Genomic DNA, 115,343 nt, shown 5'->3' with positions numbered 1-115,343 from the left:
GGGTTTAGATCTGATAGCTGTGAGTCTGCTGACGTTCGCCGTCTACTATCCAAGGCACCGTCGTAGGGACCTCCTCCCTGCCTACCTCGCCCTGAACGCCGCGCTGTTCACCGTGGTGGCGGCGCTCGCCCAGGTCGGCGGCAACGGAGGGACGGCACTGGGCTTCGGCCTTTTCGGCGTACTGTCCATAATTCGGCTCCGCTCCGATTCCATCCAACACGAAGAGGTCGCCTATTACTTCACCACCTTGGTCATCGGACTCATCTGCGGTCTGCCGCAACTCGAACTCCGCGAGGCCGGTGCCCTCACCCTCCTGCTCCTCCTCGTCGTGTATGCGGCGGACCATCCGAAGCTGTTCGCCAGGTCCCGCCGGACCGTGGTCACGTTGGACGCTGTGTACGAAAGCGCCGACGACCTCCGGGCCGATCTGGGCCTGCGCTTGGGTGAGCCACTCAACTGGACTGTCATGCAGGTGGACTACGTCCGCGACCTGACCGTGGTCGACGTGCGCTACCGGACGGCGAAGCCGTCCGCGAAGGCCACCCGGAGCGCGGCGGACGCCTCCTCCGACGAGCCCGCCCGCACCACCGGGGCCGAGCGCACCGAAGAGCCCTCGCTGGAGGCGGTGTGACCCTCGCCGTCGCACCCCGACCGGGGCGCACCGCCCGCGCACCGCGCATCCCACCAGCCCCGCGCACCGGCCAACTCGTCCTGCCCGAACTCGGCGCCGTGGCCGAGTCCGTCCTCGCAGCGGCGCCCATCTCCCTGAAGGAAGTCCAGGAGCGCGCCGAACTGATGGCCCGCTTCGACCAGGCATACCTCGTCCCCGCCGGGGTCTTCACCCGGCTCGTCGCCCATCTGACCGACCGGGCACGCCCCGCCGGTCCGTTCCGGGTGCTCACCATCGACGACCGCCGCTGGTTCGGCTACCACTCCGTGTACTACGACACCCCCGACTGGCGCTGTTTCCACGAGCACCGTCAAGGACGACGGCTACGGTTCAAGATCCGCGAGCGGGTCTACCGGGACTCCGGGCTGCGCCAGTTCGAGATCAAGCTGAAGAGCGGCCGGGGCGAGACCATCAAGCACCGCCGCCCGCTCACCGGCGCCGACACCCCGCTGGACGCGCCGTACCGGGAGTTCCTCGCCGGCCACCTCCGTGCCGCGTACGGACTGGAGCCGCCCGCGGACCTGTCGCCGTCGATCGTCACCGACTACCGGCGCGCCACACTGGTCTCCGACGGCGAGCGGATCACCTGCGACACCGGGCTGAGCTGCCACGACGTACGGGCCGACCGGTCCGTACGGTGTGATCCGGGGCTGGTGCTGGTGGAGACGAAGACCACCGGACACCTCACCGAGGCCGACCTCTTCCTGCACGCCCACGGGGTGCGCCCCGCGGTGTTCACCAAGTACTGCGCGGCGATCGCCGCACTGCACCCCCGGCAGCCGGCGAACCGCTGGCGCCGGGCCGCCCGCCTGGCCTTCGCGGCCGGCGGGACCCCCTGACGTCGGCTGTGCAAGGGAGCCGACGAAGCGCCGCCGGGGCGTGGGCCCGTCCCGGCGGCGCATCGCCGCGCCCGGAAGCCGCCGCTACGGCTTGCGGGCCACCCCGCCCAGTGCGATGACGTCGCCGTCGACGGCCGCGCCCGGCTGCGGACGCCACCGGGCGAGCGGCACCACGCCCGGCGCCAACAGCTCCATCCCCTCGAAGAACCCGGCGATCTCGGCCGGGCTGCGCAGGTGGTACGGGACGGCCCCGCTGGCGTTGTACAGACGGGTGGCCTCGGCGTTGCCCTCGTGGGTGTTCACGCTGTCGTTGAAGACGAGGTAGCTCCCGGACGGCAGCGCGCCCAGCAGCCGGTCCACGACCGACCGGGCCCCTTCATAGGTGGCCACGTGCCCGATCACCTGCATCAGCGTGAGGGCCACCGGCTGGGACAGGTCCAGGGTGCCCGCGGCCTTCTCGATCACCGCTTCGGGGTCGTGCAGGTCCGCGTCCACGTAGTCCGTGACCCCCTCGGGCGTGCTGACCAGCAGCGCACGGGCGTGGGCGAGGACGAGCGGGTCGTTGTCCACGTACACGATCCGGGAGGAGGGGGCGGCCCGCTGGGCGATCTGGTGGGTGTTGTCGGCCGTGGGCAGCCCGGTGCCGATGTCGAGGAACTGACGGATGCCCTGCTCGATCGCCAGATGGGTGACCGTGCGGGCGAGGAAGGCGCGGGAGTCTCGGGCGAGGTCGACGATGCCGGGGAACGACTGCCGGAACTCCTCGCCGAGGTACTGGTCGACGGGGTAGTTGTCCTTACCGCCCAGCCAGTAGTTCCACACCCGGGCGGAGTGCGGCGCCCCGGTGTCGAACTCGGGGTGGCGCGTCTCTCCCGGTTCCGTGCCCGGCTTCTCGGCTGTCATGAAGTGAACCTCCCGGCTGTTGCTCTTCGACGCTGCATGCGATCGCTGCCCCGTTCGTCCTGCTGTTCAACCTAGTGCCGTCGCCACCCATTCGGTGACCGGGGCACCCGGGACCCGTCGGGCGGGCACGGGACGCGCTTGACACGTGTGCGCGCTACACGGAAAAGTGAACGTGCGTTCAGTCGCCGCTCGGAGGGGAAGCGCCGTGGGAATCGAGATCACCGGCCAGGTGCAGTGGCAGGCGTGGCAGGACCGCGTGCTGCCGCCGGTCGAGCGGGTCGCCCCCGGTCTGTGGTCCGTGCCGGTGCCGATCCCCGACAACCCCCTGCGCTACGTCCTGGTGTACGCACTGGAGGCGGACGACGGCCTCGTGCTCGTGGACGCCGGCTGGGACGACGACGTGTCCTGGGCGGCGCTGACCCGGGGCATCGCCGAGATCGGCGCTGACGTCCAAGACGTCCGCGGGGTGCTGGTCACCCACTTCCACGGCGACCACCTCGGGTTGGCCGGCCGGGTGCGCGAGGCGTCCGGCGCGTGGATCGCCCTGCACGAACTCGACGCGGCCGAGGTGAAGAACCTGCCCTCCAGCGTCGACGAGTGGATCCGGGTGGTCGGCGGCCACCTCCAGGAACACGGCGTCGCGGCCGACGAGGCGCACAGCACCGTCGAGGCCATGGAGGTGGCGCGCCACCTCGCCCCCGCCCTTGCCGACCGCGTCCTGGCGGACGGCGACGTGCTGCGCGCGGGCGGCCGGGAGCTGCGCGCGGTGTGGACCCCCGGCCACACGCCCGGGCACACCTGCTTCTACGAGCCGACCGCCCGGCTGCTCTTCTCCGGCGACCACGTCCTGCCCAGGATCACCCCGCAGATCGCGGTGTTCCGCCAGGACGGGGGAGACCCGCTGAAGGAGTTCCTGCGCTCCCTCGGCCGGCTGGACCGCCTCGACGTCGACGAGGTGCTGCCGGCGCACGAGTACCGGTTCCGGGGTCTGAGCCACCGCACGGCGGTGATGGTGCGCCACCACGTGGAGCGCCTGGCCGAACTGCTCGCCCTGGTGGAGCGCTCTCCGGGCGCCACGGCCTGGGAGCTGGCGGCCCTGCTGTCGTGGTCCCGGCCGTGGGAATCCTTCTCACAGGTGAATCGTCGTTTTGCGCTGAGCGAGACCCTGGCCCACCTCGTGACCCTGGAGGGCCGGGGCGAGGCGCACTGCTCGCGCGGGGTCCCGGTGCGCTGGTACGGCGGCTGCGGTCCTGCGGCGCGCTGAGCCCGTCCGCCCTTTCCGGCCGATTCCCTTCGGGAAGTCGACGTGTTCGACGAAGGGATGCATGGCCGTTGCACGGTGTATTGGGGAGGCCGACGACCGCCTCCACGTGCCCGTGCTCTGACGCGTACGGACGACGGCGCCGGGCGGGTGGCGGACCTCGGTGGGTCCGCCGCCCGCCGGCCCCTCGCACCGCCGCGAGCCGGGTTCCCCCGGGCGTCAGCCGGTGCGCGCGGGCAGCAGGTTGTCCGAGATCACCTTCATGATCGCGGCCTGGTGGTTCGTCAGATAGAAGTGACCGCCGGTGTACACGTGGAGGTCGAACGTGCTCTCCGTGTGGTCGCCCCAGGAACGCGCCTCGTCCACGGTCACCTTGGGGTCGTCGTCGCCGACCAGCCCGATCACGGGGCAGCGCAGCTTCGCCCCCGGCTCGTAGACGTACGTCTCCACCGCTTGGTAGTCGGCCCGGATCGCGGGCAGCACCATCCTCAGCAGGTCCTCGTCGCCCAGCACCTGGGAGTCGGTGCCGCTCAGGCGCTTCAGCTCGGCGATCACGCCGTCGTCGCCCAGGCGGTGCACGTTCTCGTCCCGGTGCCGCGACGGCGCGCGGCGGCCCGAGGCGAACAGCGCCTCCAGCACGACGCCGTGGCGGTCCTCCAGCCGTCGGGCCACCTCGAAGGCGAGCGTCGCGCCCATGCTGTGGCCGAACAGCGCCAGGGGCTGGTCGAGCCAGGGCTCAAGCGCCCGGGTGACCTCGTCGGCCAGCTCCGGGACGGTGGCGACGTTGGGCTCCTTGCGGCGGTCCTGACGGCCCGGGTACTGGATGGCCAGGACGTCGACGGGGCCCGGCGCGGCGTGCGCCACGGGGAGGTAGAAGGAGGCGGAGCCGCCCGCGTGGGGCAGACAGACGAGTCTGAGCCCACTGTCGTCGCGGGGGTTGAACCGCCTGACCCACAGCTTGTTTTCCTCATCCTTGCCGGTCACGACAGGGGCCGATCCTTCCTCGAAGCCGCCACTTGGTCCGGGTCTGTTTCGGACATGAGCCTTCCGAAGATATTCACGGCGCCGCCCGGCGAACCACCCCTACCACCCCCTCAATGCGCTCGTACGCCCCCCGTGCCCCGTCTCCCTCCCCCGACCGTGCGGCCCCGTGCGCATCCGGCCCGGAGCCTCAAGGCGCGTCGTGCGGCAGCAGGAACCGCAGGGAGAGGGCGCCCGCGGCGGTCGGCGTCGGGCGTCCGCGCCGCAGCAGCGCCACTTCCTGGACGGCCGCGTTCGCCGCCGCGGTCAGCACCCGCGCCTCCGTCTCCTCCAGGTCGGGCCGCACTTCCAGCAGCACCGCCGAGCACACCTGCCGCAGGTCCCGCAACCGCCGCTGGATGCGGGTGCCGTCGTACGCGGGGAGCGCATCGCCCTCCCGGGCGGCCACGGCGATGACGTCGGCGTCCGCGAACACCGTGTCCGCGTACGAGCGGGAAATCAACCACAGCGCCTCCCGGGCCGACCCCGCCTCCTCCAGCGCCCGCTCCACCGAGATCTCCAGCTTCGCCACCGCGTGGTCGCAGGCGTCCACCAGGATCTCCACCTTGCTGTCGTACGTGCCGTACACCGTCGGCCCCGAGATCCCGGCCGCCCTGCCGATCTGGTCGATGCCCACGCCGTGGTAGCCGTACTGGCGGAACAGCGTCGCCGCGACGTCCCGGATCTCCTCGCGGCGCGAGCGCGGCGGGGTCCACGTGCGCCGCCGCGGTCGGGCGCCGGCCGCGGGCCCCGGTGCGGCCGGCGCCACCAGCAGGGCCCACAGCGACTCGGTGACCCGTGCGGCCAGGCGCGGGTCGGGCGGGCGGTGCGCGCCGCGGGCGAGCAGCGCCAGCACCCCGTTGACGGCGCGCTTGCGGACCCGGGCATCGGCGCGGGAGACCTCCGGCCGGGCCTCGTGCACGGCGCGCTCCCACAGTCGGGCGACCACCGCCTCCCCGGCACCCAGCTCCCCGGCCGCCTCCTTCGACAGCGACGCCCGGTCGCGCACGTACGTGCTGACGAGCGTCGGGTGGGCCAGGGTCACGTCCACCGTGCACCGGACCACCTCGCGCAACCGCTCCTCGGGGCCGCCGCCCATCCCGTCCGGTCCCGGTGGCGCCGGGCGGGCGGCCTGGTCGAAGCGGTCCAGCGCGTCCTGGAGCACGGACCTCAGCAGGTCCTCCTTGCCGCTGAAGTGCCGGTAGATCGCGCCGGGGGAGACGCCGACGCGTTCGGCGATGTCCCCGACCCCGGTGGCGGCGTACCCCCGCTCGGCGAACAGCTCGGCCGCGACCCGCGCGATGATCGCCCGGCGGTCCTTGGGCCGTCTGGTGCGCTCGGGCGCCCGACGGTCCTCGACGGCTCCGGCCGGACCGCCGCGTGCCGCGCGCCCGGCGTGCCCGCTCTGGGTCATGCCGCCCACTCCCGTTTCCCGGCCCGCCCGACGGCCGGCCCCGATGCAGAACCTACCGTCACCCCGTGCGGACGGATACCCGCATGTCCGGTTCCGCCGCAGGTCCGAGGGGGTACGGGGCCCGCTGGCGCCCCGCCGGCCCGTGGCCGGCCGACCGTGCACGGCCGGGTCGGTCCTTCATCGCCCCGCGGCGCCCGGACGTGCCCGTTCGGGTGAACACAACGCGCGTTCCGCCGTCCCCGCGGGCTCGAATGGGGTGATGACGGCGCCCCCCGACGACTGCCTCGCGCGCAACGAGTGGATCTGCGGCGCCTATCTGTCCACCCGCCGCGAGATCCTGCTGGACGCCGTCGTCCAGCACCTCCAACTCACCTTCGTCTCCGTCGGCCTCGCGCTCCTCATCGCCGTCCCGCTGGCCGTCGTCGCCCGCCGCTGGAAGCTCGCGGCCGGCCCGGTGCTGGGCGTCACCACCGTCCTCTACACGATCCCCTCCCTCGCCATGTTCTCGCTGTTGCTGCCGCTCTACGGCCTGTCCGCCGCGCTGGTGATCGCCGGGCTCGTGCTCTACTCGCTGACCTTGCTGGTCCGCAACGTCCTCGCCGGGCTCCGGGCCGTCCCCGAGGAGACCCGGCAGGCCGCCCGCGGCATGGGGTACGGCCCCGTCCGCCTGCTGCTCGCGGTCGAACTGCCGCTCGCCCTGCCGGCGTCCATGGCAGGGCTGAGGATCGCGACCGTCTCCGCCGTCTCCCTCGCCACGATCGGCGCGATCGTCGGCCACGGCGGCCTCGGCAACCTCATCTACTCGGGCATGAACACCTACTTCAAGGCCCAGGTGCTCACCGCGTCCGTGCTGTGCGTGGTGATCGCCGTCGCCGCCGACCTCGCCCTCCTGCTGGTGCAGCGGTGCGCCACGCCGTGGGCGAGGCCGCAGAAGGGGGCGCCGGCGTGAACACCCTCGCAGCGGCCTGGGACTGGCTGACCGACGGAGCGAACTGGAGCGGTGACGGCGGCATCGCCGAACGGCTCGTCGAGCACCTCTACCTCACCGCCGTCTGCCTCGGGTTGAGCTGCCTGATCGCCCTCCCCGTCGCGCTGTACCTCGGCCACCTCGGCAAGGGGGGCGCGCTCGCGGTGAACATCTCCAACGCGGGCCGCGCCGTGCCCACCTTCGCCGTGCTGGTGCTGCTGCTCCTCAGCCCGCTCGGGGACTTCGGCTCCTGGCCCACCGTCATCGCGCTGGTGCTGTTCGCCGTGCCGCCGCTGCTGACCAACGCGTACACCGGGATGCGCGGCGTGGACCAGGACGTCGTACGCGCCGCACGGGGCATGGGCATGACCGGGACGCAGGTGCTGCGGGGCGTCGAGGTCCCCCTGGCGCTGCCGCTGGTCCTCACCGGGGTGCGGATCGCAGCGGTCCAGCTGGTGGCGACCGCGACCATCGCGGCGCTCGCCGGCGGCGGCGGCCTCGGTCGCATCATCATCGCCGGGTTCAACCTCGCCTCCACGCCCCGGGTGGTCGCCGGCGCCGTCCTCGTCGCGGCGCTCGCACTGGTCATCGAGGGGCTGTTCGTCCTGGCGCAACGGATCGCGCCGGTCGGCGGCGTCCGCACGGGCGGCTCCTGATGGCCCGCCGCCGACCCCCGCCCACGGCCCGGCGACGACCGGTGCTCCTGCTCCTCGTGGCCCTGGCGGTGGTCGCCGGCTGTGGGACCGGGCCGTCGCTGGAGAACCGCGGTGAGGTCGACGTACCTCCCGGTGACAGCAAGCACCTGACCATCGGCTCCGCGGGCTTCACCGAGAGCGATCTGCTCGCGCAGATGTACGCACTGCTGCTGGACCGCGCCGGCTACGGCACCCGGATCCTGTCCGTCACCAACCGCGAGATCTACGAACCCGCCCTGGAGAGCGGCCGGATCGACGTGGTGCCCGAGTACGCCGCCACCTTCGCCGACTGGTTGAACGCCAAGGTGAACGGGGAGGACGCGCCCCCCGCCGGCTCGCCCGACCTCACCGCCACCATGACCGCGCTGCGACGGCTGGCCGCCCCCCGCGGCCTCACCGTCCTCGACCCCGGCCGGGCGGTCGACCAGAACGCCTTCGCCGTCGCCCGCCCGTACGCCGCCGAGCACGACCTGAAGACCCTCAGCGACCTGGGCCGCTCCGGGCTCCCGGTACGGCTCGCGGCCGGTGACGAGTGCGTCCAGCGGCCGTACTGCGAGCCCGGTCTGAAGGAGACGTACGGCATCGACATCACCGGCATCGACCCCAAGGGAGTGGGCACGACCCAGGCCAAGCAGGCCGTGCAGAGCGGTCGGGACCAGATGATGCTGACCACCACGACCGACGCGACGCTGGACCAGTTCGACCTGGTGCTGCTCGACGACGACAAGCACCTGCAGAACGCCGACTACATCGTGCCCGTGGTCAACCGGGCGCGCGCCGGCGCCACCGGGGTCACCACGGCCCTCGGGCGACTGAACACCGTGCTGACGACCGAGGACCTGGCGTCGATGAACGAAGAGGTCGACAGCTGGCGACGCCTCCCGGAGGACGTCGCCCGCACCTATCTGACGTCGAAGGGCCTGCTGTGAGCCGCGGCGGCCCGGTGCCTCAGGCGTGCCCCAGCTCGCCGGAGACCGGGGGCGGCCCCGTGTGCAGCTGCTCCAGGCGTCGCTGGAGCACCCGCAGGGCCCCGCGCTGACGGCCCGGTACCCGGCGGCGCAGCGCGACCAGGCGCGGGGCGAGCCGTCGGGCCCCCTCCCGGTCCCGGATCTGCTCCCACTGGTGGTGCGCGCGGTCCACCGCCCCCTCCACGTCGGGGTCGTCGGTGGCCTGGTGCCGCCCGAGCCGGGCGTCCGCCGCACCCATCCACAGCTCGCAGCTGACGGCGGGATCACCGGCGAGCCGGGCCAGGTCCGCCCGTACCTCCAGCCAGTGCACGGCCTGCGACGAGCCCGGGCCGTACGTCCGCACCTCGTGCTCCTCCCAGGCAGCGGCGACGGCGGCGGCCTCCTCGTGCCGTCCCGCCTGCGCGGCGGCCAGGATCGCGGGATGCGGGTCCCGGGGGGTGGGGGCCGGGACCTTCGGGCCGGGGGCGCCCGCCGGTGCGTAGCCGACCGGCGGCACCGCGGTGGCCGACGGCGGCGCCAGCAACAGCGCCCCCGCGCCGCCCGCTTGGACCGCCGCCTGCTCGTGCAGCGCCGCCGGGTCGGGCCGCGCCCCGCTGCGCCAGATCGAGGCGCAGGCGGCGAGGTACGCCGGGACCGCGGGCTCGCGCCGCTGCGGCGGCGGGGCAACGCGCCCGTACAGCCGGATCGCGGAGCCGAGCGCCAGCAGCTTGGGCCCCTCGGACGTGATGCGCTGCCAGACCTCGGGCGCGGTGACCAGGTCCACCACCACCGTCGTCGTCCCCGGCCGGCGGATGGTCAGCTCGGAGGCGAGCCAGTGCCACGGCAGGGCGGTGTAGCGCAGCGTCGTCGCCGTGGTGCGGGCGAGCGCCAGGTGCGGCAACTGCTGCTTGCGGTCGAGTTGCAGCTGCCCCGCGACGTACAGGAACAGCGGCCCCTCCGACGCCGCAGCCGCCCGGATCCGCGTCAGGACCGTCTGCGGGTCCAACGGATCGGCCAACTCGACGACGGTCGCGGCAGCGGTCCCCGTCAGCGCGCTCGGCGGCACCGCGGCGAGCGCGGGCAGAACGGAACTGGCATCGACCAGACGCCCCTTGCCGACCGGCGCGGCTGCGATGAGCAGCGCGGTTCCCGGCACGGTGGCGTCCCCTCCCCTGATCAGCACACCCAGCACGGTAGCCGAATCCCGCGCCGGTCACGGCCTCGCACCCCGGTTCGACGGCGGTACCCGGGGTGTGACGCGCCGTCGTGTCAAGACGGCCGGGCGTCGGGCGCGGGCAGTTCCTTCGCCATCACGTACTGCTGGCCGACGCCGTCCGGGGCGGGGCCGCCGAGTTCGCCGGTCTGCAGGAAGCCGTGACGCCGGTAGAGGGCGTCGGCCGGCGCGTTGCCGGGGGCGACCAACAGCCGCAGCGAGTGGGCGCCCTGACACAGGGCCCAATCCTCCACGGCCGTGACGAGGAGGTCGGCCACGCCCCGCCCCCGGGCCGTCGGCGCCACCCAGACCGAGCGCAGCTCGTACGCCGCTGTGGTCCCGAGGCGCAGTCCGCGCGCCATGCCGACGGGGCGGGCGTCGGCCTCGGCGATGAGGTTGTACGAGCCGGGGTCGGTCGACATCGCGCGCCAGCGGGCCTCCTCGCCGCGGTGCCAGTCGTCGATGCGGGAGCAGAAGGCGTGCGGCGCATCGGCGACGGCCGCACGTCGCAGGTCCCGCCAGAGCGGCCACTCGTCGTCGGTGACCACCCGCAGGGCGACCGGCTCGACCGGGGGTTCTTCGATCACCGGACGATTATCGTGGCTGAGGTCAGGCGTCGGACACCGAGGTGAAGTCGACCGAGCCCCGCGCCACCCCCTGGGCGTCCGCGTCCACCGATCTGCGCAGGGCCTCGTGGAGCTTCGCGGGGGTCAGCACGCCCACGAAGTGGTCGCCGTCGACCACCGCCACCCAGCCCGCGTCGTGCTGGAGCATCTCGCTGAACGCCCGTTTCAGGGAGGCGCCGAGCGGGACCCACGCCTCCATGCGGCGCGCCAGGTCACCGACCGCGCCCTGTTCGCCCGCGATGGCGAGGGCTTCGGCGGAGACCCAGCCGTGCAGATCGCCGTCCGCGCCCAGGACGACGGCCCAGCGGGCGCCCTGGGCGCGCATCCGGGTCGCGGCGGAGCGCGCGGTCTCGTCGAGGCGGGCCACCGGCGGCTGTTCGAGGTCGTCCTCCTCGATCGTGGTCACCGACAGCCGCTTCAACCCCCGGTCGGCGCCGACGAACCGCGCCACGTACTCCGTCGCGGGCGCCCCGAGCACGGTCGCCGGGGTGTCGTACTGCTCGATGCGGCCCTGTCCGTACACGGCGATGCGATCGCCCATGCGCACCGCCTCCTCGATGTCGTGGGTGACCAGCAGCACGGTCTTGCGGACGGTGGCCTGGAGGCTGAGGAACTCGTTCTGGAGGTGCTCGCGCACCACCGGGTCGACGGCGCCGAAGGGTTCGTCCATCAGCAGCACGGGCGGGTCGGCGGCCAGGGCGCGGGCCACGCCGACCCGCTGGCGCTGGCCGCCGGAGAGCTGGGCCGGATAGCGGGGGCCGTACGTCGTGGGGTCCAGGCCCACCAGGTCGAGGAGTTCGGCGGCCCTCGCGCGTGCCTTCGCCTTCTTCCAGCCGAGGAGCGCGGGGACGGTGGCGGTGTTGTCGAGGACGGTGCGGTGCGGGAAGAGCCCGGCCTGTTGGATGACGTAGCCGATGCGGCGGCGCAGGGCGACCGGGTCCACGGACGAGACGTCCTCGCCGGCGACCTCGATGCGGCCGGAGGTCGGTTCGATCAGCCGGTTCACCATCATCATCGTGGTCGTCTTGCCGCAGCCGGAGGGGCCCACGAGGGTGACGAGTTCGCCCTCGGCGACCTCGAAGGAGAGTTCGTCGACCGCCGTCGTGCCGTCCGGATAGACCTTGCTGACCTGCTCGAACCGGATCATGACCCCACGTTAGGAGCGGGGGCGGACCGTCGCACACGGGCCGGGACCGTCCGTGGCCCGTCGATGCGGTCCCGACCCCGTCCGTCGATCCGCTCAGGTGTGCGGGCGGGCGATCATTCTTGTCATGACCCTTGCGACTGCGCGCGGTGGCTGCTTCCATCCGGGTTAGGAAAGTTTCCTTTCAGTCTCGGTATCCCCACGAACCGTCACACCTGGAGACGCCATGAAACCCCCACGTCATTGGATGCGATCCATGGCGGGCGCCGGAGCCGTCACGGCCGCCCTCCTGCTCGGCCTCACCGCCGCCCCGACCACGTCCGCGGCGCCCGCCCCCGAGCCCGCGGCTCCCGCCAGCGCCCCCGCCGCCGACGGCCGTTCCGTCGACACCGCCCGGGCAAAGGCCCCCAGTGGCAGCCCCGTCGCGATCAACGGCCAGCTCAAGGTCTGCGGCACCAAGCTCTGCAACCAGTCGGGCAAGCCGATCCAACTGCGCGGCATGTCCACGCACGGCCTCCAGTGGTACCCGCAGTGCGTGACCAACGGCTCCCTCGACGCCCTGGCCAAGGACTGGAAGGCCGACGTCCTGCGGATCTCCATGTACGTCCAGGAGGGCGGCTACGAGACCAACCCGCGCAAGTTCACCGACCTGGTCCACTCGATCATCGAGCAGGCCAGCGCACGCGGCATGTACGCGATCGTCGACTGGCACATGCTCAGCCCCGGCGACCCGCACCACAACCTCGCCCGCGCCAAGACCTTCTTCACCGAGATCGCCCAGCGCCACAACAACAAGAAGAACGTGATCTACGAGATCGCCAACGAGCCCAGCGGCGTCTCCTGGTCCCGGATCAAGAGCTACGCCGAGCAACTGATCCCGGTGATCCGCCAGCAGGACCCGGACGCCCCGGTCCTCGTCGGCACCCGCGCCTGGTCGTCCCTCGGCGTCTCGGAGAGCTCCAACGAGTCCGAGGTCGTGAACAACCCGGTGAACGCCGGCAACATCATGTACACCTTCCACTTCTACGCCGACTCGCACCGGGACGAGTACCTGAACACCCTCGCCCGCGCCGCCGACCGGATCCCGATGTTCGTCACCGAGTTCGGCACCCAGAACTACGCGGGCGAAGGCGCCAACAACTTCACCGTGTCCCAGCGCTACCTCGACCTGATGGCGAGCAAGAAGATCAGCTGGGTCAACTGGAACTTCTCCGACGACCACCGCAGCGGCGCCGTCTTCACGTCAGGCACGTGCAACAGCAACGGACCGTGGACCGGGACCTCCCGGCTCAAGGAGGCCGGCGTCTGGATCCGCGACCGGATCAGGACCCCGGACGACTTCCGGACCTCCCAGAACCCCTGAGAACCTCCTGACCTGCGCCAGTACGCACCACCCACGCCCGCCCCGGGACACCCCGTGTGATCCCATGGGGCGGGCGTGCCCCATGGACGTCCCATGGATACGGTGCGCACGACGCGAGGCAGGAGTTACCCGTGACCCCCTACCGGCAGCCCGGAGTCCGGCTCACCGACCACCGCTTCACCGTCCCCCTGGACCACGCGGCCCCGAACGGCGAAACGCTGGAGCTCTTCGGACGCGAGGTCGTCGACCCCGCGCGCGCCGGCGACGACCTGCCCTGGCTGGTGTACCTGGAGGGCGGCCCCGGCTTCGGCGCCCTGCGCAGCATCGGCCGCGAGGCGTGGCTGGAGCGGGCGCTCAAGGACCACCGCGTCCTGCTGCTCGACCACCGCGGCACCGGCGCCTCCACCCCGCAGAACCGCCGGACACTCGCACACCTGCCCACCGACGAGGCCCGGGCCGACCACCTGGCGCACTTCCGCGCCGACTCCATCGTCCGCGACTGCGAACTGGTGCGCGCCCGGCTCACCGGCGGCGCCCCCTGGAGCGTCCTCGGTCAGAGCTTCGGCGGCTTCAGCGCCACCCACTACCTGTCCGCCGCGCCCGAGGGGCTGCGGGAGGTCTTCATCACCGGCGGCCTGCCCTCGCTCGCCCACCACGCCGACGACGTCTACCGGGCCGCGTACCCCCGCATCGAGCGCAAGGTCGCAGGCCACTACGAGCGCTACCCCATGGACGTGGAGCGCGCCCGCCGCATCACCGCCCACCTCGCCGAGCACCGCACCGTACTGCCCGGCGGCTACGTCCTGACCCCCGAGGCGTTCCAGTCCCTCGGCATCATGCTCGGCGCCAGCACCGGCAGCCACCGACTGCACCACCTGTTGGAGAACGCCTTCGTCCGGGTCGGCGACCGCCACGAACTGGCCGACGCCTTCCAGGAGTCCGTACTCGCCGCACTGTCCTTCGCCGGCCACCCCATCTACGCCCTGCTGCACGAAGCCATCTACGGACAGGACGAGCGGCCCACCGCCTGGTCGGCCGAGCGCGTCCGCGCCGAGTTCCCGCAGTTCGACGCCGTTGCGGCGCTGGAGGGCGACGGACCCGTCCTGTTCACGGGCGAGACCATCCACCCCTGGCACTTCGACGTCGACCCGTCGCTGCGACCCCTGAAGGAGGCCGCCGACCTGCTGGCCGCCCGCACGGACTGGGCGCCCCTGTACGACGCGGAGCGACTGGCCGCCAACGAGGTGCCCGTGGCCGCCGCGATCTACCACGACGACATGTACGTCGACACCGCACACTCGCTGCGCACCGCCCGCACCATCCGCGGGCTGCGCACCTGGGTCACCGACGAGTACGAGCACGACGGCCTGCGGGCCGACGGACCGCGCGTCCTGGACCGGCTCATCGGCCTCGTCCGGGGCGAGGTCTGACGACCCCCGGCGGCGCCGGGAGGGGTCGTATCCTGCGATCATGACCGAAGCCACGGACCCCAGCGCCCAGCTCGAACCGATGCCCGAGGACTGGCGGCGCGCCCTCGCGGTCGTCGCGCACCCCGACGACCTGGAGTACGGCTGCGCCGCCGCCATCGCGGGCTGGGTCGACGGCGGGCGGGAGGTCGCCTACCTCCTCGCCACCCGGGGCGAGGCGGGCATCGACACCCTCAGCCCGGCCGAGTGCGCCCCGCTGCGCGAGCGGGAGCAGCGCGCCAGCGCGGCCGTCGTCGGCGTCTCGACGGTCGAGTTCCTGGACCACCGGGACGGAGCCATCGAGTACGGCACCGCGCTGCGGCGGGACATCGCCGCGGCCATCCGCCGCCACCGGCCGGAACTCGTCATCACCCTCAACCACCGCGACACCTGGGGCGGCACGCACTGGAACACCCCCGACCACCGGGCGGTCGGCCGGGCGACCCTGGACGCCGCGGCGGACGCGGGCAACCGCTGGATCTTCCCCGAGCTGGTCGAGGAACAGGGCCTCGAACCGTGGAACGGGGTGCGCTGGGTCGCCGTCGCCGGATCCACCTCGCCCACGCACGCCGTGGACGCCACGCCCGGCCTTGAGCGCTCGGTCGAGTCCCTGCTGGCGCACCGCACGTACATCGAGGTCCTGACCGACGAGGACCCCGAGGCGTACTGCCGGGCCTTCCTCCTCGGCAACGCGGAGGAGTCCGGCCGACGCTTCGGCGGGCGGCCCGCCGTCACCTTCGAACTCTTCCCGCGCTGACGACGGGCGGCGCACGGCGCCGCGGGCGAGGCGGCGGTCAGGGCGAAAACCGTTTGCCGCCGCTCACGGGGCGCGGCCACCATTCCCGGATGGTCTCTGCATCCCGTACGCCCGAACCCTTCCCCGGCGACGGCCGCGCCGGCATCGACGCCGCCCTGGTGCGCCGGCTGATCGCCGCCCAGTTCCCGCAGTGGAGCGGGCTCACCGTGGCACCGGTCCAGCTCGACGGCTGGGACAACCGGACCTATCGACTCGGCGACGAGATGACCGTACGGCTCCCGACGGCCGAGCAGTACGCCCTGGCGATCCCCAAGGAGACGACGTGGCTGCCGGCGCTCGCGCCGGCGCTGCCCGTCCCGATCCCGCCGATCGTGGCGCAGGGGGCGCCGGGCGAGGGCTATCCGCACGACTGGTCGGTCCGCGGCTGGTTGGACGGCGAGGTCGCCCGCCCCGAGCGCATCGACCACCTGCCCGACTTCGCGGTGGCTGTCGGCGACTTCCTGCTCGCGCTCCAGTCCGTCGACGCGACCGGTGGCCCCGCGGCGGGGCGGCACAGCTTCCACCGCGGCGCCCCGCCGGCCTTCTACGACGACGAGACCCGCGCAGCGCTGGCCGCACTCACCGGCCGCATCGACACGGAGCGGGCCGCCGCCGTGTGGCAGGAGGCGCTGGACGCGCCGTGGCGGGGGCGACCCGTGTGGTTCCACGGCGACTTCGCCGTGAACAACCTGCTGATCAAGGACGGCAAGCTGGCTGCCGTCATCGACTTCGGCACCTGCGGCGTCGGGGACCCGGCCTGTGACCTGGTGATCGCCTGGACGCTGTTCGCCGGGCCCAGCCGCGAGGCGTTCCGGGACACCGTGGACCTGGACGACGCCATGTGGGCCAGGGCCCGCGGCTGGGCCCTGTGGAAGGCCCTGATCTGCCTCGCGGAGCTCGTCGACGCCGAAGGCGCCGACGACGCGGCCGCGGCCGCGGGCCACCGCCGCGTCATCGAAGAAGTCCTCGCCGACCGGGCGCTCCACGGCTGACGTCCACGCCGGCGCGTGCACATGGCGTCTGCGGCCCGGTGGTGGGCTTGTCGCGCAGTATCCCCGCGCCCCTCAACACCTCACCCCAGCCCGCAGACGAGTGCCGGACGGACGCGAAACAGGGGCGCGGGGATACTGGGCGGACGACCACGACGCGCCCGCAGAGACCAACACTCCCGCGGTGCCACGGCGGCTCCGTCCAGCGGCACCGCAGACGGGACTCTGCGGACACGACCTCCCAAGGCATGAGACCTAGGCCGCCGGCAGTTGGTCCGGGGTCGGGTACGAGTCCTGGGCGCCGGGGCGGGTGACCGCCGCCGAGCCCACCCGCACCGCGTAGCCGGCCGCCGCGGCCAGGCCCTCGCCGAGGCCGAGCCGCCACGCCAGCGCCGCGGTGAAGGCGTCGCCCGCCCCCGTCGTGTCGACGGCCGTCACCCGTGGGCTGTCGACCCGGGCGCAGACCTCGGTGCGGCCGTCGGCGACGATCGCGCCCGCCGACCCGAGGGTGACCACCACGGACCGCGGTCCCAGCGACATCAGCCCGAGGACCCAGTCCCGCGGCTCGCCCCCGGCGCTCGGGCCCAGCAGCACCCGTGCCTCGTGCTCGTTGACGACGAGCGGATCGCAGGCGGCCAGGACTTCGGCGGGCAGCGCGGCGGGTGGGGAGGGGTTGAGGACGAAGCGGCTCCCGGGGCCGAGCGTGCGCACCGTTTCGACGACCGCGTCCAGCGGGATCTCCAACTGCGTCGACACCACCCGCGCACCGCGGACCAGGGGCGCCGCGGCCCGGACGTCGGCGGGGGAGAGCAGGGCGTTCGCGCCCGGGGACACCACGATGCTGTTGTCCCCCGAGGTGTCCACGGTGATCAGTGCGACCCCGGTGGGCCCGCCGCCGACGAGGACCCCGTCGACGTCCACGCCCGCGGCCCGCTGGGAGGCGACCAGCAGTCGCCCGTAGTCGTCGTCCCCGACCCGCGCGAGCAGGGCCGTGCGGGCGCCCAGGCGGGCGGCGGCCACCGCCTGGTTGGCGCCCTTGCCGCCCGGGTGGACGGCGAGCGGGGAGCCGAGCACGGTCTCCCCGGCGCTCGGCCGCCGCTCCACACCGATCACCAGGTCGGCGTTGGCCGACCCCACGACCAGCAGTTCATGGACGTGCATCGCTCTCCCTCCGATGGCCCGGATCAGTCGAAGTCGGCGACGTTGCGCGCCGTGACGACCTTCACCGGGACCTTGACCTCGCCGGGTACGTCCTCGTCTCCGGCGGCCTCGATCGCGTTCCGTACCGCGATCTTGCCCAACTCCCTCGGCTGCTGGGCGACGGACGCGTACAACGTGCCCTGTTCCACAGCCTTCAGTCCGTCCGGGGTGCCGTCGAAACCGACGACGGCCACCTGCGATCCGGCCCGTGAACCCAGCGCCCTGACCGCGCCCAGCGCCATCTCGTCGTTCTCCGCGAAGACCCCGTCGACGTCCGGATTCGCCTGGAGGAGGTTGGCCATCACGTCCAGGCCCTTGGCGCGGTCGAAGTCGGCGGGCTGCGAGGCCACGACCCGGATGCCCGGGTGGCGCTTGATGCCCTCGCTGAAGCCCTGGCCCCGCTCACGGCTCGCGGAGGTGCCCGGGGTCCCCTGGAGGACCACGACCTCGCCCCGGCCGCCCAGCTTCTCGGCGAGCGCGTCGGCCGCCTGTCGACCGCCGGCCACGTTGTCGGACGCCACCAGCGTCACCGCCTCCGCCTTGTTGACGCCCCGGTCGGCCGCGACGACCGGGACGTCCGCCTCGTTGGCGCCGCGCACGGCGGGCGCGACCGCATCGGAGTCGACCGGGTTGACGATCACCGCGGCCACCCCGGAACTGGTGAAGTTCTGGAGGTGGTTGGCCTGCTGGGACGCGTCGTTCTGGGCGTCGGTGACGGTCAGCTCGACCCCGCGGGCCTTCGCCTCCGCCTCGGCGCCCTGCCGCATCTGCACGAAGAACGGGTTGTTCAGGGTCGACAGCGACATGCCGATGCGGGTCGTGGAGGTGCCGGAGCCGCGGTCCCACAGCGACAGCCCGCCCACGATCGCGGCCGTGCACACCGCGGCGACGGCGCACGTCACGGGCTTGCCGCGCAGCCCACGGCCCGGGCTCCCGCCGCTCGGCGCACCGCCCGAGGTGGCGCCCGCCTTGCGCCGCACCGTGTCCAGCAGCACCGCGAGCGCGATGACCACGCCGATGACGACCTGCTGCCAGAACGCGGAGACGGACAGCAGGTTGAGCCCGTTGCGCAGCACGGCGAGGATCAGCGCACCGATCAGCGTCCCGGAGGCCCGGCCGACGCCGCCCGCCAGCGACGCGCCGCCGATGACGACCGCGGCGATCGCGTCCAGTTCGTACCCCTGGGCCGCCTGCGGCTGCGCGGACGAGAGCCGGGACGCCAGCACCACGCCGGCGACGGCCGCGAACAGCCCGGAGAGGGCGTACACGACGACCTTGTGCCGGGTGACCCGCAGCCCCGAAAGGCGCGCCGCCTCCTCGTTGCCGCCGATGGCGTACAACGAGCGCCCGAGATAGGAGCGGTTGAGGATCAGCGCGGTCAGCAGCCCCATGGCGACCATCACCAGGACGGGCACCGGCAGCCAGCCGCCGAGGGTGTCGCCGATGCGCGACACCGCATCGGGGAAGGCGATCGGGCTGCCCTGGGAGATGACCAGCGACAGGCCGCGGCCGATGGACAGCATCGCCAGCGTCGCGATGAACGGCGGCAGCTTGCCGTACGCCACGAGGGCGCCGTTGACCAGGCCGCAGGCGATGCCGGTGGCGACGGCCAACAGCACCGCGATCCACACCGGCACCCCCTCCGACGTCGCCAGCCACGCCAGCACCGTCGCCGACAGGGCCGCCACCGACCCCACGGACAGGTCGATGCCGGCGGAGACGATGACGAAGGTGACGCCGAAGGCGAGGATCGCGGTCACGGCCGCCTGCACGCCCACGTTCAGCAGGTTCTGGGTGGTCAGGAAGTCACCGGAGAGCAGGGACAGCGCCACCACCAGGACCACCAGGGCGGTCAGCGCTCCGTTGTCGAGCAGGATGCGGCCGAGGGCCCGGCCGCCGCCTGCGCCGGTCGCCTTCGGGGCGGTGTCAGTGGTCACGGGAGTCCTCGCCTTCGTGGGTCACGGTCGCAGCGGTCGGCGCCGCCCGGTCGGGCGGGGGCGCCCCGCTCACGGCGAGCGCCATCACCGCGTCCTGCGTCGCCTCGTGGGAGGCGAGTTCACCGGCGATCCGGCCCTGTGCCATCACCAGGACCCGATCGCTCATGCCGAGCACCTCCGGCAGGTCGCTGGAGATCATCAGCACCGCGTGGCCGGCGTCCGTCAGATCGTTGACGAGCCGGTAGATCTCGACCTTCGCGCCGACGTCGATGCCGCGCGTGGGCTCGTCGAGGATCAACACCCGCACCTCGCCCAGCAGCCACTTGCCGATGACGACCTTCTGCTGATTGCCGCCGGACAGGGTGCGCACCGACTGGTCGAGCCCGGCCATCCGCACCCCGAGCCGTCCGGCGATCCGGTCCGCCGCGGTACGCAGCGCCGCCCGGTCCACCAGCCCCGCGCGGGTCGCCGACCGCAGCGTGACCAGGGCGAGGTTGTCCGCCACCGACGCGTCCAGGACCAGTCCCTGGCCCTTGCGGTCCTCCGGCACCAGCCCGATGCCCGCGGCCATCGACGCGCCCACGTCGTGCTGCGGCACCCGCACCCCGGCGACCTCCACCGTCCCGCCGTCGTACGGATCGGCGCCGAAGACCGCCCGGGCCACCTCGGTGCGTCCCGCGCCGACCAGTCCGGCGAGCCCGACGACCTCACCGGCCCGCACCTCGAAGCCGACGTCCCGGAAGGCGCCCCCGCGGGTCAGCCCGTCGACGCGGAGCAGGACCTCGCCGGCGCCGTCGTGGCGCCGCGGGTACTGCTGGGCGATGTCCCGACCCACCATCAGCCGCACCAGCTCGTCCTCGGGAGCGGACGCGGGCACCCGGCCCACGCTCCGGCCGTCCCGCAGCACCGTGACCCGGTCGCCGAGGGCGGCGATCTCCTCCAGGTGGTGGGTGATGAAGACGACGCCGACGCCGTCCGCGCGCAGCGTGCGCACGATGGCGAACAGCCGCTCCACCTCCTGTGCGGTGAGGACCGCGGTGGGCTCGTCCATGATCAGGACGCGGGCGTCCAGGCTGAGCGCCTTGGCGATCTCCACCATCTGCAACCGGGCGATGCCGAGGTCCTTGACCTTTGTCCGCGGCGGTACGTCGACGCCGACGCGCCGCAGCAGGGCGGCGGCTTCGGCCTCCATCCGCCGGCGGTCGACCAGCCCGAACCGACGCGGCTGACGGCCCAGGAAGACGTTCTCGGCGACGCTGAGTTCGGGGACGAGGGTGAACTCCTGGTGGATGGTGGCGATGCCGAGGCGCTCGGCGTCCTGGGCGCCCTGGATGCGCACCTGAGCGCCGTCCACGAGCACTCGCCCGGAGTCCGGGCGGTGCGCCCCGGACAACACCTTGATCAGGGTGCTCTTGCCGGCGCCGTTCTCGCCGAGCAGGACGTGGACCTCGCCCGCGCGCAGGTCGAAGTCGACCCCGTCGAGCGCGACGACGCCCGGGAACTCCTTGCGGACGCCTTCGACGCGCAGCAGTTCGCGCGGCGCGTCCGCGCGGGCGTCGCTCGCCGCGGCCTTCGACGCTGACGGCGATGACGACGATGACGGATTCATCGGGGGGCCTCCTCGCGCTGGTCCTCACCGGGGCGGGGCGAGCGGCCCTCGCCGCAGGAGCGGCGCACCACGAGCTCGGCGGGCAGGGTCACGGACGCGGGGGAGCGGCCTTCGATGCGGTCGACCAGCGCCCGTACGGAGGCCCGGCCCAACTCCTCCGTGGGTTGGGCGACGGCGGTCACCGGCGGCGCCGTGTGGACGAACCACGGGATGTCGTCGAAGGCGGCGAGGGCGATGTCGTCGGGCACGGTCAGCCCGTGGGCCCGGATCGCGTCCAGCGCGCCGAGCGCCATCAGGTTGTCGGCCGCGAACACCGCCTCGGGCGGCTGCGGCAGGGCGAGGAAGCCCTCCATGGCCCGTCGGCCGCTCGCGGCCTGGAAGTCGCCCTGGCCGATGTACGCGTCCGGCAGCGCCAGACCGAACTCCCGCAGCCCGGCGCGGAAGGCGCTGACGCGTTCGCTGCCCGTGGTGGTCGACGCGGGGCCCTGGATGATGGCGAGCCTGCGGTGGCCGATGGCGTGCAGATGGGCGACGAGGGCGCGGACCGCCGCGGTGCCGTCGGCCCGGACGACGGGGACGTCGAGGCCCGGGATCCAGCGGTCGACGAACACCATCGGGGTGCCGGCACGCACCGCCTCCAGCATCAGGGGCGAGCCGCCGTCGGTGGGGGAGACCAGCAGTCCGTCGATCCGGCGGTCCAGCAACGTGCGGACGTGGTGGTCCTGGAGCGCGGGCTGCTCGTCGGCGTTGCCGATGATCACGCTGTAGCCGAGCGCCCGCGCCTCCTCCTCCACCGCGCGCGCCAGGGCGGTGAAGTACGGGTTGAGCACATCGCTGATGACCAGGCCCAGGGTGTGCGTCTGGTGGGTGCGCAGTGAGCGCGCGACGGCGTTCGGGCGGTAGCCGAGCGCTTCGACGGCCGCCAGGACCTTGGTCCGTGCGCCGGGGCTGACCGACGGGTGCCCGTTGAGGGCCCGCGACACGGTGGCCGCGGACACTCCGGCCCGTGCCGCCACGTCCTTGATGCTCGCCATGGCCGGATCACCTCCCCTCTGGGATCGGGAAACGTCCTGTAATCGATTCCAAGAGGGATTGGAATCGATTACATTCGCGGGTGGCAAGGGCTCGAAACCGGATCGTGATCTGCCGCTGCCCCACCGCCCGTCGCGACGAACCTTCCGTGACCGGACACATTGACAAAAGGTGTTTGCCGCTTTTGCAATGGACCCATGGCTGACGGAGAGCGGGACGGCGATCAGGTGCCCGGCATCGGGGACGTGTTGAACGAGGTGGGGCCGCGGCTGCGCCGCATCAGACGGGAGCGCGGGGCCACTCTCGAAGCCCTCTCCGAGGCCACCGGCATCTCCGTGAGCACCCTGTCCCGGCTGGAGTCCGGCGGGCGCCGCCCCAGTCTCGAACTGCTCCTGCCCATCGCCCGCGCCCACCGGCTGCCCCTGGACGAACTGGTCGGCGCGCCCCCGGTCACCGACCCGCGGGTGCGCGCCAAGCCCATCGTCCGCGGCGTGCGCACTCTGTGGCCGCTCACCCGCCGCCCCGGCGGCCTCCAGGCGTACAAGGTGGTCCAACGGCCCGACCCCGGCGAGCCCGAGCCGCGGACCCACGAGGGGTACGAGTGGCTGTACGTGCTCTCCGGACGGCTGCGGCTGGTCCTCGGCGACCACGACGTGGTCCTGGGGCCGGGCGAGGCGGCCGAGTTCGACACCCGGGTGCCGCACTGGTTCGGCGCGGCCGGTGACGAGCCGACGGAGTTCCTGAGCCTGTTCGGCCCGCAAGGGGAGCGGATGCACGTCAGGGCCCGCCCCAAGACCTCCTGACCGAAGGGTCGTCGGGTTCTCGCCGCGGCCGTGGCGGGTCGTCGCCACAGGTCGTCCCGGGGCTTCCCGGGGCGACAAGCGACCGCTTAGCATGCCCGGAGTCCGGTACCGCCGACGCTCCGTGGAGGCGTGAGTGATGCAGACAGGGCGAGCACGTCGTCGTATCCGAGGGGCCGTAGGGTGAGCGCCGTCGACGCCGCGGCGCTGCTCTCCCGCACCCGGGCCCTCCTCGCCGCCCATCCGCCGTCCACCACCGCCCGGGACGCCTTCCTCAAGGCCCGCTTCGACGCCGGACTCGCCTGGGTCCACTACCCCGAAGGGCTCGGCGGCCTCGCCGCCCCGCGTGCCCTCCAGGCCGTCGTGGACGCGGAACTCACCGCCGCCGGCGCCCCCGACAACGACCCCCGCCGCATCGGCATCGGCCTCGGCATGGCCGCCCCGACGATCCTCGCCCACGGCTCCGACGCGCTGCGGCAGCGCTTCCTGCGCCCGCTGTGGACCGGCGAGGAGGTGTGGTGCCAGCTCTTCAGCGAACCGGGCGCCGGCTCCGACCTCGCCGCCCTCGCCACCCGCGCGGTCCGCGACGGCGACCACTGGCGGGTCACCGGGCAGAAGGTGTGGACCTCCGGCGCCCACCTCGCCCGCTGGGCCATCCTCGTCGCCCGCACCGACCCCGACGTCCCCAAGCACCGGGGCATCACCTACTTCGTCTGCGACATGACCGACCCCGGCGTCGACGTGCGTCCGCTGCGCCAGCTCACCGGCGAGGCCGAGTTCAACGAGGTCTTCCTCACCGACGTGGCGATCCCCGACGCCCACCGCATCGGCGCCGTCGGCGACGGCTGGCAGGTGGCCCGCACCACGCTGATGAACGAACGCGTCTCCATCGGCGGCATGCGGCTGCCCCGCGAGGGCGGCATGATCGGCAAGGCCGTCGCCACCTGGCGCGACCGCCCCGAACTGCGCACCCACCACCTCCACCAACGCCTGCTCGCCCTGTGGGTGGAGGCCGAGGTCGCCCGGCTCACCGGCGAACGGCTGCGCCAGCAACTGGCCGCCGGCCGCCCCGGGCCCGAAGGCAGCGCCGTCAAGCTCGCCTTCGCCCGGCTCAACCAGCGGATCAGCGGCCTGGAGGTGGAGCTGCGGGCCGACGAGGGGCTGCTGTACGACGACTGGACGCTGCGCCGCCCCGACCTCGTGGACTTCACCGGCCGCGACGCCGGCTACCGCTATCTGCGCACCAAGGGCAACTCCATCGAGGGCGGCACCAGCGAGGTGCTGCTGAACATCGTCGCCGAACGCGTCCTCGGACTGCCCTCCGAACCGCGCGACGACAAGGACACCGCCTGGAAGGACCTCGCCCGATGAGCGACGCCGTGCCCACGAGCGACCCGGTCCCCGCCGCGCCCCCGCCCCACGAGGGCGACCTGCGCTACTCCCAGGCCGAGGACGACCTGCGCGCCGCGGTGCGCGCCGTGCTCGCCGACCACGTGGGGCCGGACGGCACGGCGCCGCTGCTCGCCCGCGCCGAGGCGGGCCGGCCGTACGACCCGGACCTGTGGCGCACCCTCGCGGTGGACGTCGGCGCGGCCGGGCTCCTCGTCCCCGAGGAGTTCGGCGGCGCCGGCGCCGGGCACCGCGAGGCCGCGGTGGTCCTGGAGGAATTGGGACGGGCGGTGACCCCGGCGCCGTATCTGACGGGCTGCGTCATGGCGACCGAGGCGCTGCTCACCCTGGACACCGGCCGCAGCGTGGTGGCGGAGCTGCTGGCCGCCGTGGCGTCCGGGCGCACGACGGCCGTCCTCGCCGTCCCCTTCGCAGCCTCCCCGTGGACGCCGCCCGCACCCCTCCACGGCCCCGACGGCTGTGTGAGCGGCGTCGCGGACGTGGCCGCCGCCACCGCCCTCCTGGTGCACCGCACCGACGGCCTGTACGCGGTGGACACCGCCGACGCCCACCGGTCCGCCCTCACCCCGCTCGATCTGACCCGCCCGCTCGCCGTCGTCGCCCCCGGGACGGGCGGACGCCTGATCGCCGGCCCGGCCGAAGCCGCCGAAGCGGTGCGCCGGGGCCTGCTCGCCGGGGCCGGACTGCTCGCCTCCGAGCAGGTGGGCGTCGCCGAGTGGTGCTTGGAGCAGGCCGTACGGCACACCCGCGAGCGCCACCAGTTCAACCGGCCCGTCGGCTCCTTCCAGGCGCTCAAGCACCGCATGGCCGAGCTGTGGCTGACAGTGGTATCCGCCCGCGCCGCCGCCCGGAACGCGGCCGACGCCCTCGCCACCGCCAGCCCGGACGCTCCGGTTGCCGTGGCCGTCGCCCAGGCGTACGCCTCCGACGCCGCCGTGCACGCCGCCGAAGAGTGTGTCCAACTGCACGCCGGCATCGGCATGACCTGGGAACACCCCGTGCACCTGTACCTCAAGCGGGCCAAATCGGCCCAGCTCGCGCTCGGTTCGCCCGGCGCCCACCGCGACGCCCTGGCCGCACTCGTCGACCTGCCCGCGCCCTGACCTTTCCCACGTCAGGGGCCCCAGTGCCCAGTGCCCTTTACATGTTGTTTAATTGCGAGGCGTTCGCAACAACAGGTGATCTTTATTAGGGGTGTGGGTGCCGTGTCCGTCCCGTCAGCACGACCGGTTCGTCCGGCCCGTTCCAACAACCGTGCACGCAGGGTGACGACCGTCGCCCTGGCCGCCGCGCTCACCGCGGGCGCCGCCGCCTGCTCCAACCCCGACAGCGGTTCGTCGGGCAAGGGGGGCAAGGACTCCGCCGTCGTCGGCATCGCCACCGAGCCCGAGAGCCTGAGCCCGCTGCTCGGCTTCGGCAAGGACGGCAACTCCAAGCTCTTCGACGGCCTGCTCGCCCTCGGCGCGGACATGAAGCTCCAGCCGGCGCTCGCCGCGAAGCTCCCCGTCGTCAGCGAGGACCGGCTCACCTACACGTACACCCTGCGCAAGGGCGTCGCCTTCAGCGACGGCAAGCCGCTCACCGCGAAGGACGTGGTCTTCACCTACAAGACCGTCCTCGACCCGAAGACGAACAACCCGTCCAAGTCGGAGCTCGACGCGCTGAAGGACGTCCGGGCCACCGGCGACGACACCGTGGTCTTCACCCTGAAGTACCCGTACGCGCCGTTCGCCCGGCGGACCGTCCACCCGATCGTGCCCGAGCACGTCCTGGCCGGCCAGGACGTCAACACCGGCGCCTTCACCACCAAGCCCGTCGGCACCGGCCCGTACCTCCTCGCCGACTGGTCCCGCGGCGAGAAGATCTCCTTCAAGGCGAACCCGAAGTACTGGGGCGGCGCGCCCGAGGTGAAGAAGTTCACCATGGCCGTCATCAAGGACGACGACGTGCGCGCCACCCGGCTGCGCGCGGGCGACCTCGACGGCGCCATCCTCCCGCCGAACCTGGCCGAGGGCTTCAAGGGCGACAAGGGCAGGAAGACCCACACCGCCACCACGTACGACTACCGCACGGTGACCCTGCCCACCCACAACAAGGTGACCGGCGACCTCGCCGTGCGCCGCGCCCTCGACGTCGCCGTGGACCGCAAGGCCATGGTCGACCAGATCCTCGAAGGCGCCGGCAAGCCCGCGTACGGGCCCGTGCCCACCGACAGCGAGTGGTTCACCAAGGGCACCGAGCGCACCCGCGACCTCGACGCGGCGAAGAAGATCCTCGACGACGCCGGCTGGCGGCCCGGCGGCGACGGCATCCGGGTCAAGGACGGCGTACGGGCCGAGTTCCCGCTCTGGTACCCCGCCGGCGACAAGCTCCGTCAGGACCACGCCCTCGCCTACGCCTCCGACGCCAAGAAGGCCGGCATCTCGATCAAGACCCAGGCCGGCACCTGGGAGGTCATCGAGCCCCGGATGAAGCAGGACGCCGTCCTCGCCGGCGGCGGCTCGCCCGCGGACCCCGACTACGACCAGTACCAGCTGCTGACCTCCTCGCTGGCGGGCGACGGCTTCAACAACATGGCCTGGTACGCCAACCCGACCGTGGACCAGGCGCTCGTCCAGGGCCGCCAGAGCGGCGACCCCGCGGTGCGCAAGGCCGCGTACGACACCGTGCAGCGCGAGCTCCAGAAGAACCCGGGCTACACCTTCCTCACCCACATCGACCACGTCTACGTCGTCAACGACGCCTGGGACGGGCTGAGCACCCAGGTCGAGCCGCACGAGCACGGCCTGGCCTCCGGCCCCTGGTGGAACGTCGAGGACTGGAAGCCGAAGAAGTGACGACGGCCCTCAGCAAGGAGGAGGCGGCACCCCACACGGGGCGCCGCCTCCCCTGGGGTCCGATGGCCCGCATGGCGGGCCGCCGGGCCCTGTTCGCCGTGCCGGTCCTGCTCGTGGTGACCTTCGGCGTCTTCGCCGTCGCCGCGGCCTCCCCCTTCGACCCCGTCAAGGCGTACGCCGGCACCGCCGGACTCACCGCCACCCAGGAGAACCTGGACCAGATACGCGCCAACCTCGGCGTCGACCAGCCCCTCGTCTCGCGCTGGTGGAACTGGCTCACCGCCGCCCTCCAGGGCGACCTCGGCAACTCCACCGTGCTGCGCCAGCCCGTCGCCGACGCCATCGGCGAACGCGTCGGCTGGTCCCTGCTGCTGGCCGCCACCGCCTTCGCGTTCGCCGTGGTCCTCGGCACCGCCCTCGGCGTGCTGACCGCCCGCAACCGCGGCGGCTGGCTCGACCGCACGGTCAGCTCCGTCGCGTACACCCTCGAAGCCGCACCCGCCTTCTGGCTCGGGCTCCTCGCCATCTGGTTCTTCTCCCTGAAGCTCGGCGTGCTGCCCTCCGGCGGGCTCACCGACACCGCCAGCGACGTCGTCACCGCCGACCAGGTCGCCACCCACCTGGTGCTGCCCGCGGCCGTCCTCGGGATCTCCCAGATGCCCTGGTTCTACCTGTACGTGCGCCAGGGCGTCGGCGACGCCCTCGACGAGGACCCCGTCCGCGGCGCCCGCGCCCGCGGCCTCGGCGAGCGGTCCGTCATCCTCGGCCACGCCCTGCGCTCCGGAATGCTGCCCATGCTCACTCTCATCGGCTCCCGGGTCCCCGAGCTGATCACCGGCGCCCTGCTGGTCGAGACCGTGTTCAGCTGGCCCGGGATCGCCGCCGCCACCGTCGAGGCCGCCACCTCGGTCGACTTCGCCCTGCTCGCCGCCCTCACGGTGCTGGCCACCGCCGCCGTGCTGCTCGGCAACCTCCTCTCCGACCTGCTGTACGGACTGGCCGACCCGAGAGTGGGCTTCGATGGCTGAGCTCGTCTGGCGTTCGAACGGACGCACCCGCCGCTCCACCCGCACCGTCCGCGTCACCGTCTCCGCGGTGATCGTCGCCGCCGTGGTGCTGGCCGTCCTCGTCGTGCCGCCGATCGTGCAGCTCGACGAACAGGCCGTCGACCTCTCGCAGAAGCTTCAGCCGCCCTCGCTCGCGCACCCCTTCGGTACCGACGACGTCGGCCGCGACCTGCTGCTGCGCTGCATCTACGGGCTACGGATCTCCCTGTTGGTCGGACTGGTCGCCGCCCTCGTCGCCACCGTCGTGGGCACCCTCGTCGGCGCCGCCGCCGCGGCCTTCGGCGGCTGGGTCGACCGGGTCGTGATGCGGCTGGTGGACACCTTCTCCTCCGTGCCGCACCTGCTGCTCGGCATCTTCATCGTGGCGATGTTCCGCCCCGGGGTGTGGCCGGTGATCGCCTCCGTCGCGCTCACGCACTGGCTCTCCACCGCCCGCATCGTCCGCTCCGAAGTGCTCTCGCTGCGCTCCCGCCCCTACGTGGACGCGGCGATCTCCGGCGGCGCGTCGCGCTGGCGGGTCACCGTGCGCCACCTGGTGCCGGGAGTGCTGCCGCAGGCCGGACTGGCCGCGGTGCTGATGGTGCCGCACGCCATGTGGCACGAGTCCGCGCTCTCCTTCCTCGGCCTCGGGCTCCCCAGCCACCAGGCCAGCCTCGGCAACCTCGTGCAGAGCGCCCGCAGCTCCCTGCTCGCCGGCGACTGGTGGCCCACCCTCTTCCCCGGACTCTTCCTGATCGTCCCCACCCTCGCCATCGCCGGACTCGCCGGCGCCTGGCGGGAGCGGATCAATCCCCGCCGTCGATCGGAGCTGATGCTGTGAGCACCGTGCTGTCGGTACGTGACCTCTCCGTACGCTTCAGGATGCGCGGCGGGCGCCACATCGCCGCCGTCAGCTCCGCGAGCTTCGACCTCGCGGCGGGGGAGTGCCTGGCGCTGGTGGGGGAGAGCGGCTGCGGCAAGTCCGTCCTCGCCTCCGCGCTCCTCGGGCTGCTGCCCGGCAACGCCCAGACGGCGGGCACCGCGACCGTCGGCGACGTCGAACTCCTCGGCGCCGACGAACGCACCCTCGCCCGCACCGTGCGCGGACGGCTCATCGGCCTCGTCCCGCAGAGCCCGGCCGCCCATCTGACCCCGGTGCGGACCGTGGGCGCCCAGATCGAGGAGACCCTGCGGGCGCTGACCGGGACGCCGCGCAAGCAGGCCCGGGCGGCGGCGGTCGCCGCGGCCGAACGGGCCGCCTTCCCCGCCGACCACCTCGACCGCTATCCGCACGAACTCTCCGGCGGACTCGCCCAGCGCGCCGCGACCGCGCTCGCCCTCATCGGCGACGCCCCGCTGCTGCTGGCCGACGAACCCACCACCGGACTCGACCGCGACCTGGTCGAACGCACCGTCGACGAACTGCGCCGCCACGTCGACGACAGCACCTCCGGCCGCGCCCTGCTGATGATCACCCACGACCTGGCGGCGGCGGAGCGCATCGCCGACCGGGTCGCCGTGATGTACGCCGGCCGCATCGTCGAACTCACCGACGCCGACACCTTCTTCGGCGCCACCGGGCCCCGCCACCCCTACGCCCGCGGGCTGCTCGCCGCACTCCCCGAGCGCGACTTCGCCCCCGTCCCCGGGCTGCCGCCCGAACTGGGCGACCTCCCCGACGGCTGCGCCTTCGCACCCCGCTGCGAGCGCGCCACCGAACAGTGCGGCCTGCGCCCCGCCTTCACTGACGGCCTCGCCTGCCACCATCCGGCCGACCTGCTGACGAAGGAGGCCCACCGTGCTTGAACTGCACTCCGTCACCGCCGGGTACGACCGGACCGCACCCGCCGTGCGCGACGCCTCGCTGACCATCGTCCCCGGCGAGGCCGTCGGACTCCTCGGCCCCAGCGGCTGCGGGAAGTCCACCCTCGCCAAGGTCGCGGCCCTGCTGCACCCGCCGCGCTCCGGCCGGGTCGTCATCGACGGCGAGGAGGTCCGCGGCTGGCGCCACCGCGCCCCCCGCGAACTGCGCACCGCCGTCGGCGTCGTCTTCCAGCAGCCCCGGCTCTCCGCTGACCCCCGGCTCTCGCTGTACGACCTCATCGCCGAACCGCTGCGGGCCACCGGCCGTCGCGCCGAGGTGGTCGAGCGCCTGCCGGAGCTGACCGCCGCCGTCGGCCTCACCGACGAACTGCTGCGCCGGCGTCCGCACGAAGTGAGTGACGGCCAACTCCAACGCGCCTGTCTGGCACGGGCGTTGGTGTTGCGCCCGCGGTGGCTGGTCTGCGACGAGATGACCGCCATGCTGGACGCCTCCACCACCGCCGCGCTGGTCGCGGTCGTCGAGGCGTACCGCAGCGAGAGCGGAGCGGGGCTGCTCGCGGTGGGCCACGACGGGACGCTGCTGGAGCGCTGGTGCGACCGCACGCTGCGCTGGGACGAGGTGGCGGACCGCACGAAGGATCCGGCACGGACCTGAAGGAGTCGCCGAGCGCTCCGGACGGCCCCGCCGCCGGGCGGGAAGACCACGGATGAGCCGTCGGTGACCGGCCGTTGAACTCTTCGCCGCCCCCTCCCGCCGGCCGTCCGCCGCCGCACATACTCAGGTGTCCCTCCCGTCCCGTCGATCGCCATCGAACCGGAGGTCCACCGTGTCGACCACCCGTCGCCGTGCCGTCGCAACCCTCGCCGGAGCGCTCGCCGCGGGCGTCGCCGTCCCGACGGTCGCCGAGGCCGCCGAACGCCCTGGCCGCGGCGGGCAGCCGCCGCGCACCCGCCCGCTGCGCCGCGCCCACGCGCACAACGACTACCTCCACCCGCGCCCCCTGCACGACGCGCTCGCACACGGCTTCACCAGCCTGGAGGCCGACGTCTTCCTGGTGAACGGCGATCTGCTGGTGGCGCACACGCCCGCCGAACTCGACCCCGCGCGCACCCTGCGCTCCCTCTACCTGGACCCGCTGCTGGCCCGCGTCCGCGCCCACCACGGCGCCGTCTACCGGGGCCACCGCCGCCCGGTCCAACTGCTGGTCGACATCAAGGCGGACGGCGTCGCCTGCTACCTCGAACTCGACCGCCAACTGCGCGCGTACCGAAGGATGCTGACCCGCTGGTCGAACGGCCGCACACACCCCGGCGCGATCACCCCCGTCGTCTCCGGAGACCGGGCCGCCCGAGCCCCGATGGAGGCGCAGCGACAGCGGTACGCCGCGTACGACGGCCGTCTCGACGACCTCGGCGCTGCCGCCCCCGCCTCCTTCGTCCCGCTGATCTCCAGCAACTGGAACCAGAACTTCGGCTGGCAGGGCGTCGGTCCCTTCCCGCCGGCCGAACGCGCCCGACTGCACGCGCTGGTGACGGCGGCCCACCAACAGGGGCGGCGGATCCGGTTCTGGGCCACCCCCGACGCACCCGGCCCGGCCCGGGACGCCTTGTGGGGCGAACTGCTCGCCGCCGGCGTGGACCACCTCAACACCGACGACCTGGCGGGCCTGGAGCGCTTCCTGCGCAGCCACGACCGCGCCCTGTGACGCGCCAACCCGCGGATTCCGCCCGCACCTTGCCGACGTCCCGCCGTGACGCGCATGCGACAAGCCCACCACCGGCCGGTAGGGACCAACGCCTCCGCAGGGAATCGGCGGCTTCGTCCACACCACTCGTACGGCGGACACGCCACAGGGCCTGAGCCCTGCTCCGCTGCGCCAGACTGACCGCCGAATGCCACAAATCCGGCGTAATGAAGGCGGTTGGCGATGGCCATTTCGATTTCGGTGGTGCTGCTCCTGGTGGTGCTGGCGGTGATCTTCCTGCGCAACGGCGGGTTGAAGTTCTCCCACGCCCTGGTCTGCGCGCTGCTCGGCTTCTTCCTCGCGGGCACCAGCATGGCGCCCACGATCCACGAGGGCGTCGCGGCCACGGCCGAGGTCGTCAGCAGCCTCCAACCGTGACGTCCGGCGACCCGCGGAACCGGGCCGCGGAGCGGCGCCGACTCCGCTCCGGGGCCCGGTCCGCGTTCCGGTGACCACCCCGGAGGTCGTGGGAGGTCACCGGCCCGAGTCCCCGCCCGAGCAACGCCGGCCCAGGACGGGGCCGCCCCGCGGGGAACCGGAGCACCCCGCGGTGAGCCGCCCAGTGAACCTCCCGCGACGTTGCGACGAGGTTGCGTACCCGTCCCCGCACGCCCCCGGCCGTCACCCGACCGGATCAACGGCGCGACCGGTGAGGGGGAGATCACAGCGCATCCCGCACCGATGCGCTTGCGTGCCGGCCCGGGCGTGGCGAGGGTGCTGGTGTGAGCCAACACTTTGACGTCCTCGTCCTGGGAGCGGGCCCCGGCGGCTACACCGCCGCGGTGCGCGCCACGCAGCTCGGCCTCTCGACCGCCGTCGTGGAGGAGCGCTACTGGGGCGGCATCTGCCTCAACGTCGGCTGCATCCCCTCCAAGGCGCTCCTGCGCAACGCCGAGATGGTCCAGTTCGTCACGGGGGAGGCAGCCGACTACGGCATCTCCACCGGCGGCCCGGTCACGGTGGACTACGGGCCCGCCTTCCAGCGCAGCCGCAAGGTCGCCGACGGGCGCGTCAAGGGCGTCCACTACCTGATGAAGAAGAACGCCATCACCCAGTTCGACGGCCGCGGCACCTTCGTCGACGACCGCACGCTCTCCATCGCCCTGACGGACGGCGGCACCGAGACGGTGACCTTCGGCCACTGCGTCATCGCGACCGGCGCCAGCCCGCGGCTGCTGCCCGGCACCGCCCTGTCGGAGCGCGTGGTCACCTTCGAGAGCCAGATCCTCAGCGAGACCCTGCCCGCCAGCATCGTCATCGCCGGCGCGGGCGCCATCGGCGTGGAGTTCGCGTACGTCCTGCGCAGCTACGGCGTGGACGTGACGATCGTGGAGTTCCTCGACCGCCTCGTCCCGCTGGAGGACGAGGAGGTCTCCAAGGAGCTGGCCCGGCACTACCGCAAGCTCGGCATCAAGGTCCTCACCGGCACGGCCGTGGAGGCGATCGACGACTCCGGCGAACGCGTGCGGGTCACCGTGGCCAAGGGCGGCGAGCGCCAGGTGCTGGAGGCCGACAAGGTCCTCCAGGCCATCGGCTTCGCGCCGAACGTCGCCGGCTACGGCCTGGAGAACACCGGAGTGCGCCTCACCGAGCGCGGCGCCATCGACGTGGACGGCCGCTGCCGCACCAACGTGCCGCACATCCACGCCATCGGCGACGTCACGGCGAAGCTGATGCTGGCGCACGCGGCGGAGTCCATGGGCGTCGTGGCGGCCGAGACCATCGCCGACGCGGAGACCATGGAACTGGACTACGTGATGATTCCGCGGGCCACCTACTGCCAGCCGCAGATCGCCAGCTTCGGCTGGACGGAGGCACAGGCCCGCGAGCGCGGCCACGACGTCAAGGTGGCCAAGTTCCCCTTCACCGCCAACGGCAAGGCGCACGGCCTCGGACACCCGGTCGGCTTCGTGAAGATCATCAGTGACGACAAGTACGGGGAGATCCTGGGCGCCCATCTGATCGGCCCCGAAGTCACCGAACTCCTCCCGGAGTTGACCCTCGCCCAGCAGTGGGACCTCACCGTGCACGAGGTGGCGCGCAACGTCCACGCCCACCCCACCCTCGGCGAGGCGGTCAAGGAAGCGATCCACGGCCTGGCCGGACACATGATCAACATGTGACGCCCGCCCGTGCCGCCGTCAGGCGTCGCCCGGACGACACAGGGCCCGGTCGGCTCCGCCTTGGCGGGGAGCCGACCGGGCCCTTGCGCGGTCTTCGTGCCGCCTTACGACGACGTGACCCAACCGTGGCTCCTGGCCATCGCCAGCACGCACGCGCGCACCTGCTTGATCTGCAGGGACGTCAGCGTGTCCGAGCAACCGAGGAGCGCGTCCGTCAGCTCGGCGCTGAAGTCGGCCGCACTGTCGCCCTCGTGGTCGGACTCGCTGCGGAACGTGGGTGCCATGTCGTGGGAACGCGACTCGGATGCCGCCCGCGGGAGCTTGCGCGCCGTCGACTGGTGGATGAGCCGGATCTGGGACGCCTTGGGCCCCTTCTCGCCGTGCTCCAGGAAGAACTCCACGAAACTGCCGTCGTGGTACAGGTACTTCTCGTCCACCAGGTCGTTCGCGTGCATGAACACGTCGTCGCCCCCGTCGTCGGGAGCGATGAACCCATATCCACGGATCTCGTCGAACCGCAGGACCTTGCCCTTCAGCAACACACCACACCTCCACACCAAAAACAACGAACCAGCCGGCCCGCCACCTCTCGGCGGACCCGTGCGGCCCACCCTACCCGGCACCCCCGCGCCCGGGCAGGGGGTGCCCCGGTGGCTACTGACCGCCCCGCGCCTGCCGGGCTGCGGCGACGATCAACTCCCTGAGCCCCTCCTCGCGCGAGTCCGCCGTGACGCCGTAGTCGTGGCTGTGCGTGAACTGGGAGTGCGGGAAGAGTTCCTGCATCCAGACCGCGCAGTAGTGCCCCGGCATCAGGCAAGGCTCCAACTCGCAGTAGATCCGCGTCACGTGCTGTGGGTGCACGCCGGACGTGGACAGCCGCTGCCAGAGCTGTTCCTCGGGGTGCGGCTGCCCCGGGCCGGCCGTGTCCGTGACGATCTCGGTGCCGCCGCTGGCCGTGCGGAACTCGAACGCTGCGGAGAACGGGAAGTTCAGGGTGTGCCGCAGGTCGTCGAGGACCCGGGGCCACCAGCTCTCGCGGTCGGCGAAGGCCAACGCGTCCAGCGCCCGCAGCTCCTCGTTCAGCTCGGCGAACACGGCCGCCGCCCGCTCCAGCCCGTCCGCCGCGACGATCCGCGGCAGCGCCCGGTCCAGCGCGAGCAGACAGCGGTTCAGCGCCGCGACCGAGGAGTTGACGTACATGTCGGGAACGACCTCGGACAGGACGACGGCCTGCACGGCACCGTCGGGACGTACGCACAGCTGCGCCCCCCGGTCGTCCCCCAGCAGCAGCCAGCGCCCCATCTGGGCCGGCGGCAGGGGCGCACCGCTGCGCTCGGCGCAGCCGCGCAGGGTGGTGGGCTCGCCGCGCGGCACCGCCCGGAAGTACGGGGCGACGGCCACCGGCACCCCGGTGGCGACCAGCTCGGCGCGCGCCTCCTCCCGCGGCAGCACGGCCTCCGCCAGCGCGGCCTCGGAGAACCGTCGCATCCCCTCGTCGCCGAAGTGCGCGACCACGGGCTCCGGCGGCTGACTGCTGTCCACGTACGCTCCTGGAACTCTCGACTGCGGGGCCCCACCTTGTCACACCGGCACGGGCCACGTCAGCGGCGCGGAACCGCCCCGCGGCTCACCGGCCGCTGCCGACTCCCAGCGCCTCCTTGAGGAAGACCTTCACGTACCTGGGGGTGCCCTCGGTGGTGATGACCTCGACGGAGGAGCGGACGCTGCGGTCGTCGACGGCCTCCCGCACGAGGGCGTCCGCGAGGTCCCGGCGCGAGGTGAACCAGCCCGGGTGCCGCGCGTGGCAGACGACGTAGTCCGTGGTCTCCTCGGCGTCGAAGAGGCCGGAGGGGCGCACGATCGTCCAGTCCAGGTCGCAGGCGCGCACCAGGTCCTCCATCCGGCCCGCGTCCTCGTACAGCGTGCGCCCCATCCTGAGCAGCATCGGAACGATCACCTTGCGGAAGACGAGGGCCTCGCCGGGGGCGTCCACGTAGTTGGCCCCGATGGAGCTGACGCAGACCAGCCTCCGCACGCCGTGCCTCTCCATCGCCGCGACGACGTTCGCGGTGCCCTGCGAGTACACGGTCACGGGCTCCTTCGTGTACGAGGTGCCCACGGTGGAGACGACCGCGTCGTGGCCGGCCACCGCGCGGCCCACCGCCGACGCGTCGAGGACGTCCGCACCCGTCACCCGCAGCCGTGCGTGGCTCAGCGGGAACGCGTCGGGCCGGCGCGTCACGGCGGTGACGGAGTGGCCCTCGGCGAGCGCCTGTCGGGTGGCCAGGCGGCCGGTCGGTCCGTTGGCGCCGAAGATGACCAGCTTCACGGGTTCCTCCTGTGCGGTGTGCGGCGGGCGGGCGGCACGATCCATTCGTACGTCGATCGGGATACTCGAACGTCGGTCTAGTACCCGATCAATGTACCCCACCAACGTGCGGGTGGGCGGCGCCGGAAGGGCCGGCGCCGCCCACGAACCGCCGAGGAGCGCCCCTCACCCCCGCCCGATGTACGGCATCGTCGTCGGCAGCACCGTCAGGAACTGCACGTTGGTGTCCAGCGGCATGGAAGCCATCAGCAACAGCGACTCCGTGAAGCGCGCCACCGGAATCGTCGACTCCACCGCCCGCGACCCGTCCGCCTGCATCGCGGCCGGCTGCGGACTGCCGTCGACCGGCGTCACGTTGCCCACGTCGATCTGTCCGCACGCGATCTGGTACGGACGGCCGTCCAGCGACAGCCCCCGGGTCAGCCCGAGCACCGCGTGCTTGGCCGTGGTGTAGGCGATGGCGTGCGGACGCGGCGCATGCGCGGACGGCGCGCCGTTGTTGATGATCCGGCCGCCCTGGGGCGACTGGTCGCGCATCGTGCGGAACGCCTCCTGCGCGCAGAGGAAGGTGCCGGTGACGGTGGTGTCCATCACCCGGCTCCAGTCCTCGAAGTCCACGTCCGGGACCGGTCTGCGCGGCACCGCCGCGCCCGCGTTGTTGAACAGCAGGTCCAGCCGGCCGAAGTGCGCCCGCACGGCCTCGAAGAGCGCCGTGACCTGCGCCGGGTCGCTGATGTCGGTGGGCACCGCGATCACCCGGTCGGGCCCGGCGCCGGACAGCGCGACGGTCTCCTCCAGGGTCTCCTTGCGCCGCCCGGCCAGCGCCAGCGACCAGCCGTCGTCGAGCAGCGCGAGGGCCGCCGCCCGGCCCAGCCCGCTGCCGCCGCCGGTGACCAGACCGATCTTCGTCCGCTCCTGCGCCCGCTCGCTCATCGCTCGGCCATCCAGGCGCGCAGCACCCGACGGGCCAGCGGGCCCGGGGAGTCGACGTACGGCGAACGCCCGTGCAGCACCCGGCTGTTGCGGATCATCAGCAGATCACCCGCCTCCAGGTGCAGCCCGAAGGCGATCTCCGGCCGGTAGAGCACCTCGTCGAGGAAGTCGAGCGCGTCGAGCCGCCGCGGGTCGAGCTCCGCGGACGAACGCACCGTCCGGGTCTGGTAGTAGCAGCCGACCGTTCCGTCGTCCTGGGTGAACAGGATGGGGCTGACGACGATCTGCTCGCCCGCGCGACCGGTCCGGTCGAACGTCCACTCCTGCCGCAACAGCTCCAGCACGTCCGGCCGTTCGCGTTCGATGATGTCCTGCACGTGCCGTGCGCTGGCCAGCTTGGTGACGCCGCCCCCGTCCGCCGCCGGCTGGAGGCACAGCAGGCACAGCAGGTCGCAGGTGTCGCAGTGGAAGCCGAGCGCGGTGGCCCCGTCACCGTCGCGGTCCCGCAGCACGGTCCACAGGTCCCCCCGGGCGTTCTGCTCGATGGGGCCGCCCACCTCCGCGAGGAGGTACGTCAGCGCGGCCGTCAGTTCCGCATCGGACGCGGCGGGCGACATGAGGTTGCGCACGTTCACGAACCCCACGGCGTCCAGGCTGCTCTTGATGAACCCGCGCACGGTGGCGTACGCCGCCGTGCCCGCGTCCCAGCGCTGTGCGCTCGCGTCGGCCCACAGCAGCCGCCGGTCCTCGTCGGACACGGACAACGACCACACGCCGGGTGCGGACTCCAGGTACTCGCTGGTCCACCCGACGTCTCCGATGGTGGCTCCGGTCATGGTGCGATCACTCCTTTGAAGGTGGTGCAGGTGCGGACGTGCGCGTGCCGGGGTGCGGACTCACTCGGCCGCCGAGGCGACGGCCGTCGACCACAGCGCCAGCGCCTCGTCGATCTGCTCGGCCGTGACGATCAGCGCCGGAATCATCCGGACGACGTTGCCGTGCACGCCGCAGGTCAACAACAGCAGTCCGCGCTCGGCGCAGGCCCGTTGGACACGCTGGGCGGTGGCGGCGTCGGGGGAGCCGTCGGGGCGCGCGAACTCACTGGCCGCCATCAGCCCGCGCCCGCGCACGTCGACGACGGCGGGAGCGTCGGCCCCGGTCTTGCGCAACCCGTCCAGCAGCCGCCGGCCCTGCTCGGCGGCGTTGGCCACCAGGCCCTCGTCACGGATGACGTCGAGCGTGGCGAGCGCGGCGGCGCAGGCCACGGCGTTCCCCCCGTACGTACCGCCCTGCGAGCCCGGCCAGGCCCGGCTCATCAGCTCGGTCGGGGCGGCGATCGCGGACAGCGGGAAGCCGCTGGCCAGGCCCTTGGCGGTGATCACCACGTCGGGGACGACACCGGGGGAGTGCTGGTACGCCCAGAACGCCCCCGTACGGCCGAAGCCCGTCTGGATCTCGTCGACCACCAGCAGCATGCCGTGCCGGTCGGCCCGCTCCCGCAGCCCCGCCAGGAAGCCGTCCGGCGCCGGTACGTAACCCCCCTCGCCCAGCACCGGCTCGACGAACAGCGCGGCCGTCTCGGCGGGGGAGCTGACGGTCGCCAGCACGTGGTCGAGCCCGCGCAGCGCGTGCTCGACGGCCGCCTCCTCGCTCAGCCCGAGCCGGAACGCGTGCGGGAAGGGCGCCACCGCGACGCCGGGCATCAACGGGCCGATCCCGGCGCGGAACCGGGTGCCGGCGGTGGTCAGCGCCGCCGCCCCCATGGTCCGCCCGTGGAAGGAGCCGTCGAAGACGATCACGTTCTGCCGGCCGGTGGCCTGCCGGGCGAGCCTGAGCGCCGCCTCCACCGCCTCGCTGCCCGAGTTCACGTAGAACAGCGAGTCCAGGCCGTCGGGCAGCACCTCGCCGAGGCGGTCGGTCAGCGTGAGCAACTGGTCGTGCAGCACGGTCGTGTACTGGCCGTGGATCAGCCGACCCGCCTGCTGCTGCACGGCTTCGACCACCCGCGGGTGGCAGTGACCGGTGCTGGTCACGCCGACGCCGGCGGTGAAGTCCAGATAGCGGCGGTCGTCGGCGTCGTAGAGGTACATCCCCGCACCACGGGTGGCGAGCACCGGCGTGGCCTGCTTGAGCACCGGGGAGAGCTGGGGCATGGCGTCACTTCCTGACTTGTTCAAAGGGGGTGCAGGGTTTCGCGGATTCTCGGGGTTTCCCAGGAGGGTCTTCAGGAGGTCCTCAGGTGGAGGAGGGGACCGAGGCCGGGAGGAAGCCGACGTCGGTCGCCCACGACAGCGCGGCCGACCACCACTCGGGGGTCGGCTCCGGGAACCGCACCCCGAGCCGGTCGAGCACGCCCTGGGTCCAGGCGCCGTCGACGACGACCCGGCGGTCTTCGAGCTGGGACCAGGTCGAGGCGAGCCCGGCCACCGTCGGGTGGTGCTGCTCGGCCCGCGCCAGCGCCGCGGCGAAGGCCACGTCGTCCACCAGCCGGATCGGGTAGCCGTGGCGGACGATCCACGTCACGAGGTCGTCGTGGGCCACCGCGTGCGGCGTTTCGACGTGGTGGACGCCGGGGGCCGCGTGCGGATGCGTCGCGAGCGCCGCGATGCCCGCGGCCACCGTGTCGACATACGAGAACTCGAACGTGGTCGAGGGCCGGCTGGGCGCCGCACCGGCCAGCACGTACCCGCGGACGGTCTGATAGATCCGGTTGTCGCCGACGTTGCGCTGGAACGCGCCGGTCCGGCTGTGCGCCGCGATGTGACCGCTGCGGTGGACGAAGACCTGACGGCCCCCCGCGGCCCACGCCCGTACGGTTTCCTCGGCCCGGAACTTCACCCGCTCGTACGGGGTGCGAAAGCCCTGGCCGATGTGGAGGTCGGCCTCGCTGAACCGACGTGCTGCGCCCTCCACTTCGCCCGAGACGGCCAGCGTGGAGACGTGGTGCAGCGCGGCGCCCGCGGCGTGGGTGTCGATCCAGTCGAGCAGTCGGCGCACCCCGGCGTTGTTGGTCCGCTCCAACTCGACGGGCGAGGCCACCAGCCGGACGTCCGCGGCGGCGTGCACGACGACCCGGGCGGTACGGGCCCGGGCGAGCCCGGCGGGGGAGAGGCCGAGGCCCTCCGCGGTGATGTCACCGGCGACGACGTCCGCCATCGCGCCGACGTCGAGCCGCCGCACCGCCGCCGCGTCGCTCTCCCCGCGGACCAGGCACGTCACCCGCGCACCGCGCTCCACCAACTCGCCGAGCACGTGCCCGCCGAGATAGCCGGTCGCACCCGTCAGCAACACCGGCAGCGGCTCGCGCGCCACCCGCCACTCGCCGCGCACGGTCGGGGTGCCGGCGTGCAGCAGTTGACCGGAGGTCGACACCTCGGCCCGGACGTACCGCGCGGGCGCGGTGTCCGCGGCGGCGGCCACCGTGCGGGAGAACGCGGTGAAGATCTGCTCCGCGCTGTCGTGGGAGAGCCGCGGCCAGGCGTACACCAGGTCCGTCACCAGCCGGTCCGCCACGATCCGGGCGGTCAGACGAAGCCGGTAGAGCGAGTCCCCGCTGGGGCAGCGGGCCGCTCCGGCCTGCTCGTCCGCGACCGACCACTCCAGGGACGGCTCGTCGGGCAGCCGGAAGGTCCCCAGGAAGTTGAAGCCGGCCTCGGGCCGGACCCCTTCGACGTCCATCGGCATCTCGGGGGCCCGACGCACCAGGTCCTCGACGTCCGACAGCCGCCGCGGGCCGTCGGACGCGTCGACGCCCAGCCACTTGACGGCGGTGAACCAGCCGACCGTGTCCAGGTACTGGCCGTCGTCGCCGCTCAGCTCCCGGCCGTGGGTCTCCACCTCGACCCCGAGGCACGGCTCGCCGCTCCAGGCCGACGCGGCGTCGGCGAACGCCGAAAGGAGCAGGGCCTCCAAGCCCTGGGCGCGGCCGTGCCGTTCGACCAGCCGGCCCGTCGCGGCCTCGTCGAGGGACCAGACGAGGGTCGCCGGCTCGGTACCGCCGGTGGCGTCGTCCACCGGCAGCCGGGGCGCGACCGCCGGGTGCTCGACGGCGGTCGACGGGGCGTTCGCGGCCCAGGCGTAGAAGTCGGCCGTCGGCGGCAGGTCGGGGCCCTTGCCGAGGAGCGCGGCCCGGTAGGCGGCGGCCAGGTCGTCCAACAGGATCCGCCAGGACAGCCCGTCGACGACGAGGTGGTGGGCGATCAGCGCCAGCCGGTCGTCGACCCCGGGCACACCGGAGAACAGGTGCACCCGCAACAGGCGCCCGGCCTCCGGGTCGAGGCTGCGGTGCAGCTCGGTGCAGATCGCACCGACCGTCTCGGACGGCGCGTCGTCGAGCTCCAGCCGGGTGTGGCTGATCGGGTCCAGCTCGTCCACGGGCCGAATCCGCCCCGGACCGTCCGGACCGAGCGGGCGGCGCAGCGCCGTGTGCCGCTCCAGCACGGCCGTGACCGCCGCGGCCAGCGTCCTGGCGTCCACGCGCTGCCGACACCGCAGCACCACCGACTGGTTCCAGTGCCGGGGGTCGTCCACCGGCTGCCGCAGCAGCCACCGCTGGGCGGGCGCCAGCTGACGGAGTTCGGTCGCCGTGTCCGCGCGGGGTCGGGGGCTGCGTCTGGACGAGGCGGCCACCGCCGCCAGCCCGGCGGGCGTCGGGTGCTCGTAGAAGTCCTCGAACGCGACGCGATGGCCGCGCCGGCGCAGGAACGCGATCGTCCGCATCGCGAGGATGGAGTCCCCGCCCAGACTCAGCACGTCGGCGTGCGGATCCACCAGGGGCAGGCCCAGCGCGTCCGCCCACAGCTCGGCGATGGCGTGCGCCAGCGGCGGCGTCGCACGGTCCGCGGGCTGCTCGGCGGCGGTGGACTCGCGGCGCGAGGCGCGCGCCCGTGACTCGATCCGTTCGGACACCACGGCGCCCAGGCGCTCCCGGTCCAGCTTGCCGTTGGCGCCGAACGGGAAGTCCGGCAGCGCGAGGAGCGGCTGCGGCACCGAGTAGCTCGGCAGCCGGTCGTGCAGATGGCCGGTGAGCGCCGTGAGCGCGGCGCCCTCGTCGGGCGCGCCCGCAAGGCGTACGGCAGCCAGCAACTGACTGCCCGCCGGAGTCGCCCGTACGATCACCGCGCACTGTGCGACCTGGGGGAACTCCTCGATGGCGCGCTCGATCTCGACCGGGTCGACCCGGAAGCCGCGGACCTTGACCTGACGGTCCGAACGCCCGACGAAGACGAGGTTCCCGTCCGGCCGGCGCCGGCACACGTCACCCGTCCGGTACACCAACCGCCCCCGGCGGCGGACGAAGCGGAGCTCCGTCTCGTCGGGACGCCCGAAGTATCCGGCGCTCACCCCCTTCCCGCCGATGTACAGCTCGCCCTCCGCGCCTTCGGGCAGCAACCGCAGCTCGACCTCGCCGATCGCGGTCCCGATGGGCACCGTCGGCTCGTCCGCCGGCAGCTCGGCCACCGACGAGGCGAGGAAGCAGGTGGCGCCCACCGTGGTCTCCGTCGGCCCGTAGTGGTTGACCACCCGCGCGGCGACCCCGTCCTGGAGGAGGCCCGCGGCGAGCGACCGTGGCAGGGCCTCGCCGCCGAGGACGACCGTGTCGAGGGCGGGCGCGTCCGACGGCCGACCGGTCAGCAGCGCCGTGAGGTGGGACGGCGTGGTCTTCAGCACCGACACGCCGGCGGCGCGCACCGCGGCCCAGAACGCCTCCGGGTCGCGCGTCCGCCCGTCGGGGACGACGTGCACCTCGCCCGCGGTGGCGAGGGCCAACAGCCAGGAGGTGTGCCCGAGGTCGGCGGCGAGGGTGGTGACGTGCGCGACGCAGGGCGCGTCCGCCTCTGTGAGTCCGAGCCGGTCGCGCAGCGCCAGCGCGTAGTGCACGGCGTTGGCGTGCGTGACCGCGACGGCCTTCGGCTCCCCGCTGGAACCGGACGTGAACGACAGGTACGCGATGTCCTCCGGCGCACATCGCGGAGCCTGCGACGGCACGGCGGACTCCATCGGGTCGGCCGGGTCGGCCGCGAGCGCGTCGACGTCGACGTACTCGCTCCCGTACGGCTCGGGGGCGCGCACGTCCGGCGCGGTCGTCAGGGCGCGGCCCACCTCGACGGCGTCCAGGCGCCGGCGCACGTCGCGGGGGCTCCACCCGGGGTCGACCAGCACGGCTGTGGCGCCCGACCGCAGCACGCCGTGGAGCAGGACGAACATCCGGGCGTCCCGGGGGCCGAGCAGCGCCACCCGGTCGCCGCGGCCGGTCCCGAGGGCGGCGAGGCGGGACGCGACGCGGTCGGCCACGGCCAGGAGCCCGCGGTGGTCGAAGGCGCGGACCCCGTCGCTGAGCGCCGGACGCTGCGCGGCGTCGCGGCAGTTGCGTACGAGCAGGTCGGGCAGGGAGGTACAGACGGCTGGCGCTGATGTGGCAGATGTGGCGGGTGTGGCTGGTGTCATGTGCGTTGGCCTCCGGTGGTGGCTTGCGTCGCGCCGTCGCCCGCGGCCAAAGGCGCGAGCGGGGTGAGGTCACCGGCGATGTGGACCGTCAGCCCGCCCGCTTCCGCCAGCCGCCCGGAGAGCTCCCAGGCGAGCAGGCGGTGCAGCCCGTCGAGGTGGTACGGGGCCGCGTCGGCGGGGAGGTCCGCGTAGTCGTCGTGCGGCAGCGCGCGGGTGCTGAGGTAGACGGAGGTGAACGGGCCGGTGCGGAAGCGGTCGAGCTTCGCCTGGCAGACCGGGTTGGCGGCGGCGAACTCGGCGGCCCGCGCCCGCAGCAGGTCCGCCGCCTGACCGATGGTGCGGCCGGAGCGCGGCACGAGTTCGCGCTCACCGCCTTCGCTCAGGTGCCACGGCAGCATCACCGTGCGCAACTCGGCGTGGGACAGCCGCACCTTGGACCAGCCGCCGAAGCTCCGGTCGGCCAGGGCGAGCGCGTCCACGGCGTCCTGGTTGGTGTTGGCCTCGTGGTCGCGGGTGACGGGGTGGTCGCGGTCGAAGTCGGCCCGCACCTCGTCGAAGGCGACCGGGGTGAGGATCTCCATCAGTGCCCCCGCCCCCTCACGCCGACCGGACGTACTCGGTGAAGTGCCGCTCCGCGAACAGCTCAGGCCACCGTCCGCCGTCGAGTTCGAGGGCGCGGGCGGTGGCGAGCATGTGCCGCCAGTACGGCTTCACGGGCCGCCAGCGCGCCCCCGTGTGGCAGTAGGACGCGTCGACGAAGTAACGGGTGGTGGCGCCCGGTGGGTTGGGGGCGGCTCTGCGGGCGTGCAGCAGCCGGGAGTTGACCAGGACGGTCGAGCCGGGCGGCAGTCGGTCGACGACCACCTCGCCGGGCAGTTCAGCGGTGCCGAGGTCGGCGTACGAGGCACGGGTGCGCAACTCGTTGCGGTGCGAGCCGGGCAGCACGGTGAGGTTGCCCACCGTGCCGTCGAGGCCGCCGAGGTAGTGCAGTGCGTGCACCATCAGCAGGCTCGGGTCGCCGATGTCGTTGGCTTCGTAGTCGTGGTGCCACGGTTTGCCGGGCGCCCCGGGGTCGTGTCGGGCGCTGTGCAAGTGGTGGAAGACGAACGGCGCCCCCATCAGATCGGACACGGCCTGCAACAGCGGCTCGTGGGTGAGGAGTTCGCCGTGCGCCGGCAGCTCCAGCTCCATGGTGGGCGGATCGTCGTCGGGGCCGGGATCGACGCAGGCGGCGATGGAGCGGGTGCGCAGACCCGCGTCGATCCAGTGGTCCACCTCGGGGACGAGTCGCTCGATGAGGGACTCGGGCAAGAGACCGGGTAGGACGAGATAGCCGGCGTCGACGAATTGCGCACGCTGCGCCGAGACCGTGCCGTTGCCCTCGAAAGATAATGGCATCCGACCCTCACACCTCTCCATGTACGGGAATGACTCGTTGAACACAGGGCTTCGCCCTTTGACGTGCTTTTGGAAAGACCGTGGTTGACTGGACGTCAGTGGGAATTCATGCTCTGTTTCTCGGCCGGTGGCCGGGCCCGTGGCACCGCGGGCGGGCGCCCCGGGGCGGCGTCGGTGGATTCGGCCCGGCCGAGGGGGGAGAACCGGGTGCCGAGCCATACGAAGAACTGGACGGCGGCAATGACCCCGAACAGCACGGCGGATCCGAACTCGACGACCAGCCAACTGCCGACCAGCGCGCTGACCGGGATGGCGGCGAAGGGAATGGCGCGCTGGAGCCCGACCACCCGGCCCAGGAACTCGTTGTCCACCGCGGCTTGCCGATAGGTCCGCCAGGGAACGATGAAGACCGAGGTCGTCGCCCCGACGACGAACCAGCACGCGGTGAGCGTTCCGACGCCGGGCCGGATCGCCGGCAGGGCGAGGGCGAGGACCTTGACCGCCATGGCGCCGGCCATCAGTGCGCCCGGCGAGAAGCGGCGCAGCAGGGCGGGCGCCGCGACGGCGCCCAGCACCGCCCCGAGCCCCAGCGAGGCGGAGACCACCGCGAGCGACGCGGGCACGTCGCCGTCCGGCCCGGCCACGATGTAGACGAGGTTGGCCGCCGCGGCGGGGAAGGTGAAGTTGCTCAGGGTGAGCAGGCCCGTGGCCCACAGCATCGAGCGGTCCGTCTTGATCAGCCGCAGGGCGGCCAGGGAGTCGGGCACCAGGGAGCGGCACGCGGTGCGCAGCGATGCCAGCAGCCGCGGCCCCGCCGTCGTGGCGCTGGTGGCGCAGACCAGCAGGGCGGCCAGGGTGAACGAGGTCGCGTTGGTGAAGCTCGCCACGGTCGGCCCGAGCAGCGTGACGACCGCGACGCCCGCCACCGGGCCCACCATGGCGAGGGTGCCGTCGGCGCTCTGCACCCATGCGTTCATCGAAGCCCGTCGCTCCGCGGCGACGCGCTCGGTGATGAGTGCTTGGAAGGCGGGGAAGGAGAACGGTCTGACGCAGCCCAGGAGGAAGGCCGCCACCATCACCAGCCACGCGGGCGGACCGGTCAGACACAGGATTCCGACGCCGGTCACCAACAAAGCCGAGACCACGTCGCACGCGATCATCAGCTTCCGTCGATCGGACCGGTCGGCCAGCACCCCGCTGAACAGCCCGATGACCACGAACGGGATGAACTCGACCGCATAGGTCAGCGCCGTCGAGACGGCGGAGCCGGTCAGTTGCAGCACCAGCACCGGCAACGCGAAGCGGAATATCCAGTCACCGGTGCTGGACACCATGAAGGCGGCACGTAATAAGCGTTCGTCCCGCTTCTGGAAATCCTCATCCGGAGTACGTATTCGGCGCCGCTTACGGGCGGCGCGGGACGGGCGCGTAACTCGCATTGCTCGTCGTAGGACATGAACAGCGACCACGAACCCTCCCTCGGTAAAAGGCGCGAATGCAGGCGGCGGCGCCCACGGAAAGCGGTGAGTGTGGGCGTGCAGTGCTCAGGGGGTCTTGCTCGGTTCCACCTCAGATAAGCACAGGAGGCTCGGGATCCACCATCCCCCATCCCAACTTTTGAGCCATTTCATCATGTGCAACGCGAGAGAATTATCCGGTGGCTATGGCGGGCGAAAATACTCGCGAAGGGGCGGTTGGACAAGACGTTGACGGTACGCCCCGCCGAAGGTAGGGTCGGCTCCGCTTAGGCGAAATTTCCTTGCTATAGCCATGCCCTGACAAGGTCGGCGAGCGGGCGTTGGCCCATTAAATTACCCACCAGTTATCAAGTGGGCTTGAGTGCGCTTCCAACACCCTTGCAGTCGCCTTTCAGTGCCCTCTCAGACGCACTTGTTGCACAGTCCGCACCCCCGCGGTGGGAACCGGCCGCCGCCCGCCTGGCTGAAATCGAACGTCCCCCCGGATCCTGCCCGGAGGGCCGGTTTCGATCACTTCGGCCCCCGTCCGCCCCGACTGTCAGGGGCGATGGCGGTGGCGCTGGGCCGCGAGCGCCGCGAGGTCCCGGCAGAACGCACCGAATTCGAGCCCGGCCGCCGCGACGCCCATGGGGTACGTACTGGTCAGCGTCATCCCCGGGGCGACGTTGGTCTCCAGGACCACCACCTCGCCGGCGTCCGTGACGATGGCGTCCGTACGGGACAGGTCCCGCAGCCCCAAGGCCCGGTGCGCGGCGACCGCGACCCGGGCGACCTCCCCGGCCGCCTCCCCGGAGATCCGGGCCGGCCGGTGGAACTCCACCGCGCCGGGCGTGTAGCGGGCGGCGTAGTCGTACAGGCCGTCGGCCGCGATCTCCACGGCCGGCAGGGCGAACGGCCCGTCACCCAGGTCGGCCACGCCGACCGCCACCTCCGTCCCCGCCACGAGCCGTTCCACCAGTGCCTCGTCGTGGTAGGCGAAGCAGGCCATCAGGGCCTCCGGCAGCCGCTCGGCCGCATCGACGCGACTGACGCCGAACGCCGAACCGCCCGCCCGCGGCTTCACGAACAGCGGCAACCCCAGCCGCTGCACGATCCGCGACGTCAACTCGGCCGCGCCCAGATCGTGGAACGCCTCCTTCGGCAGCGTCACGGACGCAGGGGTCGCCAGGCCCGCCCGGGCGAGCACGCCCTTGGCCACGGTCTTGTCGAAGGCGGCCCGACACGCCTCCGGTCGCGCCCCCACGTACGGGTTGCCCGCCAGCTCCAGCACCTCCTTGATCGTGCCGTCCTCGCCGGCCGTGCCGTGCAGCACCGGGAAGACCACGGCGTGCGGATCCTCGGCCAGCGCCGGCAGCAGATCCGCACCCACGTCCCGCAGGTCCACCTCCACCCCGACCCGGCGCAGCACGTCCGCCAGCTCCGCGCCGGACTTCTGCGACACCTCGCGCTCGGGCGACAGGCCGCCCGCGATGACGACGACCCTCAGATCGCTCATGCTCCCTCGATCTCCTCGTACTCCTCGAACCCCTGAGGCTCCTGGGATCCCTGGGACTTCTGGTGCGCGACAGCGACAGCGGCCGTCAGGCGCCGAAGGTGTCCCGCAGCCGCAACTCGTCCGTGATCACGTCGGCCAACCTGCGCACTCCGTCCCGGATCCGCTCCGGCGGCGGAAAGCAGTAGGACAGCCGCATCTCCCGCCGCCCGCCGCCGTCCGCGTAGAACCCCGTACCGGGCACGAAGGCCACCCGCGACTGGATCGCCCGCGGCAGCATCGCCTTGGAGTCCAGCCCCTCCGGGAGCGTCACCCACACGAAGAACCCGCCGCCCGGCCGCGTCCACGACACCCCCTCGGGCATGTACTGCTCCAGCGCCCCGAGCATCGCGTCCCGCCGCTCCCGGTACATCTCCCGGTAGTCCTTCAGCTGCGTCTGCCACGGCTGGGTGCGCAGATAGCGGTCCACGGCCAGCTGGTTGAAGACCGAGTGCGACAGCATCGCGCTCTCCGCCGCGAGCACCAGCTTGTCCCGCACCGCGGCCGGCGCCAGCGCCCAGCCCACCCGCAGCCCCGGCGCGAGGGTCTTCGAGAACGACCCCAGGTACACCACGTCGCCCGGGGCGTCGGCCCGCAGCGCCCGCATCGGCTCCCCGCTGTCCAGGTGCAGCAGCCCGTACGGATTGTCCTCCAGCACCAGCACACCGGCGCTGCGGCACACCTCCAGCACCTGCGGCCGACGCCGCTCGCTGAGCGTGACGCCCGCCGGGTTCTGGAACGTGGGGACGGTGTAGAACAGCTTCGCCGGCCGCCCCGCGCGCGCCAGCCGGGCGAAGGTCTCCGCCAGCGCCTGCGGATCCACCCCGTCCTCGTCCATCGCCACCTGCACCACGTCCGCCTGGTACGCGGCGAAGACGCCGATCGCCGTCACGTACGTGGGCGCCTCGGTGACCACCACGTCGCCCGGGTCGACGAAGACCCGCGTCACCAGGTCCAGTGCCTGCTGCGATCCCACGGTCACCACGACGTCGTCCGGGCGGGCGTCGATGCCCTCCGCCGCCATGACCTGACAGATCGTCTCCCGCAGCCCGGGGTCGCCCTGCGCCGAGCCGTACTGGAGCGCCACCGCACCCCGCTCGGCCAGCAGGTCCGCCATCAGCGCACCCACCGCGTCCATCGGCAGCGCGCTCACGTTCGGCATGCCGCCCGCCAGCGACACCACCTCGGGCCGCGAAGCGACGGCGAACAGCGCCCGCACCTCCGAGGCGACCATCCCCGACGCACGCGCCGCGTAGTGGTCCAGCCAAGGGTCGATCCGTGAGCCCTGCCGGGCCGATTCGTCAGACTGCATCGGGTGCGCTCCTGTCCGTCACCGTCCAAGACGACCGACCCTACCCACTCGCCGCGCACCCGTCCTCGGTGCCCGCTTCGATCAGCGGCTTTGCGCAGGACGGATGAAAGCCGTCGGCCAGAGGGGTCACGCACCGGGCACCCCGCGGCGGGGCGGGTAGCGATGTTGCGTCCCGACGGCCGCCCCCGGCTCAGTTCCGTGAACCAGACCCGGAGATCCGTATGTCCACCGACGCGCACTACTGCCCCTTCGACTACGCCGATGCGCTGGATTTCGACCCGACGCTGAGACGGTTCCTGGACGAGGAGCCCGTCGCCCGGATCCGGCTCCCTTACGGGGACGGCGAGGCGTGGCTCGTCACCCGCTACGACGACGTGCGGACCGTGACGACCGACCGACGGTTCAGCCGTCACGCCGTCATCGGCCGTGACTTCCCCCGGATGACACCGGAGCCCATCGTCCAGGACGAGGCGATCAACGTCATGGACCCGCCGGCCAGCAGCAGACTGCGCAGCCTGGTGTCCAAGGGCTTCGCCCCGGAGCAGATCGACCGTATGCGCCCGCACATCCAGCGCGCAGTGGACCAGCTCCTGGACCGGATGGCCGAGGAGCGGGCCGAAGCCGACCTCATGACGCACCTGGCGCACCCGCTGCCGCTGATCACCATCTGTGAGGTCCTGGAGATCCCCCAGGGCGACAAGGACCAACTGCGCGCCCACGCCCGCACCATGATGAACGTCACCGCGGAGAACCGGCCCAACGCCGTACGGGCCAAGGCGGACCTGCGCGCCTACTTCGCCGACCTCACCGCGCGCCGCCGGGCCGACCCCGGCGACGACCTGATCAGCGTGCTGGCGACGGCCCGCGACGGCGACGAGCTCCTGGACGACAAGGAGCTGACGGTCATGGCGATGGTGTTGCTGATCACCGGTCAGGACACCACCACCTACGAGCTGGGGAACCTCTCCTACACCCTGCTCACCAGGCCCGACGCCCGCGCGGCGCTCCAGCAGAGCCCGGAGAAGCTCTCCCAGACGATCAACGAGCTGATGCGCTACATCCCCTTCCGCAAGGGCGTGGGCATCCCCCGGGTGGCGACCGAGGACGTGGAGCTGAGCGGGGTCACGATCGCCGCCGGCGACATCGTGCACGTCTCGTACCTGACCGCGAACCGCGACGGGCTGAAGTTCGACCGTCCCGACGAACTCGACTTCGACCGCACCACCCCGTCGCACATGACCTTCGGCTGGGGCGCCCACCACTGCCTGGGCGCACCGCTCGCGCAGGCCGAGATCGAGACCGCGTTCAAGTCGCTGCTGGAGCGGTTCCCCGACATCGCCCTGGCGAAGCCCGCCGAAGAAGTGGAATGGAACACCACCTCGATCTGGCGCTATCCGCTGGGGCTGCCCGTCACCTGGTGAGACGACGGGACAGCACGGCCGGTCGGCCGGGGGCCCGGGCACCGAAGTGCGGTCGTCACCTGGCTGGCGTAAGTTGATTGAGCGGCAAACGCCCCCGCCGCGTGCCCGGTGAAACCGGTCGCGACGGCACACACCCCATCCAGGCGGCCGTACAGCCGCGTTCGTCACGGGAAGCCCCACGGCTTCCCGTCTGTTACGGCCGCCGCCGGGCGGTGCAGATCCGACCCCCGGCCAAGGCTCTACGTGGGGCCCACCTCCGCTAGGAGAAGATCCCATGGCAGTACTGTGCAAACCGGCCATAGCAGTGCCCGAGCACATCATCACCAACGAGGAAACCCTGGAGCTCGCTCGGCAGCTGCACGGCGACCACCCGCAACTGGGGCTCGTCCTCCGGCTGATCGAGCACACGGGAGTGCGCAAGCGACATCTGATCCAGCCCATCGACGAGGTGCTGAAGCACCCCGGACTGGACTCGCGCAGCATCCTCTACGAGGCGGAGTCGAAGGCGCGGGTGCCGGCCGTCGTGGACCGCGCACTGGCGCAGGCGGAAGTCGAACCGGACGAGATCGACCTGATCATCTACGTCTCCTGCACCGGCTTCATGATGCCCTCCCTGACGGCCTGGCTCATCAACAGGATGGGCTTTCGCACCGACACCCGTCAGCTCCCCATCGCCCAACTCGGCTGTGCGGCCGGCGGCGCGGCCGTGAACCGCGCCCACGACTTCTGCACCGCCTACCCGGGCTCCAACGTCCTCATCGTGGCCTGCGAGTTCTGCTCGCTGTGCTACCAGCCGATCGACATGGGCGTCGGATCGCTGCTGTCCAACGGACTGTTCGGCGACGGCATCGCCGCCGCGGTGGTCCGCGGCGAGCGGGGCACCGGGATGCGCCTGGAGCGCAACAGCTCGTACCTCATCCCGCACACCGAGGACTGGATCTCCTACGCGGTGCGCTCCACCGGCTTCCACTTCCAGCTCGACAAACGGGTCCCGGGCACGATGGAACCGCTCAGCCCCGCGCTGCGCACCCTCGCCGACGACCACCAGTGGAACGCGAGCAAACTGGACTTCTACATCATCCACGCCGGCGGGCCGCGCATCCTCGACGACCTGTGCCGCTTCCTGGACGTGCCGCCCGGTGCGTTCCGACACAGCCGCGCCACGCTCACCGAGTACGGCAACATCGCCAGCGCCGTCGTCCTCGACGCCCTGTCCCGGCTCTTCGACGAACAGTCGGCGCTCGACGGCCACCAGGGCATGCTCGCGGGCTTCGGTCCCGGCATCACCGCCGAGATGTCCCTGGGCACCTGGTCGGCGCCGGGCTCCTGACCCACCGGCACGTGCTCCGCCGATCGGCGGACCCTCCCTTGGCCCACCGGAGTGGGTGGCGCGGCGCACCGTCGCGGATCCCGGGGGAGGGCTCCGCCGCGTGTTTGCATCGGCCGCGGAGGTGGGCACGCGATGGGCGCGGACAGGCAGCAGGACGCACGGATCACCCCGAAAGCACGGGACGGCCACGGCGCACGGGAACGGTCCGCGGTGCCACGGAGGCAACTCCTGGCAGCGGCCACGGCGGTACCCGTACTGGTCGGCACGGCAGGCACGGCGGTCGCCGCCGGTCAGGGGCGCGCCGCCGAGGCCGCCACCCCGGTGCCCACCGTCGACGCCGACTGGGCGGCCGTCGCCCGGGCACTGGGGCGCACCGGCGAGATGGTCCGCGGCCTCCAGTACCACGTGGCCTTCCCCCGCAGCGACCTGCGCGTGGTCTCGCACGGAGTCGCCGTCACCCCGGGACTCGCCCTCGGCTCCCACGTGTCCTTCGTCCGCTACAGCGACGGCACCACCATGCTGATGGGTGACCTCGTCGTCGCCGAGAGCGAGCTCCAGCGGGTCAGCGACGCCCTCCAGACGCGGGGCATCGCCCAGACCGCCATCCACAAGCACCTGCTGGCGCAGACCCCCGACGTGTGGTGGACCCACGTCTGCGCGCACGGCACGGACGCCGTCGCCATCGCCCGCGACCTGCGCGCGGCGCTCGACCGCACCGCCACGCCGCCCCCGCGTCCGACGCCCCCGGCCGAACCCCTCGACCTGGACACCGCCGGCATCGACGCGGCTCTCGGCACCAAGGGCGTCAGCAACGGCGAGGTGTACACCTGCCTCTTCCTGCGCCGCGAGACCATCACCAACGACGGACACCCCCTGCCCCCGGGCCTCGGCGCCACGGCCGCCTTCAACTTCCAGCCCCTGGGCGGCGGCCGGGCCGCCCTCAACGGCGACCTCGTCATGGTCGCCGACGAGGTGCAGAAGGTGCTGGCGGCGCTGCGCCGGGGCGGCATCGACCTCGTGGAACTCCACAACCACGGTCTGACGGACGAACCCCGCCTCTTCTTCACCCACGTGTGGGGCGTGGACGACGCCGTGCGGCTGGCGAAGGCGCTGCGCCCCGCGGTGGCCGCCACCAACGTCAAGCCCGGCCCATGACGCAGGGGGCCCGCTGACCGCGGCGGGCCCCGCGTTTGGACCGCACTCCCAGGGGCACTCGGAGCGGGCCGGGAGCCCCCGAACAGGGGCCACCCTCCGTGACCAACGGTCGGAACCGGCGCCAGGGAGGAGCGAATGATGGGCAACGAGGAACTGGTGGAACTGGGCCAGCAACTGCGGGTGGACGCGGTCCGTGCGGCCGACGCGGCGGGGTCGGGGCACCCTACGTCCTCGATGTCGGCCGCCGACCTCGCCGCCGTGCTCCTCGCCCGTCACCTGCGCTACGACTTCGACCGGCCCGACCACCCGGGCAACGACCGGCTGATCCTCTCCAAGGGGCACGCGTCACCGCTGCTGTACGCCCTCTACCGGGCCGCCGGCGTCATCGACGAGGGCGAGCTGCTCACCTTCCGCCACGACGGCAGTCCCCTCGAAGGCCACCCCACCCCCCGACTGCCGTGGGTGGACGTCGCCACCGGCTCGCTGGGCCAGGGCCTTCCCGTCGGGGTCGGCATGGCGCTCGCCGGCCAGCGGCTGGACCAGGTTCCCTACCGGACGTGGGTGCTGTGCGGGGACAGCGAGATGGCCGAAGGGTCCGTGTGGGAGGCCGCCGAGCACGCCGCGTACGAACACCTCGACAACCTCACCCTCGTCGTCGACGTCAACCGGCTCGGCCAGCGCGGGCCCACCCGTGAGGGCTGGGACCTCGAAGCGCATGCCCGCAAGTTCCGCGCCTTCGGCTGGCACACCGTCGAGATCGACGGCCACGACGTCGCCGCGATCGACGCGGCCTACCAGGAGGCCGCCTCCGTGACGGGCCGGCCCACCGCGGTCGTCGCCCGCACCCACAAGGGCCGCGGGGTCGCCGAGGTCGAGGACCAGGAGGGCTTCCACGGCAAACCGCTGCCCCACCCCGACCGGGCGATCGAGGAGCTGGGCGGCGTCCGCTCCGCACGGATCGCCGTCGCCCGGCCGGCACCGGTGACGGCCCGCCCCGCCATCCCCCTGGGCGACGTCGACCCGCCCCGCTACCACGTGGGCGAGCAGGTCGCCACCCGGGACGCCTTCGGCGCCGCTCTGGCCGCACTCGGTTCGGTGCGCGGCGACGTCGTCGCGCTCGACGGCGAGGTCGGCGACTCCACGCGCGCGCAGGACTTCGCCCGGGCGCACCCCGAGCGCTACTTCGAGTGCTACATCGCCGAACAGCAACTCGTGGCCGCCGCCGTGGGCATGCGGGCCCGCGGATACCTGCCGTTCGCCGCGACGTTCGCGGCCTTCCTCACCCGGGCCCACGACTTCATCAGGATGGCCGCCGTCAGCGAGGCCGGCATCCAGCTCTGCGGATCGCACGCCGGAGTCGCCATCGGCCAGGACGGCCCCTCGCAGATGGGTCTGGAGGACCTGGCCATGATGCGGGCCGTGCACGGATCCACCGTGCTCTACCCCTGCGACGCCAACCAGGCCGCCAAGCTGGTCGGACGGATGGCCCACCTGCCGGGCATCGGATACCTGCGCACCAGCCGCGGCGCCACCGAGGTGCTGTACGGGCCGGACGACGACTTCCCCGTCGGCGGCAGCCGGGTGCTGCGCGCCGGGGACCGCGACCGGGTCACCGTCGTCGCCGCCGGCGTCACCGTCCACGAGGCCCTGCGCGCCGCCGACGCCCTCGCTGCCGCCGGCATCCACGTCCGGGTGGTCGACCTGTACTCCGTCAAACCGCTCGACACGGCGACCCTGCAACGGGCCGCGGACGAGACCGGCTGCCTCGTGACCGTCGAGGACCACCATCCCGAGGGCGGCATCGGGGACGCCGTCGCCGAGGCGTTCGCCGACGGACGCCCGCAGCCGAGGCTGGTACGGCTCGCCGTACGGAACATGCCGGGCTCGGCGACCCCGGAGGAACAGCTGCGGCACGCCGGCATCGACGCCGCGGCCATCGCCGCGGCCGTGCGGCTGCTGGTCGGCGCGGCCGTCGTCCGCTGATCTGCCGCTGATCCGCCCCGATCCGCTGCTCCGGCGGCCGGGGATGCGGGAGCGGGGGGAGTTTGTCAGGGTGGTGGTAGTGCAGGCGTGCGCCGTCGACGCTCCGGCACCCGCCGCCCGTCAGCGCCTGCCAGGCCCACCCGGGCCGGAGCGGCACCTCCGCTCTCCGCGGTGCGAACGACCCCCGGAGCAGTGATGAGCGCCACCTGTGGACGACATGGCCGACACCCCCACCACGACGCCCCCGACACCAGCGCCGAGCTGCGCCGTCTCGCCGTCCTCCCCGACGGTCCGGAACGCGACGTGCTGCGCGAGCAGGTCGTCCGGGCGTGGCTGCCGATGGCGCACCGCATCGCCGGCCGCTACCGCCACCGCGGCGAGGCGCTGGACGACCTGCGCCAGGTCGCGGCGATCGGCCTGGTGAAGGCGGTCGACCACTACGACCCCGGGCGCGGCGCGCCCTTCGAGAGCTACGCCGTACCGACGATCACGGGGGAGGTCCGCCGGCACTTCCGCGACCACAGCTGGACGGTGCGGGTGCCGCGCCGTACGCAGGAGTTCCAGGCCCGCGTCCGCTCGGTGTACCAGGAGCTGGCCCAGTCGGGCCGGGAGCCGTCCGTGCGCGAGATCGCCGAGCGCACCGAACTCGCGGTGTGCGAGGTACGCGAGGGGCTCTCCGCCCTCCACGCCCACACGGCGCTCTCCCTCGACGCCGAACTGGTCCTCGACGGCCGGCCCGGATCCGGCGCCACGCTGGCCGACACGCTCGGCGCACCCGATCCCGCGTTGGAGACGGTGGTGGACCGGGAGGCGGTGAAGCCGCTCCTGGGCGAGCTGAGCGAGCGGGAGCGGCGCCTGCTCTACCTGCGGTTCTTCCAGGGGCTCACGCAGAGCCGGATCGCGGAGGAGTTCGGGATCTCCCAGATGCACGTCTCCAGGCTCCTCACCAGCACCTGCGCACGGCTGCGGGAGCAGGCGGGCGTGGGGGCCGGCAGCATCTGAGGCGGCCGACGCGACCGAGGTGATCGCTTCCTGATCGCTTCCTGACAACTCTCTGACGGGTCGACATGACCATGGCGGGGTCGACGGTGACCAGGGCGTCGACGGAGAGAACAGGAACCCTCAGCGTGGCCAACCAGACACCGGACCCGAACGCCCCGCGCGGACACGGACGACCCCGGCGCCGTGCCTTCCGTGCGTTCGCCGCCGTGGGCGCGGCAGTCGTCTCGACGTGCCTCCTTGCCCCGTCCGCCCCACCTGCCGTCGCCGTCGAGCAGGCACCGGCCGACCGAGTGCCCGCCGTGCCCCGCGGCGCGGTGGTCAGGGCGACGTACGACCTCGGCGACACCGCCTTCGCGCCCAAGGTGCCCTTCCAGGGGCGGAACGAACTCGCCGCGGTGGTGCACCACCCGCGTGACCTGTCCCGGGGCGGTCATCCGCTGATCGTGATGCAGCACGGCCAGTGGACGACGTGCGCCGACCGACCGGCCCGGAACCGGTTGGCCGCGGCGAAACGCGCACGGGACGCCGCGCTGGCGGCCGGCGACGAGGCCGAAGCCGCCCGCCAGGAGAAGATCATCGAGGCGGCAGCGGAGGAACTGCTCGCCTGGCCGTGCCGCCCGGGCGTACCACCCCTGCCGAGCAGCGCGGGCTACGACTACCTCGCGCAGGAGCTGGCCGGGCGCGGCTTCATCGTCGTCTCCACGGGCGTGAACGGCATCAACGCGACCAGCTCCGGCCAGGCCGACACCGTCTACGAAGCACGCGCCGAGCTGATCGACCGACACCTCGCGCTCTGGCGCGACCTGGCCGCCGGCAAGGGCCCGCTCAAGGGCGGCCTCAAGGACACCGCGACCGGCGGCCCGAGCCGTGCCGACTTCCGAGGACGGATCGACTTCCGCCGCGTCGGGACGCTCGGCCACTCCATGGGCGGCGGCGGTGTGTTCCAGCACGCGGCCGACCCGCGGCACCGCAAGTGGCCCGCCGGGGTGCAGATCAAGGCCGTCTTCGCGATCGGACCGACCGCGAACTGGGACAACGAGCCCGTGACCAAGGTCCCGTTCGCCGAGCTGTGGGGCTCCTGCGACCGGGTCAACGCCGGACAGTTCTTCGCCTGGAACAAGGACGCCAACACCGTCCCGATCTACCGCTTCACCCCCAGGGGCGGAAACCACAACTACCCCAACACCCAGTGGTCGCCCTCCAGCGGACAGGTCGACGCCGAGGACGACGCCGTACCCGGGAAGAAGCCCGGACACTGCCTCTCGCAGGACGGCGAGCAGCGCGAGGACCGGCAGTTGGACGAGGCGACGCAGCGCCGGATCACCGTGGAGTACGCCACCGCCTTCTTCCGCCGCCACCTCGGGGGCGACACCACGACCGACGCGCTGCTCACCGGCCGCCGGCAACTGCCCGGCCTGAAGGGCGTGGTCGGCGTCGAGACCAGCAAGGGCCGCACACCGTAGCGCCGCGACCCCGGCGGTACGCTGCACCGCATGATCACTTCAAGCGGGGTCAACGACGACGTCGAGGTCGCCATCGCCGCGGTGCTCGCCGGCGCCGACGTGGTGCGCGACCTGTACGGCCAGCAGCTCGACCGCATCGACAAGGGCGCCGGCGACTTCGCCACCACCGCCGACGTCGCCGGTGAGAAGGCGATCCTCGACGTGATCCGCAGCGCCCGGCCCGAGGACGCCCTGCTCGGCGAGGAGGGCGGCCAACAGGGCGCCGCCGACACCGCCCGCCAGTGGCTGGTGGACCCCCTGTGCGGCACCCTGAACTACGCCGTGGGCACCACCGTGGTGGCCGTCAACGTGGCCCTGCGCGGCGGCGCCGCCGCGGTGGCCGACCCCTTCTCCGGCGAGGTCTTCCACACGGACGGAACGACCGCGCGGGTACGGCACGAGGGCGTCACCGCACCCCTGGAGCCGTCGCCCGTCTCGCGCCTGGTCGACGTCAACCTGGACCCGCCGTTCCCGAGCGCCCCCGGCTTCCGGGCGGTGGAGCTGCTGGCGCGCCCCGAGTTCACCGACCACTTCCGCCCCCGCGTCGTCTCCTCGTCGCTCGCCGTGACCTGGGTGGCCGCCGGGCGGCGCGCCGCGTACGTCACCGACGGCGGCGACCTGTCCGACAGCGTCCACTTCGCGGCCGGCATCGCGCTGTGCCGCGCCGCCGGCTGCGTGGTCACCGGCATCGACGGGGCGCCGCTCGGCTCGACGGGCCGCGGGCTCGTCGTCGCCGCGGACGCCGAGACGCACGAGCTGCTGATGGCGGCCATCGGGGCGTGAGCGCCGGGCCCCGCTGTACGGTCGACGGCTACCCGAGCTGGGGTGTCGAGGTACGGACCCGCAGCAGCGGCTCGTACTGGAGCTCGCCCGGGAGGCGCTGGAGGACGCCGGCCGCCGACCCGGGCGGCTCGCGGGCCGAGGCGCGGGCGTCTTCGTGGGCGCCATGTGGGACGCCTCCGGACCGGTGCTGGCCCGGGCCGGCCAGACCGGCGCGCGCTGCGCCATGACCGGCGCCCACCGCGGGACCGTGGCGCACCGCGTCTCGTACGCCCTGGACCTGCGCGGACCGAGCGTCGTCGTGGACATCCTCCGGCGCCCTGAGGGTCCCCAGCACGACGGGACAGGAAGAGGCCGTCCGGTTGGCACACCGCCGTGCCGGCACCGAACGGGACGGCGTGCAGTACGGGGAACCGCACGGAACCGGAACACCGGTCGGGGACCCGGTCGAGGCCGCAGCGTTCGGCGCGGCAGTGGGCGCAGAACGCACCACCGGGCCCCTCCTCGTGGGGTCGGTGAAGTCGAACATCGGTCACGGCCGCCGAAGTCATTCGGCGCGCCGACGGGTTACGCTTCCTGCGCCCTGTGGGGGAAGTCCGGTTGAAATCCGGCGCTGACCCGCAACGGTGGACGCCGTCCCGGCCCGGGACGGCGTGAGCCCGATCACCCACGGCGGCACACGATCCTGTCAACTCGCCGTGGACTGCGAGAGGATGCCCGGCCCGGTGCTCCGTGCCGCTCCTCCGGGGTGCACGGCCCGAGCCGAAAGAGGCTCCGCTCGTGGCCGTACGCACCGAAGGGACTCCGGCACCCCCACCGACGGAACGCGACGGGCCCCCGCACCCCGGAACGGCGCCGGCGACCGAACGACGGGTGCCGGTGCTCCCCTTACTGTTGGTCCTCGCCCTCGCCCTGCCGCTCTCCGTGGTCTGCGCCGTCGCCATCGGGGCGTCCGGCATCGGCTGGGGCCGGGCCCTGTCCCACCTGTGGGCCGGGCTGACCGGCGGCACCGTCCCCGCCGACCGGGTCGCCGAGTACACCATCGTCTGGGAACTGCGCTTTGCGCGCGCCGTGTTGGCCGCCGTGGTCGGCGCCGGCCTGGCCGCGATCGGCGTCGCGGTCCAGGCCATGGTGCGCAACGCGCTCGCCGACCCCTTCGTCCTCGGCATATCCTCCGGCGCCGCCGTCGGCGCCAACGCCGTCATGATCTTCGGCGCCTTCGCCGCACTCGGCGTCTGGGCCCTGTCCACCGCGGCCTTCGTCTCGGCCCTGCTGGCGATGGCCCTGGTGTACGCGATCGCCGGCAGCGCCGGGGGACTCACCCCCGTCCGACTCGTGCTCACCGGCACCGCCCTGTCCTACGGGTTCACGGCGATCACCACCTTCATGGTCTTCGCCGCCGAACACGGCGAAGCCGCCCGCTCGGCCATGATGTGGCTGCTCGGCAGCCTCGGCGGCGCCGACTGGGCCGCCGTCCCCGTCGCCGCCGGCGCCGTCCTCGCCGGACTCGTCCACCTCGGGCTCTCCGCACGGCGGCTGAACGCCCTCGCCATGGGTGACGAGACCTGCGCCGCGCTCGGCGTCGACCCGGACCGGCTGCGCCGGGAGCTCTTCGTCGTCTGCGCCGCGGTGACCGGCGCGGTGGTCGCGGTCAGCGGTGCCATCGGCTTCGTCGGGCTCATGGTCCCCCACGCCGTACGGATGCTCGTCGGCGCCGACCACCGCAAGGTCCTCCTGCTCGCCCCGCTGACGGGCGCCGTCCTGCTGGTCTGGGTGGACGTCCTGTCCCGGGTGGTGCTCGCCCCCGCCGAGCTCCCGGTGGGCGTGCTGACCGCGGTGATCGGCGTCCCGTGCTTCGTCCTGCTGCTGCGCGGTCGCGGCTATGCGTTCGGAGGCCGCGCATGAACGTCGACATCGACGAGGTGACCGTGACCGTCCACGGGGCGCGCTTGGTCCGGGACGTCTCCCTGCACGCCGACAGCGGCCGGCTGGTCGGCCTCGTCGGCCCCAACGGCAGCGGCAAGTCCACCCTGCTGCGGTGCGCCTACCGTGCGCTGCGCCCGTCCGCCGGCGCCGTCCGGCTGGACGGCGCCGACCTGCACGCCCTCAGCCCGCGCGAGGGGGCGCGGCGCGTGGCCGCACTCCCTCAGGAGACCGTCGGCGAGTTCGACTTCACCGCCTGGGAAGTGGTGGCCATGGGGCGACTGCCGCACCAGCGCGCCGCCGCGAGGACCACCGCCGACGACCGGGCGGCCTGCCGTGCCGCGCTGGACGCGGTGGGTGCGGCCCATCTGGTGGACCGCGGCTTCCTGTCCCTGTCCGGGGGAGAGAAGCAGCGGGTCCTCATCGCCCGGGCACTGGCACAGCGGCCCCGGGTGCTCGTCCTCGACGAACCCACCAACCACCTGGACATCGCCCAGCAGTTGGAGGTCCTGCCGCTGGTGCGCAACAGCGGGCTCACCGTGCTCACGGCGCTGCACGACCTCAATCTCGCGGCGGCGCACTGCGACGTCCTGTACGTGATCGACCGCGGCCGGATCGTCGCCGACGGACCGCCGCAGGAGGTGCTGACCGCGGATCTGCTCGCGAAGGTGTTCGGCGTCCGGGCCCACCGGGTCCGGCACCCCGCGTCGGGCGCGTTGCAGCTCCTCTTCGACCGACTGCCGGGCGACGGCCCGACCGCCTGACCCCCGTGCCCCTCCCCACCCGCACCCCAAGGAGACCTCACCGTGCTGTTCCTTCCCCGCCCCCTGCGCACTCCGGCGCTGCTGCTGACGACCGTCGCGGTCCTCACCGGCTGCGGCGCCACCGTCGAGCCGGCCGAGGGGGACCGGGACGACGCGGCACGCGGCCACTACCCGGTCACCGTGGAGAACTGCGGCGAGCGCCGCACCTTCACCAAGGCCCCCGAGCGGGTGGTCACCAATGACGTCGGCATCACGGAGATCATGTTCGCGCTCGGCCTGGAGGAGCGGATGGCCGGCTTCGTGATGCCGGACACCAAGGGCTCGGTGCACCGGGTCCCCTGGAAGGGCGGCTACGACCGCACCCCCTGGCTGTCCAAGAAGCGGATCAACACCGAGCTGGTGCTCGACGCACGGGCCGATCTGGTGTTCGCCGGCTGGAACTACGGCTTCGACGAGGGCGAGGGCTTCACCCCGGCGAAGCTCAAGGAACTCGGCATCGACTCGTACGTGCTGAGCGAGTCGTGCCGCAGCGGACGCACCAAGGCCCGGGGCGTGATGCCTCCGCTGGACGCGCTCTACACCGACCTGCTGAACCTGGGGAAGGTCTTCGACGTCGAGGACCGCGCGAAGGACCTGGTGGCCACCTTCCGCAAGGAAGTCGCGGACGCCGAGGCCATGGCGCCCCGCGGCGCCGACCGCCCCCGGGTCTTCCTCTACGACGACGGCCGCGACCGGCCCTTGACCTCCGGCGCCTTCGCCGGCCCGCACGACATCATCACCAGGGCCGGTGGCGACCACGTCATGAAGGACCTCAAGGACACCTGGACCACGGTCGGCTGGGAGACCGTCGTGGAGCGCGACCCCGAGGTGATCGTCATCAACAACTACGGGAACGTGAGCGCCGAGGAGAAGAAGCAGTTCCTGCTGTCGTACGCCCCGCTCGCCCGGGTGTCCGCGATCAGGAACAAGCGCTTCGTCGTCCTGGACTACGTCGACCTCGTGGAGAGCCCGCGCAACCCCTCGGCGATCGGCCGGCTCGCGAAGGAACTGCGCTGAGCGGTGCACGACCAGGTGGGGTGACGGCGCGCGAGCCGTACCGATTTCGATGCTCAGCCGTGAATGGCTTCATCATCTTCCGTTCCGAGCCACCCGGCTGCCAGCATCTGCGCACGTCGTCAAGACGCCACCCGTCACCCCACCACGCACGTCACCAGGCGTGGGAACCCGCCTGGTCCGACGCATGGCAACACGAGGAGTACCCATGGCAATCCGCAGACGCGCCGGCTCCCTCGCGGCCCTGGCCCTCGCCGCCCTTGTGACCGTCTCCTGCGGACGCTCCGACCAGGGGAGCACCTCCAACGCAGGAGGTCCCGCCGCCGCGGGCAAGAGCGCCACCGACCTGCTGCCGCCGGACGTCAAGAAGAAGGGCGTGCTGCGCGTCGCCACCGCCGTCGGCTACCCGCCCATGGAGATGTACAAGCCGGGCACGACCGAGCTGACCGGGGTCGACCCCGACCTTGCCCGCGCCGTCGCCGACAAGCTCGGGCTCAAGCTCGAACTGACCAACGCCGCCTTCGACGGTCTGATCCCGGGGCTGAAGTCCGGACGGTTCGACCTGGTCATGTCGTCCATGACGGACAGCCCCGAGCGCCGCAAGGCCGTGGACTTCGTCGACTACTTCCGCACCGGCGGGGTGATCATGACGAAGAAGGGCAACCCCGAGGGCATCAAGACCCTGGAGGACCTCTGCGGCAAGTCGGTCGTCCTCGCCAAGGGCAGCTCCAACCTCGACATCGGCCAGAAGCAGAACGCCGAGTGCGCCGAGAAGATGCGGATCTCGCAGAGCGAGGACGCCCCCACCGGACTGCTCCAGCTCGACAGCGGACGCGCCGTCGCGACCATCGTCGACTACCCCGTGGCCGCGATGTTCGCGAAGGAGAAGGGGACGTACGAGGCGCTGCCGACCCAGTACGGCGCGGCCCCCTGGGGCATCGCCGTGGCGAAGGACCGCAGCGGTCTGCGGGACGCCGTCCGCGTCGCGCTCCAAGGGCTGATCGACGACGGCGGCTACCGGAAGATCCTCGACTCCTACGGAGTCGGCGGCAGCGCCGTTCCCAAGGCCACCGTCAACGACGGCGCCTGAGGAGAGGGAACGCGATCATGTCCCATCTCAGCAAAAACGTTCCTGCGCAGAAGGTCGCACCCACCCCGGCGCCCCTGGCCGACGCGGAGTCCACGGCCGACGACCTCGTCCTCAAGGTGACTTCCCGCCCCCGCCCCGGGCGCTGGCTGGCCGTCCTCGCCGCCCTGTTCTTCGCCACCTGGCTCGCGTACACGATCATCGTCAACCCCAACCTCCACTGGGACGTCGTCGTCGACTACCAATTCGACGACCGCATCCTCAAGGGCCTCTGGGTGACCGTCCAGCTCACCCTGATCTCCATGGCCGTCGGCATCGCCATCGGCGTGCTCATCGCGGTGATGCAACTCTCCGAGAGCCCGGTGCTGCGGCTGATCGCCAGCGCCTACACCTGGTTCTTCCGCGGCACGCCCCTCCTGGTCCAGCTCATCTTCTGGTTCAACCTGGCGCTGCTGTTCCCGGTGATCGGCATCGGCATTCCCTTCGACGGCCCCAAGCTCGTCGAGTGGCAGACCAACGCGGTCATCACCGGCTTCGTCGCCGCCCTCCTCGGCCTCTCCATCAACGAGGGCGCCTACATGGCGGAGATCGTGCGCGCCGGCATCCAGAGCGTGGACCCGGGACAGCGCGAGGCGGGACAGTCCATCGGCATGTCGAACCACCGGATCCTCACCCGCGTCGTGCTCCCGCAGGCGATGCGCGTGATCATCCCGCCCTTCGGCAACCAGTTCATCTCCATGTTGAAGACCACCTCCCTGGTGTCGGTGATCGCCGGCTCGGACCTGATGACCGTCTCCCAACACCTGTACCTGGCGAACTTCGAGGTCATCGCCCTGCTGATGGTGGCCTCCATCTGGTACCTCGTCCTCACCACCCTCGCCAGCGTCGCCCAGCACTTCATCGAGCGGCACTACAACCCCGGCGCCGCGCCCATGCGCCGCCGGGTGCTGACCAACCTCGTACCCGGCCGCACCGGCAAGGGAGCCACAGCGTGAACGACATCGTCCTCAGCGCCCGGGGGGTGCGGAAGCGGTTCGGCGACACCGAGGTGCTCAAGGGCATCGACCTCGACGTCGCCGCCGGCGAGGTGCTCTGCGTCATCGGCCCCTCCGGCTCCGGCAAGTCGACCCTGCTGCGGTGCTTCAACCACCTGGAGAAGATCGACGCGGGCCGCATCCGGGTCGACGGCGAACTCGTCGGCTACGAGCAGCACGGCTCGTCCCGGACCGTGCTGCGCGAACGGAGACCGCGCGACGTGCGCAGACAGCGTGAGCGGATCGGCATGGTCTTCCAGCGCTTCCACCTCTTCCCGCACCGCACCGCGGTGCAGAACGTGATGGAGGGACCCCTCGTGGTCAAGGGCTGCTCCCGGGCCGACGCGGAGCGCCGGGCCCGCGAACTGCTCGACCGCGTCGGGCTCGCCGACCGCTCGGAGCACTACCCGAGCCAGCTCTCCGGCGGCCAGCAACAACGGGTCGCGATCGCCCGCGCCCTCGCCATGGACCCCACCCTGATGCTCTTCGACGAGCCCACGTCGGCCCTCGACCCCGAACTCGTCGGCGAGGTGCTGGGCGTCATGCGCGACCTCGCCCGCAGCGGAATGACGATGATCGTGGTCACCCACGAAATGGGCTTCGCCCGCGAGATCGCCGACCGCGTCCTCTTCCTCGACCAGGGCGCCGCCGTCGAAGAGGGCCACCCGGAGCAGGTGTTCAACGACCCGCGGCACGACCGCACGCGGGCCTTCCTGTCGACGGTGCTGTGATGGCCGGCCCCGTACGCACACCCCCCTACGACCTCCTCCTGCGCGGCGGCACCCTCGTCGACGGGACGGGCGCACCGCGCCGGAAGGCCGACGTCGCCGTCACCGACGGCAGGGTCACCGTCCTGCCGCCCGGCGGACGGCACGCAGCGGCCGATACCGTCGACGCCACCGACCGGGTCGTCACCCCCGGCTTCATCGACGTCCACACCCACTCCGACGCCCTGGCCGCCCGCCACGACGGCGGCCCGGACGAAGCCGCGGTCGAGGAACTGCGCCTCGCACCCCTGCTCCAGGGCGTGACCACCGAGATCAGCGGCAACTGTGGCAGCAGCCTCTTCCCTGCACTCCCCGAGCGGCTGCCGGGGCTCGCCGAGCACGTACGGGTGACCTTCGGCCTCGGTGACGTACGGCCCACCGAGGACTTCGACGGCTTCGCCACGGGCCAGGACCCCGCGCTGCGCCGCACCCACATCGCCTCGCTCGTCGGACACGGCACCCTGCGCGCCGGTGTGATGGGCTTCGACGACCGCCCCGCCACCCCCGACGAACTGCGCACCATGTGCGCGCTGCTGGACCGGGCCCTCACCCAGGGTGCCGCCGGGCTGTCCACCGGGCTGATCTACCCGCCCGGCGGTTACGCGGCGACCGCCGAACTCGTGGCGCTCGCCGAGGTCGCGGCCCGGCACGGCAAGCCCTACGTGACCCATCTGCGCGACGAGATGTCCCAGGTGGAGGCCGCACTCGACGAAGCCCTGGAGATCGCCGCCCGCTCCGGCGCGCCGCTCCAGGTCTCGCACCACAAGACCGCCGGCCGTCACGCCTGGGGCGCCACCCTGCGCACCCTGCCCCGGCTGGAGCGCGCCCGGGCCGAGGGCATCGACGTCCTGTGCGACGTCTATCCGTACACGGCGGGCAGCACCGTCCTGCACGCCCTGCTGCCCCCCTGGGCGAACGAAGGCGGCATCGGCGCCCTGCTCGAACGGCTGCCGAGCCCCGCAGTGCGCGACCGGATCCGGGCCTCCATCGCCGACGGCGTCGACGGCTGGGAGAACACCGTCGGCAACGGCGGCTGGGACCTCGTCTCCGTCGCCGCCGCCCCGCACCACCCCCGGGCCGAGGGCCATCGCATCGCCGACCTGGCGCGGGCGGACGGCGTCGACCCGGTGGAGTACGTCTGCGACCTGCTGCTCGCGGAGCACGGCGCGGTGACCATCATCAGCCACTCCATGCGCGAGGACGACGTCCGCCGCGTCCTCGCCAGCCCGCTGGCCATGATCGGCTCGGACGGGGTGCCGAAGCCGGGCCGCCCCCACCCGCGGTGGGCCGGCAGCTTCGCCCGGGTCCTCGGGCACTACGGTCGCGACCAGGACCTGTTCACCCTGGAGAGCGCCGTGCACAAGATGACCGGGCTGCCCGCGCGGCGCTTCGGCCTCACCGGGCGCGGCACCGTCCACGACGGCGCCCACGCGGATCTCGTCGTCCTCGACCCGGACGCCGTACGGGACACCGCGACCTTCGACCGCCCGCTGCGCGCGCCCGAAGGCGTCGACGCGGTGGTGGTGGCCGGCCGGGTCGCCGTCCGCGACGGCCGTGCGACCGACGAGCGCGCGGGAAGGGTGGTGAGGGTGCCGTGACGCTGGCCCGCGTGGCGGCGGCTGCCCGCCGAGCCACCGCGTTGCCGCTGGTCCTCGCCGTCGCCGCGATCGACGTGGACGACGGCCGGAGCGTCGGCGTCGACGACACGGCCGTGCTGCCGGTGGCCTCCGCGTCCAAGCTGCTGCTGCTCGCCGAGGTCGCCCGCCGCCTGGAGACCGGGGAACTGACCCCCGGGCAGCCGGTCGCCGTGGCGCCGTCCGACGTGGTCCACGGCACCGGACTGCTGTGCCGGCTCGGCCGAAGCGGCTGGACCGTGGAGGACCTGTGCTGGCTGACGGCGTCCGTCAGCGACAACACCGCGACGAACGCCCTGCTGCGACTGGTGGGGCTGGACGCCACCGCCACGCTCGCCGCGGACCTCGCCGTCGACGGACTCGCCCTTAACGACCGCGTGCGCGACGAGCGCGGCCCCGGCGACCCGCCCGTGTTCGCCACGGGCACCGCCCGGTCGCTCGCCGAACTCGTCGCCCACGCCGCCCGGTCCACCCTGACCTCCCCGGGCGCCTCGCGGCGGCTGCTGCACTGGATGCGGTCCAACACCGACCACGGCCTGGTCCCCGCACTCGTCGCGCACGACCCGTACGCGACCTGCTTCCCCGAACCGCTGCCCGGCGGCCTGCTCGTGGCCAACAAGACCGGCACCGACCCCGGCGTCCGCGCGGACGCCGGGATCCTCATCGGCGCACGCCGGGTCGCGTACGCCGTCGTCGCGCACTGGGACACGGCGCTCGGCGACAGCACGGAACGGGCCGCGGTGCACGCCATCCGCGACGTCGGCCGCACCCTCGCCGACTACGCGGGCCAGGCGCCGCACCCGACGTCCTGACCCCGACGACCGGTCCGGCCCCGGACCGGTCGTCGCCGTCACGCCCACTGCGCGCCGAGCAGCGCTCCGACCTCCTCGGCCGCCGACCGCAGGTCGGTGAGGAAGGCGCGGAGCAGCGGGTTCTCGTTCGTACGACGGGTGGCCACGCCGATCCGACGGTGCAACTGCGGATGGTCGAGCCGGCAGACGTGCACGCCCGCCGTGTCCCCGAGCCCCAGCGCCGGGACCAGCGCGATGCCCATGCCCGCGCGGGCGAGGTTGATGGTGACCTGGTAGTGGTCGCTACGGCAGCGGACGCGCGGCAGGAAGCCCTCCGCGGCGCAGGCGCGCTCCAGCACCGGCTCGCCGGTGTGGCCGCCGCGGGTCCCGATCCAGCTCTCGCCCTCCAACGCGGCGAGCCGGACCACGGAGCGTCGCCCCAGCCGATGGCGCAACGGCACCACGACCAACTGCGGCTCGTCGAAGAACATCTCCACGTCGACCGACGCCTGCCGGCACCACGGGTCCAAGGGGTGCTCGAAGACGACCACCGCGTCCAGCGCGCCGGCCTCCAGATCGGGCACCAACTCGTGCGGCTGCCCCAGGATCAGCTCCAGCTCCACATGGGGCCGGTCCACCGCGAACGCCGACAGGGCCCGGGGCAGCAGCTCCAGACCCGCGGATGCGAAGAACCCGAGCCGCAGCACCCCGGCCTCGCCGAGGGAGTGCTCGCGCAGGTCGTCCCGCGCCACCGCCATCAGATCGGCGATCGCCTGCGCGTGCTCGGCCAGCCGCCGCCCTGCGGGGGTGAGCCGCAGGCTCTGCGGCCCGCGCTCCACGAGCGCCACCCCGACCTCCTGCTCCAGCCGGGCGAGCTGGTGGGAGACCGCCGAGGCGCTCAGGTGCAGCTCCCCGGCCGCCGCCACGATGGTGCCCCTGCGGGCGATCTCCAGCAGGACGAGCAGACGCGCACTGTTCAGCATTGCGCCAGGTTAGGTCCCTTTGGGTGGATCGTGCCCGGTCGGGGCGGATCCACCCGGTGGGCCTTCAGCGCCCGCTGCGGGCCGTGACCAGCCCGGCGCCCACGGGGCGGTCGTCCGGTGCCGCTGCCACGTCCAGGCGCAGCAGGTCCTCCTCGGTCTCCCGTCGGACGACCAGCCGGGCGTCACCGTCGCGGACGAAGACCACGGCGGGGCGCGGCAGCTTGTTGTAGTTGGACGCCATGGCGTAGCCGTACGCCCCCGTCACCGGTGTCGCCAACAGGTCGGACACCCGCAGGTCGGCCGGGAGTGCCGCGTCGTCGATGATCACGTCGCCGCTCTCGCAGTGCTTGCCGACCACCCGGGCGCGCAGCGGGCGGGCGGCGTGCGGCGCGCGCGGCAGGAACGCCTCGTACCGGCTGGCGTACAGGGCGGGGCGGAGGTTGTCGCTCATCCCGCCGTCGACGCTCACGTACGTCCGCACGCCCTCGATCCGCTTGATCGTGCCGACCCGGTACAGCGTCAGCCCGGCGCGCGCGGTGATGGAGCGGCCCGGCTCCACGGTCACCTCGCCCCGCCAGCCGGCCTCCTGCGCGGCGGTCCGCACCCGGGCGGCCCACTCGGCGAACGTCGGCACCCGCTGTCCGGCCTCGTAGGCCACGCCGAGGCCGCCGCCCACGGTCAGTCCGCGCACCCCCGCGGCCACGGCGAACCGGGCGACGGCCCGGGCGCCGTCGGCCAGCTCGGCCGCGTCCAGCACCTGCGACCCGACGTGCGCGTGGACGCCCTCCAGCACCGTCGCGGGGGAGTCGGCGGCCCGACGCACGGCCGCCGCGGCGGCTCCGTCGGCGAGGCCGAAGCCGAACTTGGAGTCGGTGCCGCCGGTACGGATCGCCTGGTGGGCACCGGCGGCGACGCCCGGCGCCACCCGCAGCACCACCGGCACGGGGGCGAGCCCGGTCGTGGCGTGCAGCCGCTCGATCCGGTCCAGTTCGTCGAAGCTGTCGACCACGACGTGCCGCACCCCGGCGCCGATCGCCGTGCGCAGCTCGTCCTCGTCCTTGTTGTTGCCGTGCAGCACGATCCGCCCGCCCGGCACGCCAGCGTGCAGCGCCACCCGCAGCTCGCCGCCGGAGGCGACGTCGAGCAGCAGCCCCTCCTCGTGGGCGAGCCGCGCCATGGCGGTGCACAGGAACGCCTTGGAGGCATACGCCACGTTCCCGGCGCCGAAGGCGGCGACCGCCTCCCGGCAGCGCTGCCGCAGGTGTTCCTCGTCGTACACGAACAGCGGTGTCCCGAACCTGCGCCCCAGCTCGACGAGCGGAACACCGCCGACGGACAGCCCCGAGGGGCCGTCCTGAGCGGTGGCGGGCAGCAGGTCCGGGTCGATGGCGGACGGCATGGTTCCTCCCCGTGGTCGGACTCGCAGCCATCCTCAGCCCCGGGCCGGGGGAGAAGAAAGCGGATACTTCCGGGGGTGAGCATCAGCTTTTCGAAGGCTCGCGGAGGTGTGGGCCGCTTCCTCACCAGCCGGTGCTCCCCGGCGCCGGTGCCTCGGTGATGTCGAGGAAGACGTGGTCCGCCTGCGGCCACTGCTCGCCGATCCGCTGCTTGATCCGTACGCAGGCCAGCTCGACCTCCTCGCTGTCGATGCCGGGCGCGAGGTCGATGCGCGCGGCCACCAGCACCGAGTCCATGCCGAGCCGCATCGTGAGCAGGGAGGCCACGTTGTCGATTTCCTCCTGCGCCGCGAGGAAGGCGCCGATCCGCTCGCTGAGTTCGGGGTCCACGGCCTCGCCGATCAGCCGGTCGCGGGCCTCCCGGGCGAGCCGGTAGGCCACGTAGACGAGCAGCAGGCCGATGCTGAGGGAGGCCACGGCCTCCCAGGCGACCTGTCCGGTGACCAGGTGCAGCACCATGCCGGCCATGGCGAGGACGACGCCGAGCACGGCGGTGGAGTCCTCGGCGATCACGGTCCGCAGCGCGGGGTCCCGCACCCGACCGCGCTGGTGGTGCACCTGGTGGAGGGCGCGCAGCAGCGAGCCGCCCTCCGCCAACAGGGCCACCGTGAGGACCGCGAGCCCGACGACGTAGCCCTCGTGCGACTCCTGGCCCCCGGTCCGGAGGGCGTGCAGCCCTTGGTAGACGGAGAAGGAGCCGCCCAGGACGAAGATCCCGACGGCGGCCAGCAGCGCCCAGAAGTACCGCTCCTTGCCGTAGCCGAAGGGATGCCGGGCGTCCGCGGGGCGCCGGCTGCGGCGCACGGCGATCAGCAGGAAGACCTCGTTGAGGCTGTCGGCGATCGAGTGCGCGGCTTCGGAGAGCAGCGCGGGGGAGGCCGTCAGCAGGCCCGCGGTGGTCTTGGCGGCGGCGATCAGCACATTGGCGCCCAGCGCGACCAGCACCGTCACCCGGGTGTGGACGTCCCGCGCCCGGCGGTCGGGGGCCTGCTGCTGCGGTGCCACATTCGACACCGTCTCTCTCCGCGGCCCGGTGCGCCAGTCGGTGTCCGTGCCCGCGCCCTCACGCAGGGTGGTGGGCCGGGGCGCAATCCGTATCCCTCGTGTTCTCGCGCCGGCCACCTCGGCGGTCCCGGCGAGAGCGCCGTCGGGCGACTTGCTCCCTTTGACCACCTGTCAGGAGAGATATCCGTACAGAGGCCCTATTGACGCCCATGGGAGGGCAAAAGTGCAGGTCCCAGGGGGGAAGGCGCGGTGATAGCATTCCCGAATCCGCGATCATGAATCTCACAACTCAGGCACGAAAATGCGTAGTTGACGCGGGGGAAGCGGGCCTGGTTGCGGACCCTCTTGAGGTGTATCCGTGGATGTCTTTAGGTCATGCGCCGGGAAAGGTATGCCGTGAATCAGGACGCACTCATATGGTGCCTGGTTGTCGTGGCGGCGATAGCCGTCGTTGCGGCCGTGTTGCTCGTCGGCCGCAACAGAGCTCTGGGAGCTAAGAGACGAGAGGTCGAGGCCGCGCTGGGGCAGCAGCTGCGGACCTCGGAGGGCCAACTGGCGGTGACCCAGTCGGAGCTGCGGCGGGTCAAGGATGAACAGGACAGCACCGTACGGGCGGCTGAGGAGTCGTCAGAGGACAGCACCAAGGCGGTCCTCAAGGGTGCGGCGCGCTTCCTCCAGTCGCTCGCCGCCGAGCAGATGGCGCTCCTGGAGGAGATCCAGCGGAAGTACGGTGGACACTCCGTGCTCTCCGACCTCCTGGAGGTCAACCACGCGAACGCCCAGATGGCGCGCAAGGCGCAGGGCATCGCCGTGATGTGCGGCGCGCCGATCGGGCGCCGCAGCCGCCCCGCGAGCGTCTACGACGTGGTGCGCAGCGCACAGGGACAGATCCGCAACTTCCGCCGGGTCGAGATCATGCAGCAGACCGGCTTCGCCCTGAAGGCGTCCGCGGTCTCTCCGGTGGCGCTCGCCGTCGCCGAACTCCTCGACAACGCTGCCAGCTTCTCGCAGAGCGACGCCCCGATCGAGGTCACGTTCCAGCACGTCCAGAACAACCTGTGCATCGTCATCGACGACGCCGGCGTCAGCATGAACGACGAGGAGCGGCAGAAGGCGACCGCGCTGCTGTCCGGCGACGTCAGCCCCCGGCTGTCGCAGCTGGGCAACCAGCCCAAGTTCGGCTTCCCCGTCATCGGCCTGCTGGCCACCCAGTACGGATTCAAGGTCGACGTCACCGGCGTCTCGCGCTACGGCGGCGTGCGCGCCGTGGTGCTGCTGCCCGAGGAGTTGTGGACCGTGGAGGAGGCACCGCCCGCCGACGAGGCGCCCGTACGGGACATCCGTCAGGCGGAGGGACGCTCGCAGAACTCCGGGCGCACCGTGCACGGCCTGCCCAAGCGCGGCAGCCGACAGACCCCGCTCGTGAACGTCTCCCAGCGCAGCACGGCCCGGCCCGTGCCCCGGACCCCCGACGAGGCCGCCCGCGCCACCGGCCGCAGCCTCGGCGCCTTCCAGCGGGGCACCATCTCCGGACGCAACCTGGACTCCCCGCCGTTCGAAGGGTCCGAAGACACATGAGCCCAGATCTGTCGTGGATGCTTGAGGACATCGTGCGCAACGTGCCCAAGGCGCGGCACGCCGTCCTGCTCTCGGCCGACGGTCTTCCGCGCGGGGCCACGGAGGGCCTGCCGGCGAAGGACGTGCGCACCATCTCCGCCGCCATGGCGGGCATGCAGTCCCTCAGCCGCGCCATCGCGCACTTCGCCGGTGACGCGGAGGCCCGGCAGTGGGGCCAGACGATCATCGAGTTCGAGCACGGCTGGATCTTCCTGATCGGTGCGGGCCAGGGTGCCTACCTGGCCGCCGCGGCGGCGCCCGAAGTCGACATGCAGCAGATCTCCTTCCGGATGCACCGCCTCGTCGCGCGGCTCGGGGACAACCTGACCTCGCCGCCGCGGGTCGATGTCGGCAAGGCGGGCAACGGCGACCGCGCCCGCGACCGCACGACGCCCACGACCGGTACCGGCTTCGTCCTGGACGTGCTCGACGAGGTCGTCGCCGACGTGCACGGCGCCCGGCACGCCGTCCTGCTCGGCGGGGACGGACTGCCCCGCGGGGCGACCTCCGGCCTGAGCCGCGACCTGGCGGACACCATTGCCGCCGCGATGACCGGCATCCACGCCTACAGCCGCGTCACCGCGCCGTTCGCCGGCGTCGCGGCGGAGGCCGAGTGGCGGCAGACGGTCATCGAGTTCGAGCACGGCTGGATCTTCCTGATCGCCGCCGGACGCGGCGCCTTCCTGGCCGCGGCGGCCGACCGGGACGCCGACATCGAGGACTTCAGCACCCGTCTGCACGGCGTGGTCCCGCGGCTCAACCCCGGTCACGCACGAGTGGGGGGCGACCATGCATGACGACCACGAACGCGACCTGGAACTGACGTCCTCGTTGGTTCCGCTCTTCGTGATCACCAACGGACGGTCCCTGCCCCCGGATCACGAGTACGAACGGACCACCCTCGTCTGCGCCCAGGACGAGAGCGTGGCCGCGGCACGGACCCTGTCCCCGGAAGCGCGCGTCGTCATGGAGCTGATAGCCGACGGCTACCTCTCCGTGGCCGAGGTGGCGGGCCACACGCACCTGCCCCTGGGCATCGTGCGCATCCTGCTCGCGCAGTTGGAGGAGGGCGGCCTCATCTTCGTGCGGGAGCCCGTCCCGCGCGCCGAGCGTGCCGACAGAGAACTGCTCAGCGCCGTGCTCGATGGCCTGAAATCCCGATTCGGAGCGTGATTCGTGTACCTGGATCCAGGCGTCTCCACCGCGGTGAAGATCCTCGTGGTGGGACACTTCGGGGTCGGCAAGACCACCTGCATCGGCAGCATCTCGGAGATCGAGCCCCTTCAGACCGAAGAGGAGATCACCGAGGCCAGCGAGGGCTACGACGACCTGTCGGGCACGCCGGACAAGACCACCACCACCGTGGCCATGGACTTCGGCAGGCTCACCCTGAGCGACCAGGTGGTGCTCTACCTCTTCGGCACCCCCGGTCAGGAGCGCTTCAAGGAGATGTGGGAGGAGCTGTCCCGCGGAGCCCTGGGCGCGCTCGTCCTCGTCGACCCCGAGCGCCTCTCCGAGTCCTTCCCGGTGCTGGACCTCGTCGAGAGCTTCGGGCTGACGTACGCGATCGGCGTCAACCAGTTCCAGACGTCGCCGGCCTACCCGCTCGACGAGGTGCGCGAGGCGCTCAACCTCAGCGCCGACACGCCCGTCGTGACCTGTGACGTACGTGACCAACAGTCGTCTGCGCAGGCACTGATCACCCTGGTGAACCACCTTCTCTCGCTCATCGGCTAGGAGATCCGCATGCAGCACTCCGAATCGGGGATGCCTGCCGGCTGCCCCGCGCACGGCAACCCCGCACTCTTCGGGCCCGGCTTCGGCTCCGACCCCGAGGGCGCCTACGCCGCGCTGCGCGCCACCGGCCCGAGCGCCCCCGTCGACATCGCCCCCGACGTCCAGGTCGAACTGGTCACGAGCTACGACGCGGCCCTGTACATCCTGCAGAACCCCGCCTCCTTCGTGCGCGACTCGCGCCGCTGGAACGCGCTGAACGAGGGGCGGGTCCCCGAGGACAGCCCGGCCCTGCCCATGATGGGCTACCGGCCCAACGCCCTCTTCAGCGACGGCGCGGCCCACGCCCGGCTGCGCCAGGCGGTGACGGACAGTCTGGCCACCGTCAACGAACTGCAACTGGTGCGGCAGACCCAGCAGTCCGCTGCCTATCTGATCAGCCAGTTCGCCAGTTCCCCCCGGGGGCAGGGCGAGCTGATGGCCGACTACGCCCAGCCGCTGCCCCTGCTGGTCTTCAGCGATCTGTTCGGCTGCCCTCCCGAGATCGGCGACCAGGTCATCGCGGGGATCTCCGGCATCTTCCAGGGCACGCCCGACGCCGACCAGGTCCTCGGCGCCGCCCTGGGCGAGCTGATCGCCCTCAAGCGGCGCAGTCCCGGCACCGACCTCACCACCCGGCTGATGGAGCACTCCGCCCGGCTGAGCGACGAGGAGGTGCTCCACCAGTTGGTGACCCTCCTCTCGGGCGGTACGGCCCCGCTGACGGCCGCCATCGGAACCAGCACCGCCCTGTACCTGGGGGAGGAGTGGCAGACCGGCCTCCCGGTGGAGGACGCGGTCTCCCAGACGCTGTGGAACTACGCGCCGATCGCCAACTACGCCACGCACTACGCGACCCACGACGTCGAACTGGGGGACCGGACGATCCGGGCCAACGACCCGATCGTCATCTCCTTCGCAGCGGCCAACACCGACCCGCGGCTGACTGCGCACCGGGAGCAGCTGAGCGCCAAGGCCCACCTGGCCTTCGGCGCCGGCCCGCACGCCTGCCCCGCCAAGGACCCCGCCTTCATGATCACGGTGGCGGCCGTCGAGGCGCTTCTGAACGGGCTCCCCGACGTCGAGATGCGCGTCCCCTTCAAGGACCTGAACTGGGCGCCGATTCCCTGGAGCCGGACCCTGCTGGGCCTGCCGGTCCGCTTCACTCCGAGGGTCGTCACGCCCAAGACCGCCGAGCGCTCCGCTACCACGTCGCGCACCTCCGTGTCGATGCCCCATGCGGCACCTTCTTCGGAGACTTCGGCGCGTCCCCAGCCCAAGGGCGGTCTGTTCAGCCGTTTCCTCGCGTGGACTAGGGGAGAGTGACGCAAGTAACGTCCTGTAGTCCTCTGATGGCGGATGGTTTAACAATGTGAAGGGTACGTATGGCGGCTGACTTTGAAGAAAGGATCCGTCATCGTGAAGGTCGCCGCCCCTTCCCAGGCCAGCCGCCGTAGCGCCGTTGCGCACTTCGCACGACTCAGGACTTCCAAGGGACAGAGCAACCCCTTCCCGATCTACGCGAACCTGCGTTCGCTGGGGCCGATCCTCCCGGCGCCGTGGGGCGGTCACCTCGTCACCGGCTTCGACCTGTGCGACCACGTGCTGCGCAGTCGCGAGTGGCTGGAACCCGACCGGCAGTGGCGCAGCCGTCAAGGGGGAGGGACCCGCTGGGACTCGCCGTCCGCCACGGAGATGAGCAAGACGCTGCCCTGCCTCAACCCGCCCGACCACACCCGGGTGCGCCGGTCCGCCGGCTCGTTCGACCGCGCCACCATCGAGCGGCTCGGTCGGGCGGTCGGCCGGGTGACCGACCTGCTCCTCGACTCCGTCGCCGAGCAGGTCCAGGACGGCGAGGCCGACTTCGTCGATCTGGTCTGCGAGCAGCTGCCGGTGGCCACCATCGGCAGCTGGCTCGAACTCCCGACCGCTGATCTGCCCCGGCTCCGGGAGCTGACCCACGATCAGGTCTTCACCCAGGAACTGCTGCCGTCGGCGAGCCAGCTGGCGCTCTCCGACGCGGCCACCGCCGAGCTCCGCGCCTACTTCACCGAACTGGTACGTGAGCGCCGGCGGCACCCCGGGGACGACCCGATCTCCCGGTGGATAGCGACCTGGGACACCCTGGAGCCGGACCGCGACCAGGCCGACGAGGCGGTGTACTACCTGGCCCTGTTCGTGCTGCTGGCCGCCTTGGAGACCACCTCCACCATGCTCGCCACCACGGTCCTGTTGCTTCTGGAGCGTCCCGAGTGGTGGTCGCGCCTGGCGGCCCGCCCCGATCTGGTGCCCGGCTTCGTGGAGGAGTCGCTGCGTTACGACCCGCCCACGCAGGTGATCAGCCGGGTCGCCCACCACGACGGTGTGCTGGGGGGCATGGAGGTCCGCAAGGACGACATGGTGCACCTCATGATCGCCGCCGCCCACCGGGACCCCGAGCGACACCCCGATCCCGAACGGTTCGACCCCCTCCGCAACCCCGGTCACCTCGCCTTCAGCGGAGGCGCCCACTACTGCATGGGAGCGCCGCTGGCCCGCCTCGAAACCCACACGCTGCTCCGTCACCTGACCGAGCGCCTGCCCCGTCTCGCCCTTGCCCGCCGTCCGTCGTGGGCCCCCCGCGTGGCGTTCCGCCGCCTACTGAACCTGGATGTCGTCCTCGCATGACCACCCCCGTCCCCATAGCCAGCACCACGGTGTCCGACGCCGCCTCCGGAGCCCTGGGCGTCCGGGAGGACGGCCCCGTGCTGCACGTCGACCTGAACCCCACCGGCGGTGCCAGCCTCGGCGTCGCCGCGATCGACGAGTTGACCGCGCTCCTCGACGGCCTCCACGACCGGCCGGAGACCCGGGCGCTCGTCCTCTCCTCCACGGGTGACGACTTCTGCCTCGGGGCGGACCGCGGCGAGTACCGGGCGGCCCTGGCGGCCGATCCCACCGGGGCGTCCCTGCGCCGCATCGTGGACAAGGCCAACCGTCTGTGCCAAGCGCTGGAGAGCTCCCACACGGTGTCCATCGCCCGGCTCCACGGCGGCGTCGTCGGTGCCGGACTGGCCCTGGCCGCCTTCTGCGACCTGCGCGTCGCCGCGGAGACCTGCCGCTTCAGGATGCCCGAGGTCGCGGTGGGCCTCGCGCCGGCCTGGGGCGGCGCGCTGGGGCGGCTGATCTCGGAGGCTGGTGCCGCCCGCATCCGGGAACTGATGCTCACCTGCGACAGCTTCGACGCGTGGACCGCCCAGCGCATCGGCCTCGTGCACAAGGTGGCGCCGCCGGACGAGTTGGACCGCGTCGTCGACGCCTGGACCAGGCCGTTGGCCCGGCGGTCGGCCGAAGCCCTCACGCTCACCAAGCGGATGTTCGCCGGGTACGCCCGTGCCGACCGCACCGCCGACGTCGCCCTGCTCGACGCCCATCTGTTGGCTGCCTGCCTCAGCCGTCCTTGACACCGGCGCGCCACGGCCGCCGCCCGCTCAGACCCGTAGGTCCTCGTCCTCCCGGCGCATCGAGGCCCTTGCCGGGGCGGCGGCGGTCCGTGTCGCTCCTGTGTGGAGGAGGAGGCGTCCGTCTGCCGAGCACCGAGTCCTGCCGCGGAGCGCGCCGGACCCGCTCACCGCCACCCCGTACGACCCCCGTGGACGACGCCGTGCAGCACGTGGCTTCCGGGCCACCGGCACCGTCGCACCGCGGTCCACGTCAGAGACCGTGCCCGCGTTCCCGCACCGCTGGGGAACATGCGGTACCTCCTGGTTTGTGACGGGCGGCACATTCAGGCGTCATGTGGCCTTTCGGGTGACATGGTGGGGGCGTGCTCGACGACACCGACCGCAGGATCATGCGTGCGCTCACCCGCGACGGACGGACGCCCTACACCGCGCTCGCCCGTGAGCTGGGGGTCTCCGAGGGAACCGTGCGCCAGCGGGTGGCGAGGCTCCAGGAGAGCGGGGTGCTGCGGATCGTCGCGCTCTGCGACCCCTTGCAGTTGGGACACCAGTCCGTGCGGCTGATGATCCGGGTGCGGGACCTGACCCCGCGGGCGGTGGCGAAGACGCTGTCCGGCATGCCGATGATCAACCACGTGGCGCTGTGCGCCGGCAGCCAGGACATCTTCCTGGAGGGCACCTGCCGCGACCAGGCCCAACTCGTCCAGCTCCTGGACGACATCCGGATGCTGCCGGGGGTCTCCCGGGTGCAGGTCCTGCTGTTGCTGGAGCTGTTCAAGGACTACTCGTGGAGCGGGCTGGCGAGCGCGGTCGGCCAGGGCGTCGCCGAGGAACAGTCGACGGAGGACTGAGGAGCAGCCGACGCGGCAGCGGTCGGTGACGATCCGTCCCGGGCCGCCGGTCACCCCGGGATGATCCGCTTCTCCGGACGCACCGGGACCTCCCGGAACCCGGCCCACAGGTACGAGTCCTTGATGACCTCCAGTACGGTCAGCGCCTCCGCGTGCGCCACTCCGTTGACCCGGCGCACGCGCTCGGTGAGCAGCTCCGCCAGGTGCTCCAGGTCGCGGCAGCGGACGTCCACGATCAGGTCGTAGGGCCCCACGCAGGAGGCCACGTACCGCACCTCCGGCATCCGGGACAGCTCCCGCGCCACCAGGGACACCGGAATGTGGTGCACCCGGACCGCGAGGTGGACCTCCATCTCGCCCATGCGCACCGCGTCGGTCATGCCGACGACCTGGAGCACGCCCTTGCGCTGGAGCCGCTGGTAGCGGGCGCGCACCGAAGCCTCGGAGAGGCCGACCGTACGCCCGATCTCGGCGAAGGAGCGGCGGCCGTCCACCCTGAGCTGGTCGATGATCTGCCGGTCCAGGTCGTCGATCACCAAGTCCTCCGGGGCGTGTGCGGGTGCCTGCGGGCACTGTCAGCACCCTCGTTCCCCACTCCGCCGACTGTCAAGGTCGTCCGTCACACCGCCACGGCGCTGCGAGACACGTGGAAATCGGGGCTGCATTCCACGGGATTCGTTGTGGATCCATCTTCTCGGGTCACCACCCGTTCCCCCACGCTTTCCCCATCCGACAACCGGCTCCGAACGACCCGCCCCCGGACAAGGAGTTCAGCACATGCACACCACCCCTCCTCCCGACCGAGCGCCCCGGCGGACGTCCCGATGACGGTCACACAGCCCACCGCCGTCGCGCCGCCCCGGCCCGCGCCCCCGCCGCGCACCCGTCGGGCCGTGGTGACGACGCTGCTGCTGGCGCCCGCCGGAGTCACGGTCCTCGGACTGGTGCTGGTGCCCCTGGTGCTGGTGGTGCGCAACAGCTTCGCCTCGGCCGATGCGTACGGCGGCATCCAGGGCGGCTGGACGCTGGCGAACTACCAGGACCTGATGGACCCGGTCTATCTCAAGGTCTTCAGCTACAGCCTGGGCATGGCGGCCCTGAACACCGCCGTCTGCCTGGTCCTCGGCTACGTCGTCTCGTACTACCTGGCCGGCCGCCCGCCGCAGCGGCAGATGCTGCTGCTCCTGCTGATCATCGTGCCGTTCTGGACCGACTTCCTGGTCCGCACCTTCGCCTGGATCAACCTGCTGAGCCCCGGCGGACCGGTGAACGCACTGACCGACGGGATCGGGCTCACCGACGGCCCCACCCAGTGGATCCCCAGCCAGGGCGCCTCCTTCGTCGGCCTGGTGTACGCCTTCCTGCCGACCGCGATCTTCCCGATCTACGCCGCCCTGCGCGGCGTCGACGGCTCGCTCGGCGAAGCGGCCCGCGACCTGGGCTGCGGCTGGTGGCGGGTGCACACCCGGGTGCTGCTGCCGATCGCCCGGCCCGGCATGCTCGCCGCGGCGCTGCTCACCTTCATCCCGACCCTCGGCGTCTTCGTCATCCCCGTCCTGCTCGGCGGCGGACGCGACCAACTGGTCGGCAACCTCATCGTCACCCTCTACACCGAGTTCCGTAACCAGCCGATGGGCGCCGCCGCCTCCGTGGCGCTGCTGCTCCTGATGGTGGCCTCCATGGCGGCGTTCGGACTGGCCGCCCGACGGCTGAGGAGGAAGTCGGCATGAAGCACGCACTCGACACCGTGACCGCCTGGCTCGCCCGGGGCGTCATCGCCTTCCTCTACGTCCCCATCGCCGTGGTCGTGGTGCTCTCCTTCAACGACTCCGAGGTCACCTACGAGTGGGCCGGCTTCAGCACCCGCTGGTACGGGCGGCTGGCACAGAACACCGAACTGCTCGCCGCCCTGCGCGTCAGCGCCGAGACCGCCCTGATCTCGGCGACGCTCGCCACCCTGTGCGGACTGCTCGCCGCGATGGGCACGGCCCGGCTGCGGGCCCGCGGCAGGGCGCTCTTCTCCGGCGGGCTGTTCCTGCCGCTGATCATCCCGGAGATCGTGCTGGGCGTGGCCCTGCTGTCCGTCTTCGGTGCGATGAGCGCGGAACTCGGCAAGACCACCCTGGTCCTGGGCCACCTGGTGGTGACCCTGCCGTACGCGGCACTGATCGTCCTCGGTGCCTACCGGGCCCTGGACCCCTCGCTGGCGGAGGCCGCCACCGACCTCGGCTGCAACGCCTGGCAGACGTTCCGCCGGGTGACGCTGCCGCTGCTGCGCCAGCCGCTGCTGGCCGCCTGGCTGCTCACCTTCACCATCTCCTTCGGCAACGTCGTGATGTCGACCTTCACCGGCGGCATCGGCAGCACCACCCTCCCGCTGCGCGTCTACTCGATGCTCAAGGGCGGCCTCACGCCCGAGATCAACGCGCTGGGCACGCTGCTCGTCCTCTTCACCCTGCTGATCGTCCTCGGCGTCGGCCTGCGGCAGATGCGCCGCGTCCTGCTCGGCGCCGACCGCTCCTGAACCCCGCTCCTCCGCCCCGTACGAAAGGCACCACCCCCATGCGCGCAAGAAGCGTCTCCAGAGGAGTCCTCGCCGTCTCCGTCGCCACCGTCACCGCCCTCCTCGCCACCGGCTGCGGCGGCTCGGACGCCGACTCCTCGTCCGGCGGCGGCAAGAAGCTGAACGTCTACGCCTGGGCCGGCGAGATCCCCGACTCCGTGGTGAAGAAGTTCGAGCAGGACACCGGCATCGACGTCACCCTCGACACCTTCGACAGCAACGAGACCATGACGGCCAAGCTCAGCTCGGGCTCCGCCGGCTACGACCTCGTCGAACCCAGCCAGTACAGCGTGCAGCAGCTCATCGGGCAGCAGCTGATCGAACCGCTGGACCACTCCCGCATCAAGGGCCTGGACAACCTCGCGGACAAGTTCCGCGACCCGTCGTACGACCCGGGGAACAAGTACTCCGTGCCCTGGATCTGGGGCACCACCGGCTTCGCGTACAACGACAAGTGCATCCCGTCGGCGACCAGCTGGGCGACGCTCTTCGACGACCGGTACAAGGGCAAGGTCTACATGCTCGACAACATGCTGGCCGCCTACATCGCCGGACTCCAGGTCACCGGCGCCCGCGCCACCAGCACCGACAAGGGCGAGATCGAGGCCGCCACCGACGCCCTGACGAAGCAGAAGAAGATGCTCGCGGGCTACAACTCGACCAACTACCCGCAGCTGCTGTCGACCGGGCAGGCGTGCGCGGCCCAGGCGTGGAGCGGCACGGCGATGGCGAAGGCCGTCGCCGCCAACCCGAACGTGCACTACGTCCTGCCCGAGGAGGGCGGCTCCATCTGGACCGACGGCCTCGCCATCCCCAAGGGCGCCAAGAACACGGACGCCGCATACCAGTTCATCAACTTCCTCCTGCGCCCCGAGATCGCCGCCATGGCGACCGACGACGGCGGCAGCGCCAGCACCAACGCCAAGGCCCGGGACTTCGTCAAGGACAAGAAGGCGCTGGAGAACCCCGCGGTGTACGCCTCCGACGCGGCCATCGCGAAGGCGGACTTCCTGCTCGACCCGGGCACCGCGATGAAGCACTTCCAGCAGGGCTGGACCAAGGTGAAGGCGTCCTGACGATGACCCCCGGCACGAAGACCGCCCCCGCGGCGGCGCCCCCCGAGACCGATGCCCCGGCCGTCCGCCTCACCGGCGTGGGCAAGGCGTTCGGCACCACCCGAGCCGTCGCGGACGTCACCCTGGACATCCGCCGGAACGAGTTCTTCTCCATCCTCGGACCGTCCGGCTGCGGCAAGACCACCCTGATGCGGATGATCACCGGCTTCGAGACGCCGGGCGAGGGCACGGTGGAACTCGGCGGCGTCCCCGCCAACACCGTCCCGCCGCACAAGCGCGACCTGAACATGCTCTTCCAGAGCTACGCCCTCTTCCCGCACCTGTCGGTCGCCGACAACGTCGCCTTCGAACTGAAGGTGCGCAGGTCCAGGCCCAAGGCCGAGATCGGCGACGCGGTGCGCGAGGCCCTGGCCCTCGTCCGGCTCACCGGGTACGGAGACCGCTCCATCGCCCAGCTCTCCGGCGGCCAGCGACAGCGCGTCGCCATCGCCCGGGCCCTGATCGGACGCCCCTCCCTGCTGCTCCTGGACGAGCCGCTCGGCGCCCTCGACCAGAAGCTGCGGGCCGAGATGCAACTGGAGCTGAAGAAGATCCAACGGGAGGTCGGGGTGACCTTCGTGACCGTCACCCACGACCAGGAGGAAGCGCTCACCATGTCCGACCGCATCGCGGTCATGGACGGCGGCCGGGTGCTCCAGGTCGACACCCCCGAGGCCATTTATGAACGCCCCGCGACCCGCTTCGTCGCCGACTTCATCGGCACCTCCAACTTCCTCACCGGCACCCTGGACGCCACCGGCCTCGCCGTCCCCGGCCTCGGCCGCCTCCCCGTCCCCGACGGCCACGGCCTCGCCCCCGGCACCGAGGCGCACCTCGCGGTGCGACCGGAGAACGTCCACCTCGCCGGCGCCGACGACGCACCGTCGCCGCGGGCGGACCTCCTCGACGGCACGCTCCAGCAGATCGTGTACCTCGGCAGCGCCACCCGCTACCACCTCACCCTCGCCGACGGCACGGACCTGATCGCCGAGTCGCGCGGCCGGGGCCACGGCGGACTCTCCGTCGGCGCCGGCGTCCGCGCCGGCTGGGACCCCGCCCGGTCCCGGCTGCTCGCCGAATGACCGCCACCGCCCCGGACCCGTTCCGGGTCGCCAACGGCGGTGCACCCCGCACCCGCCGCACCCCGCCCCACCCGCACAAGGAGACACGGCCGTGAAGGTCGCCGCAGCACAGTTCGCCCCCACCGCAGACCCGGCGGCCAACCTCGCCGTCATCGAGGAGATGACCGCCGAGGCCGCCGCCGCGGGCGCCGAACTCGTCGTCTTCCCCGAGGAGTCGATGATCCCCTCCGACGTCCTCGACGAGAACGACGTCCCGCTCGGGGAGTTCGCCGTCACCCACTGGGGGCCCTTCCTCGAAGGCATCTCCCGCACCGCCCGTGCCCACGGCGTCGCGCTCGTCGCCGTCGGATACGAGGACAGCGGCACGGCACTGCCGTACAACACCATGGCCGCCGTGGACGCCGGGGGAGAAGTCCTCGGCCTCTACCGCAAGATGCACCTGTACGACGCCTTCGACTACCGGGAGTCGCGGCACATCCAGCGCGGTGACACGGGTCCCGTCGTCGTCCGCATCGGCGACTTCAACGTCGGCCTGGTGAACTGCTACGACGTCCGCTTCCCCGAGTTCACCCGCTCCCTGGTCGAGATGGGGGCCGATCTGCTGGCGGTGTCCGCGGCCTGGGTGAAGGGGCCGCTCAAGGAGGACCACTGGCGCACCCTGCTGCGCACCCGGGCCATCGAGAACACCTGCTGGGTCGTGGCGTCCTCGCTCACCACCCCCGACTGCATCGGCACGTCCATGGCCGTGGACCCCCTCGGCGTGGTGCGCGCCTCCCTCGGCGAGGAGGAGCGCTCGCTGCTCGTGGTCGACGCCGACAAGGACCGGATCGACCGGGCCCGCACGGTCCTGCCCGTGCTCCGCAACCGCCGCATCATCATCGGACCGAGGTGACCCGCCGTGCCCCTGGACATCCGCGAACTGCCCGCCCCGCTGGACGCCGCGCTCGTCGAGCGGCTGCGGACGGTCGACTTCCCCACCCTCGGCCACTACCTGGAAGAGGGGTTCTGCCACCCCGGACTCCAACGCGTCGCCGGCCGCGGCAAGTTGGTCGGTCGAGCCGTGACCGTACGGACCACCGCCACCGACTCCACGATGCTCCACCACGCCGCCGGCCTCGTCGGCCCCGGTGACGTGGTCGTCGTCGACACCGGCGGCGACCGCCGCCACGCACCCCTCGGCGAGGTGCTGGCGAACGCGCTCGCCGCGCGCGGTGCGGCCGGCGCCGTGGTCGACGGCCTCGCCACCGACGTCGACGCCCTGCGGGAGGTCGGACTGCCGGTGTACGCCTTCGGCCGCAGCGCGCTGACGACCAAGCTGCACGGACTGGCCGACGGCTCGCTGTGCGCCCCCATCACGTGCGGCGGTGTCCCGGTGCACCCGGGCGACCTGGTGCTCGGCGACGCCAACGGCGTCATCATCGCCCCGGCCGGCCGGCTCGCCGCCGTGCTGGAGGACGCGATCGACGACGACGCGCAGGAACCGGCGCTCGTGGCCGAAGTGCGGCGCGGTGCGCCGCTGGGGTCGCTCACCGGCGCCACCGACATGCTCCGCGGGCTGGGCGCGTTCGACTGAGCCGGCGCACCCGCCCGATTCCGTTCCACCTCCGAAAGGACCACCGTGTTTCTGAAAGCCGCCGTCAACGGCGGGCGCTCCCAGGCCGAGCGCCCCACCGTCCCGGTCACCGCCGCGGAGATCGCCGCCGACACCCTGGCGGTGCTCACCGCCGGGGCGGACGTCGTCCACTTCCACGTCCGCACTCCCGACGGCGGGCAGACCATCCGGCCCGACGCACTCGCCGAGGTGCTGACCGCGATCCGGGCCGTCGCCCCCGAAGCCGTGGTCGGCACCACCACCGGCCTGTGGACCTGCTCCGGCCCCGAGCAGCGGTACGCCCTGGTCAAGGCGTGGGACGTCCTGCCCGACTTCGCCTCCGTCGCCTTCAGCGAGGAGGGGGCGGCCGAGACCGCCGAACTCGTACGGGAGCGGGGGATGGTGCTGGAGAGCGCCGTCTGGACGATGGACGACGTCCCCGCCCTGCTCGCGTCACCGACCCTGCACGACAACGTGCGCATCCTGATCGAACCCGTCGAGGAGGACCCGACGGAGGCGGTGGCCGCGGCGCGCGCCATGGCCGGGCGCATCCGTGCGGCCGGCTTCCGGGCTCCGATCCTCTACCACGGCGAGGGACCGACGGTGTGGCCGCTGGTCCGGGCCGCGGCCGAGGACGGCCACCAGACCCGGATCGGCTTCGAGGACGGCACCGACCTGCCCGACGGCAGCGACGCCCCCGACAACGCGGCGCTGGTACGGGCGGTGCGCGAGCTGACGGCCGGCTGAGCCCGACCGACGACGGACGCCCCCGCCACCGGGAACCACGGCAGCACGCCCCGCCCCGCGTTGGAACATGTTCCGGTGGGAACGAGAATGCATCGATCACATGGCTGTTTTCCGGGGCGGGGTATCGGGATGATCCGGTATGCGATAGCCCTTTTCGATTCTGGGTGATGATAGGACTTGGGCGGCACGGGGTTCCGTGCCGCTCACTTTTCCGTTTGTGTCACTTTCTGAATCTTCGTTGACTTGTAGCTGTAGTGGGAAATAGCTTGCCAATAGTCACCTTTCTCGACTCTGGTGCGGCTCGACCGATCGTGTGCGAGCAAGCCACGTGCTTTCCGGCGGGCCGACGGAATCCGGAGTTCGATCTCACTCCAGAACGAATGAAGGGGTGTTGGCATGCTGAAAAACAGAAGCCCGCGGTGGTCTCCACGAGCAGTGGTCTTCGACTGCGACGGAACGCTGCTGGACAGCGAGAAACACTGGATGGACGCCCGACGGCACGTGCTGGCGGGGCACGGAGTCGCCCTGGACGAGAAGTTCGCCGATCTGGCGCAGGGCGTCCACTACACGGAGTGCGGCCGACTGATGGCCACCCTGGCGGGCCGGCCCCGGCTCGCCGCCACGATGACCGACGAACTCCTGCGGGCCTTCCGCGCCTTCGCCTCGGCCAGCCCCGTCACCTGCCCCGGGGCGCCCGCCCTGGTGGCGTCCGCGGCCAGTCGGGTGCCGCTCGCGGTCGCCAGCAACTGCCCCCAGGACGTGGTGGAGACCTGCCTGGAGTCCGCGGGGCTGCTCGGACACTTCCGCCATGTGGTCGTGCCCGGGGGCGACGTCCGGCCGAAGCCCGATCCCGACGTGTACGCGGAGGCCGCGTCCCGGTGCGCCGTCGCCCCCGCCTCGTGCCTCGCCCTTGAGGACTCGCTCTGCGGAATCCAGTCGGCGGTCAGCGCCGGCATTCCGGTCATCGGCGTCGGCGAGAACCCCTCGCCGGAACATCTCCGGCTCGCGGACGCATGGGTGCCGTCCCTCGCGGACTCGCAACTCAACGCCTGGGTCAGCGGCTGGGAGCAGTACGGCCCGTCCGGCGTGAACTGAGCGACACGAAAAGCAAACGGGGGTCCAGGCGGAACCGTGCCGGACTTTCTCAGTGAGCCTCTTCTTGGTGATTCCCGCTGACGTGGAATTCTCGCCGAATCGTCCCGTTGAATTGCCTGGGTTATTTTCTCGTTCGCTCATGCGGAATCGGCGGCAACGCCGATTCCATGCCTCCTCGCGCTCAACCGCTTCCTTCACCTTGGGGCACTCGTCGGGGCTGGTGCGCCGCGTACGCGTTGCCGTCGATGCCGGTCCTGGGGCCCGCCCTCGGACGCGACCCACGTGCGGTCGACTCGGCTTACCATCGCCTCGTGGAGGAGGAACACGGGTCCGGCACCGGCCCGCCCGCCTCCGGCGGGCGTTCCATCGGCCGCCCGCGTGGGCGTCCCCGCGCACCGGTCATCGCGCGGGCGGGCAGCGGCGCTGTCGCGCCGGTGCCGTCACCCGTTTGGAGGCGCGATGAGTCACTTCCTGCCCGAAGACGAGGTCGTGCTGAGGGCGTGCCAGGGGCTCGCCCTCACCTACCCCGGGATCGGCCTGTGCGTCGAGCCGCTGTACCTGCTGGCCACCCGGCCCGCACCGCAGCGCCGCGTCGCCCTCGTGGCCGGCGGCGGCGCCGGCCACGAACCCCTGCACACCGGACTGCTGGGCAGGGGCGGACTGGACGCCGTCGTCCCCGGCGCCGTCTTCACCTCGCCCGGCAGCGCGCAGATAGCCGCCGCCACCCTGGCCGCAGCCCTGCTCGGTCCGCGCGACGGCGTCCTGCTCATCGTGAAGAACTACACCGGCGACCGGATCAACTTCGCCCTCGCCGCCGACCAGGTACGGGCCGCCGGCATACCCGTCGCCGAGGTCGTCGTCGACGACGACCTCGCCACCGACGAAGCAGCAGCGGGCCGGCGCGGCACCGGAGCCACCGTCGTGGTGGAAAAGCTCCTCGGCGCCCTCGCGGACCAGGGCACCGACCTCGACGGGCTCGCCGAACTCGGCGGCCAGGTCGCCGCGGCCTCCCGCAGCATCGCCGTCTGCGCCCGCGCCCACACCTCACCTGCCGACCGGACACCCGCCTTCCACCTCGAACCCCGGTCGCTCGACTACGGAATCGGCATCCACGGCGAACGGGCCGCACACATCCTCGCCGACCACCCCTCCGTCGACCTCGTCGTCACCCGCATGCTCGACGAACTCCTCGGCCACGTCCCCACCGGCCCCTACGGAGTGATAGCCGCCATCTCCAGCCTCGGCGGCACCAGCGACCTGGAACTGCGCATCATCAGCGCCCTCGTCCACCAGGACCTCACCTCCCGCGGCGTCCACGTCCACGCGCTGGCCGCCGGGACCTACGTCACCGCCCTCGACATGGCCGGCTTCAGCATCACCCTCACCGGACTGGCCCCCGGCTGGGCCGGCCTGTGGGACCTGCCCACGGACACCCCGCTGCGCCTGCCGGGCTCCGCCGCGTCCACCACCACGACGCTCGCGCCCCCCACCCACGTCCCGCCCACCGCCGACCGAAGCGGAACCGCCGCAACGGCGCAGTACGGCGGCCGGGCCTTCCTCGACGAACTCCACCAGGTCGCCGCCCTCGCCCACGCCGACCTCACCGCACTGGACCAGGCCACCGGAGACGGTGACTTCGGGGACAACTTCTGCGGCGGCGTCACGGCGGCCGTCTGGCTGGCCGACCGTGCCAAGATCGCCGGGACCACCGCACTGGCCGACACCTTCCGCGACCACGTCGGTGGCTCCAGCGGCCCCCTCTTCGGCATGCTCTTCACCGCCCTCGCCCCCAGCGCCGACCACTTCCCCGCCGACATCCCCGCCCTCGCCGCAGCCCTGCGTCGCGCCCTGAGCCGCATCACCGCCATCGGCGGGGCGCGCCCCGGCGACTGCACCCTCGTCGACGCCCTCGCTCCCGCGGCCGACGCCCTGGCCGTCACCCCACCGGCCGAACCCGGCCGCGCCCTGACCGCCGCCGCCCACGCCGCGATCGACGGCGCCCACCGCACCGCAGCCCTCACCGCCCGCCGCGGCAGGGCCAGCTACACCGGCCACCACTCCGAAGGACTGCCCGACCCCGGGGCCGTCGCGATCGCCCTCGTCCTCACCGCCCTCGCTCACGTCCACGAACCCCGCATCGCGAAGGAACTCCCCGCCCTCCCCGACATCATCCGGTGCTGACGGACCGCCAAACGGACCCGTGGCCCCGGGTGTCACCGTCCGCACCCCGTGCATTCCGTGATCCCATGGACACCTGATGTGACAAGCAGTCAGGAGTGTCGGTCCGGGGGTCGTCAGGAAGGTCTCGGGGATGGAGCAGCCGACACCCCCCACGCGCCCGCGCCCGGCGGGCGAGCGACTGGCCGACTGGGCCGACGGACGGCTGCCGCTGTACGAAGCCGCCCGCAGCGCCCTGCGCAAGGCGTTCCCCAACCACTGGTCCTTCCTCCTGGGTGAGCTGGCCCTGTACAGCTTCGCCGTGCTCGTGCTGACCGGGGTCTTCCTCACCTTCTTCTTCGACCCGTCCATGGAGCAGTCGGTGTACGAAGGCTCCTACCGGCCGCTGCAAGGCGTACCGGTGTCGCAGGCGTACGCCACCACGCTGGAGCTGAGCTTCGACGTCCGCGGCGGGCTGCTGGCCCGGCAGATCCACCACTGGGCCGCGCTGCTCTTCGTGGCGTCCATCGCGGCCCATCTGCTGCGGGTGTTCGTCACCGGCGCCTTCCGGCGCCCCCGCGAGCTGAACTGGGCGGTCGGCGTGACGATGTTCCTGCTCGCCATGGTCGAGGGGTTCGCCGGCTACTCCCTCCCCGACGACCTGCTGTCGGGCACGGGGCTGCGCACCGCGCAGGGCATCATGCTGTCCGTGCCGGTCGTCGGCACGTATTTCTCGTTCCTCGTCTTCGGCGGGCAGTTCCCCGGCGAGGACATCGTGCCCCGGCTGTACGCCGCCCACATCCTGCTGGTCCCCGGGCTGCTGGTGGCGCTCGTCACCGTGCACCTGGCGCTGGTGGTGTACCTCAAGCACACCCAGTGGGCGGGGCCGGGGAGGACCGCGCGGAACTCCGTCGGCGAGCCCGTCCTCCCGCGCTACCTGGCGAAGTCGGGCGGGCTGTTCTTCCTGGTCTTCGCCGTCCTCGCGGTGTGCGGGGCGATCGCACAGATCAACCCCGTCTGGGTGTACGGCCCCTACCGCGTCGACCAGGTGTCCACGGGCTCGCAGCCGGACTGGTACGTCGGCTTCCTCGAAGGCGCCCTCCGGCTGATGCCCGGGGTGGAGACCCGACTGTGGGGCCACACCCTGTCCTGGAACCCGCTGCTGCCCGGAGTGGTGCTGCCGGGGCTGCTGTTCCTGGTGCTGTACGCGTACCCCTTCTTCGAGCGGTGGATCACCGTCGGCGCGGGCGAGCGGCACCTGTGCGACCGGCCGCGGGACCGGCCCGTGCGGACCGGGCTGGGCGCGGGGGCCGTCACGGCGTACGCGGTGCTGCTGGTCGCCGGGGCGCAGGACGTGGTCGCCTTCGTCTTCGACGTCCCCGTCCAGGAGCTGACCTGGGCCCTGCGGGCGGGCCTGCTGGTCCTGCCGCCGCTGGCGTTCTGGGTGACCAGACGGGTGTGCCTGGGACTCCAGGAACGGGAGGGAAGACGGTTGGTGCAGGGCGAGGGGACCGGCGGCGTACGGCAGTCCGCCGACGGCGGATACCACCCGGAGCACCGTTCGGTGTCGCCCGAGCGCCGGTACACGGCCCTGGTCAGGGAAGTCCCCGCGCCGCTCGTGGCCCCCGACCCGCTGCCGGACGAACGCCCCCGACAGCGCTGGACCCGAAGGCTGCGCACGGGACTCAGCACCTGGTACTACGGCGACCGGGCCGGTCGGATCGCCCCGCCGGAGGAACGGGAACGGGTCCTCGTCGGCCCGACGCGCCACGACGGACGGGAGTGACCCGCCGGGCCTCCGCGTTCGTCGCCCTTCAGTCCGCTTCGTCGTGGCCGCCGAAGACGAACCCGTACACCCCCGGCACCAGCACGCCCACCCCGATCAGGAAGATCCACAGCCCTTTGACCACCCCGAGCCCCAGCAGGGCGAACCCGGCCGCCGCGGTCACCGGCGCGTAGCTGTGCGGCCGGGGGAAGGCGAAGCGCCGCCCCGCGGTGTCCTGGACCCGGGCGTCCTTGCGGTCCTCCGGGCGGGGGAGGGTCCGTAGCCGCTGCCGCCACAGGAACGCCGAGATCAGGGCGGTCATCGCGAAGGACACGAGCAGTGCCGACAGACCGGCCGGCTCGCGGGCGAAGACCCCGTAGACCACGGCGACGCCCAGGAAGAAGCCGGCCGTCGCGGTGAACAACCACGCCTCGCCCTTCACCGTGCTCCCTCCCCGGAGGCCGCACGGGCGTCCGCGCCGAGCGCCTCGGGATGGTGCAGGTCGAAGGCGGGCGAGTCCGAGCGGATGCGGGGCAGGGCGTGGAAGTTGTGGCGCGGCGGGGGCGAGCCCGTCGCCCACTCCAACGAACGCCCCCACCCCCACGGGTCGTCGAGGGTGACGCGCACGCCGCGGCTCGCCGTCCGCCAGACGTTGTAGAGGAAGACCAGCGTCGACAGTCCGAGGACGAAGGACCCGATCGTGGCGAGGGTGTTCAGGGCGGTGAACCCGTCGCCCGCCAGATAGTCGGCGTAGCGGCGGGGCATGCCCTGTTCGCCGAGCCAGTGCTGGACCAGGAAGGTGAGCTGGAACCCGACGAACAGCGTCCAGAAGTGGATCGCGCCCAGCCGCTCGTCGAGCATCAGCCCGGTGAGCTTGGGCCACCAGAAGTAGAAGCCGCCGAAGGTCGCGAAGGCAATGGTCCCGAACAGCACGTAGTGCAGGTGCGCCACCACGAAGTAGCTGTCCGTCAGATGGAAGTCCAGCGGAGGCGAGGCGATCAGGACCCCCGTCAACCCGCCGAGGAGGAAGGTCACCAGGAAGCCGACGGACCACAGCATCGGCGTCTCGAAGGAGACCGAGCCCTGCCAGGTCGTGCCGATCCAGTTGAAGAACTTCACCCCCGTCGGCACCGCGATCAGGAACGACATCAGCGAGAAGAAGGGCAGCAGCACCGCGCCCGTGGCGAACATGTGGTGCGCCCAGACCACGGCGGACAGGCCCGTGATCGCGATCGTGGCGCCCACCAGCCCCACGTAGCCGAAGATCGGCTTGCGGCAGAAGACCGGCAGGATCTCCGAGACGATCCCGAAGAACGGCAGCGCCACGATGTAGACCTCCGGGTGGCCGAAGAACCAGAACAGGTGCTGCCACAACAGCGCCCCGCCGTTGGCCGCGTCGAAGACCTGCGCCCCGAACTTGCGGTCGGCCTCCAGCACCAGCAGGGCGGCGGTCAGCACCGGGAAGGCGAGCAGGGCCAGCACCGAGGTGAAGAGCACGTTCCAGGTGAAGATCGGCATCCGGAACAGGGTCATGCCCGGGGCCCGCAGGCAGATGACCGTGGTGATGAAGTTGACCGAGCCGAGGATCGTGCTCAGCCCGGACACGACCAGCCCCATCACCCACAGGTCCGCTCCCGCGCCGGGTGTGTGGTCCGCGCTGTTCAGCGGCGCGTAGGCGAACCAACCGAACGACGCGGCCCCGCCGGTGGTGAGGAACCCGGCGACGACGAGCAGCCCGCCGAAGAGGTACACCCAGTAGGTGAGGGCGTTCAGCCGGGGGAACGCCACGTCGGGGGCGCCGATCTGCAACGGCATGATCACATTGGCGAAGCCGGTGAAGGTGGGCGTCGCGAACAGCAGCATCATCACGGTGCCGTGCACGGTGAACAGTTGGTTGTACTGCTCCGCCGAGACGATCTGGAGCCCGGGCCTCGCCAGCTCCGCCCGCATCACCAGCGCCAGGCCGCCGGCGAACAGGAAGAACGCGAACGAGGTCGCCAGGTACATCCGCCCGATCGTCTTGTGGTCCGTCGTCGACAGCAGATCGAGGAGCCGGGCGCCCAGGGCCACGCGCCGGTGCGCCCGTTCGGTCGCGACACCGTCCGGTGGCCGGCGGTCCACCTCGGTCATCCGTCCCTCCCGGGCTCAGCACGCGTACGGCGGGGCGACGTACTGGGCCAATCTGACACCGCTGGTCCCTCAGCGCGCCGGACGACGTGCCGCCGCGTGCCGCCGTCACCCGGCTGACCGTGCCGCTGGGGGCGTTCGTACGGATCAGACGGACCCGGCCGGCGCGTCCTCTTCGCCGAAGAGCGCGAGCATCTGACCCAGCACCTTGACGCAGGCCGCGATCTCGGCGTCGGTGAGGTCACCGCCGGTGCGGCGCAGCAGCAGCTTCTCGCGGGCGGTGACCGCCGTGATCGCCACCAGTCCCGCGTCGGTGAGCCGGATCAGCGGGGAGCGCCGATGGGCCGGGTTCGCCACGGTCTCCACCCACTGCTCGGCCGCCGCGTCGTGCACCATCCGCTGTACGAACTGCCTGCTCAGCTCCTGCGTACGGCTCATCTGAGGGACGGTCATGGGGCCCTGCGCCCGGAGCAGGTCGAGGACGGCCCGCACTCCCACGGACAGGCCCTGCGCTGGGGCGGTCTGCTCCACCTTGCGCAGCACCCGCCGGTAGAGGAGTCCCACCAGGCCCAGCACCTCCGCGAGGTGGTCGGCGAGGTCGTCGGACGGCAGGGGCTCTGAGGTCTCGGACACCCGACCATCATGACACCTCGGTTGTCATTCCTCGACCATCATGACACCTTGGTTGTCATGAATGACGCACCCCCGAACACCGGCACGCAGGAGTTCCGCACCGAGGACGGCGCCCTCGCCTATCGCGACTGCGGCACGGGAGACGCCCTCGTCCTGCTGCACGGCGGCTTCCTGGACCACGCCATGTGGCAGACGCAGATCGACTTCTTCGCCCGCTCCCACCGGGTGATCGCGCCGGACGCCCGGGGACACGGCGGCTCCGCCAACGCCACCCGGCCCTTCCGCCACACCGACGACGTCGCCGCCCTGCTGCGCCACCTCGACTGTGCGCCCGTGGTCGTGGTCGGGCTGTCGATGGGCGGCGGGATCGCCACCGACACCGCACTCGAACACCCCGACCTGGTGCGGGCCCTGGTGGTCAGCGGGGTGGGGACCAGCGAGCCCGACTTCGGGGACCCCTGGACGACCGGTGTGCTGGCGGACTTCCAGCGGGCGCTGGCCGCGGGCGACGCCGCGGGCGGGATCGAGCGCTTCCTCGACTTCGCCGCCGGCCCCCACCGCACGCTGGCCGACGTCGCACCCGAGGTCGTGCACGCCCTGCGGCAGATGGCGTGGCGCACCCTCGCCAAGCACAGCGCCGGGGAGCCGGTGGCGATGGTGCCGGTGACCCGGACCTGGGAGCGGCTGCCGGGCATCGCGGTCCCGACCCTCGCCCTCAACGGCGGGGTGGACTCGCAGGACCACCTGCGGATGGCCGGCCGGCTCGCCCGCGAGGTGGCGAACGGCCGGACGGCGGTGGTCGAACGGACGGCGCACTACCCGAACATGGAGCGGCCCGAGGTCTTCAACGCGATCCTCGCCGAGTTCCTGGAGGGGCTGCCCGAGGCCCCGTGACCCCGCGCGGGCCGGTGCGTCCCGTACGCGAGAACGGCCGGTGTCCCCGACTGCTCGGGGACACCGGCCGGTTCACCGGCTCAGCTGCGGGCGGCCGGCTCCGGCGCCCGGTCGCCCGGCGCCCCTGCGACCGCCGCCTCGGCCCGTACCGCCCTGCGGAACTCCCCGCTGCGCCCGGCGCAGTCCGCGCAGATCGCGGGGGAGCCCTCGGCCGACGGGTCCCGGTCCATCTCGGCCGCGATGTACGAGTGGTCGCACCGGTGGCAGCGGATCCGGGCCTCCCAGATGTCGTCCACCTCGTCCCGCGGGTCCGCGCCGCGGTCGAGCACGGGGGAGCGCGTCAGCCGCAGCGCGAGCAGGTACAGCCCGATGCTCAGCACGAACGTCAGCGGCGAGGACCACGTCGTACCGAACGTGCCGGTGAACTCCAGCACCACGATGCCGGTGAAGGAGGACACCAACCAGACCGCGGCGCCCGGGGCGATGGACTTGACCCGGCCCGGACGGAACTCCGGCAGGCCGTCCCGGTCTCCGTTGCGGTGCAGCGCGAGGTGCGTGAGCACGATGCCGACCCAGCCCACCACGAAGGCGCCCTGCCAGGCCAGTGCGGTCAGGACGTAGCTGAGCACGTCGGTGAGCATGATCAGGTACGTCACCACGCTCGCCAGCGCGAGGGCCACCACGCGCGGCACCCGGACGTGGAAGAGCCGGGCGACGGTGGCCTCCAGGTTCGTGGACGCCACGTAGTAGTTGGCGGTGTTGATGCGGGACTGCGTCAACCAGACGACGCCGAGGCCCCAGACCCCCATCAGGGCGACGACGGTGTCGCCGATCGCCGTCTCGGTCGGCATGCCGACGGCTCCGGCCGCGAGCACCAGGAAGATGCCGATGAGGCCGTTGACGAAGTAGCAGAAGAAGTAGAAGACCGGGCCGAAGGTGACGACGCCGTGGAACTTCGCGTCCTCGCGCTTGCCGAAGCGGCCGAAGTCGATCGTGTACATCATGAACACGAACACGCCCATGTAGACGAAGAAGGCGTACAGCCAGCCGGGCGCCCCGAGGTCGGGCAGCACGTCCGGGGTGTGGGTGAGCCAGCCGGAGGGCTTGTACTCGCGGGCGGCCAGGATCACCACGATGATCAGGCCGGTCCAGTACAGCGGCAGCAGGGCGCCGTTGAACTTGTCGAGCCAGCGGCGCACCCCGCCGATGACCATGGGGACGTTGCTCAGGATCGAGATGGCGTACCAGACCTCGATCGTGAACGCCCCGGTGTAGGCGTGCAGCGCGTGGGCGATGACGGAGCCCTCGAACACCGCGTAGTAGATGGCGGTGGCGGCCAGCACGAGCGGCGCCAGGACCGAGCCGATCGAACCGAAGATCCGCTGCGAGAGCAGGGCCACGGTCAGCCCGGTGCGGGCGGCGTAGCGGGAGAAGACGTAGTTGACCGTGCCGAACACGGCGACCGCGAGCAGGATGCCGATCAAGGTGTTCACGGTGCCGACGGTCACCGCCAGGGTGGCCGCGGTGACGAGGTAGAACATCCCGCTGACCAGGGCGTACCAGGTCATGGCCAGGGACAGCCGCCCGCTGCGCCAGGTCAGCGGGACGATGTGGGTCGAGTAGTCCTCGTTGGCGGCCTCCTTGACGACGCGGGGGTCGTCGGTGAAGGACACGTCCAAGGGGGCGAGCGGGGCGGAGACGTCCGGGCGTGGTGAGGTCACGGGGAGTCCTTGGGAGACGGCCGCCTTTGGGGGAGAGCGGGTGCGGGGCGCCGGGATGCCGGCGGGCGGGGAACCGGTGGACCCGGTTCGCCCGCCTCGCGGGCGAGTGCGGCGCAGGGGCGGCTTGGTCGGCCCCGGGGCCCTCCGGCAGGGCGGGCCTCGTGCGGCCAAAGGTGTGGCCGGTTACCGCTACTTGTCAACGACCTCAGTGTGAAATGGGGGTCAGACAACGGAAAACGTTAGTTGTTCTCATATTTATCTACGGATTTCGTCGCACTGAGTGGAGTCGTGCCCCCAGGGCGAGCGTCACCGCGACGAGTGCGGGAGCGATGAGCGCGGCGGCCGTGGGGGAGTGGCGCAGGGCCAGTGCGCCGGCCAGGGCGCCGAGGACCAGGGCCAGCAGCACGCCGAGCCGACGCGGCAGGTGAGCCGCCGAGCCGTGCGAGGCGGCCTCCGCGACCGAGGTCAGGGTCCCGGTGACGAAGGTGGTGGTGATCCCGCCGAGCGCGACCCGTCGTGCGCACGCCGTCTGCACCCCCATCGCCCATGCCGACAGGCTGACCAGGCCGACGTCCGCCACCTCGCCCGGCCGGCCTTCCACGGCGGCCCACCCGGCGAGGAAGCCCAGCTGGCAGACGAGGCTCACCGCCAGCGCCGCCGTGATGCGGGGTGGCCACACCGCCCCCTTCGGCAGGTCGCGGGTCATCAGGAAGGCCACCACCAGGCCGGCGGTGAAGGCCACCGTCGCCGCGGCGGCGCGGGCCACGTGCAGGTCCACGCCGTGGGACCCCGCGATGCCGAGCAGGACCAGGTTGCCGGTCATGTTGGCGGTGAAGACCCCGCCGAGGCCGAGGTAGGCCACCGCGTCGGTGGCCCCGGCTGCGACGGTCAGCAGGAGCGGTAGGACGTCGGCGAGACGCCGCCCCGCCCGATCGTCGCTCTTCGACGCCGTACCGGCCCCGCCTGGCGCTGGAGACGGCCCGTGCGGTCGGTCGCGGGGGTCCTCAGGGCGGTCCGCTGGCTGATTTTGCATGGTGCCGTTCCTCGGGGTCTGAAGCCGTCGTTGACGACGTGCCGCCGACGACGGGGGTTGACATGGGGGAAAACGTGACCAAACAATAAACCCGCTTGGTCGGACCATCTGACTATCTTGGCCCACCGGCAGGGCCACCACGATCCCGAAGGCACGATCTCCATGGCTCAAAACGATCCCGAGACCCGCGTTCGCGAACTGGGACTCGTCATCCCCGACTTCTCCGCCCGGCCCTACTACGGCGCCGAGTACGGATCCATGAAGCCCCACCACATCAGCGGCAACCTGCTCTTCCTCGGCGGCCACACCGCCGACGACGCGGACGGCAACGTCCGCCACCCCGGACGGCTCGGCGCCGACGTCACCATCGACGAGGGCTACGAGGCCGCCCGCTTCACCGCGCTCAACTGCCTGGGCGGCATCCGCTACGCCCTCGGCTCGCTGAACCGCGTGAGCTCCCTTGTACGCTCACTGTGTTTCGTCGTCAGCACCCCGGAGTTCGAGGACGTGCACAAGGTGTCCTCAGGCGCGACGGACCTCTTCCGCGAGGTCTTCGGGCCCGAGGCCGGCCTCGGCGGCCGGGCCACCATCGGCGTGATGAGCCTGGCCCGCCGCAGCTGCTTCGAGAACTGGCTCACCGTCGAGATCGACGACTGACCGCGCCCGTGCCGCGGTTCGCGGGGCCGCCGCCCGGCGGACACGCGGCCGTGCGCCCGGCACCACCCCGCCCGCACCCGGCGGCGCCCGCCCCGGCGCCGTACGGCCCCGACCGGAAAGGCCCCCCGGTGCCCCTCGACTGGACCCTCATCGCCCCCGAGGCCGCACTCGGCCCCGACCGGCTCGCCGGACGCCTCCAGGGACTCATCGAGGACGGCCGGTTGGCCCCGGGCACCCGCATCCCGTCCGAACGTGAACTCGCCGAGAAGCTCCGCATCTCCCGGGCCTCGGTACGCGAAGCGCTGCGGGAGCTGGAGCTTCGCGGGCTCGTCAACCGCAAGCCGGGCCGGGGCACCATCGTCACCGGCGCCGACCGCCCCGATCTGCACGCCCGCCAACTCGGCGACATGGACGACGCGGCCCGCCTCGTCCACGAAGTCATGGACCTGCGCTCCGCGGTGGAGCCGCCCGTCGCCGCGCGCGCCGCGGTCCGGGCCACCGACGGCGACCTCCAGCACCTCGCCGACCTGCTGTCCCGGGCCGAGGCCGAGCGCGAACGCGACAACCTCACCGCCCTGATCGAACTGGACGGCGCCTTCCACGTCGCCGTCGCGAAGGCCGCGCACAACCCCATGCTGACCCGGCTCCTCGAAGCCACCAACGAATGGGTCGGCCCCTCCCGCGACCCCCAGTACCAGTCCACCGAACGCCTCGCCACCTCCCTGCGCGCCCACCGCCGCATCCTCGCCGCGATCATCGGCCACGACAGCGAGGCCGCGGCCCAGGCCATGGCCGACCACCTCGTCGAGGTGCAGGGAATGATCATCGACACGCTGGAGCACGGCGGCCCCGCCCCCTCGCACCCGGGGACCTGACCGGACTCCTCGCCCGCTGCCCCTCAGGAAGCCACCCACATGCCCGTCGCACCTCCTTCCCCCGTACCCCCTGCGTCCCCCGGCGGGGCCGGCCCCGCTCCGTACGGACTCGCCGCCCCGCACGCCCTGGCGACCGAAGCGGGCGCCGCCGCACGGCGGGCGGGCGGCAACGCCGTGGACGCGGCCGTCGCCGCAGCCGTCGCCCTCACCGTCGTCTACCCGCACCAGTGCGCCGTCGGTGGCGACCTCGTCGCCCTCGTCGCGCTGCCCGACGGACGGGTCGTCTCCGTCAACGGCAGCGGTGCGGCAGCAGCGGCGGCCGACCCCGCGGCCGTCCCCGGCCCGCGGATGCCCGTCACCGGCCCGCTCACCGTGACCGTGCCCGGAGTCGTCGCCGGCTGGGCCACCCTCCACCGCATCGCCGGACGGCTGCCGTGGGAGCGGCTGTTCGCCGACGCGATCGACCACGCCCGCCACGGCGTGCCCACCGCACCCGGGGTCGCGACCGCCCTGCGCGCCGAAGCAGACCTGCTGACGGCCGACGAGGGAATGCGCGCGGTGTTCTTCCCCGACGGCACCCCGCTCGCCGAGGGCAGCCCGCTGCGCCAACCCGCGCTCGCCGACACCCTCGCACGGCTCGCGTCCGAGGGACCGGCCGCCCTGTACGAGGGCGAACTCGGCGCCCGGCTCGTCGCCATGCTGCGCGCCAAGGGCTCCCCGCTCACCCCCGACGACCTCGCCCGCCACGCCACCGAGACCGGCGACCCCCTGTCCGCACCGTTCCGCGGCGAGGAGTACCTGACCGCCCCGCCCAACTCGCAGGGCCTGCACCTGCTCCAGGCCCTGGGGATCGTCGAACGCCTCCCCGCCGACGCCGAACTGCTCGGCGCAGACGCGGACCTGACGGCCCGGGTGTTCGACGCGATCACCCGCGACCGCGACCGCCACCTGGCCGACCCCCGACAGGTGGACGTCCCCGTCGCCGAGCTGCTGGGCGGGGCACACCTGGACCGGCTCGCCGCCGAGGTACGCACCGCGCCGCACCGCGCCGCGTCGGAGCCCGCCGCCGTACGCCGCAACGAAGCCGCCCGGCCCAGCGGCGACACGGTCGCCGTGGTCGCCGCGGACGACGAGGGATACGCGGTGTCGCTGATCCAGAGCCTCTTCCACAGCTTCGGCTCCGGCATCCTCGACCCCGCGACCGGGATCGTGCTGCACAACCGGGGCTCCTTCTTCGACCTCGCGCCGGACTCCCCGAACCGGCTGGCGGGCGGCAAGCGCCCCGCCCACACCCTGATGCCGGTCCTGACCCGCCGCGACGGCGTCGTCACCGGCGCCCACGGCACCATGGGCGGCAAGGCCCAGCCGCAGATCCACACCCAGCTGGCGCTGCGGATCGCCGCCGGCGACGGCCCCGCCGAAGCGCTCGGCCGACCCCGCTGGGTCATCGGCGGCCTCGGTGTGGACGAGCCGGCGCAGGTGGCCTCCGTCGAGGGCGCCGTACCGCGGGACGTCGTCGCGGCGCTGACCCGGGGCGGCTACCGGGTGGCGGTCTGCGCCGAACAGGACGAACAGGTCGGCCACGGTCAACTCGTCCGCCGCACCCCGTCGGGAACCGGCTTCGACGCGGGGACGGACCCTCGCAGCGACGGCTCCGTGAGCGTGGCCTGACACCTCTCGTGGTCCGTCCGGGCACACGAACACCCGGACGGACCACCACCCGGGACTCAATCGGGCTGGTGGACGATCACCACCGGACAGGCCGCCCGGTGCAGCGCCGCGTGCGCGACGTGCCCGATGCGCCCACCGTGCCGCCTGTCCTGGTGCGAAGCGCCGATCACCAACAGGTCCGCCTCGGCCGACAGCCCCGTCAACACCCGGTGGGCAGGCCCCTCCACGGCGGTCCGCCGTACGGCCACGTCACCCCCGCCCGCCAAGGCGAGGCCCACCGCCTCGTCCAGCAAGTGAGCCGTCCGGTCCCGCTGCGAGCGCGTCGTGTCGTCCGGCACGCCCATGTGGTCCACCGGCTCCTGCGCGACCCGCCGCCACGCGTGCACCACCTGCAACTCGCACCGCCGGGCAGCCGCCTCGCGCAGGGCGTACCGCAGCGCGGGACGGGCCTGCGCGGGATCGTTCACGCCGACGACCACCCGGCGGTACAGGCCCTGCACATGGGGTTGCTCACCGCGGACCACCACCGCAGGGCAGTGGGCCCCGCCGGCGACCGTCAGGCTCACCGAGCCGAGCAGGCGCTCCGCGAGGAATCCGCGCCCCGACACGCCCGTCACCACCAGCGCGGCGCTCCGCGACTCCGCCACGAGCGCGGACCCCGCGTCCTGCGGCAGCACCACCGCCTCGACGGGCAGCCCGGGGGAGTGGGTGTGCACCCGCGCCTCCGTGGAGCCGACGATCCAGTCGGCCAGGGCCGCGTCCTCGGGCCGATCCGAACCGAAGGAGGCGGGCGCCGCACCCTCGTAGCGCTCCCAGAGGGAGGCGTACACCGCGCGCAGGGGCACCTCGCGTCGGACCGCTGCGTCCGCGGCCCAGTCGAGCGCGACCAGGGCCGCGTCCGAGCCGTCGACACCCACGACGATCGGACCGGTCACCGCTTCCACCTCGCACCTCTCGCGCCCCCCTCACGATCTTCTCTCCGAGAGGTCCACTCCGCAGCCAGAGAGCCCGTCGCGGACGGACAGTGTCCGGGTCAGCGGCGCCGACGTCACGGCGCCGGGCAGCCGTGCCGCGCCGCCGACGCCGCGGCGAAGGACGACAGGAGCTGTGCGTACACCGCGTCGGTGCGCCGGTCCACCTGCGCGGGTTCGCCGTTCGCCTGCTTGGGCGGGCTGAGCTTCACATACGCGGTGCCGAGGGCGCCGGGGCAGTCGAACAAGCGGGTGACGATGTTCGGGACGCTGCCGGGGTAGCGGCGGTCGAGGTACGTTTCCTGAAGGGCGGACGGGCCGTAGTAGGCGGACAGCCGTACGCGCTGCTCCTTCGCCAGTTCCACCTCGCACCTCTCGGTCAGCGCCCGGCCCGCGGGGCGTTCCACGACCGTCGCCGCCGCGAGGGCGCGGGCGCTGCCGGGGCCGACGACACCCTTGCAGGTGCCCACCGCTTCGGCGGCCGGTCGGTTCGTGCTACTCCGCCGGTCCACCGCGTCGGGCCGCTCCCCCGGAGTTCCCTCACAGCCGAGGCGGTCGGCGGCGCGGCGGGCGGTCTCGGTGGTGAGCCGGGCGACCTGGAGCACCTGCGCGTCGGTCAGCTCGTCGACCCTCCTCGTCGCTTCCGCCAGCACGAGGAGGCCCTTGCCGGGAAGCTGCTCGCAGTCGAGGAGGACGGCACCCTTCGGCTCCCCGTAGTGGGTGGCGACGGAGCCCTGCCAGCCGTACCCGATGGGGTTGGCACCGGCCTCTTCGGCCGCACCGCTGGCCCGGTGCGCCTCGACCGGCCTGATCTGGAGCTTGAGGGCCGAGCCCTGGTCGTCGCCCCGGGGCCGTACGGAACACCAGTCGGTGTCGTGTCCGCCCCACTGACCCGTGTTCCCCCGCGCCTCCACTTCGACGCCGCCGAAGAAGGCACGGGCCTCCTCGACGGCCAGCACGTCCCGACACGGGCCGGTGATCTCGTCCCCGGAGTCGTCCCCGTCGCCGTACGCCCAGCCGAGTCCGCCCGCGACGAGCGCGACCACCACCGCGGCCCCGATCCCCGCCACCATCCGGCTCCGTCGCCGATCCATCCGTGTACTACCCCCGTTGGCGCCTTCGTGTCCGGCCCGGCTCCATCCACCCGACCGGAGTGGGGAGACCGTGCGTCCGGCACGCGCCACCCCACCGCACCATCTTGGAACAACACCCCTGGTCCGGGCATTGCCGCAGCCCGGCAGTCTCGACGGCACCCACCATGCCGACGCCCTGCCGTCGGCCGGCGGCCTCCGCGGCACCCGCACTCGGCGGTCGCCGAGAAGGCGGAAACGTACCTGCTACGGTGGCCGAACGAGGCCCCGGATCGCACTCTTCGTGCGGTTGGTCCGGCGTGAAGCCCTGTCCGACGTCCCGCACGTCGACTGCCGCGCCTCGATCGACCGGGTCTCGCGTGCCCTGCACCCACACGCGAAGGATTTGTCTTGCCGCAGGAGCAGAACGCCGTCCTCGGACCGCCCGATCTGCACACGGTGACGAGACGTCAGGCCGCACCGGCCGAGGAAAGAGATGCCTTCCTGGACAATGCCAAGTACCTGCTGATCGTTTTGGTGGCGGTCGCACACGCCTGGGAGGTCGTGGAGACCACCCGGGCGACCACAGCGCTGTACGTCCTCGTCTACGCGTTCCACATGCCGGCGTTCATCATCCTCTCCGGCTACCTCTCGCGCAGCTTCGCCGGACGGCCGCGTCAACTGAGACGCCTCGTCTCCGGCATCGTGGTGCCGTACGTGGTCTTCGAGGTGGCGTACTCGCTGTTCAAACGGTATGCGGGAGACGCTCCGGACCATCCGATCAGCCTCCTCGACCCGTGGTTCCTGACCTGGTTCCTGGGCGCGCTGTTCATCTGGCGCGTCACGACCCCGCTGTGGCAGTGGCTACGACAACCCCTGCCGCTCGCCCTGGCCGTCGCCGCGCTGGCCTCGGCCTCGCCGGCCATCGGGGAGGACCTCAACCTCCAACGCGTCCTGCAGTTCCTGCCCTACTTCGTCCTCGGGCTGTGCTTGAAGCCGAAGCACCTGGCGCTCGTACGCCACCGCAACGCCCGGCTGCTGGCCGTACCGGTGTTCGCCGTCGCCGGCGTCCTCGCGTACGGGGTGGCCACCCGCGTGGAGACCGGCTGGGTCTTCCGCAACAGCAGCGCCCAGGAACTCGGCGCGGCGTGGTGGGTCGGCCCGCTGATGACGGTCGCCCTGTTCGGCGGCGCCCTGCTGCTGACGGTCGCCTTCCTGGCCCTGGTCCCGAAGCGCCGCACGTGGTTCACGGCCCTGGGCGCCGGCACGATCTGCGGCTACCTGCTGCACGGCTTCCTCATCAAGGGCGCCGAGTACGCGGGCCTCTTCGAGCGCGTCGGCTGGCTGCACGACCCCCTGGGCAAGGTCGTGCTCTCCGTCGCCGTCGCGATCGCCGTCACCTTGATGTGCACCCCGCTGGTCCGCCGCGTGCTCAAACCGGTGACCGAGCCAGACCTGTCCTGGGCCTTCCACAAGGAGCCGGCCCGTGAGCGGGTACCGACCGCGGTGTCCGTCGCCCGGGCGGGGACGCGGTCGTGACGCGTGGGGTTCGTGCGTTCGGGCAACTCGCTTGCCCGAACGCACGGCTTCGCCGGGTGACGTGTCTGCCCCGATGGTGACGTCACGAGTCCGTGCGGTGGCGTAAACAGGTGGGTGGCACCCCTCTCCCGGCGCGAAGGAGCGTTCCGCGTGCGTCCGCACGACAGACAGCAAGCTCAGGTCGACCGAACGGCGTCGGGGCCACCCCGTGTCCGTCGCTCCGTCGGTCTGAACCCTGACTGGCTGAGGCACCTCCAGCGCACTGCTTCCGCGGGCGGAGTTGCCGACCAAGGGCGCGTGCAACGGGCGTCCCTGGAGCAGGCCCCGACACGGAACCCCGCGGAGCAGGCGACGGAAGCGGCGACGGAAGAGCCGGCCAGCGGCATCGCACTCCGCATGCACGACCATGAAGGAGTCGAGCTACGCGCGGACGACGAAGACCAACTCGCCGGTTACGTGCGCCACCTGGCGGCCACGGGCCGCGCGGACGTCTTCCGCCTGCTGCGCGGCCGTCTGCGGCGCAAGGGTTTCGCGACCCAGGCCGACCACGTCCAACACGTGTGGGACCGGGCCGATCACGCCGAGTCGGAGAGCTCGGTCCGCGTACCGCGGGTGCTGCACTTCATCTGGCTCGGCGACAAGCCGGGCGACGGTGTCGTGGACAACCTCAAGGCGTGGAAGGACAGGGCCGAGGGCAGCGACTGGACGCTTAACCTGTGGACCGACACGAGCGGTCCCGCGCTCGCTGAACTACAGAAGACCTTCGGGGACCGTCTGAAGATCCACTCCGACAGTGACAGGCTCGTCGAGGAGGGCGCGGGCGAGAAGAATTTCGAGTGGTACCTGGAAGCCAAGGTTAAGAAGGCGTACAACCTGGCCTCCGACATCCTGCGCTACACGGTGCTGAAGAAGTACGGCGGCGTGTACATGGACGTCGACATCGCGCCCGGCGCCGTACGGCTCGCGTCAGCGCCCGAAATGAAGATGCACGGCGACGAAGTCCCGCTCTTCGCCCCGCGCCTGCGGGACAAGGGCAGCGTGCACACCGCGCTGGGTCACGAGGGCAAGAAGAGGAAGAAGAAGTTGACCCAGGCGGACCTCGTCGAAGCGGCCGATGTCCGTTACGGCGCGGGACTCCTGAACAACAACTTCATCGTTTCACCCGAGTCGGCCTTCATGGACGAGCTGCTCAAGGCCCTGCCGGACCGTCGCACCGACATGAAGCACGAATACACCGAAGACGTCATGGCGAACATGCTGTCGGTGCTGGCTCCCAAAGCGACGGGGCCCGATGTCGTTGAGAAGGTGATGGAAAAGTTCACCGCCGGGCATCACGGCGTCGTGAAGCGCGAGACCTCCGAAGGAACAAGGGAAGGGGTCATCCCAGGGGCGCACATCGACAGGGAGGAGTTCCGCAGCCTGTTCGATCCGGAGATCCTGGAATTCTGGAAGGAGCTGGAATGGGTGACGCCCGAGAGCGAGAACCAGCTCGACGGCAAGGAGAAATCCAGTAGTTCCTTCCGGACCAAGATCAACAAGTTCCTACGGAAGAAGGACAAGAAGTGAGACCCGGCTGCCGTCCCCCGGGGCCGGCAGCCGACGGTGCTGGTCGCCCCCGCCGTTCACCACGGGCCGTGGTGGAGCAGGCCCAGGGTCAGGGCGGCCACCGCGGTGATCAGGAAGACGATCCCGCCCACGATGTCGCGCGAGCCCACCCGTAGGTGGGCGACGATCGCGCCGATGAAGTACAGCACGAGGCCGGCCGCCGCGAGGGTCCCCAGCAGCGGTACGGCGAGCCCGGCCAACAGCCCCACCGTGCCCGCCGCCAACAACGCACCCAGGACCGGTACGTACTTCCGGGGGATGCCCTTCATGTCCGCCTGGGACTTGGGGTATTCATGGCCGATCAGGTACGTGACGGCCGCGGCGCCGTTGAAGAGCGCGCCAAGGACGGTGACCGTGACGAAGGCGGTGAACACGTCTCTCCGATCAGTGGAGGCAAAGCAGGACGGTGTCCCGTTCCGAGGCCGTGCGCACCATCGACGCATCGATCCCGGCGAGGCCGGGTGCGCCTTCCGTGCGCGCTGATCGTATAGCTCGCCTTCGCTTGGTCACACGGCCTGCGCGGAAAACGAGTTCATCACGCGGTGCTGACCGTGCAGAGGCAAGGCCCCGGCGGCTTACGCGCCGACCTCGTCGTCCGAGACCCAGTTGCCGTGGAAGCCGAAGGGGACGCGGCGCGGCAGGTGCACCCGGGCGAGCGGGGCGGCCTCGACGTCGGCGGCGTCGAGCACGACCAACTCGCTGCGGTCGGTGGCGCCGTCGTAGACCACCGAGAGGATCCAGCCGTCCTCCTCCGCTTCGGCGCCCGGCCGCGCCACGAACGCCGGCTCCTGCGTCACCCGTCCGGCTCCGAAGTGGTGGACCGTGGTCTCGCCGGTCGTCGTGTCGAACTTGACCAGCGGACCGGGTTCGAAGCTGCCGCCGCGGTCGCGGTTGACGTCGTCGGACAGACGCAGGCCCTCGGGGCCCACTCCGCCGAACCAGCCGTAGCGGTGGGCGTGCCCGACCCGGTCCCGATTGATCCGCGGCCACTCCATGCCGTAATCGGACATGATCTGCTCGGAGACGGTGCCGCGGCCCGGGGCGACGGTCCACCGGGCCAGGGTGGGCGGGCAGTCGGTGGGACCGTTGAACGCGTTGCGGAACACCGTGTCGTAGCGGACGACGTCCATGACGATCGAGCCGTCCGGGGCGTCGTACGCGTTGAGGACGTGGAACACGTAAGCGCGCGGCGCGTCGAACCACCTGAGCTGATCCGCGGTGCCGCCGCGCGGCAGCACCCCCACCCGCGACGGATGCTCCTCGTTCCAGCGCATCGACAGCGCGTCGCCGCTCTGCGGGGTGCCCGCCATCAGGCGACCCACGGCCTCCGTCGACAGCGTCACCGGAAGGTCGAGCACCACGACCCGCGTCGCGGTCATCGCCATGTCGTGGACCATGGGCACCCCGGACACGGGCAGCTCGGCGGTGTGCGTCGCCTTCCCGGTCGCGTCCAGGACGTCGTAGCGCAGGTGCTCCGCTCCGGGCCTGAGCAGATAGCTGATGGAGTGCATCTCGCCGGTGACCGGATCGATCTTCGGATGGGCGGTGAAGCCGGCGCGCAACGCTCCGTCAGCGTCCCAGGTCGCCATCCGGTTCAGGTCGGGGGAGATCGACACCGGCGCCCCGCCGCCCTCGACGAGGGCGAGCAGCCGGCCGCCCTGGGCGAGGACGTTGGTGTTGGGCGAGTTCTCGGGAACGTCGCTGCGGACGAACCGGTTGCGGTACCACTCGGCCCGCCCGTCGCGCAGGCGGACGCCGTGCACCATGCCCTGCCCGATGAACCAGTGGTGACCCGCGCCGGTTTCGACGCTCCCCTGCGGATTGGGCCCGATCCGCAGGTAGCGGCCGTTCAGCTCGCGGGGCAGGGCCCCGGTCACCGGCAGGTCGTCGACGCTCAACTCGTCGGGAATGGGGGCGAAGTTGCCTTCCAGGTAGGGATTGCCGATTGCAGTGGCCATCGTTGACTCCGATCCTCGGACGGGAACGTGCAGCCTGTACGGTTCTCGATGTTCCGACGTCGGAATCGGGTGCGCAACGCCGAGGTTCAGACCGTCCAGACCGGGAGATGTCATGCCAGCCTTCTCCGCCAGCGCCTACGTCGTGCTCGGCCTCCTCGACCAGTTGGGCTCCGCCACCCCGTACGCGCTCGATCGGGAGATCCAGCAGAGCGTCGGGCACTTCTGGGCCTTCCCCCGGTCCCAGATCTACGCGGAGGCCGCCCGGCTCGTCCGCCGCGGGCTCGTCACCGAGGAACGGGAGGGAGCCGGCCGCCGGCGGCGAACGCTGACGCTGACCCAGGCCGGGCGGGACACGCTCGCCGCCTGGCTCACCGACCCGGCCGACCACGTCACGGACGTCCGGGACGAGGGCCTGCTGCGGCTCTTCTTCCAGCAGGACGGGGGGCCCGGCACGGCTCAGGTGCATCGACTCGCCGTGGCACAACTGGAGGCGCACCGCCGCAAGCTCGCCGAGTACGAAACGATCCTCGCGTCGGCCTCCACCGCGGACCCGGCCGAACCCGCCACCGCCAGGGCAGGCCTGAGGTTCGACCCGCCGCAGGCAGCCACCCTGGCCTTCGGGCTGCGGTTCGAGGAACTGGCCGTGGCCTACTGGACCGAGATCGCCGAGCACGGCGCGAGCGGCGTGGATCCACGCCCACGGGAGTGACCGACGCCGACGGGCCGAACGATCCGTTGACGACTCTCCGACGGCCCTCTACAACGGAGGCAGAGCCCGCAGACCGCACTCTGCCCCCGTGCCGGCCACCAGAGCCCGGCACGAGAGACTCTGAGGAGCGATGCCATGACTCCTGATGACAACCGCGGCTGCCCCGTGTTGGACATGAGTGCCCGTGCTCTGCACCAGCAGAACGCGGACCTGCGCTCCGCAGGGCCGGCTGTGCGGGTCGAGCTTCCCGACGGAGTCATCGCCTGGTCGGTGACCCGCAGTTCGGTGATCCGTGCGCTTACCTCAGACCCGAGGGTCTCCCGTGACCCGTACCGGCACTGGCCCGGCCTGGCGGCGGTCCCCGAGGGCTGGCCGCTGGGGGCCATCCCCCTCGGCTACAGCTTCCTCAACCGCTACGGCGAGCAGCACCGGTCGGGACGTCGGCAGATGGCGCCCGCCTTTTCGCCCCGCCGGGTGGCAGCGCTGCGGCCCGGGATCGAGGCGACGACGGCTGCCCTCGTGGCCGGGCTGCGCTCACTCGACCCCGGCGAGTCCGTGGATGTCCGCCAGGCCCTGTCCAGGCCTCTGACCACGACGGTGATCTGCGACCTCTTCGGCGTGCCCGTTGACATGCGGCACCGGGTCACCGCGCCCATGGACGCCCTGCTGATGACCACGGCAACCACCGAGCGGATGACGGCCTCACGGGCGGCCCTTGACGCCGTCCTCACCGAGTTACTGGAGCTCAAGCGAAGCGACCCGGGGTCCGACCTCGCCACCGATGTGGCCGTCACCCGGGGCGAGGACGGAGCCGGCCCCACAGATCAAGAGTGCCGGGACATCCTCTACCTGATGCTCAGTGCCGGTTACGAGACCGCCGTCAACCTCATCACCAGCGCCATCCAGGCGCTCCTCACTCACCCCCATCACCTGGTCGCCGTCCTCGCTGGTTCCCTGAGCTGGGAGGACGTCATCGAAGAGACCTTGCGTCATGAATGCCCGGTGATGCACTTGCCCCTGCGCTACCCGCTGACGGACATCGACCTCGGCGACGGCGTGGTCATCCGGCGCGGCGAGCCGATCCTGCTGGGTTTCGGCGCAGCAGGGCGCGATCCGGAGGTCCATCCGGACCGGCCCGACGACTTCGATCCGACGCGCCACAGCAAGGAGCACCTGGCCTTCGGCCACGGCCCGCACTTCTGCCTCGGCGCGCCCCTGGCCCGGCTGGAGGCCGAAGCGGCCTTGAAGGGTCTGTTCGGCGCCTACCCCGACGCCGTGTTGGCCCCGTCTCACCCGCCACCACCCCGGCTGGAGTCCGTCATCGTCAACGGCCCGTCCGAGCTGTGGATCGTCCCGTCGCCCGTGTCAAGTTCCAGCTGAAGATCGACGAAGCCGACGGTCAGGTCAGGAAGACCGGGGAGTTCTCGCCCGCACGCGGTAGTCGCGTCGGGGCCGTTCGAGGCGAATCGATTCCACCACGGTGTACGCGTGGTACTTGGTCTGGGTGGTGGCTCCGGCCAGCCGTTCCCAGATGTGCGAACGAGCCTCGTACCAGCCGGAAATGTTCTGCGAGGCGTCGCAGTGCATGAATGTGACGCTTCCAGGGCTTACGATGTCCACGGCAGTGAGCACCTTCTGCTGCGGTGCGTAGATGAAGATGTTGCCAGGACAGTGGTTCTCTCCCTTTTAGGAGAGCTGCAGGCTCACTCCACCCACTTCGAGAACGAATTCGTCGTCAAATGTCTTCGTCGGCAGGGGGCACTTCGGGTCGGGAAAGCGCTCCAGGAGTTCCTTGGTTATGCGGTGGGTGATGATCTCGACGTCGGGACCGAAAACGGAGGCCGCGCCGATGTGATCGGCTTGACGCGGTGTTGATATCGGCGAAGTGGTGGAAGGACAGCAGCCGGTCGATGCCGACGCGAATCACACTGTCTGACATGAAGTTGGTGTTCCGTTTCTTCAGGTGCGCCATGAATGAGTCGGGATTCCGCGGCTTGCCGTCGGTCGGCCGGGCCTGAGGTGCTGACCTGGCGGATCGCGTGGGGCGAATCGCTCGGTTCGCATCTTTCTCACTGGTCGATGGCGGCCATGTCGGGCTCGGCGTGGCGTGCGCCGGACGCCGGTGTCAGGTTGTTCAGACGGGTGATCTGGTCCGGGGTGAGTCGGATCCCGTCGGCGGCGCTGTTCTCTTCGAGCCGATCGATACGTTTCGTCCCCGGAATGGGCGCGATGCCCTCTCCCTGTGCGAGCAGCCAGGCCAGAGCGACCTGCGCGGGTGTGGCGTCGATGCCGTCGGCGATCTCGCGTACCTGGTCGACGATGCGCAGGTTGCGCGTGAGGTTGTCGCCGGTGAACCGAGGACTGGTGCGACGCCAGTCGGTGGTGTCCAGGCCGTCCAGGGTGCGGATGTCACCGGCGAGAAAGCCGTGTCCGAGCGGGGAGTAGGGGACCAGACCGATGTCGAGCTCACGCAACGTGGGCAGCACTTCGGCCTCGGGGTCTCGTGTCCACAGCGAGTACTCGGTCTGGACGGCGGTCACTGGGTGGACCGCATGGGCCCGGCGGATCGTCGCCGCGGCGGCCTCCGACAGACCGATGTGGAGGACCTTGCCCGCATCCACCAACTCGCTCAATGCCCCCACCGTCTCCTCGATGGCCGTGCCGGGGTCGACCCGGTGCTGGTAGTAGAGGTCGATGCGGTCGGTTCCGAGCCGACGCAGTGAGCCGTCGACAGCTGTACGAATGCTGGCGGGGCCGCTGTCCGGGCCCGGTCGGCCGGTGTGGGAGACGAGGCCGAACTTGGTGGCGAGAACGACCTCGTCCCGGCGGCCCCTGACGGCGCGGCCCACCAGTTCCTCGTTGACGTAAGGCCCGTACACCTCAGCGGTGTCCAGATGCGTGACACCGAGGTCCAGGGCGCGCTGAATGGTGCGGATCGACCCGGTGTCGTCCCGACCGGCGCCGGTGTAGAACGCAGACATGCCCATGGCACCCAGGCCGATGCGCGGGACGTCGAGCCCGCCAAGCGACGTGAGTCGCATCCGGTTGTCCTTTCCTGGATCTGATCGCCGGCACCGCGCTTCGGCGCTGAGGGCCGGCCTCGGCGCCGCGGAAGGCTGGGTGACGCGGTTGATGACGCACGGCGTCGCCGTCGGTTGCGCGCTCTGGTGACTGCGTCACGAACTTGACGCTTCAATATCTACCCGCTCAAACTTGACGCGTCAATAAGGGGGAGTAGTGTGGCCTCATGGCAAGCACCGCAGCTGACGCGAACAGACAACGCCGACAGCGTCCGCGAAACGGGTCGACATCCGAGGCGACGACGCCTGCCGAAAGGGAATCCAGCTCGGGGGAGCCCACTGGTCAGGTTGCCGAAACGCGATGGTTGAACGGCGACGAGCGGGCAGCATGGCTGGCCAACTCAGCGATCATGATCAGCCTGCCGGCCGCCCTGGACGCGCGGATGCAGCGCGAGTCCCAGCTGACCTTCTTCGAGTACATGGTGCTCTCGGTCCTGTCCGAACAGCCCGCGCACACCCTGCAGATGAGCGATCTGGCCGCGCGAACGGCGGCGTCGCTGTCGCGACTGTCGCATGTCGTCGGACGGCTGGAGAAGCGGGAACTGCTCACACGGGCCCGGATTCCCGGCTCCGGCAGACGCACCAACGCGATGCTGACCGAGACCGGCTACGAAGCGGTCGTGGCGGCAGCGCCGGGACACGTCGCAGCGGTCCGTGAGTACCTGGTGGACGAGCTCAAGCCCGAAGAGCTGGCAATGCTGCGCCGCATCGGCGCGGCAGTCGACGCCGCCATCAAGCGCGGGCAACCCGGCGTCGGTTCCCGGACGTCGGCTCCGACGGCAACGTCGACGTCGTAGTCGCACGGGCGCACACCCCCACCGACCCGTCTCGTGGCACTAGCTGGTCCAGCACGCACTCACCTTGGCATCGGCTCACAGGGCCATGAACTGCACGGCGTGGGCCTGCCGGCTTCCCCCTTCCCGTGTGCCGTCCGCCTGCGCCCGGCCGGCCTTCCACGCGAACCGGCCCGTGATCACACCCCCGACAACGGCGTTGGTTCCGGCCCAACCCGCACCGAGACGGCTTCGACTGCGCCGTGGACGAGCGGCTGCCCGAGTTCGCCGCGCGCCCGCTGGACGACGACGTCACCGGGACGGTGATCACTTGACGGTCAGACGAGCCGCGAGGTGTCACGGGGCCGGGCGAGCCGATGGGCGAGCCGGCGTACGGCCCGGTCGCTGTAGGCGGAGCGGATCGTGGCGCTCAGGCAGTGGGCGCGACGGGAGAGTGCCGCCGCGGCCCCGTGCTCGCGCCGGCTCAGGTGGCCGTGGGCGAGCCAGACCGTGTAAAGCACCGTTTCCCGCACCCGGCGCGGGTCGCAGCCGGCGAGTGCGGTGCTGATCCGCTGGTTTCCGTACTGCGGCCGTCCGAGGGCGATGTCGAGGCGACCCGCGATGATCTCCATCTCGTCGGGGGTGAGCCAGTATGTCCAGGCGGGGTCCGGGTCGGCGCCCTCGCGGCGGGCCGCGTAGGCGTCCCGGGCGCGACGGACGGCCTCGTCGGCCTGCTCGCGCTCCCCGACGACGGTGTGGGCCCAGGCTGCGCGGGCGAAGAGCAGCGCGCGGACCGTGGGGGTCGCGTCCGGGACGGTGCGCCCCAGGGCATCCAGGCGGGCAAGCGCCGAGCGGGTGAGGGTGACGGCGTCGCGGCCCAGGCCGTGCTCGGCAAAGTGGTGGCCGAGGCTGGAGACCAACTGCGCGCCCAGGACGGGGGCGTTTGCCGCGTGCGCGGCTTTGATGCCCTGGAGGTGGTAGTGCTCGCAGGCGGGCGCGTCGCCCGCGTCCGCGGCCGACCACCCGGCGAGCTGGCACATCTCGGCGAGGATCCGCAGCAGATCACGGCCGACCTCCGCGGTGTGGGCGGTCGTGCGCAGCAAACCTGCGGTACGGGCGAGTTCGTCGCGGACGGCCGGGTACAGGTCCCCGCCCGCAACGGTGTCGTCCGCCTGGTGGAGGTAGCGCAGCCGTGCGCGGACGCCTTCCACCTCCGGGGCACCGATACGGCGGGACGGCCCGTGCGAGCGGTGGACGTGGCCCGGTGGTGGCGGAGTGATCAGCCACTGGTGTACCACGCGCACGGCATGCTCTCGGGCGCCCCCTGCCCTGACCGGCCCGGAGTCCGCGACCGCGGCATCCGAGCGGGCGCCGAGGCCCGCAGCCAGTGCCCCGCGCTCCGCCGCTCCCCAGATGTCCTTGATCAGATCTGGAGTGCTCTGCCCGTCGGCGAACGCGGCGGCCGGGGCCGGGGGAGAGGGCGGGGGCGAGCCCAGGAGGTCGGCGAGGTCGTCCAGGGTGAGGGCGAGTTCGTCCGCCAACGCCCGGCGGACACCGGGCGACGGAACGGATACTCCCCGCTCCCACCGGGCGACGCTGGAGACGTCGACCCGGAGGTGCTGCGCGAGCGACTCCTGGGTGTGGCCACGGCTGCGGCGCCGGCGCGCAAGGGCGGAGGAAGGCGGCATGGCCGCAGCCTAACGCCGCACCCGGCGTCGACCGGGCTGGCCGTCCCTGCGAATGACCGCGGGTGACACCCCGGTGCGGGTCCGTGCCGGGTGACGGGCAGATGCCGGGTTTCCTCCCTGGTCCGCAGCGGTCCGAACCGATGGACTCAGTGCCGTTCACCCGTTCCGTACTTCCTGTGAGGAGCCCCCCATGCCGCTGCTGCGTGATCCTGCGCTCGCCGACGAGGGTGCCAGCAAGATCGACTTCGCGTACCGTCGGATGCCGGTGCTGCGGGCACTGGCCGAGCGGTGGGCGAAGGAGAAGCCGCTGGCCGGTTCACGGATCTCCGCCTGCCTGCATGTGACGACCGAGACGGCCAACCTGTGCCGCGCCCTGGTGGCCGGGGGCGCGCAGGTCGCGCTGTGCGCCTCGAACCCGCTGTCGACGAAGGACGACGTGGCCGCGGCCATCCAGCGCGACCTGGGCGCCGAGGTGTTCGCAGTGCACGGCTGCGACCGTGACACCTACTACCGTCAGATGGCCGGGGCCCTCGACATCCGCCCGACGCTGGTCGTGGACGACGGCGCCGACCTGACCGCGACCATCCACGAGGAACGCCCCGAACTGCTGGCGGACATCGTCGGCGGCACCGAGATCACCTCGACCGGGGTGGTCCGGATGCGGAACATGGCCGCCGACGGTGTGCTGCGCTACCCCGTGCTGCCCACCAACGACGCCCTGACCAAGCATCTGTTCGACAATCGCTTCGGCACCGGGCAGAACACCGTCGACGGCCTGCTGCGGGCCACGAACATGCTGCTGGCGGGCGCGACGGTGGTGGTGGCCGGGTACGGCTGGTGCGGCCGTGGCGTGGCAGCCCGGGCCCGCGGCATGGGCGCAGAGGTCGTGGTCACCGAGATCTCGCCGGTCCGGGCGCTGGAGGCGCGGCTGGAGGGGATGCGGGTGCTCCCGATGGAGCAGGCGGCGCCGTTGGCCGATGTGGTCATCACCACGACCGGCAACCGTGACGTCGTCACCGTCGCCCACATGCGCCGTATGAAGGACGGCGTGGTCGTCGCCAACTCCGGCCACTTCGACCTGGAGATCGACGTCGACGGCCTGACCGAGGCGGCCATCCACCGCCAGTACGTGCGCGAGCACTGCGTCGCCTACACGCTTGTGGAGGGGCATCGAGTCCTGCTGCTGGCCGAGGGGCGGCTGCTGGGCCAGGCCGCTGCGGAGGCCCATCCCGCCGAGGTGATGGACATGACGTTCGCGACCCAGGCCCTGGCGGTCCATCACCTGGCCCGGTACGCATCGGACCTCTCCTCCGAGGTCCATCCCATTCCCCGGGCGATCGAGGACGAGGTCGCGTCCGCGAAACTCGACGCGTACGGCATCACCCTCGACGAACTGAGCCCGCGCCAGCGCGACTACCTCGGCTCCTGGCGCGTCGGCACCTGATGTACGCCCACGACGAGAACATCACGCACGTCCTGCGCCACGAAGCGCTCTGACGTATCCCCGGTAAAGCCGGGAGGAACTCGGAGGTGTGTTCCTGGGTCCGATGACTTACTGCGCCCCGAAA

102 protein-coding genes, 2 pseudogenes and 1 riboswitch (1 of these 105 running past the window's edge) are annotated in these 115,343 nt (G+C 72.2%); of the genes and pseudogenes, 66 read left to right on the top strand and 38 right to left on the bottom strand.

The features are described from left to right. Together AB0E05_RS16185 and AB0E05_RS16180 are read left to right on the top strand one after the other, a co-directional pair. Positions 1–631: the 3' portion of a DUF4956 domain-containing protein gene (locus AB0E05_RS16185; protein ID WP_361963690.1), read on the top strand. 32 nt of this gene lie to the left of the window's left edge; only the last 631 of its 663 coding nucleotides appear in the window; the start codon falls outside the window, past its left edge; its stop codon occupies positions 629–631. Continuing rightward, a complete protein-coding gene (locus AB0E05_RS16180) occupies positions 628–1,509 on the top strand; it encodes a polyphosphate polymerase domain-containing protein (protein ID WP_361963688.1) in 882 nt (293 codons plus the stop codon). The genes AB0E05_RS16185 and AB0E05_RS16180 overlap by 4 nt, the downstream gene beginning before the upstream one ends. Before the next feature lie 84 nt (positions 1,510–1,593). Here the strand turns inward: AB0E05_RS16180 and AB0E05_RS16175 are convergent, their stop codons facing one another. Further along, positions 1,594–2,412: an SAM-dependent methyltransferase gene (locus AB0E05_RS16175; RefSeq protein ID WP_361963686.1), complete on the bottom strand. Its 819-nt coding sequence runs from the start codon at positions 2,410–2,412 to the stop codon at positions 1,594–1,596. Between the two features lie 205 nt (positions 2,413–2,617). On the opposite strand from AB0E05_RS16175, the gene AB0E05_RS16170 reads away from it, so the two are divergent. Continuing rightward, positions 2,618–3,676, top strand: a complete 1,059-nt coding sequence (locus AB0E05_RS16170) for an MBL fold metallo-hydrolase (protein WP_361963684.1) — start codon at positions 2,618–2,620, stop codon at positions 3,674–3,676. A 216-nt stretch (positions 3,677–3,892) separates the two neighbouring features. Here the strand turns inward: AB0E05_RS16170 and AB0E05_RS16165 are convergent, their stop codons facing one another. Together AB0E05_RS16165 and AB0E05_RS16160 are read right to left on the bottom strand one after the other, a co-directional pair. Then, on the bottom strand, positions 3,893–4,657 hold the full coding sequence (locus tag AB0E05_RS16165) for an alpha/beta fold hydrolase (RefSeq protein WP_361963682.1): 765 nt from the start codon (positions 4,655–4,657) through the stop codon (positions 3,893–3,895). 187 nt (positions 4,658–4,844) lie between these two features. Continuing rightward, complete coding sequence (locus AB0E05_RS16160) at positions 4,845–6,107, bottom strand: TetR family transcriptional regulator (RefSeq protein ID WP_361963680.1); 1,263 nt, start codon at positions 6,105–6,107, stop codon at positions 4,845–4,847. Between the two features lie 259 nt (positions 6,108–6,366). Here AB0E05_RS16160 and AB0E05_RS16155 point away from each other — a divergent pair, with 259 nt between their 5' ends. Genes AB0E05_RS16155 through AB0E05_RS16145 form a run of 3 tightly spaced genes read left to right on the top strand, consistent with a single transcriptional unit; the run spans position 6,367 to position 8,698 of the window. Next, a complete protein-coding gene (locus tag AB0E05_RS16155) occupies positions 6,367–7,056 on the top strand; it encodes an ABC transporter permease (RefSeq protein WP_361963678.1) in 690 nt (229 codons plus the stop codon). After that, positions 7,053–7,730 (top strand): ABC transporter permease subunit, encoded by a 678-nt coding sequence (locus tag AB0E05_RS16150; protein ID WP_361963676.1) that lies wholly within the window; start codon positions 7,053–7,055, stop codon positions 7,728–7,730. Before AB0E05_RS16155 ends, AB0E05_RS16150 begins: the two co-directional genes overlap by 4 nt. Beyond that, a complete protein-coding gene (locus tag AB0E05_RS16145; RefSeq protein ID WP_361963674.1) occupies positions 7,730–8,698 on the top strand; it encodes an ABC transporter substrate-binding protein in 969 nt (322 codons plus the stop codon). Before AB0E05_RS16150 ends, AB0E05_RS16145 begins: the two co-directional genes overlap by 1 nt. A gap of 19 nt (positions 8,699–8,717) precedes the next feature. On the opposite strand, the gene AB0E05_RS16140 is transcribed toward AB0E05_RS16145, so the two are convergent. The 3 genes from AB0E05_RS16140 to AB0E05_RS16130 form a co-directional block, all read right to left on the bottom strand. Then, a complete protein-coding gene (locus tag AB0E05_RS16140) occupies positions 8,718–9,908 on the bottom strand; it encodes a hypothetical protein (protein ID WP_361963672.1) in 1,191 nt (396 codons plus the stop codon). 77 nt (positions 9,909–9,985) lie between these two features. Beyond that, a complete protein-coding gene (locus AB0E05_RS16135; RefSeq protein WP_361963670.1) occupies positions 9,986–10,516 on the bottom strand; it encodes a GNAT family N-acetyltransferase in 531 nt (176 codons plus the stop codon). Positions 10,517–10,538: 22 nt separating this feature from the next. Continuing rightward, entirely contained in the window at positions 10,539–11,702 is a 1,164-nt protein-coding gene (locus tag AB0E05_RS16130; RefSeq protein ID WP_361963668.1) for a betaine/proline/choline family ABC transporter ATP-binding protein, read from the bottom strand. 244 nt (positions 11,703–11,946) lie between these two features. Between AB0E05_RS16130 and AB0E05_RS16125 the strand changes: the two genes are divergently transcribed. From AB0E05_RS16125 to AB0E05_RS16110, 4 genes are all read left to right on the top strand, one after another. After that, positions 11,947–13,062 (top strand): glycoside hydrolase family 5 protein, encoded by a 1,116-nt coding sequence (locus tag AB0E05_RS16125; RefSeq protein WP_361963666.1) that lies wholly within the window; start codon positions 11,947–11,949, stop codon positions 13,060–13,062. A gap of 131 nt (positions 13,063–13,193) precedes the next feature. Next, entirely contained in the window at positions 13,194–14,492 is a 1,299-nt protein-coding gene (locus AB0E05_RS16120; RefSeq protein ID WP_361963664.1) for an alpha/beta fold hydrolase, read from the top strand. A 40-nt stretch (positions 14,493–14,532) separates the two neighbouring features. Then, entirely contained in the window at positions 14,533–15,285 is a 753-nt protein-coding gene (locus AB0E05_RS16115; protein WP_361963662.1) for a PIG-L deacetylase family protein, read from the top strand. Between the two features lie 89 nt (positions 15,286–15,374). Further along, a complete protein-coding gene (locus tag AB0E05_RS16110; protein ID WP_361963660.1) occupies positions 15,375–16,316 on the top strand; it encodes an aminoglycoside phosphotransferase family protein in 942 nt (313 codons plus the stop codon). A gap of 252 nt (positions 16,317–16,568) precedes the next feature. Here the strand turns inward: AB0E05_RS16110 and AB0E05_RS16105 are convergent, their stop codons facing one another. Genes AB0E05_RS16105 through AB0E05_RS16090 form a run of 4 tightly spaced genes read right to left on the bottom strand, consistent with a single transcriptional unit; the run spans position 16,569 to position 22,093 of the window. Continuing rightward, positions 16,569–17,474 (bottom strand): ribokinase, encoded by a 906-nt coding sequence (locus AB0E05_RS16105; RefSeq protein WP_361963658.1) that lies wholly within the window; start codon positions 17,472–17,474, stop codon positions 16,569–16,571. A 23-nt stretch (positions 17,475–17,497) separates the two neighbouring features. Next, complete coding sequence (locus AB0E05_RS16100) at positions 17,498–19,450, bottom strand: substrate-binding domain-containing protein (RefSeq protein ID WP_361963656.1); 1,953 nt, start codon at positions 19,448–19,450, stop codon at positions 17,498–17,500. Next, positions 19,440–21,059 (bottom strand): sugar ABC transporter ATP-binding protein, encoded by a 1,620-nt coding sequence (locus tag AB0E05_RS16095; RefSeq protein ID WP_361963654.1) that lies wholly within the window; start codon positions 21,057–21,059, stop codon positions 19,440–19,442. The genes AB0E05_RS16100 and AB0E05_RS16095 overlap by 11 nt, the downstream gene beginning before the upstream one ends. After that, on the bottom strand, positions 21,056–22,093 hold the full coding sequence (locus AB0E05_RS16090; protein ID WP_361963652.1) for a LacI family DNA-binding transcriptional regulator: 1,038 nt from the start codon (positions 22,091–22,093) through the stop codon (positions 21,056–21,058). The genes AB0E05_RS16095 and AB0E05_RS16090 overlap by 4 nt, the downstream gene beginning before the upstream one ends. Before the next feature lie 195 nt (positions 22,094–22,288). On the opposite strand from AB0E05_RS16090, the gene AB0E05_RS16085 reads away from it, so the two are divergent. From AB0E05_RS16085 to lpdA, 11 genes are all read left to right on the top strand, one after another. Beyond that, the gene (locus tag AB0E05_RS16085) at positions 22,289–22,894 is read left to right on the top strand and encodes an XRE family transcriptional regulator (RefSeq protein WP_361963650.1); all 606 of its coding nucleotides are present in this window, start codon (positions 22,289–22,291) and stop codon (positions 22,892–22,894) included. A 180-nt stretch (positions 22,895–23,074) separates the two neighbouring features. Further along, positions 23,075–24,262 carry an acyl-CoA dehydrogenase family protein gene (locus AB0E05_RS16080; RefSeq protein ID WP_361963648.1) on the top strand — a complete coding sequence of 396 codons (1,188 nt, stop codon included), beginning with the start codon at positions 23,075–23,077 and terminating at the stop codon, positions 24,260–24,262. Further along, positions 24,259–25,404, top strand: coding sequence for an acyl-CoA dehydrogenase family protein (locus AB0E05_RS16075; RefSeq protein ID WP_361963646.1), 1,146 nt, complete (start codon positions 24,259–24,261; stop codon positions 25,402–25,404). Before AB0E05_RS16080 ends, AB0E05_RS16075 begins: the two co-directional genes overlap by 4 nt. Positions 25,405–25,566: 162 nt before the next feature. Further along, complete coding sequence (locus tag AB0E05_RS16070) at positions 25,567–27,138, top strand: ABC transporter substrate-binding protein (protein WP_361963644.1); 1,572 nt, start codon at positions 25,567–25,569, stop codon at positions 27,136–27,138. Positions 27,139–27,200: 62 nt separating this feature from the next. Next, a complete protein-coding gene (locus AB0E05_RS16065) occupies positions 27,201–28,166 on the top strand; it encodes an ABC transporter permease (protein ID WP_361963874.1) in 966 nt (321 codons plus the stop codon). Then, positions 28,159–29,025 carry an ABC transporter permease gene (locus tag AB0E05_RS16060; protein ID WP_361963642.1) on the top strand — a complete coding sequence of 289 codons (867 nt, stop codon included), beginning with the start codon at positions 28,159–28,161 and terminating at the stop codon, positions 29,023–29,025. The genes AB0E05_RS16065 and AB0E05_RS16060 overlap by 8 nt, the downstream gene beginning before the upstream one ends. Next, on the top strand, positions 29,022–29,990 hold the full coding sequence (locus AB0E05_RS16055) for an ABC transporter ATP-binding protein (protein ID WP_361963640.1): 969 nt from the start codon (positions 29,022–29,024) through the stop codon (positions 29,988–29,990). The genes AB0E05_RS16060 and AB0E05_RS16055 overlap by 4 nt, the downstream gene beginning before the upstream one ends. Continuing rightward, a complete protein-coding gene (locus AB0E05_RS16050) occupies positions 29,983–30,663 on the top strand; it encodes an ATP-binding cassette domain-containing protein (RefSeq protein ID WP_361963638.1) in 681 nt (226 codons plus the stop codon). Before AB0E05_RS16055 ends, AB0E05_RS16050 begins: the two co-directional genes overlap by 8 nt. Positions 30,664–30,835: 172 nt before the next feature. Then, a complete protein-coding gene (locus AB0E05_RS16045; RefSeq protein WP_361963636.1) occupies positions 30,836–31,714 on the top strand; it encodes a phosphatidylinositol-specific phospholipase C/glycerophosphodiester phosphodiesterase family protein in 879 nt (292 codons plus the stop codon). Positions 31,715–31,936: 222 nt separating this feature from the next. Continuing rightward, positions 31,937–32,131, top strand: a complete 195-nt coding sequence (locus tag AB0E05_RS16040) for a hypothetical protein (protein ID WP_361546311.1) — start codon at positions 31,937–31,939, stop codon at positions 32,129–32,131. 344 nt (positions 32,132–32,475) lie between these two features. Next, positions 32,476–33,876 (top strand): dihydrolipoyl dehydrogenase, encoded by a 1,401-nt coding sequence (gene lpdA / locus AB0E05_RS16035; RefSeq protein ID WP_361963633.1) that lies wholly within the window; start codon positions 32,476–32,478, stop codon positions 33,874–33,876. A gap of 104 nt (positions 33,877–33,980) precedes the next feature. On the opposite strand, the gene AB0E05_RS16030 is transcribed toward lpdA, so the two are convergent. The 12 genes from AB0E05_RS16030 to AB0E05_RS15975 form a co-directional block, all read right to left on the bottom strand. Then, positions 33,981–34,418, bottom strand: coding sequence for a cold shock domain-containing protein (locus tag AB0E05_RS16030; protein WP_361963631.1), 438 nt, complete (start codon positions 34,416–34,418; stop codon positions 33,981–33,983). Positions 34,419–34,530: 112 nt separating this feature from the next. Next, positions 34,531–35,418 carry an SUKH-4 family immunity protein gene (locus tag AB0E05_RS16025; protein WP_361963629.1) on the bottom strand — a complete coding sequence of 296 codons (888 nt, stop codon included), beginning with the start codon at positions 35,416–35,418 and terminating at the stop codon, positions 34,531–34,533. Positions 35,419–35,503: 85 nt separating this feature from the next. After that, positions 35,504–36,205, bottom strand: a complete 702-nt coding sequence (locus AB0E05_RS16020; protein WP_361963627.1) for an SDR family oxidoreductase — start codon at positions 36,203–36,205, stop codon at positions 35,504–35,506. A gap of 165 nt (positions 36,206–36,370) precedes the next feature. Then, positions 36,371–37,138: an SDR family oxidoreductase gene (locus AB0E05_RS16015; protein WP_361963625.1), complete on the bottom strand. Its 768-nt coding sequence runs from the start codon at positions 37,136–37,138 to the stop codon at positions 36,371–36,373. After that, complete coding sequence (locus AB0E05_RS16010) at positions 37,135–37,974, bottom strand: TauD/TfdA family dioxygenase (protein WP_361963622.1); 840 nt, start codon at positions 37,972–37,974, stop codon at positions 37,135–37,137. The genes AB0E05_RS16015 and AB0E05_RS16010 overlap by 4 nt, the downstream gene beginning before the upstream one ends. A 60-nt stretch (positions 37,975–38,034) precedes the next feature. Further along, positions 38,035–39,291 carry an aminotransferase class III-fold pyridoxal phosphate-dependent enzyme gene (locus AB0E05_RS16005; protein WP_361963620.1) on the bottom strand — a complete coding sequence of 419 codons (1,257 nt, stop codon included), beginning with the start codon at positions 39,289–39,291 and terminating at the stop codon, positions 38,035–38,037. An 82-nt stretch (positions 39,292–39,373) separates the two neighbouring features. Then, positions 39,374–43,585: an AMP-binding protein gene (locus tag AB0E05_RS16000; RefSeq protein WP_361963618.1), complete on the bottom strand. Its 4,212-nt coding sequence runs from the start codon at positions 43,583–43,585 to the stop codon at positions 39,374–39,376. Then, positions 43,582–44,166, bottom strand: coding sequence for a DUF6309 family protein (locus AB0E05_RS15995; RefSeq protein WP_361963616.1), 585 nt, complete (start codon positions 44,164–44,166; stop codon positions 43,582–43,584). Before AB0E05_RS15995 ends, AB0E05_RS16000 begins: the two co-directional genes overlap by 4 nt. A 16-nt stretch (positions 44,167–44,182) precedes the next feature. Next, positions 44,183–44,983 carry a phytanoyl-CoA dioxygenase family protein gene (locus AB0E05_RS15990; RefSeq protein ID WP_361963614.1) on the bottom strand — a complete coding sequence of 267 codons (801 nt, stop codon included), beginning with the start codon at positions 44,981–44,983 and terminating at the stop codon, positions 44,183–44,185. 95 nt (positions 44,984–45,078) lie between these two features. Then, positions 45,079–46,422 (bottom strand): MFS transporter, encoded by a 1,344-nt coding sequence (locus AB0E05_RS15985; protein WP_361963872.1) that lies wholly within the window; start codon positions 46,420–46,422, stop codon positions 45,079–45,081. A 577-nt stretch (positions 46,423–46,999) separates the two neighbouring features. Continuing rightward, a complete protein-coding gene (locus AB0E05_RS15980) occupies positions 47,000–47,956 on the bottom strand; it encodes a D-alanine--D-alanine ligase (protein ID WP_361963612.1) in 957 nt (318 codons plus the stop codon). Positions 47,957–48,041: 85 nt separating this feature from the next. After that, complete coding sequence (locus AB0E05_RS15975; RefSeq protein ID WP_361963610.1) at positions 48,042–49,304, bottom strand: PLP-dependent aminotransferase family protein; 1,263 nt, start codon at positions 49,302–49,304, stop codon at positions 48,042–48,044. Between the two features lie 221 nt (positions 49,305–49,525). Between AB0E05_RS15975 and AB0E05_RS15970 the strand changes: the two genes are divergently transcribed. From AB0E05_RS15970 to AB0E05_RS15890, 17 genes and pseudogenes are all read left to right on the top strand, one after another. After that, positions 49,526–50,725, top strand: coding sequence for a cytochrome P450 (locus AB0E05_RS15970; RefSeq protein WP_361963608.1), 1,200 nt, complete (start codon positions 49,526–49,528; stop codon positions 50,723–50,725). A gap of 274 nt (positions 50,726–50,999) precedes the next feature. After that, positions 51,000–52,055, top strand: a complete 1,056-nt coding sequence (locus AB0E05_RS15965; protein WP_361963606.1) for a type III polyketide synthase — start codon at positions 51,000–51,002, stop codon at positions 52,053–52,055. Positions 52,056–52,187: 132 nt separating this feature from the next. Further along, positions 52,188–53,210: a DUF1259 domain-containing protein gene (locus tag AB0E05_RS15960; protein WP_361963604.1), complete on the top strand. Its 1,023-nt coding sequence runs from the start codon at positions 52,188–52,190 to the stop codon at positions 53,208–53,210. 138 nt (positions 53,211–53,348) lie between these two features. Next, a complete protein-coding gene (locus AB0E05_RS15955; RefSeq protein WP_361963870.1) occupies positions 53,349–55,193 on the top strand; it encodes a transketolase in 1,845 nt (614 codons plus the stop codon). A 195-nt stretch (positions 55,194–55,388) separates the two neighbouring features. Next, complete coding sequence (locus AB0E05_RS15950) at positions 55,389–56,195, top strand: SigB/SigF/SigG family RNA polymerase sigma factor (protein WP_361963602.1); 807 nt, start codon at positions 55,389–55,391, stop codon at positions 56,193–56,195. A 125-nt stretch (positions 56,196–56,320) separates the two neighbouring features. Further along, complete coding sequence (locus tag AB0E05_RS15945) at positions 56,321–57,658, top strand: alpha/beta hydrolase (protein ID WP_361963600.1); 1,338 nt, start codon at positions 56,321–56,323, stop codon at positions 57,656–57,658. Between the two features lie 30 nt (positions 57,659–57,688). Then, entirely contained in the window at positions 57,689–58,480 is a 792-nt protein-coding gene (locus tag AB0E05_RS15940; protein ID WP_361963598.1) for an inositol monophosphatase family protein, read from the top strand. A gap of 13 nt (positions 58,481–58,493) precedes the next feature. After that, positions 58,494–58,724, top strand: a pseudogene (locus AB0E05_RS15935) (beta-ketoacyl synthase N-terminal-like domain-containing protein); the annotation flags it as partial. A gap of 115 nt (positions 58,725–58,839) precedes the next feature. Then, positions 58,840–58,959 (top strand): annotated as a pseudogene (locus AB0E05_RS15930) (hypothetical protein); the annotation flags it as partial. 60 nt (positions 58,960–59,019) lie between these two features. Further along, positions 59,020–59,167, top strand: a riboswitch (cobalamin riboswitch). 90 nt (positions 59,168–59,257) lie between these two features. After that, positions 59,258–60,382 carry an iron ABC transporter permease gene (locus AB0E05_RS15925; RefSeq protein WP_361963596.1) on the top strand — a complete coding sequence of 375 codons (1,125 nt, stop codon included), beginning with the start codon at positions 59,258–59,260 and terminating at the stop codon, positions 60,380–60,382. Next, a complete protein-coding gene (locus AB0E05_RS15920) occupies positions 60,379–61,164 on the top strand; it encodes an ABC transporter ATP-binding protein (RefSeq protein WP_361963594.1) in 786 nt (261 codons plus the stop codon). The genes AB0E05_RS15925 and AB0E05_RS15920 overlap by 4 nt, the downstream gene beginning before the upstream one ends. A gap of 45 nt (positions 61,165–61,209) precedes the next feature. Next, entirely contained in the window at positions 61,210–62,220 is a 1,011-nt protein-coding gene (locus tag AB0E05_RS15915) for an ABC transporter substrate-binding protein (RefSeq protein ID WP_361963868.1), read from the top strand. Positions 62,221–62,425: 205 nt separating this feature from the next. Next, entirely contained in the window at positions 62,426–63,307 is an 882-nt protein-coding gene (locus AB0E05_RS15910) for an ABC transporter substrate-binding protein (protein ID WP_361963592.1), read from the top strand. A gap of 17 nt (positions 63,308–63,324) precedes the next feature. Further along, positions 63,325–64,299 carry an amino acid ABC transporter permease gene (locus AB0E05_RS15905; RefSeq protein ID WP_361963590.1) on the top strand — a complete coding sequence of 325 codons (975 nt, stop codon included), beginning with the start codon at positions 63,325–63,327 and terminating at the stop codon, positions 64,297–64,299. Continuing rightward, positions 64,296–65,069: an amino acid ABC transporter ATP-binding protein gene (locus AB0E05_RS15900; RefSeq protein WP_361963588.1), complete on the top strand. Its 774-nt coding sequence runs from the start codon at positions 64,296–64,298 to the stop codon at positions 65,067–65,069. Before AB0E05_RS15905 ends, AB0E05_RS15900 begins: the two co-directional genes overlap by 4 nt. Further along, on the top strand, positions 65,069–66,703 hold the full coding sequence (locus AB0E05_RS15895; protein ID WP_361963585.1) for a D-aminoacylase: 1,635 nt from the start codon (positions 65,069–65,071) through the stop codon (positions 66,701–66,703). The genes AB0E05_RS15900 and AB0E05_RS15895 overlap by 1 nt, the downstream gene beginning before the upstream one ends. Next, positions 66,700–67,551, top strand: a complete 852-nt coding sequence (locus tag AB0E05_RS15890; RefSeq protein ID WP_361963583.1) for a serine hydrolase — start codon at positions 66,700–66,702, stop codon at positions 67,549–67,551. The genes AB0E05_RS15895 and AB0E05_RS15890 overlap by 4 nt, the downstream gene beginning before the upstream one ends. 38 nt (positions 67,552–67,589) lie before the next feature. On the opposite strand, the gene AB0E05_RS15885 is transcribed toward AB0E05_RS15890, so the two are convergent. From AB0E05_RS15885 to AB0E05_RS15875, 3 genes are all read right to left on the bottom strand, one after another. Further along, on the bottom strand, positions 67,590–68,513 hold the full coding sequence (locus AB0E05_RS15885; protein ID WP_361963581.1) for a LysR family transcriptional regulator: 924 nt from the start codon (positions 68,511–68,513) through the stop codon (positions 67,590–67,592). 64 nt (positions 68,514–68,577) lie between these two features. Continuing rightward, positions 68,578–69,912: a diaminopimelate decarboxylase gene (lysA, locus tag AB0E05_RS15880; RefSeq protein ID WP_361963579.1), complete on the bottom strand. Its 1,335-nt coding sequence runs from the start codon at positions 69,910–69,912 to the stop codon at positions 68,578–68,580. Between the two features lie 121 nt (positions 69,913–70,033). Continuing rightward, positions 70,034–70,984 carry a cation diffusion facilitator family transporter gene (locus AB0E05_RS15875; RefSeq protein ID WP_361963577.1) on the bottom strand — a complete coding sequence of 317 codons (951 nt, stop codon included), beginning with the start codon at positions 70,982–70,984 and terminating at the stop codon, positions 70,034–70,036. Positions 70,985–71,371: 387 nt separating this feature from the next. Between AB0E05_RS15875 and AB0E05_RS15870 the strand changes: the two genes are divergently transcribed. From AB0E05_RS15870 to AB0E05_RS15835, 8 genes are all read left to right on the top strand, one after another. Continuing rightward, entirely contained in the window at positions 71,372–72,553 is a 1,182-nt protein-coding gene (locus AB0E05_RS15870; RefSeq protein WP_361963575.1) for an ATP-binding protein, read from the top strand. Continuing rightward, the gene (locus AB0E05_RS15865) at positions 72,550–73,389 is read left to right on the top strand and encodes a roadblock/LC7 domain-containing protein (RefSeq protein ID WP_361963573.1); all 840 of its coding nucleotides are present in this window, start codon (positions 72,550–72,552) and stop codon (positions 73,387–73,389) included. Before AB0E05_RS15870 ends, AB0E05_RS15865 begins: the two co-directional genes overlap by 4 nt. After that, a complete protein-coding gene (locus tag AB0E05_RS15860) occupies positions 73,382–73,765 on the top strand; it encodes a DUF742 domain-containing protein (RefSeq protein WP_361963571.1) in 384 nt (127 codons plus the stop codon). The genes AB0E05_RS15865 and AB0E05_RS15860 overlap by 8 nt, the downstream gene beginning before the upstream one ends. A 3-nt stretch (positions 73,766–73,768) precedes the next feature. Next, positions 73,769–74,329, top strand: a complete 561-nt coding sequence (locus tag AB0E05_RS15855; protein WP_361963569.1) for an ATP/GTP-binding protein — start codon at positions 73,769–73,771, stop codon at positions 74,327–74,329. Positions 74,330–74,338: 9 nt separating this feature from the next. Then, positions 74,339–75,691, top strand: coding sequence for a cytochrome P450 (locus tag AB0E05_RS15850; RefSeq protein ID WP_361963567.1), 1,353 nt, complete (start codon positions 74,339–74,341; stop codon positions 75,689–75,691). A 93-nt stretch (positions 75,692–75,784) separates the two neighbouring features. Further along, on the top strand, positions 75,785–77,032 hold the full coding sequence (locus AB0E05_RS15845; RefSeq protein WP_361963565.1) for a cytochrome P450: 1,248 nt from the start codon (positions 75,785–75,787) through the stop codon (positions 77,030–77,032). Then, entirely contained in the window at positions 77,029–77,808 is a 780-nt protein-coding gene (locus AB0E05_RS15840; RefSeq protein WP_361963563.1) for an enoyl-CoA hydratase/isomerase family protein, read from the top strand. Before AB0E05_RS15845 ends, AB0E05_RS15840 begins: the two co-directional genes overlap by 4 nt. Before the next feature lie 362 nt (positions 77,809–78,170). Then, positions 78,171–78,656 carry an Lrp/AsnC family transcriptional regulator gene (locus AB0E05_RS15835; protein ID WP_361963561.1) on the top strand — a complete coding sequence of 162 codons (486 nt, stop codon included), beginning with the start codon at positions 78,171–78,173 and terminating at the stop codon, positions 78,654–78,656. Positions 78,657–78,706: 50 nt separating this feature from the next. On the opposite strand, the gene AB0E05_RS15830 is transcribed toward AB0E05_RS15835, so the two are convergent. After that, the gene (locus AB0E05_RS15830; RefSeq protein ID WP_361537609.1) at positions 78,707–79,192 is read right to left on the bottom strand and encodes an Lrp/AsnC family transcriptional regulator; all 486 of its coding nucleotides are present in this window, start codon (positions 79,190–79,192) and stop codon (positions 78,707–78,709) included. A gap of 288 nt (positions 79,193–79,480) precedes the next feature. Here AB0E05_RS15830 and AB0E05_RS15825 point away from each other — a divergent pair, with 288 nt between their 5' ends. The 10 genes from AB0E05_RS15825 (at position 79,481) to AB0E05_RS15780 (ending at position 90,792) form a co-directional block, all read left to right on the top strand. Continuing rightward, complete coding sequence (locus AB0E05_RS15825) at positions 79,481–80,386, top strand: ABC transporter permease (protein ID WP_361963558.1); 906 nt, start codon at positions 79,481–79,483, stop codon at positions 80,384–80,386. Next, a complete protein-coding gene (locus AB0E05_RS15820; protein ID WP_361963556.1) occupies positions 80,383–81,180 on the top strand; it encodes an ABC transporter permease in 798 nt (265 codons plus the stop codon). Before AB0E05_RS15825 ends, AB0E05_RS15820 begins: the two co-directional genes overlap by 4 nt. Positions 81,181–81,218: 38 nt before the next feature. Next, positions 81,219–82,295, top strand: coding sequence for a spermidine/putrescine ABC transporter substrate-binding protein (locus AB0E05_RS15815; RefSeq protein WP_361963554.1), 1,077 nt, complete (start codon positions 81,219–81,221; stop codon positions 82,293–82,295). A gap of 2 nt (positions 82,296–82,297) precedes the next feature. Beyond that, positions 82,298–83,416: an ABC transporter ATP-binding protein gene (locus AB0E05_RS15810; RefSeq protein ID WP_361963552.1), complete on the top strand. Its 1,119-nt coding sequence runs from the start codon at positions 82,298–82,300 to the stop codon at positions 83,414–83,416. 91 nt (positions 83,417–83,507) lie between these two features. Continuing rightward, on the top strand, positions 83,508–84,308 hold the full coding sequence (locus AB0E05_RS15805) for a carbon-nitrogen hydrolase family protein (protein WP_361963550.1): 801 nt from the start codon (positions 83,508–83,510) through the stop codon (positions 84,306–84,308). Between the two features lie 6 nt (positions 84,309–84,314). Then, positions 84,315–84,989 (top strand): RraA family protein, encoded by a 675-nt coding sequence (locus AB0E05_RS15800; protein ID WP_361963548.1) that lies wholly within the window; start codon positions 84,315–84,317, stop codon positions 84,987–84,989. Between the two features lie 45 nt (positions 84,990–85,034). After that, on the top strand, positions 85,035–85,754 hold the full coding sequence (locus AB0E05_RS15795; RefSeq protein WP_361963546.1) for a 3-keto-5-aminohexanoate cleavage protein: 720 nt from the start codon (positions 85,035–85,037) through the stop codon (positions 85,752–85,754). 396 nt (positions 85,755–86,150) lie between these two features. After that, entirely contained in the window at positions 86,151–86,849 is a 699-nt protein-coding gene (locus AB0E05_RS15790; protein WP_361963544.1) for an HAD family phosphatase, read from the top strand. Positions 86,850–87,308: 459 nt separating this feature from the next. Further along, positions 87,309–89,030: a dihydroxyacetone kinase subunit DhaK gene (locus tag AB0E05_RS15785; protein WP_361963542.1), complete on the top strand. Its 1,722-nt coding sequence runs from the start codon at positions 87,309–87,311 to the stop codon at positions 89,028–89,030. Positions 89,031–89,160: 130 nt separating this feature from the next. Next, positions 89,161–90,792: a ubiquinol-cytochrome c reductase cytochrome b subunit gene (locus tag AB0E05_RS15780; RefSeq protein ID WP_361963540.1), complete on the top strand. Its 1,632-nt coding sequence runs from the start codon at positions 89,161–89,163 to the stop codon at positions 90,790–90,792. A gap of 28 nt (positions 90,793–90,820) precedes the next feature. Here AB0E05_RS15780 and AB0E05_RS15775 read toward each other — a convergent pair whose 3' ends face one another. The 3 genes from AB0E05_RS15775 to AB0E05_RS15765 all read right to left on the bottom strand — a co-directional run bounded on the left by AB0E05_RS15775 (position 90,821) and on the right by AB0E05_RS15765 (position 93,531). Continuing rightward, entirely contained in the window at positions 90,821–91,213 is a 393-nt protein-coding gene (locus AB0E05_RS15775) for a cytochrome c oxidase subunit 4 (RefSeq protein ID WP_361963538.1), read from the bottom strand. Then, positions 91,210–92,901: a cytochrome c oxidase subunit I gene (gene ctaD, locus AB0E05_RS15770; RefSeq protein ID WP_361963536.1), complete on the bottom strand. Its 1,692-nt coding sequence runs from the start codon at positions 92,899–92,901 to the stop codon at positions 91,210–91,212. The genes AB0E05_RS15775 and ctaD overlap by 4 nt, the downstream gene beginning before the upstream one ends. Before the next feature lie 144 nt (positions 92,902–93,045). Beyond that, on the bottom strand, positions 93,046–93,531 hold the full coding sequence (locus AB0E05_RS15765; RefSeq protein WP_361963533.1) for a MarR family winged helix-turn-helix transcriptional regulator: 486 nt from the start codon (positions 93,529–93,531) through the stop codon (positions 93,046–93,048). Positions 93,532–93,588: 57 nt separating this feature from the next. Here AB0E05_RS15765 and AB0E05_RS15760 point away from each other — a divergent pair, with 57 nt between their 5' ends. Next, entirely contained in the window at positions 93,589–94,425 is an 837-nt protein-coding gene (locus AB0E05_RS15760) for an alpha/beta hydrolase (protein ID WP_361963531.1), read from the top strand. 80 nt (positions 94,426–94,505) lie between these two features. On the opposite strand, the gene AB0E05_RS15755 is transcribed toward AB0E05_RS15760, so the two are convergent. Next, on the bottom strand, positions 94,506–96,146 hold the full coding sequence (locus tag AB0E05_RS15755) for a hypothetical protein (RefSeq protein ID WP_361963529.1): 1,641 nt from the start codon (positions 96,144–96,146) through the stop codon (positions 94,506–94,508). 259 nt (positions 96,147–96,405) lie between these two features. Next, positions 96,406–97,179, bottom strand: coding sequence for a YoaK family protein (locus AB0E05_RS15750; protein ID WP_361963527.1), 774 nt, complete (start codon positions 97,177–97,179; stop codon positions 96,406–96,408). A gap of 162 nt (positions 97,180–97,341) precedes the next feature. On the opposite strand from AB0E05_RS15750, the gene AB0E05_RS15745 reads away from it, so the two are divergent. The 3 genes from AB0E05_RS15745 (at position 97,342) to AB0E05_RS15735 (ending at position 100,382) form a co-directional block, all read left to right on the top strand. Further along, on the top strand, positions 97,342–97,836 hold the full coding sequence (locus tag AB0E05_RS15745; protein ID WP_361963525.1) for a RidA family protein: 495 nt from the start codon (positions 97,342–97,344) through the stop codon (positions 97,834–97,836). Positions 97,837–97,964: 128 nt separating this feature from the next. Next, entirely contained in the window at positions 97,965–98,711 is a 747-nt protein-coding gene (locus AB0E05_RS15740) for a FadR/GntR family transcriptional regulator (RefSeq protein WP_361963523.1), read from the top strand. A 39-nt stretch (positions 98,712–98,750) separates the two neighbouring features. Then, positions 98,751–100,382: a gamma-glutamyltransferase gene (locus AB0E05_RS15735; RefSeq protein ID WP_361963521.1), complete on the top strand. Its 1,632-nt coding sequence runs from the start codon at positions 98,751–98,753 to the stop codon at positions 100,380–100,382. A 56-nt stretch (positions 100,383–100,438) separates the two neighbouring features. Here the strand turns inward: AB0E05_RS15735 and AB0E05_RS15730 are convergent, their stop codons facing one another. Both AB0E05_RS15730 and AB0E05_RS15725 read right to left on the bottom strand, forming a co-directional pair. Further along, a complete protein-coding gene (locus AB0E05_RS15730) occupies positions 100,439–101,317 on the bottom strand; it encodes a universal stress protein (protein ID WP_361963519.1) in 879 nt (292 codons plus the stop codon). 113 nt (positions 101,318–101,430) lie between these two features. After that, positions 101,431–102,447: a hypothetical protein gene (locus AB0E05_RS15725; RefSeq protein WP_361963517.1), complete on the bottom strand. Its 1,017-nt coding sequence runs from the start codon at positions 102,445–102,447 to the stop codon at positions 101,431–101,433. A gap of 435 nt (positions 102,448–102,882) precedes the next feature. On the opposite strand from AB0E05_RS15725, the gene AB0E05_RS15720 reads away from it, so the two are divergent. Both AB0E05_RS15720 and AB0E05_RS15715 read left to right on the top strand, forming a co-directional pair. Next, positions 102,883–103,962: an acyltransferase family protein gene (locus AB0E05_RS15720; protein WP_361963866.1), complete on the top strand. Its 1,080-nt coding sequence runs from the start codon at positions 102,883–102,885 to the stop codon at positions 103,960–103,962. Positions 103,963–104,112: 150 nt separating this feature from the next. Next, entirely contained in the window at positions 104,113–105,528 is a 1,416-nt protein-coding gene (locus AB0E05_RS15715; protein ID WP_361963515.1) for a TcdA/TcdB catalytic glycosyltransferase domain-containing protein, read from the top strand. A 56-nt stretch (positions 105,529–105,584) separates the two neighbouring features. On the opposite strand, the gene AB0E05_RS15710 is transcribed toward AB0E05_RS15715, so the two are convergent. Then, positions 105,585–105,941 (bottom strand): DoxX family protein, encoded by a 357-nt coding sequence (locus tag AB0E05_RS15710; RefSeq protein WP_361963513.1) that lies wholly within the window; start codon positions 105,939–105,941, stop codon positions 105,585–105,587. A 201-nt stretch (positions 105,942–106,142) separates the two neighbouring features. Next, positions 106,143–107,525, bottom strand: a complete 1,383-nt coding sequence (locus tag AB0E05_RS15705) for a carotenoid oxygenase family protein (protein ID WP_361963511.1) — start codon at positions 107,523–107,525, stop codon at positions 106,143–106,145. A gap of 112 nt (positions 107,526–107,637) precedes the next feature. On the opposite strand from AB0E05_RS15705, the gene AB0E05_RS15700 reads away from it, so the two are divergent. Beyond that, positions 107,638–108,234 (top strand): PadR family transcriptional regulator, encoded by a 597-nt coding sequence (locus tag AB0E05_RS15700; protein ID WP_361963509.1) that lies wholly within the window; start codon positions 107,638–107,640, stop codon positions 108,232–108,234. Positions 108,235–108,369: 135 nt separating this feature from the next. Beyond that, positions 108,370–109,614 carry a cytochrome P450 gene (locus tag AB0E05_RS15695; protein WP_361963507.1) on the top strand — a complete coding sequence of 415 codons (1,245 nt, stop codon included), beginning with the start codon at positions 108,370–108,372 and terminating at the stop codon, positions 109,612–109,614. 24 nt (positions 109,615–109,638) lie between these two features. Here AB0E05_RS15695 and AB0E05_RS15690 read toward each other — a convergent pair whose 3' ends face one another. Then, positions 109,639–109,821 (bottom strand): hypothetical protein, encoded by a 183-nt coding sequence (locus tag AB0E05_RS15690; RefSeq protein WP_361963505.1) that lies wholly within the window; start codon positions 109,819–109,821, stop codon positions 109,639–109,641. A gap of 482 nt (positions 109,822–110,303) precedes the next feature. Further along, entirely contained in the window at positions 110,304–111,275 is a 972-nt protein-coding gene (locus tag AB0E05_RS15685; protein WP_361963503.1) for an aldo/keto reductase, read from the bottom strand. 206 nt (positions 111,276–111,481) lie between these two features. Here AB0E05_RS15685 and AB0E05_RS15680 point away from each other — a divergent pair, with 206 nt between their 5' ends. Then, positions 111,482–112,111 (top strand): MarR family winged helix-turn-helix transcriptional regulator, encoded by a 630-nt coding sequence (locus AB0E05_RS15680; RefSeq protein ID WP_361963501.1) that lies wholly within the window; start codon positions 111,482–111,484, stop codon positions 112,109–112,111. Positions 112,112–112,425: 314 nt separating this feature from the next. On the opposite strand, the gene AB0E05_RS15675 is transcribed toward AB0E05_RS15680, so the two are convergent. Then, positions 112,426–113,775 (bottom strand): helix-turn-helix transcriptional regulator, encoded by a 1,350-nt coding sequence (locus AB0E05_RS15675; RefSeq protein WP_361963499.1) that lies wholly within the window; start codon positions 113,773–113,775, stop codon positions 112,426–112,428. Positions 113,776–113,965: 190 nt separating this feature from the next. On the opposite strand from AB0E05_RS15675, the gene ahcY reads away from it, so the two are divergent. Next, on the top strand, positions 113,966–115,219 hold the full coding sequence (gene ahcY / locus AB0E05_RS15670) for an adenosylhomocysteinase (protein WP_361963497.1): 1,254 nt from the start codon (positions 113,966–113,968) through the stop codon (positions 115,217–115,219). Positions 115,220–115,343: the final 124 nt, after the last annotated feature.

The sequence above is a fragment of the Streptomyces sp. NPDC048057 genome, assembly GCF_040653095.1.
In the GTDB taxonomy this organism is placed as follows: domain Bacteria; phylum Actinomycetota; class Actinomycetes; order Streptomycetales; family Streptomycetaceae; genus Streptomyces.
This window is presented reverse-complemented; position numbering and strand designations above follow the sequence as displayed.

Bases quoted from the DNA above. Each gene is read 5' to 3' on its own strand.
- AB0E05_RS16175 (WP_361963686.1), bottom strand. From the start codon at position 2,412: ATGACAGCCGAGAAGCCGGGCACGGAACCGGGAGAGACGCGCCACCCC.
- AB0E05_RS16160 (WP_361963680.1), bottom strand. From the start codon at position 6,107: ATGACCCAGAGCGGGCACGCCGGGCGCGCGGCACGCGGCGGTCCGGCC.
- AB0E05_RS16155 (WP_361963678.1), top strand. From the start codon at position 6,367: ATGACGGCGCCCCCCGACGACTGCCTCGCGCGCAACGAGTGGATCTGC.
- AB0E05_RS16145 (WP_361963674.1), top strand. From the start codon at position 7,730: ATGGCCCGCCGCCGACCCCCGCCCACGGCCCGGCGACGACCGGTGCTC.
- AB0E05_RS16130 (WP_361963668.1), bottom strand. From the start codon at position 11,702: ATGATCCGGTTCGAGCAGGTCAGCAAGGTCTATCCGGACGGCACGACG.
- AB0E05_RS16125 (WP_361963666.1), top strand. From the start codon at position 11,947: ATGCGATCCATGGCGGGCGCCGGAGCCGTCACGGCCGCCCTCCTGCTC.
- AB0E05_RS16115 (WP_361963662.1), top strand. From the start codon at position 14,533: ATGACCGAAGCCACGGACCCCAGCGCCCAGCTCGAACCGATGCCCGAG.
- AB0E05_RS16110 (WP_361963660.1), top strand. From the start codon at position 15,375: ATGGTCTCTGCATCCCGTACGCCCGAACCCTTCCCCGGCGACGGCCGC.
- AB0E05_RS16105 (WP_361963658.1), bottom strand. From the start codon at position 17,474: ATGCACGTCCATGAACTGCTGGTCGTGGGGTCGGCCAACGCCGACCTG.
- AB0E05_RS16095 (WP_361963654.1), bottom strand. From the start codon at position 21,059: ATGAATCCGTCATCGTCGTCATCGCCGTCAGCGTCGAAGGCCGCGGCG.
- AB0E05_RS16090 (WP_361963652.1), bottom strand. From the start codon at position 22,093: ATGGCGAGCATCAAGGACGTGGCGGCACGGGCCGGAGTGTCCGCGGCC.
- AB0E05_RS16085 (WP_361963650.1), top strand. From the start codon at position 22,289: ATGGCTGACGGAGAGCGGGACGGCGATCAGGTGCCCGGCATCGGGGAC.
- AB0E05_RS16075 (WP_361963646.1), top strand. From the start codon at position 24,259: ATGAGCGACGCCGTGCCCACGAGCGACCCGGTCCCCGCCGCGCCCCCG.
- AB0E05_RS16065 (WP_361963874.1), top strand. From the start codon at position 27,201: ATGGCCCGCATGGCGGGCCGCCGGGCCCTGTTCGCCGTGCCGGTCCTG.
- AB0E05_RS16060 (WP_361963642.1), top strand. From the start codon at position 28,159: ATGGCTGAGCTCGTCTGGCGTTCGAACGGACGCACCCGCCGCTCCACC.
- AB0E05_RS16040 (WP_361546311.1), top strand. From the start codon at position 31,937: ATGGCCATTTCGATTTCGGTGGTGCTGCTCCTGGTGGTGCTGGCGGTG.
- AB0E05_RS16015 (WP_361963625.1), bottom strand. From the start codon at position 37,138: ATGAGCGAGCGGGCGCAGGAGCGGACGAAGATCGGTCTGGTCACCGGC.
- AB0E05_RS16010 (WP_361963622.1), bottom strand. From the start codon at position 37,974: ATGACCGGAGCCACCATCGGAGACGTCGGGTGGACCAGCGAGTACCTG.
- AB0E05_RS16005 (WP_361963620.1), bottom strand. From the start codon at position 39,291: ATGCCCCAGCTCTCCCCGGTGCTCAAGCAGGCCACGCCGGTGCTCGCC.
- AB0E05_RS16000 (WP_361963618.1), bottom strand. From the start codon at position 43,585: ATGACACCAGCCACACCCGCCACATCTGCCACATCAGCGCCAGCCGTC.
- AB0E05_RS15995 (WP_361963616.1), bottom strand. From the start codon at position 44,166: ATGGAGATCCTCACCCCGGTCGCCTTCGACGAGGTGCGGGCCGACTTC.
- AB0E05_RS15990 (WP_361963614.1), bottom strand. From the start codon at position 44,983: ATGCCATTATCTTTCGAGGGCAACGGCACGGTCTCGGCGCAGCGTGCG.
- AB0E05_RS15985 (WP_361963872.1), bottom strand. From the start codon at position 46,422: ATGCGAGTTACGCGCCCGTCCCGCGCCGCCCGTAAGCGGCGCCGAATA.
- AB0E05_RS15980 (WP_361963612.1), bottom strand. From the start codon at position 47,956: ATGAGCGATCTGAGGGTCGTCGTCATCGCGGGCGGCCTGTCGCCCGAG.
- AB0E05_RS15975 (WP_361963610.1), bottom strand. From the start codon at position 49,304: ATGCAGTCTGACGAATCGGCCCGGCAGGGCTCACGGATCGACCCTTGG.
- AB0E05_RS15970 (WP_361963608.1), top strand. From the start codon at position 49,526: ATGTCCACCGACGCGCACTACTGCCCCTTCGACTACGCCGATGCGCTG.
- AB0E05_RS15965 (WP_361963606.1), top strand. From the start codon at position 51,000: ATGGCAGTACTGTGCAAACCGGCCATAGCAGTGCCCGAGCACATCATC.
- AB0E05_RS15960 (WP_361963604.1), top strand. From the start codon at position 52,188: ATGGGCGCGGACAGGCAGCAGGACGCACGGATCACCCCGAAAGCACGG.
- AB0E05_RS15955 (WP_361963870.1), top strand. From the start codon at position 53,349: ATGGGCAACGAGGAACTGGTGGAACTGGGCCAGCAACTGCGGGTGGAC.
- AB0E05_RS15950 (WP_361963602.1), top strand. From the start codon at position 55,389: ATGAGCGCCACCTGTGGACGACATGGCCGACACCCCCACCACGACGCC.
- AB0E05_RS15940 (WP_361963598.1), top strand. From the start codon at position 57,689: ATGATCACTTCAAGCGGGGTCAACGACGACGTCGAGGTCGCCATCGCC.
- AB0E05_RS15920 (WP_361963594.1), top strand. From the start codon at position 60,379: ATGAACGTCGACATCGACGAGGTGACCGTGACCGTCCACGGGGCGCGC.
- AB0E05_RS15910 (WP_361963592.1), top strand. From the start codon at position 62,426: ATGGCAATCCGCAGACGCGCCGGCTCCCTCGCGGCCCTGGCCCTCGCC.
- AB0E05_RS15905 (WP_361963590.1), top strand. From the start codon at position 63,325: ATGTCCCATCTCAGCAAAAACGTTCCTGCGCAGAAGGTCGCACCCACC.
- AB0E05_RS15895 (WP_361963585.1), top strand. From the start codon at position 65,069: ATGGCCGGCCCCGTACGCACACCCCCCTACGACCTCCTCCTGCGCGGC.
- AB0E05_RS15885 (WP_361963581.1), bottom strand. From the start codon at position 68,513: ATGCTGAACAGTGCGCGTCTGCTCGTCCTGCTGGAGATCGCCCGCAGG.
- lysA (WP_361963579.1), bottom strand. From the start codon at position 69,912: ATGCCGTCCGCCATCGACCCGGACCTGCTGCCCGCCACCGCTCAGGAC.
- AB0E05_RS15865 (WP_361963573.1), top strand. From the start codon at position 72,550: ATGAGCCCAGATCTGTCGTGGATGCTTGAGGACATCGTGCGCAACGTG.
- AB0E05_RS15860 (WP_361963571.1), top strand. From the start codon at position 73,382: ATGCATGACGACCACGAACGCGACCTGGAACTGACGTCCTCGTTGGTT.
- AB0E05_RS15850 (WP_361963567.1), top strand. From the start codon at position 74,339: ATGCAGCACTCCGAATCGGGGATGCCTGCCGGCTGCCCCGCGCACGGC.
- AB0E05_RS15840 (WP_361963563.1), top strand. From the start codon at position 77,029: ATGACCACCCCCGTCCCCATAGCCAGCACCACGGTGTCCGACGCCGCC.
- AB0E05_RS15825 (WP_361963558.1), top strand. From the start codon at position 79,481: ATGACGGTCACACAGCCCACCGCCGTCGCGCCGCCCCGGCCCGCGCCC.
- AB0E05_RS15820 (WP_361963556.1), top strand. From the start codon at position 80,383: ATGAAGCACGCACTCGACACCGTGACCGCCTGGCTCGCCCGGGGCGTC.
- AB0E05_RS15815 (WP_361963554.1), top strand. From the start codon at position 81,219: ATGCGCGCAAGAAGCGTCTCCAGAGGAGTCCTCGCCGTCTCCGTCGCC.
- AB0E05_RS15810 (WP_361963552.1), top strand. From the start codon at position 82,298: ATGACCCCCGGCACGAAGACCGCCCCCGCGGCGGCGCCCCCCGAGACC.
- AB0E05_RS15790 (WP_361963544.1), top strand. From the start codon at position 86,151: ATGCTGAAAAACAGAAGCCCGCGGTGGTCTCCACGAGCAGTGGTCTTC.
- AB0E05_RS15785 (WP_361963542.1), top strand. From the start codon at position 87,309: ATGAGTCACTTCCTGCCCGAAGACGAGGTCGTGCTGAGGGCGTGCCAG.
- AB0E05_RS15780 (WP_361963540.1), top strand. From the start codon at position 89,161: ATGGAGCAGCCGACACCCCCCACGCGCCCGCGCCCGGCGGGCGAGCGA.
- ctaD (WP_361963536.1), bottom strand. From the start codon at position 92,901: ATGACCGAGGTGGACCGCCGGCCACCGGACGGTGTCGCGACCGAACGG.
- AB0E05_RS15760 (WP_361963531.1), top strand. From the start codon at position 93,589: ATGAATGACGCACCCCCGAACACCGGCACGCAGGAGTTCCGCACCGAG.
- AB0E05_RS15750 (WP_361963527.1), bottom strand. From the start codon at position 97,179: ATGCAAAATCAGCCAGCGGACCGCCCTGAGGACCCCCGCGACCGACCG.
- AB0E05_RS15745 (WP_361963525.1), top strand. From the start codon at position 97,342: ATGGCTCAAAACGATCCCGAGACCCGCGTTCGCGAACTGGGACTCGTC.
- AB0E05_RS15735 (WP_361963521.1), top strand. From the start codon at position 98,751: ATGCCCGTCGCACCTCCTTCCCCCGTACCCCCTGCGTCCCCCGGCGGG.
- AB0E05_RS15725 (WP_361963517.1), bottom strand. From the start codon at position 102,447: ATGGATCGGCGACGGAGCCGGATGGTGGCGGGGATCGGGGCCGCGGTG.
- AB0E05_RS15705 (WP_361963511.1), bottom strand. From the start codon at position 107,525: ATGGCCACTGCAATCGGCAATCCCTACCTGGAAGGCAACTTCGCCCCC.
- AB0E05_RS15700 (WP_361963509.1), top strand. From the start codon at position 107,638: ATGCCAGCCTTCTCCGCCAGCGCCTACGTCGTGCTCGGCCTCCTCGAC.
- AB0E05_RS15695 (WP_361963507.1), top strand. From the start codon at position 108,370: ATGACTCCTGATGACAACCGCGGCTGCCCCGTGTTGGACATGAGTGCC.
- AB0E05_RS15690 (WP_361963505.1), bottom strand. From the start codon at position 109,821: ATGCACTGCGACGCCTCGCAGAACATTTCCGGCTGGTACGAGGCTCGT.
- AB0E05_RS15685 (WP_361963503.1), bottom strand. From the start codon at position 111,275: ATGCGACTCACGTCGCTTGGCGGGCTCGACGTCCCGCGCATCGGCCTG.
- AB0E05_RS15680 (WP_361963501.1), top strand. From the start codon at position 111,482: ATGGCAAGCACCGCAGCTGACGCGAACAGACAACGCCGACAGCGTCCG.
- AB0E05_RS15675 (WP_361963499.1), bottom strand. From the start codon at position 113,775: ATGCCGCCTTCCTCCGCCCTTGCGCGCCGGCGCCGCAGCCGTGGCCAC.
- ahcY (WP_361963497.1), top strand. From the start codon at position 113,966: ATGCCGCTGCTGCGTGATCCTGCGCTCGCCGACGAGGGTGCCAGCAAG.